The organism is Rhodobacter maritimus (assembly GCF_058747975.1).
Map to the genome: position 1 here is coordinate 1743858 of NZ_CM179095.1, position 109241 is coordinate 1853098.

At 64.6% G+C, this 109241-nt stretch carries 115 protein-coding genes and 1 tRNA gene (2 of these 116 cut by a window edge); 56 read left to right on the forward strand and 60 right to left on the reverse strand.

Annotated features, from left to right (window positions below):
• A protein-coding gene (locus AC4PTO_RS08810; RefSeq protein ID WP_492733462.1) for a type II toxin-antitoxin system RatA family toxin crosses the window boundary here: on the reverse strand, positions 1–88 show its beginning. Its footprint begins 368 nt before the window's first position; only the first 88 of its 456 coding nucleotides appear in the window; the start codon lies at positions 86–88; its stop codon lies off the left edge, out of view.
• A 99-nt stretch (positions 89–187) separates the two neighbouring features.
• Here AC4PTO_RS08810 and hpt point away from each other — a divergent pair, with 99 nt between their 5' ends.
• From hpt to AC4PTO_RS08825, 3 genes are all read left to right on the forward strand, one after another.
• Complete coding sequence (hpt, locus tag AC4PTO_RS08815; protein ID WP_492733464.1) at positions 188–727, forward strand: hypoxanthine phosphoribosyltransferase; 540 nt, start codon at positions 188–190, stop codon at positions 725–727.
• A complete protein-coding gene (locus tag AC4PTO_RS08820; protein ID WP_492733466.1) occupies positions 724–906 on the forward strand; it encodes a hypothetical protein in 183 nt (60 codons plus the stop codon). Before hpt ends, AC4PTO_RS08820 begins: the two co-directional genes overlap by 4 nt.
• A 102-nt stretch (positions 907–1008) precedes the next feature.
• Complete coding sequence (locus tag AC4PTO_RS08825) at positions 1009–1896, forward strand: c-type cytochrome (protein ID WP_492733468.1); 888 nt, start codon at positions 1009–1011, stop codon at positions 1894–1896.
• 18 nt (positions 1897–1914) lie between these two features.
• Here AC4PTO_RS08825 and lipA read toward each other — a convergent pair whose 3' ends face one another.
• Positions 1915–2865: a lipoyl synthase gene (gene lipA, locus AC4PTO_RS08830; RefSeq protein WP_492733470.1), complete on the reverse strand. Its 951-nt coding sequence runs from the start codon at positions 2863–2865 to the stop codon at positions 1915–1917.
• A gap of 120 nt (positions 2866–2985) precedes the next feature.
• Here lipA and AC4PTO_RS08835 point away from each other — a divergent pair, with 120 nt between their 5' ends.
• The gene (locus AC4PTO_RS08835) at positions 2986–3672 is read left to right on the forward strand and encodes an aquaporin (RefSeq protein WP_492733472.1); all 687 of its coding nucleotides are present in this window, start codon (positions 2986–2988) and stop codon (positions 3670–3672) included.
• A gap of 93 nt (positions 3673–3765) precedes the next feature.
• Here the strand turns inward: AC4PTO_RS08835 and AC4PTO_RS08840 are convergent, their stop codons facing one another.
• Entirely contained in the window at positions 3766–4908 is a 1143-nt protein-coding gene (locus AC4PTO_RS08840; protein WP_492733474.1) for a DUF6456 domain-containing protein, read from the reverse strand.
• 220 nt (positions 4909–5128) lie between these two features.
• Between AC4PTO_RS08840 and AC4PTO_RS08845 the strand changes: the two genes are divergently transcribed.
• Complete coding sequence (locus AC4PTO_RS08845; protein ID WP_492733475.1) at positions 5129–5428, forward strand: DUF6477 family protein; 300 nt, start codon at positions 5129–5131, stop codon at positions 5426–5428.
• On the opposite strand, the gene AC4PTO_RS08850 is transcribed toward AC4PTO_RS08845, so the two are convergent.
• Entirely contained in the window at positions 5429–6988 is a 1560-nt protein-coding gene (locus AC4PTO_RS08850; RefSeq protein ID WP_492733477.1) for a helicase HerA-like domain-containing protein, read from the reverse strand. It lies immediately after the preceding gene.
• A 419-nt stretch (positions 6989–7407) separates the two neighbouring features.
• Between AC4PTO_RS08850 and AC4PTO_RS08855 the strand changes: the two genes are divergently transcribed.
• A complete protein-coding gene (locus AC4PTO_RS08855; protein WP_492733479.1) occupies positions 7408–8079 on the forward strand; it encodes an invasion associated locus B family protein in 672 nt (223 codons plus the stop codon).
• A gap of 56 nt (positions 8080–8135) precedes the next feature.
• Here the strand turns inward: AC4PTO_RS08855 and AC4PTO_RS08860 are convergent, their stop codons facing one another.
• The 4 genes from AC4PTO_RS08860 to AC4PTO_RS08875 are packed head-to-tail and all read right to left on the reverse strand — an operon-like array spanning position 8136 to position 12347.
• Positions 8136–9359 carry a beta-ketoacyl-[acyl-carrier-protein] synthase family protein gene (locus tag AC4PTO_RS08860; protein WP_492733481.1) on the reverse strand — a complete coding sequence of 408 codons (1224 nt, stop codon included), beginning with the start codon at positions 9357–9359 and terminating at the stop codon, positions 8136–8138.
• Complete coding sequence (locus tag AC4PTO_RS08865; protein ID WP_492733483.1) at positions 9352–9627, reverse strand: acyl carrier protein; 276 nt, start codon at positions 9625–9627, stop codon at positions 9352–9354. The genes AC4PTO_RS08860 and AC4PTO_RS08865 overlap by 8 nt, the downstream gene beginning before the upstream one ends.
• Entirely contained in the window at positions 9624–10733 is a 1110-nt protein-coding gene (locus tag AC4PTO_RS08870) for a UDP-3-O-(3-hydroxymyristoyl)glucosamine N-acyltransferase (protein ID WP_492733485.1), read from the reverse strand. The genes AC4PTO_RS08865 and AC4PTO_RS08870 overlap by 4 nt, the downstream gene beginning before the upstream one ends.
• A gap of 48 nt (positions 10734–10781) precedes the next feature.
• Complete coding sequence (locus tag AC4PTO_RS08875) at positions 10782–12347, reverse strand: L,D-transpeptidase family protein (protein WP_492727809.1); 1566 nt, start codon at positions 12345–12347, stop codon at positions 10782–10784.
• A 354-nt stretch (positions 12348–12701) separates the two neighbouring features.
• Here AC4PTO_RS08875 and mepK point away from each other — a divergent pair, with 354 nt between their 5' ends.
• On the forward strand, positions 12702–13262 hold the full coding sequence (mepK, locus tag AC4PTO_RS08880; RefSeq protein WP_492727810.1) for a peptidoglycan L,D-endopeptidase MepK: 561 nt from the start codon (positions 12702–12704) through the stop codon (positions 13260–13262).
• Positions 13263–13350: 88 nt separating this feature from the next.
• Here the strand turns inward: mepK and AC4PTO_RS08885 are convergent, their stop codons facing one another.
• From AC4PTO_RS08885 to iscR, 14 genes are all read right to left on the reverse strand, one after another.
• Positions 13351–13980, reverse strand: coding sequence for an FMN-binding negative transcriptional regulator (locus AC4PTO_RS08885; protein ID WP_492727811.1), 630 nt, complete (start codon positions 13978–13980; stop codon positions 13351–13353).
• A gap of 110 nt (positions 13981–14090) precedes the next feature.
• Positions 14091–14747 carry a cytochrome b/b6 domain-containing protein gene (locus AC4PTO_RS08890; protein ID WP_492727813.1) on the reverse strand — a complete coding sequence of 219 codons (657 nt, stop codon included), beginning with the start codon at positions 14745–14747 and terminating at the stop codon, positions 14091–14093.
• Positions 14740–16398 (reverse strand): tetrathionate reductase family octaheme c-type cytochrome, encoded by a 1659-nt coding sequence (locus tag AC4PTO_RS08895; RefSeq protein WP_492727814.1) that lies wholly within the window; start codon positions 16396–16398, stop codon positions 14740–14742. The genes AC4PTO_RS08890 and AC4PTO_RS08895 overlap by 8 nt, the downstream gene beginning before the upstream one ends.
• Before the next feature lie 155 nt (positions 16399–16553).
• A tRNA-Arg gene (locus tag AC4PTO_RS08900) sits at positions 16554–16630 on the reverse strand.
• A gap of 65 nt (positions 16631–16695) precedes the next feature.
• On the reverse strand, positions 16696–17916 hold the full coding sequence (locus AC4PTO_RS08905) for a cysteine desulfurase (protein WP_492727816.1): 1221 nt from the start codon (positions 17914–17916) through the stop codon (positions 16696–16698).
• Positions 17917–17935: 19 nt separating this feature from the next.
• On the reverse strand, positions 17936–18529 hold the full coding sequence (locus AC4PTO_RS08910) for a YIP1 family protein (RefSeq protein WP_492727818.1): 594 nt from the start codon (positions 18527–18529) through the stop codon (positions 17936–17938).
• Positions 18526–19011 (reverse strand): YIP1 family protein, encoded by a 486-nt coding sequence (locus tag AC4PTO_RS08915; RefSeq protein ID WP_492727819.1) that lies wholly within the window; start codon positions 19009–19011, stop codon positions 18526–18528. The genes AC4PTO_RS08910 and AC4PTO_RS08915 overlap by 4 nt, the downstream gene beginning before the upstream one ends.
• A 9-nt stretch (positions 19012–19020) precedes the next feature.
• A complete protein-coding gene (locus AC4PTO_RS08920) occupies positions 19021–20295 on the reverse strand; it encodes a SufB/SufD family protein (protein WP_492727821.1) in 1275 nt (424 codons plus the stop codon).
• On the reverse strand, positions 20295–21050 hold the full coding sequence (gene sufC / locus AC4PTO_RS08925) for a Fe-S cluster assembly ATPase SufC (RefSeq protein WP_492727823.1): 756 nt from the start codon (positions 21048–21050) through the stop codon (positions 20295–20297). The genes AC4PTO_RS08920 and sufC overlap by 1 nt, the downstream gene beginning before the upstream one ends.
• Before the next feature lie 10 nt (positions 21051–21060).
• Positions 21061–21372, reverse strand: coding sequence for a heavy metal-binding domain-containing protein (locus tag AC4PTO_RS08930; protein WP_492727825.1), 312 nt, complete (start codon positions 21370–21372; stop codon positions 21061–21063).
• A gap of 4 nt (positions 21373–21376) precedes the next feature.
• The gene (locus AC4PTO_RS08935) at positions 21377–21715 is read right to left on the reverse strand and encodes a DMT family protein (RefSeq protein ID WP_492727826.1); all 339 of its coding nucleotides are present in this window, start codon (positions 21713–21715) and stop codon (positions 21377–21379) included.
• 53 nt (positions 21716–21768) lie between these two features.
• Positions 21769–23283 (reverse strand): Fe-S cluster assembly protein SufB, encoded by a 1515-nt coding sequence (gene sufB / locus AC4PTO_RS08940; RefSeq protein ID WP_492733591.1) that lies wholly within the window; start codon positions 23281–23283, stop codon positions 21769–21771.
• Between the two features lie 16 nt (positions 23284–23299).
• Positions 23300–24382, reverse strand: a complete 1083-nt coding sequence (locus tag AC4PTO_RS08945; protein WP_492727828.1) for a cysteine desulfurase family protein — start codon at positions 24380–24382, stop codon at positions 23300–23302.
• 127 nt (positions 24383–24509) lie between these two features.
• Positions 24510–24968: a Fe-S cluster assembly transcriptional regulator IscR gene (gene iscR / locus AC4PTO_RS08950; RefSeq protein ID WP_492727830.1), complete on the reverse strand. Its 459-nt coding sequence runs from the start codon at positions 24966–24968 to the stop codon at positions 24510–24512.
• A 215-nt stretch (positions 24969–25183) separates the two neighbouring features.
• On the opposite strand from iscR, the gene AC4PTO_RS08955 reads away from it, so the two are divergent.
• The 3 genes from AC4PTO_RS08955 to AC4PTO_RS08965 are packed head-to-tail and all read left to right on the forward strand — an operon-like array spanning position 25184 to position 26726.
• Positions 25184–25843, forward strand: coding sequence for an alpha/beta hydrolase (locus tag AC4PTO_RS08955; RefSeq protein ID WP_492727832.1), 660 nt, complete (start codon positions 25184–25186; stop codon positions 25841–25843).
• Between the two features lies 1 nt (position 25844).
• The gene (locus AC4PTO_RS08960; protein ID WP_492727834.1) at positions 25845–26111 is read left to right on the forward strand and encodes a hypothetical protein; all 267 of its coding nucleotides are present in this window, start codon (positions 25845–25847) and stop codon (positions 26109–26111) included.
• Positions 26112–26147: 36 nt separating this feature from the next.
• Positions 26148–26726: an HD domain-containing protein gene (locus AC4PTO_RS08965; protein WP_492727836.1), complete on the forward strand. Its 579-nt coding sequence runs from the start codon at positions 26148–26150 to the stop codon at positions 26724–26726.
• Here AC4PTO_RS08965 and AC4PTO_RS08970 read toward each other — a convergent pair whose 3' ends face one another.
• A complete protein-coding gene (locus tag AC4PTO_RS08970) occupies positions 26727–27401 on the reverse strand; it encodes a hypothetical protein (RefSeq protein WP_492727837.1) in 675 nt (224 codons plus the stop codon).
• A gap of 205 nt (positions 27402–27606) precedes the next feature.
• Between AC4PTO_RS08970 and AC4PTO_RS08975 the strand changes: the two genes are divergently transcribed.
• The 4 genes from AC4PTO_RS08975 (at position 27607) to typA (ending at position 31746) form a co-directional block, all read left to right on the forward strand.
• A complete protein-coding gene (locus tag AC4PTO_RS08975; RefSeq protein WP_492727839.1) occupies positions 27607–28821 on the forward strand; it encodes an NADP-dependent isocitrate dehydrogenase in 1215 nt (404 codons plus the stop codon).
• Positions 28822–28924: 103 nt separating this feature from the next.
• Positions 28925–29527, forward strand: a complete 603-nt coding sequence (locus tag AC4PTO_RS08980; protein WP_492727840.1) for a YitT family protein — start codon at positions 28925–28927, stop codon at positions 29525–29527.
• A 4-nt stretch (positions 29528–29531) separates the two neighbouring features.
• The gene (locus AC4PTO_RS08985; protein ID WP_492727842.1) at positions 29532–29867 is read left to right on the forward strand and encodes an SMR family transporter; all 336 of its coding nucleotides are present in this window, start codon (positions 29532–29534) and stop codon (positions 29865–29867) included.
• A gap of 61 nt (positions 29868–29928) precedes the next feature.
• Positions 29929–31746, forward strand: a complete 1818-nt coding sequence (gene typA / locus AC4PTO_RS08990; protein WP_492727843.1) for a translational GTPase TypA — start codon at positions 29929–29931, stop codon at positions 31744–31746.
• 148 nt (positions 31747–31894) lie between these two features.
• On the opposite strand, the gene AC4PTO_RS08995 is transcribed toward typA, so the two are convergent.
• The 5 genes from AC4PTO_RS08995 to AC4PTO_RS09015 form a co-directional block, all read right to left on the reverse strand.
• Positions 31895–32971 (reverse strand): ABC transporter ATP-binding protein, encoded by a 1077-nt coding sequence (locus AC4PTO_RS08995; RefSeq protein ID WP_492733593.1) that lies wholly within the window; start codon positions 32969–32971, stop codon positions 31895–31897.
• A gap of 14 nt (positions 32972–32985) precedes the next feature.
• A complete protein-coding gene (locus tag AC4PTO_RS09000; RefSeq protein ID WP_492727845.1) occupies positions 32986–33792 on the reverse strand; it encodes an ABC transporter permease in 807 nt (268 codons plus the stop codon).
• Complete coding sequence (locus tag AC4PTO_RS09005; protein WP_492727847.1) at positions 33789–34673, reverse strand: ABC transporter permease; 885 nt, start codon at positions 34671–34673, stop codon at positions 33789–33791. Before AC4PTO_RS09005 ends, AC4PTO_RS09000 begins: the two co-directional genes overlap by 4 nt.
• Positions 34674–34788: 115 nt before the next feature.
• On the reverse strand, positions 34789–35277 hold the full coding sequence (locus tag AC4PTO_RS09010; RefSeq protein ID WP_492727848.1) for a hypothetical protein: 489 nt from the start codon (positions 35275–35277) through the stop codon (positions 34789–34791).
• Positions 35274–36680 (reverse strand): aminotransferase-like domain-containing protein, encoded by a 1407-nt coding sequence (locus AC4PTO_RS09015; RefSeq protein ID WP_492727850.1) that lies wholly within the window; start codon positions 36678–36680, stop codon positions 35274–35276. The genes AC4PTO_RS09010 and AC4PTO_RS09015 overlap by 4 nt, the downstream gene beginning before the upstream one ends.
• Positions 36681–36765: 85 nt before the next feature.
• Between AC4PTO_RS09015 and AC4PTO_RS09020 the strand changes: the two genes are divergently transcribed.
• Entirely contained in the window at positions 36766–36963 is a 198-nt protein-coding gene (locus AC4PTO_RS09020; RefSeq protein WP_492727852.1) for a DUF1127 domain-containing protein, read from the forward strand.
• A gap of 112 nt (positions 36964–37075) precedes the next feature.
• Here the strand turns inward: AC4PTO_RS09020 and AC4PTO_RS09025 are convergent, their stop codons facing one another.
• From AC4PTO_RS09025 to AC4PTO_RS09035, 3 genes are all read right to left on the reverse strand, one after another.
• A complete protein-coding gene (locus AC4PTO_RS09025) occupies positions 37076–37330 on the reverse strand; it encodes a hypothetical protein (protein ID WP_492727853.1) in 255 nt (84 codons plus the stop codon).
• Positions 37331–37518: 188 nt separating this feature from the next.
• The gene (locus AC4PTO_RS09030) at positions 37519–39456 is read right to left on the reverse strand and encodes a Hint domain-containing protein (RefSeq protein ID WP_492727854.1); all 1938 of its coding nucleotides are present in this window, start codon (positions 39454–39456) and stop codon (positions 37519–37521) included.
• Positions 39457–39780: 324 nt separating this feature from the next.
• On the reverse strand, positions 39781–40743 hold the full coding sequence (locus AC4PTO_RS09035) for a LysR family transcriptional regulator (protein ID WP_492727855.1): 963 nt from the start codon (positions 40741–40743) through the stop codon (positions 39781–39783).
• Positions 40744–40850: 107 nt separating this feature from the next.
• Between AC4PTO_RS09035 and AC4PTO_RS09040 the strand changes: the two genes are divergently transcribed.
• Positions 40851–42881: an oxidoreductase gene (locus AC4PTO_RS09040; protein WP_492727857.1), complete on the forward strand. Its 2031-nt coding sequence runs from the start codon at positions 40851–40853 to the stop codon at positions 42879–42881.
• A 44-nt stretch (positions 42882–42925) separates the two neighbouring features.
• Positions 42926–43759, forward strand: a complete 834-nt coding sequence (locus AC4PTO_RS09045) for an aldo/keto reductase (RefSeq protein ID WP_492727858.1) — start codon at positions 42926–42928, stop codon at positions 43757–43759.
• 8 nt (positions 43760–43767) lie between these two features.
• Here AC4PTO_RS09045 and AC4PTO_RS09050 read toward each other — a convergent pair whose 3' ends face one another.
• Complete coding sequence (locus AC4PTO_RS09050) at positions 43768–45012, reverse strand: NAD-dependent succinate-semialdehyde dehydrogenase (RefSeq protein ID WP_492727860.1); 1245 nt, start codon at positions 45010–45012, stop codon at positions 43768–43770.
• 218 nt (positions 45013–45230) lie between these two features.
• On the opposite strand from AC4PTO_RS09050, the gene AC4PTO_RS09055 reads away from it, so the two are divergent.
• Positions 45231–45929: a haloacid dehalogenase type II gene (locus tag AC4PTO_RS09055; protein ID WP_492727862.1), complete on the forward strand. Its 699-nt coding sequence runs from the start codon at positions 45231–45233 to the stop codon at positions 45927–45929.
• A 43-nt stretch (positions 45930–45972) separates the two neighbouring features.
• Positions 45973–47262 carry an NAD(P)/FAD-dependent oxidoreductase gene (locus AC4PTO_RS09060; RefSeq protein ID WP_492727863.1) on the forward strand — a complete coding sequence of 430 codons (1290 nt, stop codon included), beginning with the start codon at positions 45973–45975 and terminating at the stop codon, positions 47260–47262.
• Positions 47263–47304: 42 nt separating this feature from the next.
• On the opposite strand, the gene AC4PTO_RS09065 is transcribed toward AC4PTO_RS09060, so the two are convergent.
• Both AC4PTO_RS09065 and AC4PTO_RS09070 read right to left on the reverse strand, forming a co-directional pair.
• The gene (locus AC4PTO_RS09065) at positions 47305–48045 is read right to left on the reverse strand and encodes an N-acetyltransferase (protein WP_492727865.1); all 741 of its coding nucleotides are present in this window, start codon (positions 48043–48045) and stop codon (positions 47305–47307) included.
• Positions 48046–48359: 314 nt separating this feature from the next.
• On the reverse strand, positions 48360–49142 hold the full coding sequence (locus AC4PTO_RS09070; RefSeq protein ID WP_492727867.1) for a helix-turn-helix transcriptional regulator: 783 nt from the start codon (positions 49140–49142) through the stop codon (positions 48360–48362).
• A gap of 116 nt (positions 49143–49258) precedes the next feature.
• On the opposite strand from AC4PTO_RS09070, the gene AC4PTO_RS09075 reads away from it, so the two are divergent.
• The 7 genes from AC4PTO_RS09075 to AC4PTO_RS09105 all read left to right on the forward strand — a co-directional run bounded on the left by AC4PTO_RS09075 (position 49259) and on the right by AC4PTO_RS09105 (position 57231).
• Complete coding sequence (locus AC4PTO_RS09075; RefSeq protein WP_492727869.1) at positions 49259–50605, forward strand: glutamine synthetase family protein; 1347 nt, start codon at positions 49259–49261, stop codon at positions 50603–50605.
• A gap of 31 nt (positions 50606–50636) precedes the next feature.
• A complete protein-coding gene (locus AC4PTO_RS09080; RefSeq protein ID WP_492727871.1) occupies positions 50637–51773 on the forward strand; it encodes an ABC transporter substrate-binding protein in 1137 nt (378 codons plus the stop codon).
• A 62-nt stretch (positions 51774–51835) separates the two neighbouring features.
• A complete protein-coding gene (locus AC4PTO_RS09085; protein ID WP_492727873.1) occupies positions 51836–52930 on the forward strand; it encodes an ABC transporter ATP-binding protein in 1095 nt (364 codons plus the stop codon).
• Between the two features lie 3 nt (positions 52931–52933).
• Entirely contained in the window at positions 52934–53800 is an 867-nt protein-coding gene (locus tag AC4PTO_RS09090; protein ID WP_492727875.1) for an ABC transporter permease, read from the forward strand.
• A 26-nt stretch (positions 53801–53826) separates the two neighbouring features.
• On the forward strand, positions 53827–54642 hold the full coding sequence (locus tag AC4PTO_RS09095) for an ABC transporter permease (RefSeq protein WP_492727877.1): 816 nt from the start codon (positions 53827–53829) through the stop codon (positions 54640–54642).
• Positions 54639–56063 carry an amidase gene (locus AC4PTO_RS09100; RefSeq protein ID WP_492727879.1) on the forward strand — a complete coding sequence of 475 codons (1425 nt, stop codon included), beginning with the start codon at positions 54639–54641 and terminating at the stop codon, positions 56061–56063. Before AC4PTO_RS09095 ends, AC4PTO_RS09100 begins: the two co-directional genes overlap by 4 nt.
• Complete coding sequence (locus AC4PTO_RS09105) at positions 56047–57231, forward strand: iron-containing alcohol dehydrogenase (protein ID WP_492727881.1); 1185 nt, start codon at positions 56047–56049, stop codon at positions 57229–57231. Before AC4PTO_RS09100 ends, AC4PTO_RS09105 begins: the two co-directional genes overlap by 17 nt.
• Positions 57232–57246: 15 nt before the next feature.
• Here AC4PTO_RS09105 and AC4PTO_RS09110 read toward each other — a convergent pair whose 3' ends face one another.
• Positions 57247–58104: an urea carboxylase-associated family protein gene (locus AC4PTO_RS09110; RefSeq protein WP_492727883.1), complete on the reverse strand. Its 858-nt coding sequence runs from the start codon at positions 58102–58104 to the stop codon at positions 57247–57249.
• A gap of 46 nt (positions 58105–58150) precedes the next feature.
• Positions 58151–58915: a LamB/YcsF family protein gene (locus AC4PTO_RS09115; protein WP_492727885.1), complete on the reverse strand. Its 765-nt coding sequence runs from the start codon at positions 58913–58915 to the stop codon at positions 58151–58153.
• A gap of 79 nt (positions 58916–58994) precedes the next feature.
• On the opposite strand from AC4PTO_RS09115, the gene AC4PTO_RS09120 reads away from it, so the two are divergent.
• Positions 58995–59672, forward strand: coding sequence for a GntR family transcriptional regulator (locus AC4PTO_RS09120; protein WP_492727887.1), 678 nt, complete (start codon positions 58995–58997; stop codon positions 59670–59672).
• Here the strand turns inward: AC4PTO_RS09120 and cbbR are convergent.
• On the reverse strand, positions 59669–60595 hold the full coding sequence (gene cbbR / locus AC4PTO_RS09125) for a LysR family regulator CbbR (protein ID WP_492727888.1): 927 nt from the start codon (positions 60593–60595) through the stop codon (positions 59669–59671). The two genes, AC4PTO_RS09120 and cbbR, sit on opposite strands and share 4 nt — an antisense overlap.
• A 97-nt stretch (positions 60596–60692) precedes the next feature.
• Here cbbR and AC4PTO_RS09130 point away from each other — a divergent pair, with 97 nt between their 5' ends.
• From AC4PTO_RS09130 to rpe, 9 genes are read left to right on the forward strand one after another with little or no spacing between them, the layout of a single operon-like run.
• Positions 60693–61703: a class 1 fructose-bisphosphatase gene (locus AC4PTO_RS09130; protein ID WP_492727890.1), complete on the forward strand. Its 1011-nt coding sequence runs from the start codon at positions 60693–60695 to the stop codon at positions 61701–61703.
• Between the two features lie 3 nt (positions 61704–61706).
• A complete protein-coding gene (locus tag AC4PTO_RS09135) occupies positions 61707–62579 on the forward strand; it encodes a phosphoribulokinase (RefSeq protein WP_492727892.1) in 873 nt (290 codons plus the stop codon).
• Between the two features lie 8 nt (positions 62580–62587).
• Positions 62588–64558, forward strand: coding sequence for a transketolase (gene tkt / locus AC4PTO_RS09140; RefSeq protein ID WP_492727894.1), 1971 nt, complete (start codon positions 62588–62590; stop codon positions 64556–64558).
• Positions 64559–64567: 9 nt separating this feature from the next.
• Complete coding sequence (gene gap / locus AC4PTO_RS09145; RefSeq protein WP_492727896.1) at positions 64568–65608, forward strand: type I glyceraldehyde-3-phosphate dehydrogenase; 1041 nt, start codon at positions 64568–64570, stop codon at positions 65606–65608.
• A 60-nt stretch (positions 65609–65668) separates the two neighbouring features.
• The gene (gene fba / locus AC4PTO_RS09150; protein WP_492727898.1) at positions 65669–66745 is read left to right on the forward strand and encodes a class II fructose-bisphosphate aldolase; all 1077 of its coding nucleotides are present in this window, start codon (positions 65669–65671) and stop codon (positions 66743–66745) included.
• A gap of 12 nt (positions 66746–66757) precedes the next feature.
• Positions 66758–68212 (forward strand): form I ribulose bisphosphate carboxylase large subunit, encoded by a 1455-nt coding sequence (locus tag AC4PTO_RS09155; RefSeq protein WP_492727899.1) that lies wholly within the window; start codon positions 66758–66760, stop codon positions 68210–68212.
• A gap of 14 nt (positions 68213–68226) precedes the next feature.
• On the forward strand, positions 68227–68613 hold the full coding sequence (locus tag AC4PTO_RS09160) for a ribulose bisphosphate carboxylase small subunit (protein WP_492727901.1): 387 nt from the start codon (positions 68227–68229) through the stop codon (positions 68611–68613).
• A 44-nt stretch (positions 68614–68657) separates the two neighbouring features.
• Positions 68658–69608, forward strand: coding sequence for a CbbX protein (cbbX, locus tag AC4PTO_RS09165; protein WP_492727902.1), 951 nt, complete (start codon positions 68658–68660; stop codon positions 69606–69608).
• Positions 69609–69627: 19 nt separating this feature from the next.
• Positions 69628–70326: a ribulose-phosphate 3-epimerase gene (gene rpe / locus AC4PTO_RS09170; protein WP_492727904.1), complete on the forward strand. Its 699-nt coding sequence runs from the start codon at positions 69628–69630 to the stop codon at positions 70324–70326.
• A gap of 136 nt (positions 70327–70462) precedes the next feature.
• Here the strand turns inward: rpe and AC4PTO_RS09175 are convergent, their stop codons facing one another.
• Entirely contained in the window at positions 70463–70828 is a 366-nt protein-coding gene (locus tag AC4PTO_RS09175; RefSeq protein ID WP_492727905.1) for a DUF1272 domain-containing protein, read from the reverse strand.
• Between the two features lie 10 nt (positions 70829–70838).
• On the opposite strand from AC4PTO_RS09175, the gene AC4PTO_RS09180 reads away from it, so the two are divergent.
• A complete protein-coding gene (locus AC4PTO_RS09180) occupies positions 70839–71849 on the forward strand; it encodes a GlxA family transcriptional regulator (RefSeq protein WP_492727907.1) in 1011 nt (336 codons plus the stop codon).
• A 189-nt stretch (positions 71850–72038) separates the two neighbouring features.
• On the opposite strand, the gene AC4PTO_RS09185 is transcribed toward AC4PTO_RS09180, so the two are convergent.
• Positions 72039–72812 (reverse strand): DeoR/GlpR family DNA-binding transcription regulator, encoded by a 774-nt coding sequence (locus tag AC4PTO_RS09185; protein ID WP_492727908.1) that lies wholly within the window; start codon positions 72810–72812, stop codon positions 72039–72041.
• 241 nt (positions 72813–73053) lie between these two features.
• Here AC4PTO_RS09185 and AC4PTO_RS09190 point away from each other — a divergent pair, with 241 nt between their 5' ends.
• The 4 genes from AC4PTO_RS09190 (at position 73054) to AC4PTO_RS09205 (ending at position 77683) form a co-directional block, all read left to right on the forward strand.
• Positions 73054–73878, forward strand: coding sequence for an inositol monophosphatase family protein (locus AC4PTO_RS09190; RefSeq protein ID WP_492727909.1), 825 nt, complete (start codon positions 73054–73056; stop codon positions 73876–73878).
• Positions 73879–73925: 47 nt separating this feature from the next.
• Positions 73926–74987 carry an ABC transporter ATP-binding protein gene (locus AC4PTO_RS09195; RefSeq protein WP_492727910.1) on the forward strand — a complete coding sequence of 354 codons (1062 nt, stop codon included), beginning with the start codon at positions 73926–73928 and terminating at the stop codon, positions 74985–74987.
• A complete protein-coding gene (locus AC4PTO_RS09200; protein WP_492727912.1) occupies positions 74984–76624 on the forward strand; it encodes an ABC transporter permease in 1641 nt (546 codons plus the stop codon). Before AC4PTO_RS09195 ends, AC4PTO_RS09200 begins: the two co-directional genes overlap by 4 nt.
• A 75-nt stretch (positions 76625–76699) precedes the next feature.
• Positions 76700–77683: an extracellular solute-binding protein gene (locus AC4PTO_RS09205; protein WP_492727913.1), complete on the forward strand. Its 984-nt coding sequence runs from the start codon at positions 76700–76702 to the stop codon at positions 77681–77683.
• Between the two features lie 53 nt (positions 77684–77736).
• Here AC4PTO_RS09205 and AC4PTO_RS09210 read toward each other — a convergent pair whose 3' ends face one another.
• Entirely contained in the window at positions 77737–78414 is a 678-nt protein-coding gene (locus AC4PTO_RS09210; protein ID WP_492727914.1) for a FadR/GntR family transcriptional regulator, read from the reverse strand.
• A 95-nt stretch (positions 78415–78509) separates the two neighbouring features.
• On the opposite strand from AC4PTO_RS09210, the gene AC4PTO_RS09215 reads away from it, so the two are divergent.
• Positions 78510–79259, forward strand: coding sequence for a sulfite exporter TauE/SafE family protein (locus AC4PTO_RS09215; RefSeq protein ID WP_492727915.1), 750 nt, complete (start codon positions 78510–78512; stop codon positions 79257–79259).
• An 88-nt stretch (positions 79260–79347) separates the two neighbouring features.
• Here the strand turns inward: AC4PTO_RS09215 and AC4PTO_RS09220 are convergent, their stop codons facing one another.
• The 4 genes from AC4PTO_RS09220 to AC4PTO_RS09235 all read right to left on the reverse strand — a co-directional run bounded on the left by AC4PTO_RS09220 (position 79348) and on the right by AC4PTO_RS09235 (position 82256).
• Positions 79348–80307, reverse strand: a complete 960-nt coding sequence (locus AC4PTO_RS09220; RefSeq protein WP_492727917.1) for a glutathione S-transferase family protein — start codon at positions 80305–80307, stop codon at positions 79348–79350.
• Between the two features lie 11 nt (positions 80308–80318).
• The gene (gene ygiD, locus AC4PTO_RS09225) at positions 80319–81149 is read right to left on the reverse strand and encodes a 4,5-DOPA-extradiol-dioxygenase (RefSeq protein WP_492727918.1); all 831 of its coding nucleotides are present in this window, start codon (positions 81147–81149) and stop codon (positions 80319–80321) included.
• Between the two features lie 87 nt (positions 81150–81236).
• The gene (locus tag AC4PTO_RS09230) at positions 81237–81659 is read right to left on the reverse strand and encodes a DoxX family protein (RefSeq protein WP_492727920.1); all 423 of its coding nucleotides are present in this window, start codon (positions 81657–81659) and stop codon (positions 81237–81239) included.
• A gap of 21 nt (positions 81660–81680) precedes the next feature.
• Positions 81681–82256: an NADPH-dependent F420 reductase gene (locus AC4PTO_RS09235; RefSeq protein WP_492727921.1), complete on the reverse strand. Its 576-nt coding sequence runs from the start codon at positions 82254–82256 to the stop codon at positions 81681–81683.
• Positions 82257–82383: 127 nt separating this feature from the next.
• On the opposite strand from AC4PTO_RS09235, the gene AC4PTO_RS09240 reads away from it, so the two are divergent.
• Positions 82384–83280 (forward strand): LysR family transcriptional regulator, encoded by an 897-nt coding sequence (locus tag AC4PTO_RS09240; RefSeq protein ID WP_492727923.1) that lies wholly within the window; start codon positions 82384–82386, stop codon positions 83278–83280.
• A 51-nt stretch (positions 83281–83331) separates the two neighbouring features.
• On the opposite strand, the gene AC4PTO_RS09245 is transcribed toward AC4PTO_RS09240, so the two are convergent.
• On the reverse strand, positions 83332–84195 hold the full coding sequence (locus AC4PTO_RS09245; protein ID WP_492727925.1) for an SDR family oxidoreductase: 864 nt from the start codon (positions 84193–84195) through the stop codon (positions 83332–83334).
• A gap of 111 nt (positions 84196–84306) precedes the next feature.
• Between AC4PTO_RS09245 and AC4PTO_RS09250 the strand changes: the two genes are divergently transcribed.
• Complete coding sequence (locus tag AC4PTO_RS09250) at positions 84307–84696, forward strand: winged helix-turn-helix transcriptional regulator (protein ID WP_492727926.1); 390 nt, start codon at positions 84307–84309, stop codon at positions 84694–84696.
• Positions 84697–84729: 33 nt separating this feature from the next.
• Here the strand turns inward: AC4PTO_RS09250 and AC4PTO_RS09255 are convergent, their stop codons facing one another.
• The 13 genes from AC4PTO_RS09255 to AC4PTO_RS09315 form a co-directional block, all read right to left on the reverse strand.
• Entirely contained in the window at positions 84730–85398 is a 669-nt protein-coding gene (locus tag AC4PTO_RS09255) for an ankyrin repeat domain-containing protein (protein WP_492727928.1), read from the reverse strand.
• Positions 85399–85469: 71 nt separating this feature from the next.
• Positions 85470–85955: a GlcG/HbpS family heme-binding protein gene (locus tag AC4PTO_RS09260; RefSeq protein ID WP_492727930.1), complete on the reverse strand. Its 486-nt coding sequence runs from the start codon at positions 85953–85955 to the stop codon at positions 85470–85472.
• 69 nt (positions 85956–86024) lie between these two features.
• Positions 86025–86774, reverse strand: a complete 750-nt coding sequence (locus AC4PTO_RS09265; protein ID WP_492727932.1) for a hypothetical protein — start codon at positions 86772–86774, stop codon at positions 86025–86027.
• On the reverse strand, positions 86771–87568 hold the full coding sequence (locus AC4PTO_RS09270) for a hypothetical protein (RefSeq protein ID WP_492727934.1): 798 nt from the start codon (positions 87566–87568) through the stop codon (positions 86771–86773). The genes AC4PTO_RS09265 and AC4PTO_RS09270 overlap by 4 nt, the downstream gene beginning before the upstream one ends.
• On the reverse strand, positions 87565–87780 hold the full coding sequence (locus AC4PTO_RS09275; protein WP_492727936.1) for a hypothetical protein: 216 nt from the start codon (positions 87778–87780) through the stop codon (positions 87565–87567). Before AC4PTO_RS09275 ends, AC4PTO_RS09270 begins: the two co-directional genes overlap by 4 nt.
• An 11-nt stretch (positions 87781–87791) precedes the next feature.
• Positions 87792–88019, reverse strand: a complete 228-nt coding sequence (locus AC4PTO_RS09280) for a DUF6511 domain-containing protein (RefSeq protein ID WP_492727938.1) — start codon at positions 88017–88019, stop codon at positions 87792–87794.
• 140 nt (positions 88020–88159) lie between these two features.
• The gene (locus AC4PTO_RS09285) at positions 88160–88390 is read right to left on the reverse strand and encodes a hypothetical protein (protein ID WP_123195559.1); all 231 of its coding nucleotides are present in this window, start codon (positions 88388–88390) and stop codon (positions 88160–88162) included.
• Positions 88391–88464: 74 nt separating this feature from the next.
• On the reverse strand, positions 88465–89241 hold the full coding sequence (locus tag AC4PTO_RS09290; RefSeq protein ID WP_492727940.1) for a hypothetical protein: 777 nt from the start codon (positions 89239–89241) through the stop codon (positions 88465–88467).
• Positions 89242–89263: 22 nt separating this feature from the next.
• Positions 89264–90121 (reverse strand): ATP-binding protein, encoded by an 858-nt coding sequence (locus AC4PTO_RS09295; protein ID WP_492727943.1) that lies wholly within the window; start codon positions 90119–90121, stop codon positions 89264–89266.
• 104 nt (positions 90122–90225) lie between these two features.
• On the reverse strand, positions 90226–90708 hold the full coding sequence (locus tag AC4PTO_RS09300; RefSeq protein WP_492727945.1) for a hypothetical protein: 483 nt from the start codon (positions 90706–90708) through the stop codon (positions 90226–90228).
• A 35-nt stretch (positions 90709–90743) separates the two neighbouring features.
• The gene (locus AC4PTO_RS09305; RefSeq protein WP_492727946.1) at positions 90744–91091 is read right to left on the reverse strand and encodes a hypothetical protein; all 348 of its coding nucleotides are present in this window, start codon (positions 91089–91091) and stop codon (positions 90744–90746) included.
• Positions 91091–91387, reverse strand: coding sequence for a helix-turn-helix transcriptional regulator (locus tag AC4PTO_RS09310; RefSeq protein ID WP_492727948.1), 297 nt, complete (start codon positions 91385–91387; stop codon positions 91091–91093). Before AC4PTO_RS09310 ends, AC4PTO_RS09305 begins: the two co-directional genes overlap by 1 nt.
• Before the next feature lie 198 nt (positions 91388–91585).
• Entirely contained in the window at positions 91586–92269 is a 684-nt protein-coding gene (locus AC4PTO_RS09315) for a hypothetical protein (RefSeq protein WP_492727950.1), read from the reverse strand.
• A gap of 116 nt (positions 92270–92385) precedes the next feature.
• On the opposite strand from AC4PTO_RS09315, the gene AC4PTO_RS09320 reads away from it, so the two are divergent.
• The 10 genes from AC4PTO_RS09320 to AC4PTO_RS09365 all read left to right on the forward strand — a co-directional run bounded on the left by AC4PTO_RS09320 (position 92386) and on the right by AC4PTO_RS09365 (position 105239).
• Positions 92386–93063, forward strand: a complete 678-nt coding sequence (locus AC4PTO_RS09320; protein WP_492727952.1) for a LexA family transcriptional regulator — start codon at positions 92386–92388, stop codon at positions 93061–93063.
• A 20-nt stretch (positions 93064–93083) separates the two neighbouring features.
• Positions 93084–94463 carry an AbiJ-related protein gene (locus AC4PTO_RS09325; protein ID WP_492727954.1) on the forward strand — a complete coding sequence of 460 codons (1380 nt, stop codon included), beginning with the start codon at positions 93084–93086 and terminating at the stop codon, positions 94461–94463.
• A gap of 265 nt (positions 94464–94728) precedes the next feature.
• Positions 94729–95184, forward strand: coding sequence for a DUF2924 domain-containing protein (locus AC4PTO_RS09330; protein WP_492727956.1), 456 nt, complete (start codon positions 94729–94731; stop codon positions 95182–95184).
• Entirely contained in the window at positions 95181–96506 is a 1326-nt protein-coding gene (locus AC4PTO_RS09335; RefSeq protein ID WP_492727958.1) for a recombinase family protein, read from the forward strand. The genes AC4PTO_RS09330 and AC4PTO_RS09335 overlap by 4 nt, the downstream gene beginning before the upstream one ends.
• Positions 96503–96892 (forward strand): hypothetical protein, encoded by a 390-nt coding sequence (locus AC4PTO_RS09340; protein ID WP_492727959.1) that lies wholly within the window; start codon positions 96503–96505, stop codon positions 96890–96892. Before AC4PTO_RS09335 ends, AC4PTO_RS09340 begins: the two co-directional genes overlap by 4 nt.
• A 96-nt stretch (positions 96893–96988) precedes the next feature.
• Positions 96989–97192 (forward strand): type II toxin-antitoxin system Phd/YefM family antitoxin, encoded by a 204-nt coding sequence (locus tag AC4PTO_RS09345; RefSeq protein WP_492727961.1) that lies wholly within the window; start codon positions 96989–96991, stop codon positions 97190–97192.
• Positions 97189–99291 (forward strand): class I SAM-dependent DNA methyltransferase, encoded by a 2103-nt coding sequence (locus AC4PTO_RS09350; protein ID WP_492727962.1) that lies wholly within the window; start codon positions 97189–97191, stop codon positions 99289–99291. Before AC4PTO_RS09345 ends, AC4PTO_RS09350 begins: the two co-directional genes overlap by 4 nt.
• Positions 99288–100517, forward strand: a complete 1230-nt coding sequence (locus AC4PTO_RS09355; protein ID WP_492727964.1) for a restriction endonuclease subunit S — start codon at positions 99288–99290, stop codon at positions 100515–100517. The genes AC4PTO_RS09350 and AC4PTO_RS09355 overlap by 4 nt, the downstream gene beginning before the upstream one ends.
• The gene (locus tag AC4PTO_RS09360; RefSeq protein ID WP_492727966.1) at positions 100517–101797 is read left to right on the forward strand and encodes a hypothetical protein; all 1281 of its coding nucleotides are present in this window, start codon (positions 100517–100519) and stop codon (positions 101795–101797) included. Before AC4PTO_RS09355 ends, AC4PTO_RS09360 begins: the two co-directional genes overlap by 1 nt.
• Before the next feature lie 16 nt (positions 101798–101813).
• A complete protein-coding gene (locus AC4PTO_RS09365) occupies positions 101814–105239 on the forward strand; it encodes a type I restriction endonuclease subunit R (RefSeq protein ID WP_492727967.1) in 3426 nt (1141 codons plus the stop codon).
• A gap of 454 nt (positions 105240–105693) precedes the next feature.
• Here AC4PTO_RS09365 and AC4PTO_RS09370 read toward each other — a convergent pair whose 3' ends face one another.
• Both AC4PTO_RS09370 and AC4PTO_RS09375 read right to left on the reverse strand, forming a co-directional pair.
• Entirely contained in the window at positions 105694–106035 is a 342-nt protein-coding gene (locus tag AC4PTO_RS09370; protein ID WP_140197623.1) for a YnfA family protein, read from the reverse strand.
• The gene (locus AC4PTO_RS09375; protein WP_045681275.1) at positions 106032–106472 is read right to left on the reverse strand and encodes a MerR family transcriptional regulator; all 441 of its coding nucleotides are present in this window, start codon (positions 106470–106472) and stop codon (positions 106032–106034) included. The genes AC4PTO_RS09370 and AC4PTO_RS09375 overlap by 4 nt, the downstream gene beginning before the upstream one ends.
• Before the next feature lie 92 nt (positions 106473–106564).
• Between AC4PTO_RS09375 and AC4PTO_RS09380 the strand changes: the two genes are divergently transcribed.
• Positions 106565–108796 carry a heavy metal translocating P-type ATPase gene (locus AC4PTO_RS09380; protein WP_492727969.1) on the forward strand — a complete coding sequence of 744 codons (2232 nt, stop codon included), beginning with the start codon at positions 106565–106567 and terminating at the stop codon, positions 108794–108796.
• 230 nt (positions 108797–109026) lie between these two features.
• Positions 109027–109241: the 5' portion of an ion channel gene (locus AC4PTO_RS09385; RefSeq protein WP_123193413.1), read on the forward strand. The gene runs 52 nt beyond the window's last position; only the first 215 of its 267 coding nucleotides appear in the window; the start codon lies at positions 109027–109029; its stop codon lies off the right edge, out of view.

A 109241-nucleotide genomic window follows, 5' to 3' on the forward strand; every position in this document is an offset into this window, starting at 1 on the left:
ATTCGGGATAGCGTTCCACATCGGCCACAAGCGCATACATCTGGTCCGCCGAATAGGGCATCACCCGCTTTTCCGAATGTGTCGGCATGCCGCCCCGCTCTTGTGGCCCGTTTGGGTGGTGACTTGGCGCCATTCTTTGCGTTAAACCGAAGCAGGAAATCAACCCCCGGAGGGCGAAATCACCATCATGCCGCACCGTGCCTACGCGATCGACAGCATGATCTCGGCCAAACGGATCGCTGCGCGGGTCGAATCCCTTGCGCATGAAATCACCGACTCTTTCCGCGGCACGGACAAGCTGGTCGTCGTCGGGCTTTTGCGGGGATCGTTCGTGTTCATCGCCGATCTGGTGCGCGAGATCGACCTGCCCGTCGAGGTCGATTTCCTCGAGGTTTCGAGCTATGGCGACGCGATGACCTCCAGCCGCGAGGTGCGCATCCTGAAGGACCTGCGCGCGCCCATCGAGGGGCGCGACGTGCTGGTGGTGGAGGATATCGTCGATACCGGGCACACGCTGCGCCATGTGATGGGCCTTCTGCGCGCGCGCAAGCCGCGGCGCATCGAGTGCTGCGCGCTGCTCGACAAACCCTCGCGCCGCGAAACCGAGATCCGCGCGACATGGACGGGGTTCGAAATCCCCGACGAATTCGTCGTGGGCTACGGCATCGACTTCGCGCAGCGCAACAGGAACCTGCCCTATATCGGCAAGGTGCGCTTCACCGAATGAACCTGACCTGGCTTTTGCGAATGGCGAAACTGTCGCGGCATCCGCCCTCGATGCGGCGGGTGATCATCGGCGCGGTGGCGATCGGGCTGGCGCTTGGCATCTTCGGGCTGGAATGGCTGGGCCTGTGGCCCGACTGGGCTACGCTGGAACCTGCGCGCCGCGCGCCGCGCCTGCCCTGACGGCATGGCCCTGCCGAAGCGGGCAACCAAGGGTTGCCTTGGCCGGGCCGAACGCGCAGACTCGTTCCAAGGACTTCTGGAAACGTGAGAGAGGGAGACGAGATGCGCCGCCTGATCCTGCCCGCCGCGATCCTTGCATTGTTTCTGCTGGGGCTGTTCCTGATCCTGACTCGCCCAACGCAGCTTGGCCCCGATGCGCTGCGCGGGCTTGAGGGCGATGCGGGGCGCGGGGCGGCGGTCTTTCTGGCGGCGGGCTGCGGATCGTGCCACATGGCGCCCGGCGCGACCGAAGAGGCGCGGCTGATCCTGTCCGGCGGGCAGCGCTTCGCCTCGCCCTTCGGGACGTTTCTTGCGCCCAACATCTCGCCCTCCGAGCAGGGCATCGAGAAATGGAGCGCGCGCGATCTGGCCAATGCGCTGATGCTGGGCACCGGGCGCGACGGCGCGCATCTTTACCCCGCCCTGCCCTATGCCTCTTATTCGAAGATGATGATGCAGGACGTGGTCGACCTGCATGCCTATCTGATGACCCTGCCGCCCGATGCCACGCCGAACCAGCCGCATGAGATCGCCTTTCCCTTCAACATACGCACCAGCCTTGGGGGCTGGAAGATGTTGTTCTTGCGCGACGACTGGGTGCTGGAGGGCGATCTGTCTCCTCAGGAGGTGCGCGGCCGATACCTGGTCGAGGCGCTTGGCCATTGCGGCGAATGCCACACCCCGCGCAATGTCCTGGGCGGCATGCAGCGCGGCCGCTGGCTGGCCGGGGCGCCCGATCCCTCGGGCACGGGCACGATCCCCAACATCACCCCCGCAAAGCTGAGCTGGAGCGTGGAAGAGATCGCCTATTACCTCGAATCGGGGTTCACGCCGGATTATGACAGCGTGGGCGGCCACATGGCGCATGTCGTGACGAATTTCAGCCAGCTTCCCGCCGAGGACCGCGCGGCGGTGGCGGCCTATCTCAAGCGCGTGCCCGCCGCGGAATAGGCGTCTTGGCGGGCCGCCTCAGGCCTGGCCCAGCTTGGCCAGACGCGCCGCGCGCAGCCGCGCGAAATCGTCGCCCGCATGGTAGGATGAGCGCGTCAGCGGCGTGGCCGAGACCATGAGGAACCCCTTGCCATAGGCCGATTTTTCGTAATCCTTGAATTCCTCGGGGGTCACGAAACGGTCCACGCGGTGGTGCTTGGACGTGGGTTGCAGATACTGACCGATGGTCAGGAAATCGACATTGGCCGCACGCATGTCGTCCATGACCTGCAAGACGCCCTGCCGGTCCTCTCCCAGGCCGACCATGATGCCCGACTTGGTGAACATCGTGGGATCCATCTCCTTCACCCGCTGCAACAGCCGCAGCGAGTGGAAATAGCGCGCGCCGGGGCGCACCGAGGGGTAAAGCCCCGGCACGGTTTCAAGGTTGTGGTTGAACACGTCGGGCCGCGCCGCCACCACGGTTTCCAGCACGGAATCCGCGCATTTCAGGAAATCCGGGGTCAGGATCTCGATCGTGGTATCGGGCGCGCGATGGCGCACGGCGCGGATCGTCTGGGCGAAATGCTCGGCCCCGCCATCGTCCAGATCATCGCGGTCGACGCTGGTGATGACCACATGTTTCAGGCCAAGGGTCTGCACCGCATGCGCGACGCGCCCCGGCTCGAACGCATCGAGGGCGTCGGGGCGGCCGGTGGCGATGTTGCAGAACGAACAGCCGCGGGTGCAGATCTCGCCCATGATCATCATGGTGGCGTGGCCCGCGCTCCAGCATTCGCCGACATTGGGGCAGCCCGCCTCTTCGCAGACCGTCACGAGGCGGTTGGTCTTCAGGATCTCGCGCGTGTCCTTGTAGCCCTGCGAGGTCGGCGCCTTGACGCGGATCCACGACGGCTTCTTCGGTTGCTCCTGATCGGGCCGATGCGCCTTTTCCGGGTGGCGTTCACCGGGGATTTTGAGGTCGCGCATGGGATTTTCCCCCTGTTCTGGCTGTTCAGAACACATAGGCTCAAAGCATTCCGCAGGCAATGACGTAACGCCGGGGCGGAGCGGTAAATGTAATGCGGCCCCCTGGCCGCGGAGGGACGCGTGATGAAAAAGATGGTGGCGGAAGGTCTGGGCACCTTCATTCTGGTATTCTTCGGCTGCGGCGCGGCCGTGCTGATGGGCGAACATATCGGCATGCACGGAATCGCGATGGCGTTCGGCCTGTCGATCGTGGCGGCGGCCTACGGGCTTGGCGCGATCTCGGGGGCGCATCTCAACCCCGCGGTGTCGCTTGGGATGGTGACGGCGGGCCGGATGGGGGTGCCCGAGTTCGCGCAATATGTGATCGCGCAGCTGATCGGCGCGATCCTGGCGGCCTTTGCGCTTTACCTGATCGCCAGCGGCAAATCGGGCTATGACGTTGCGGTGCACGGGCTGGGGCAGAACGGCTTCGGCGCGGGCTATAACGGCGAATACGGCCTTGGCGCGGCGCTTGTTTTCGAGGTGATCGCAACCTTCATCTTCGTCACCGTGATTCTTGGCGCGACCGGCCCGGCCGCCGCGGCCGGGTTCGCGGGCCTCGCCATCGGCCTGACGCTGATGGGCATCCACCTTGTGGGAATCGACGTGACGGGCGTTTCGGTGAACCCCGCGCGTTCGGTCGGACCCGCGCTTTTCGTCGGCGGCAAGGCCCTTGCCGATCTGTGGCTTTTCATCGTTGCCCCGCTGATCGGCGGTGCCCTGGCCGGTGCGGTGCATACCGCCGGCCTGACCCGCGCCGCGGAGTAAGCCGCCGACGGCCGGCCCGCCATCTCCCCACGATCGGACCGGCCACGGCCCCGCCATGCTCTGCGCAGGCGGGGCCGATCCTTTTCGCGGGTGTCAGCCGATCAGCGGCGCGGCCCCGCCATAGGTTTCGTCATAGTGCCGCTTGAGCCGGATCAGCGCGATGCGCAGCACGATCTTGCCCGAGCGCGCCGACCAGCCAAGGCGGCGTTCGGCGGCCTCCAGCCCCTCGAGGAAGCAGCAGCAGCGCAGCACCATGTCACCAAGCCCGGGGCCCAGATCGCGCAGCGCGGCCGCAACGCGGGCCCGCGCCCGCTCGGACCCGCCGCCGCCACCGCCCTGAGCGGGCTGGAACCGGCTGCGCTCTCCGCCGGTCAGGAACCGCTCCCAGTTCTGGGCGACGCGCGGCCCCATCTGCGCCAGCTCGAAATCCTCGCGCAGGCGTTCCCCGGCAGCGACCAGATCGGCCGAAAGGAACGGCGTGCCATCCTTGTCGCGCCGCCGCGCAAGGATGCCAAGCGGGCTTTCGGCCAGGTTCGCGCGCAGGCGGCGCGGGCGGTCGCCTGCGGGGTCCGGCAGCCTGCGCTCGCCCCAGACGCGGTGCTGGTCGCCGAAGGCATGCGCAAAACCGGCCGGCGCCTCGGCGAAGCCCTGCCCCGCGGGCGCGCGCATCCCGTCCTCGTCCTCTTCGAGCATGCGGCGCAGGGCGGCGCGGCCGGCCATGCTGATCTCATAGCTGATGACCCGGCCGGAATGGGCGACCTGGATCCAGTCCTTCAGCGCCATGGCCTGGGCGTATCGGCGCTCCAGCACGGCGGTGCGCACGGTCCCCTTCAGGACCACCGCCTTTTCCATGTCGGGCGCCACCACCAGAAGCGCGCCCAGCTCGCTCAGCCGGCGCAGGATGCGGCGGGCCTCGTGAAGCAGCTGGGTTTCATCCACCGGGGGCAGGCTGGAGCGGATCGGAGCAGTCATCGTGCGGTCTTCCTCTTGTGATCCGGTTTGCGCCGCAAGAAGGCATTCGCCGCGGCCAAGCCGCGCAAGCGCCTCATCCACAAGGGGGTCGTCGCGACGGGCCTCGATCCGCCGCACACGGCGCAGCACGGTCGAGGCGTGGCACCCCTCGGCGCGGGCAAGCTGCCGTATCGACACGCCATGTTCGACATGGCGCAGATAGAGGCGTGCGTAATCAGGCAGCCAGGCGGGCAACCCCGCAAGGCCGATGGCGATCGTCGTCATTTCTTTCCCCAGATGCGAGGGTGCCCTGGGCACCCCCATGAGTCTTTGCGGTGCAACCGTGGGTTGCTTTCATTACCCGTTCGTCAAGAAACGGAACGATGCTAAGAATTGTTTAAAAATGATAAATATCGTCGAACGCCCCGAACGCTTGAGCGGCGCTTCGCGCAACACCCGTATAGGTTGTGCTTTGCTGCGCCCCGGAACAACCGGGGATACTGCCATGACCGACCTTCTTGCCCTTGTCACGCATCTCAAGCGGCCGCGCCTTCTGATCCGGGCCGCGCGGCTGGGACAGCTTGACTACAACCGCGACCGCGACCGCGACCTGCGGCGCCTGATGCGCATGCCCGCCGCACCAAATCCCGAACAGGCGCTTGCCCGGCTTCTGGCCGAGGAAGAGCGCCTTGAGGCCGAGCGCCGCGAGGGCGATGCCGGCTACAACCTGCCGCGCCACATCGAGGTGCTGATCGCCATGATCGCCGAGGTGCGGCTGCTGCACCGCTCCGCCGCCGGCGCCTGATCAGCGCGACTTGAAAAGCGAGCCCAGAACCCCGCGCACCAGCACCTGTCCCGACCGCGTGCCAAGCTGCCGCGCCAGGCTTTTGCCGAAAGTCTCGAGCATCGTGTCCGAGCGGCGCGACGATCCGCTGCGGCGCGGGGTCTTCTCGGCCTTGATCGGCTCGAACCGCCGGGCGCGCTGAAACTCGCGCGCGGCATCCTCTTGCTGCGCGGCGCGGGATTCGGCGGCGGCGGCCTCTTGCGCGGCGGCCTCGGCCCGTCTGGCAAGCATCTCCTGCGCGGAGTCGCGGTCGACGGCCTTGTCGTATTTCAGTCCCAGCCCGGACGACTGGATCACCGCGCGGCGTTCCTCCACGCTCAGCGGGCCAAGGCGCGATTGCGGCGGGCGCACCAGCGTGCGCTCGACCATGCCGGGCACGCCCTTGGCCTCGAGGAACGAGGTCACGGCCTCGCCCGTTCCGACCTCCTTGATCGCACCCTCGGTATCGAAGCGCGGATTGGCGCGATAGTTCTGCGCCGCGCGCGCAAGATCCTTCTGGTCCTTGGCCGTGAACGCACGCAGCGCATGCTGCACGCGGTTGCCAAGCTGGCCAAGGATATCGTCGGGCACGTCGGCGGGGTTCTGCGTGATGAAATAGATCCCCACCCCCTTGGAGCGGATCAGCCGCGCCACCTGCTCGACCTTGTCCAGAAGCGCCTTGGGCGCGTCATCGAACAGCAGATGCGCCTCGTCGAAGAAGAAGACGAAGCGCGGCTTGTCCGGGTCTCCGACCTCGGGCAGTTCCTCGAACAGTTCGGACAGCAGCCACAGAAGGAAGGTGGCGTAAAGCCGGGGCGAGGACATCAGCTTGTCCGCCGCAAGGATGTTGATCTGCCCCCGCCCGTCAGGGGCGGTGCGCATCATGTCCGCTAGGTCAAGCGCGGGTTCGCCGAAGAACTGCCCGCCGCCCTGGGTTTCCAGAACCAGAAGCTGGCGCTGGATCGCGCCGACGCTCGCGGCCGAGACATTGCCATAGCTCAGCCCGATCTCGGCGGCGTTCTGGCCCACATGCACCAGCATCGCGCGCAGATCCTTCATGTCCAGAAGCGGAAGGCCCTGTTCGTCCGCGATATGGAAGGCGATGTTCAGCACGCCCTCCTGCGCTTCGGAAAGATCCAGCAGCCGCGCCAGAAGCAGCGGCCCCATCTCCGAGATCGTGGTGCGCACCGGGTGCCCTTGCTCGGCGAACATGTCCCAGAAGGTCACGGGAAAGGCGTCATAGGCCAGGTCATAGCCGATCGTGGCCGCGCGCGTGGCAAAGGAGTCGTGCATCTTGCCCTCGGCCGAGCCGGGCAGCGCAAGCCCCGAAAGATCGCCCTTCACATCCGCCATGAACACCGGAACACCGGCCGCCGAGAACGCCTCGGCCAGGATTTGCAGCGTGACCGTCTTGCCCGTGCCGGTCGCGCCGGCGATCAGGCCGTGGCGGTTGCCATATTTCAGCAGAAGTTCCTGCGCATCGGCGTATCCTTCGCCGCCACCCCCCACGAAAACGCCCTTCTCGGTCAGCATTCCGCTCATACTCTGCACACTCCGGAAAATTCGGTTCGGCCCAACAATACCCGGTTAACGGAGTTGTGCCAGTCTCCTTTCTGCCCGCCGTTTCAGGCAATGCCCGGCGGGCAGCTTCCTCCCTGTTAGACTCGCCGCGCCTGCGGGCGCGGCTTTTTTATTCACGGTTTCATAGGGTTGGGGCAAAAAATTTCCCTGTTGACGTAGCGATGCAACACGATTAGCGTTCCGGCAATGATGAAGTCGGCCAAGTCCGACGGGGAGAAATACATCGAAAGGGTTCCGGTGACGGAACCCTTTTTTCATCTCCCGATCACGCAAGTTTGGCCGGATTTCCGCCCAAGACCCCCTCTGCACCGCGTTTCCCGCCTGACAGCGGCAAAGACCCGTGTTAATCGGGGCGCCTAACCCGTTCAGGATGGAAGAGAATGATGGCAGACCTGACGACGAAATCTCTCGTGATCGCTCTGGCCCTTGGCCTTGGCTCGGCGGCCTTCGCCCAGGACGCGGCCGCCCCCGCAGAGGGCGCAGCCCCGGCCGAAGGCACCGAGGCCCCCGCAGCGACCGACGCGCCCGCGACCGAAGCCCCCGCCGCTGAGGCCCCCGCGGCCCCGGCTGAACCCGATCCCAATGCGGTCGGGGCCACCTATACCAAGGACACCTTCGGAGACTGGACGCTTCAGTGCATCCGCACCGAGGACGGCAAGGATCCCTGCCAGATCTACCAGCTGATGCATGACAAGGACGGCAATGCCGTCGCCGATATCAGCCTGTTCGGCCTGCCCCAGGGGCAACAGGCCGCGGCCGGCGCCACGATCATGACGCCGCTGGAAACCCTGCTGACCGAGAACCTTCTGCTCCAGGTCGATTCGAACGAGGCGAAGGTCTATCCCTTCACCTTCTGCGCCCGGATCGGCTGTTTCGCGCGCGTCGGCTTCACCGCCGCCGAGGTCGAGAGCTTCAAGAAGGGCAACAAGGCCGTCATCACCCTGGTGCCGGTGGCTGCGCCCGACCAGAAAGTCTCGCTCGACATGTCGCTCAAGGGGTTCACCGCCGCCTATGACGCGGTGACGAAGGCGAACGAACCGGCCAACCAGTAAGACGCACGAGTTCCGTTGTGCCGCACGCCGCCCCCCGAAACCGGTGGGCGGCGTTTTCATGCCCGCTCCAGCGCCAGAACCGCGTTCAGCCCACCAAAGGCGAAGGCGTTGGACAATGCGCGCGCCACCGGCAGTTCGCGCGCGGCAAGGGGCACCACGTCCAGATCGCATTCCGGATCGACATGCCGGTATCCGATGGTCGGCGCGACAATCCCGTCGCGCAGGGCCATGATGCAGGCCAGCAGCTCGACCGCGCCGGTGCCGCCGATGCAATGGCCGTGCATCGCCTTGGTCGAGGACAGCATCACCGTTTCCGCCGCCGCGCCAAAGGCCGTGCGGATCGCCGCGCATTCGGTGCGGTCATTGGCGGCGGTGCCGGTGCCATGGGCGTTGATATAGCCCACCGAATCGGGCGCGAATCCCGCATCGCGCAGCGCGCCCGAAATCGCGCGCCCCGCCCCCTCGACCGAGGGCATGACGATATCCGAGGCATCCGAGGTCATCGCAAAGCCGGAAATCTCAGCCAGGATCTCGGCGCCGCGGGCGCGGGCGTGGTCACGCTCTTCCAGCACGAAGACACCCGCGCCCTCGCCCTGGACCATGCCGTTGCGGGTGGCGCAGAACGGGCGGCAGCCGTCTTGCGACATCACGCGCAGCCCTTCCCAGGCCTTGACGCCGCCGAAACACAGCATCGCCTCGGCCCCGCCGGCAATCATCACCGGCGCCGCGCCCGAACGCACCATCTGGAACGCCAGCCCCATCGCGTGGTTCGAGCTGGCGCAGGCCGTCGAGACCGAAAAGGACGGCCCGCGCAGCCCGAACTCCATGGCGATATGGCTTGCCCCCGCATTGTTCATCAGCCGCGGCACGACCAGCGGATGCACGCGGTTGCGCCCCTCGGCATAGACCGCGCGATAGGCCTCGTTCCAGGTCATGACGCCGCCCCCGGCGGTGCCCATCACGACCCCGGCGGCAAGCCCGGCATCGCCGCTGAAATCCAGCCCCGAGCAGGCCACCGCCTCGCGCGCGGCGACAAGGGCGAACTGCGTGACGCGATCATAAAGGGTCAGGTTGCGCGCCTCGAAATGCGCCTCGGGCTGCCAGTTCCGGACCTGCGCGCCGATCTGCACCGACAGGCGTTCGACATCGGGAAAATCCAGCGCCCCGATCGCCGAGCGTCCCTCGGCCATGGCGGCCAGCGTCGCGGGCACGTCGCGGCCAAGCGCGTTCACGGTGCCCGCGCCGGTAATGACGACGCGCCGCCTGCCCGCCTCAGGCAAGGGCCTGCCCCTTCGCCGCGATCAGCCGCTCGACCGCCTGCACGATCGCCCCGACCGAAGAGATGTCAAACCCGCTTTGCGCAGGCTCGTTCGCGTTGAACGGGACCGAGATGTCGAAGGTTTCCTCGATGGCGAAGATCGTTTCGACCAGGCCCAGGCTGTCCAGGCCAAGCTCTTCCAGCGTCATGTCCGCGCGCACCTGTTCGGGTTCCAGAACCGCTTCGCGCGCGATGATGGCAATGATGTTTTCCGACACGTTCCGACTCATCCGTTGCTGCTCCGCTCGTCCTTCTGGCCCATCTTTGTAACGGTTTCCCGAAGCTCGGCCACCTGCGCGAAAAGTCGCCTCAGGCGGCGGATGTTTTTCCACGCCTCGACATGGGTTTCCATCTTCAGCGCCGGATAGCCCAGCAGAACCCGGCCCGCGGGGGCGTTCGAGAAGATCTTGGTCGCGCCCCCCGCGATCACGTCGTCGCCCACGAAGATATTGTCCGAAACGCCGCATTGCCCGGCCAGCACCACGCGGTTGCCGATGCGCGAGGACCCGGCGATGCCGACCTGGCCGCAGAGCAGACAATCGTTCCCGACCTGCACGTTATGGCCGATATGCACGAGGTTATCGACCTTGGTGCCCGATCCGACCACGGTGGCGCGCACGGTGCCTCGGTCGACGGTGGCATTCGCGCCCACCTCGACATCGTCGCCGATCTCGACCGTGCCGAGACTGTGGATTCGCGTCCAGGCCTGCTCGACGATCCCCGCGCGCGTGCCAAGCGTTTCGCGGATCTCCTCGACGCCGGATTTCTCGGGGGTGACGAAGGAAAAGCCGTCCGCGCCGATCACCGCGCCGGGATGGCAGATGAAGCGCGCGCCGATGCGGACCCGTGCGCAGATCCGCGCCCCGCTGTGCAAAAGCGCCTCCGGGCCGATCTGCGCGCCCTCGGCGATCGTGACATGCGCGCCGATCCGTGCGCCCGCGCCGATCCGCGCGCCGCGCCCGATCACCACGAAGGGGCCGATCGCCGCGCCCGCGCCGATCTCGGCCTCGGGGTCGATCACGGCGGTGGGGTGGATGCCGGGTGCGATCTCGGGGCCGGGATCGAAGGCGCGCGACAGCCCGGCCATCGCAAGGCGCGGACGCGCCACGAAGATCGCCGCCTCAAGCCCGTGGGCGCGCCAGTCGGCGCCTTCCCACATCAGCGCGGCGCGCGCCGCCCCCTGCCCGATGCCTTCGGCGTATTTCGGGTCCATCGCCAGGGCAAGCTGCGCCGGACCCGCGGCCGACGGCTCGGCCGCGCCCTCGATCGGAATCGACAGATCCCCCTCGGCCCTGGCCCCGAGTGCCTTGGCGATTTCCTCAACGCTATGTGCCATGGATCAGCCTTTCGGACGGCGGGCGCCCATTGCACCCGCCCCACCGATTTAGCTACCGCGCGCGCGCAATTCCACCCCGGCCTTTTCCAGCGCCCCGAAAAGCGCCGCATCCCGCCCATAGACATCGCGGCGATAGTCCATCCGCCCCTTGGGCGTGGGCCATGCGGTGAAGTAGACCAGATGCACCGGGAAGGGCTGTTCCAGCTGCACCGGGGTTTCGCGCCCGGTATTCAGATAGCGGTGGAACAGGCCCTCTGGATCGTCGCTTTGCGGCTCAAGCAGCACATAGGCAAGCTCGAACGGGCGCTGCACGCGCACGCAGCCATGCGAGAACGCGCGCACCTCCTTGGAGAACAGCGACTTCGAGGGCGTATCGTGCAGGTAGATGTTGTATTTGTTCGGGAACAGGAACTTCACCAGCCCAAGCGCATTCCCGTCCGAGGGCGGCTGCTTCATCGCAAAGGGAAAGCTGCGCGAGGAATAGGCCGCGAAGTTGATGGCCGAGCGCGGCACCACGCGGCCGCGGCTGTCGATGATGTTGATATGGCTGGCCGCGTTCGGATTGCGCTGCATCATCGGCAGGTATTCCTTGACGGTGATCGAGCGCGGCACATTCCATGTCGGATTGATGACCATCAACTCCATCTCGTCCGAGAATTCGGGCGTGCGGCGGTCCGAGGTGTTCTGCCCCACCACGGTGACGGATTCGAACGTCACCTTGCCGTGGTCGATCACCCGGACCGAGAAATCGGTGATGTTGACCCAGATGTGGCGCTGCCCGAGGTCGATCCCGTTCATCCAGCGCAGCCGCTCCATCGCCACGATGACGGATTTCAGCCGTTCGTCAGGGCCGCGGTTGATCTCGGCCACGGTGCCGTCGCCGGCAACGCCGTCAGGCGTCAGCCCGTGCTCAAGCTGGAACTGCTGCACCGCCTTCTGGATGTCGGCATCGAAGACGGCGGTGGCGGTGCGGCCCAGATAGCCCATCGCCTGCAACCGGTCGCGCAGCGCGATCACTGCCGGGCCGGTATCGCCCGGCCCAAGCCGCCTGGCGGGCACCTCCGCCCCCCAGCCGCCCTTCGCCAAGGCCCCTTCCAGGGTCAGCTTGGCCTTCATCAGCTGCGCATATTGCGGTGCCGACGGCGGCAGGGCGCGCAGGAAACTCACCGGGTCTGCAGATGCAAGGCCCGAGATCAGCCCGAAAGGGTCGCGGCGCGGAATCTCGCGCACGATGCCGGAATTGATGCGCGACGGCTCCAGCGCGCCGCTGGTGATGTCATGCGCATAGGCCAGGAAGGCCTCGGACATGGCAACTTCAAGCTGGCCACGCTCGCGTTCGGTCTGAAGATCGTTGAACTGCCGGCGCAGCACCGAAGCATCGTAGCGCGCCACCGGCAGGCCGTGATCGCCCGCCCGGTCGAGCGCGTCGAAAAAGGCCGCGCGGCGGGCGCTGTCACCCGCACCCGTCCAGATCGGTGCGTAATCGCGCGCCGCGTAAAAGCGCGCAAGCGCATCCTCGGGCGCGGCGGTTTCGGCAACGGCCTGCCGGAACCCCGACAGGGACTGCGCAAGGCCCGCCTGCGGCGCGGCGGCCACCGCCACCGAAAGCGCCATTACAGAAGCCGCAAAAACAGCCCGAAACCGCCCGTGAATACCCATTTCAACCCCGAAACATCCCTTGATCCCAATGGCCAAGCGTGAGCGAATTCCCGCGCACTGTCCAGAGACCTTGACCCGGCCCCGCGGCCCCGTCGCATTTGCGCCGCACAGATGATGCAAGCTCGCCACATTCCGAATGGTTTGCGCGATTTTTTGCCGATGGGTCTGGCATTCCTGGAACCGCGGCAAATCGGCAGTTGGCCTGAGATTCGCCCTGTGCCATAAGATTGTCGTCACCGGGGATATGTGTTATCTTCGCGTGAAGCCGCTGGGACAGGCGGCACGAAACGGCAGTACAGGCGAAACGGCATGAGCATGACGACGATCTCTCGGCGCGGCCTTCTTGGGGCTTTCGCGGCCACCATGATCACGGCAGCCCCCTCGGCATCCAACGCATTCGGAATCCTTCGTGGTGCGGGCGATATCCGCCGCATTCGCATGTATTCGGGCCGAACCGGCGAAAGCATCGACACCGTCTACTGGATCGAGGGCGACTACATCAAGGAAGCCTTGGCCGAAATCAATCACTTCATGCGGGACTGGCGCACCAATCAGGTGACCAATATCGATGCGCGCACGATCGACATCGCCGCCGCCGCACATGGCCTGCTGGACGTGAACGAACCCTACATGATGCTGTCGGGCTACCGCTCGCCGAAAACCAATGCGATGCTGCGCTCCAAATCGCGAGGCGTTGCCAAGAATTCACTGCACATGAGCGGTCAGGCCGCCGACCTGCGGTTGAAGTCGCGCTCGGTGACGCAGATGTACAAGGCCGCCTCGGCCTGCCATGCGGGCGGTGTGGGCAAATATTCGCGCTCGAACTTCGTGCATATGGATTGCGGCCCGATCCGCACCTGGGGCGGCTGAGGCCATCCGGGCACGACCCCCGTCACGCGCGGCGCATCCCGAAAGGGGCGCCGCGTTTTCCGTTTGCCCCGTTGGGTGGCCCCCGGCCTTACCGATCCTTTCGCAGGCGCTGCTCCATCCGGCGGGCCAGCTCGCCCTGCCCCGCAGCGTGCAGCCCTTTGATCGCGCCAAGATAGTCGCGCTCTTCACGGTTCTGGCTCAGCTTCGATTTCGCAAGCTGCCGGTTGACCTCGATCCGGAAGGCCACAATCCCGTCCAGCATCTGCTGCATGAAGTCTGTCGGCGCATCCGCCATTTTCCACGCCCCGGCACCGTTCAGCCTGCGTTCGTGCAGACGGGTCAGCAGCCCCACCGCGGCCCGCTTGGCGTGGTCGTCATGCTGGAAGGTGATGGCGCCGTGGATATGAACGGCCTGATAGTTCCATGTCGGAACGGCCCGGTGATGCTCGGCCTTCGAGGGATAGAAATTGGGCGAGACATAACCCTCCACCCCGCGAAAGACCGCCAGAACCTCTTGCCCGTCCGCGATCAGCCGGTGCATGTCATTGGCTAGGGCGACATGGCCGATCAGCGTTCCGTCCGGCGCCGGAAAAAGCGGCAGATGATTGGCGACCAGCCCCTCTGCGGTCTGCGCCACGATGCAGGCCAGGGGCGCGGCCTCGACGATCCCCCGGATCTCGGAGGCATCAACCTCGTGGAAATGCGGGGGAATATACATGCGCGCGCCCTCTGCCCGGTATCTGCCGGCCCGTATATCGCCGAATGGCCGGCCTGGGCGCAACGGCAAAAGCGCCGCTGGCGCGACGCTTTCACCGCCCTGTCCGGGGATCAGCCCTTCAGGCGCTCGGGGTGTTCGGTTTCAAGATAGGCTTCGGTCTCGGCCGACATGCCGACTCGTTCGAACCCGGTGATCATCGGGCGGACATGCTCTCGGAACCCGTGGCCGATGGTCAGCAGATAGACGTGCACCACGACGAAGGTGGCAATGGCGAAGGCCGCAAGAACGTGCAGGTTCGCAACCACCGTCAGCCATTGGTTTTGCGGGTCCAGATGCCCCCAAAGCCCATAAGCAAGATAGACCAGGCCGCTGATCCAGATCGCCGGAAACAGAACCGTCTTCAACAGGAAATAGGCAAGCGCCTGCAAGGGGTTATGCCTGCGCCGCAACTGCTTGTCATAGGGGTGCTCCTCGCCGCGGAACACGCCCCATACATAGAAGCGCGCCACCTTGAGCAACCCCTGCGGACGCGGCACGAACTGCTTCCAGTTCTCGGTCGTGAACAGCCAGAAGGTGGCGAAGGCCCAAAGCAGCAAGAGCGCAAGCGCCACGACCGTGTGGATCGTCACCGCAAGGCCGAACGGGCCGATCTCGTGCAACCCCAGAAGCCGCGCGCCGGTGAAGAACAGAAGGAAGATCGAAATGGCCTGAGACCAGTGCCACAACCGATTGAAGCGCGTATAGACCTTTACGAAACGCTCAGCCATGACCCTTCCCTCCCTTGCCGCGGCTAAACAGCCGCAGGATCGCGTGGCCGCCGACCCCCATCACCGCCATCAGCAGCAGCACCATCCCCAGCTTGCCGCCAAGGCCGATACCACTTCCGGGCAAATAGACCCCTGCGATATTCGCCATCCGGCCGTTCGGCGTGTGACAGCTTGCGCAGCGCAGGGCCTCTTCGGCGGGCGCCACCATGTGGGTGATCGGCCAATACATGTAGGTATCGACGAAGCCGAACTTGCCGGAATAGTCGTCGCCCACATAGTCCATCGCCGCCTTGATCGACTTTTCCCAATCGAAGTTGGTCCAGAGCGCGGTATCGGTCTGCGGGCCATAGACATGGTTGTAGACCAGCTTGTTCAGCTCGGCGTCATAGGCCTGGCGCCCCACCATCCGCTTGAAGGGGAAGATCCGCGACCGCGCATCCCCCGGCGTGCCCGAGACGCTGTTGACCTCGACGACATTGCCGGGGTCGATCGTGGTTCCCGGCAGCGTGTAGCGCACCTGACCGTCAAACCAGGCGTAATAGGGCGTGACATTCTCGGCCCATTCGAAATCGCCCTTGGTCGACATATAGGTGTGCAGGTGCTTGCCATCGGACTGGGTAAACCCTTCTTCCGAATAGGGTTTCCCGTCCTTCAGCTTACCCGCCGTGGACCAGTCCCACACGGTTTTCGTGGCCACGCCGCCCTTGGCGAATTCCGGAATATGGCAGGTCTGACAGGCCACGCGGTCGGTGTGATCGTTCAGCTTCAGCCCCACGACCGAGGCCCTGGGATGCGGCTTTTCCCCGTGGCACGAGGTGCAGCTGGCCACGTCGCGCCGTTCACCCGGCGCGCGGTCGGCATGCGGGTCGGTGACATTGGTGGCATAGCGCGAGCCGGTAAAGACGTGCTTGTCCGAGACGTGGCAGGCCTCGCAGGTGAAATTCGCGCCGTCCTTCGACATGTGCACATCGACCTCGGGGCTCGGGTCGATCAACGCCGAGGACAGGTCGCCGTGCTTCACGTTGTCCCCGCCACCGCCATAGAAGTGGCAGCCGCCGCAGTTCTCGCGCCCCGGAGGCGGGCCGACCGACAGCGCGGCCTTCGCCAGATCGACCGCCCAAGCCGAGGCGCCCGTGATCGTCTTGGCCTTGTCCGACACCGGCGCCAGCGGCGGATTGCCCGCAAGGTTATCCTGCTTGGCATATTGGCCGGACTTGTCGTGACATACGAGGCAGTCCACCTTTTCGGGCTGGTCGGGCATGGGCTGGCGCACGTCAACCCAGTCATAGCCGGTATGGCACGAGGTGCAGCGCGTCTCGTTCGATGCGACATTGCCGCAAAACGCGTTCAAAACCTTTGACTTACCCAGAACCTGACCGGTTTCGGGGTGCGCGTACTCCCATTTCCAGTGGATCGAATGCATCACCTGGTTCGATGCCTCGGTATGGCACGAAAGGCAGGCCGCCGTGACCTCGGGGCCTGACGAGAACGGTCCCTTCAGCGCTTCGAACTTGCTGTGATCCGCGGTGCTCTGCGTGACCGGATCGCTCATATGCGCGGCGGTCGGGGCCGGATCGGCCCCCTGCCCGAGGGCAACGCCCGCGACAAGAATCCCCACGATAAACGCGGAATAAAAGGCGCCTCGCGTCATCACTCCTCCGATCTGGCGTTTGGCTGGATGGATATCTTCAAATATTCGGTAACACGAATGCGAGCATGTCCCTATGCGACACACTGCCTCTTGGCCAAACAGCGGCAAACGGCCCGCGACAGGGGCCAGACGTGCAACTGCGAAAACCGGGAATATGGCGCACCCGAGAGGATTCGAACCTCTGGCCTCTGCCTTCGGAGGGCAGCGCTCTATCCAGCTGAGCTACGGGTGCCTGACGCGCGGTATAGACGAGGGGCGGCAGGCCTGCAACGGGCAAAATCCGTCAGCAACCGACCCTCAGCCAAAGAGTTCCTGGCAGAATTCCAGCGCCGAAACCAATGCGTCGACCTCTTCTCGGGTGTTGTACATCCCGAAAGAGGCGCGCGCCGTCGCGCTCACGCCCAGGTGCTGCAACAGCGGCATGGCGCAATGGGTGCCCGCGCGCACTGCGATGCCGCGCTTGTCGAGCACGGTCGAGATGTCATGCGCATGCGCCGGGCCGTTCAGCGTGAGCGAGAAGATCGCCCCCTTGCCCGGTGCGTTGCCCTGCACGTTCAGCCAGTTGAGCCCGCGGAAGCGTTCTTCGGCATAGTCGCGCAGGCCGGCCTCATGCGCGGCGATATTGGCCATGCCGATCCCCATCAGGTAGTCCAGCGCGACCCCCATGCCGATCTGCTGCACGATGCCGGGGGTGCCCGCCTCGAACTTCATCGGCGGCTTGTTATAGGTGACGCTGTCGCGCGTGACGGTGTCGATCATGTCGCCGCCGCCCAGGAAGGGGCGCATCTCGGCCATCCTCTCACGCCGGATGAAGATCGCCCCGGAGCCGCTTGGCCCATACAGCTTATGTCCGGTGATGGCATAGAAATCGCAGCCGATCGCGGCGACGTCCACCGGCATGTGCACCGCCGCCTGGCTGCCATCGACAAGCACCGGAACCCCGGCCGCGCGCGCACCCTTGCAGATGGCGGCCACATCGACCAGCGTGCCCAGCACATTCGACATATGGGTGACGGCCACAAGCTTGGTGCGCGGCCCGATCGCGTCGAGCACCTTCTGCGGATCAAGCGCGCCATCGGCCTCGGGCTCGACCCATTTCAGCACGACACCCTGGCGTTCGCGCAGGAAATGCCAGGGCACGATATTGGCGTGATGCTCCATCACGCTCAGCACGATCTCGTCTCCGGGCTGCATCTGGGGTGCGGCCCACGCGTAAGAGACAAGGTTGATGCCCTCGGTCGTGCCGGTGGTGAACACGATCTCGTCTTCGCCGGGTGCTTTCAGGAAACGCGCAACGATGCCCCTCACACCCTCATACTTTTCCGTCGCAAGGTTGGAAAGGTAGTGCAAGCCCCTGTGAACGTTTGAATATTCATGCGAATACGCCTGCGTCATCGCGTCAATCACACATTGGGGCTTTTGCGCCGAGGCCCCATTATCCAGATAGACCAGCGGCTTGCCGTTCACCGTGCGAGACAGGATCGGGAAATCGGCCCGGATCGCGTTGATGTCATACATGCCCGTCTCCTTTTTCCGATCAGGCGACCGGCGCAGGCATCACGCCCAGCACGACCAGCACGATCCCGAAAAACAACGCACTTCCCACAAAAACTGCGATGACACCGAAGGCAACCAGCGCGATGTTCTCGAACCCGTGCAGGGCCGCCGTGAAGCGCACCAGGAGCCAGAACATGAGCCCCACCAGCGCGACCGTCAGCACCAGTGCCGACATGGGAAACAGCGCCATCATCGCAAGCTGCACCACCTGCCCCAGGATCAGAACGAACTCCATCCAGACCACAAGCAAGAGCGCATCCGCGAACTGCCCCTTGCCGCCGAAGCGCTGCCCGAAGAACGCCATCGCCCAGGCCCCGTAAACCAGCAGCACGCCCTGCACGATGACCATGGTGATCGGCGCCGGCGCCGGCGCGATCCGGTTGTCGGTCGCCACCGCAAGCATCATCTCGGACAGCGTCGCCAGAAGCGCCGACAGCGTCATGACGATACCCAGCCCGATCCAGCGCGCCTGAAGCGGCGGATCAAGCGCCAGAAGCCGCGCCACCCCGCGCGGCGGATCGAGCACCGTCTGCCTGACCAGCGCAATCACCTCGGCGCGTTGCAGTTCCATCATTTGCCCTCGAACTCGGCCACGCGCAGCGCGGCAAACCAGATCGCAAGAAACGCAAGGCCGACCAGCACGCTCATCGCCTGCATCTGCACCCCCGGCCCGATGAAGCCCGCCACCAGCCCCTGCAACAGCATCAGCGGCGAAACCGCCAGCAGCGCCCAGAAAAGCGCCAGGCGCGCGCCATAGAAGCTGCCGTGCCCGCCCAGAGGCCGCAGCACAAGGTGGCTGCCCGCCGCCAGCAGGTAGAAGACCGGAACCACCGCCACAAGCGCAAGCCCGGTTCCCACCATCAGGCCGGTCAGCGGCTGATCGGCCTCAAGATGCGCCAGCCGCGACAGGCGCGGCCATTGCGCGATGAACACCACCCCAAGCGCCGAAAGCAGGATCGTCAGAACCCAGGGTTCCGAGCGGCCGCGCGCCAGAAGATCGCGCATCACCGCGCGGGGCGCGCGGTAGCTGCGCAGGATGTCATCGGTGGCCGGCATCGCGCACCATCACCCCCGATGCCGCGACAGCCACGCCTCAAGCCGCGCGACGATCTCGTCCTTCAGGCCCTCGTCCTCGATCTCGTCGATCGCGTCGGCAAGGAAGGACAGCACCAGCAGCGCCACCGCATCCTCGCGCGTGACCCCGCGCGAGCGCAGGTAGAACAGCGCCGTCTCGTCGATCGCGCCGGTGGTCGAGCCATGCGAGCATTTGACGTCATCGGCATAGATCTCAAGCTCGGGCTTGGCGAGGAACTGGCTGTCATCGTCCAGCAGAAGCGACTGGCTGATCTGGTAGCCATCGGTCTTCTGCGCGCCGGGTTTCACCAGGATCTTGCCCTGGAACACCCCCACCGCGCCGTGCTTGAGCACCTTCTTGAACACCTGGCGGCTTTCACAGCGTTCGGCCGCATGGGTCACGAAGACCGTGTCGTCATGGTGGAAATCGCCCGTCGCGCCATCGCCAAGCGCGGCGCCCGCCACATGGGCCACGGCATCGTCGCCAAGGATGTCGATGACGCATTCGTTGCGCGTCAGAACGCCGTTCGCCGTCAGGGTAAAGCTTTTGAACAGCGCCCCGGCGGCGACCCGCGCGAAGATATGCGTGACCGCGCGGCGTTCGTGATCGCGGCCCTGCACGCGGACATGGTGGAAGCGGCCGCCTTCGGCCACGTCGACCTCGAGCACCTTGTTGAACCGCGCTCCGGCCGGACCGGATTCAAGCAGCGTCAACTCGGCGCCCGGCTCGACCTTCACGCAATGATGAAGGATCGGATCGGAAACCTCTGATTTATGAACATAAATCAGGTGAACAGGTTTCGCCGCGCGATCCGTCACGCGGATCAGCACCCCGTCGCCGGCCGCCGCCGTGTTCAGCGCGGCGAAGGGCCGGACCACGGGGCTTTGGCCCACCGCCTCCAGCGTGCCGTAAAGCCCGTTGGCCCAGGACAGATCCGGCGCATCGGCCAGACGGCGGATTTCGACCCCCGCCATCGCAAGATCGTCCGATGCGGCCGCGTCGAAAACGCCATCCACGAACACCACGCGCACCCGGTCGATCCGGTCGAAAAGCGGCGCCTCGTCGCCCGGATCATAGACCGAGGCCTTCGGCGCATCGTCCGCATTCAGCGCGGCCGGGTCGGTATAGCGCCAGTATTCATCGCGCCGGCCCGGAAGGCCCATGCGTTCCAAACGCTCTTTCGCGTCCTTGCGCGCCGCGCCGAACCCCGGCCCAAGGGCCAGGGCCGCGATGCGCGGGCTGTCTTTCGCCAGGGGGGCCGCCATTACGCCATCTCCGCCAGGATATCGGCATAGCCGTTGCGCTCCACCTCCAGCGCAAGCTCGGGCCCGCCCGTCTTCACGATCCGGCCATCGGCCATGATATGCACCACGTCAGGTTTGATATGGTCCAGAAGCCGTTGATAATGCGTGATGACCAGGAAGGCGCGGCCTTCGTCGCGCAGCGCGTTCACGCCATCGGCCACAAGTTTCATCGCATCGACATCAAGGCCCGAGTCGGTCTCGTCCAGGATGCACATCCTGGGTTCCAGCATGGCCATCTGGAGGATCTCGTTGCGCTTCTTCTCGCCGCCCGAGAAGCCCACATTCACCGGGCGCTTCAGCATCTCGGCGTCGATCTTGAGCATCTTGGCCTTCTCGCGCACCAGCTTGAGGAAATCGCCGGCGCTGATCTCGTCCTCGCCGCGCGCCTTGCGCTGCGCGTTCAGGGCGGTGCGCAGGAAGGTCATGTTGCCCACGCCGGGGATCTCGACGGGGTATTGGAACGCCAGGAACAGGCCCGCGGCCGCGCGTTCCTCGGGTTCCATCTCCAGCAGTTCCTCGCCCTCCAGCGTGGCGCTGCCTTCGGTCACCTCATAGCCGTCGCGGCCCGACAGCACATAAGACAACGTGGACTTGCCCGAGCCGTTCGGCCCCATGATGGCATGCACCTTGCCCGCCTCGACCGTCAGGTCGACGCCCTTGAGGATTTGCTTGTCCTCTTCTTCAAGTTTGACGTGCAGGTTCTTGATCTCAAGCATTTTTCTATCCTCAGGCAATGGTGACGGCGGTGCCGGAGGCCGACACCATCAGCATGTTGTTGATGACCTCGTAATCAAGGTCGACGCCGACAACGGCATTGGCGCCCAGCCGGAGCGCCTCATCTTGCATTTCGGCAAGCGCGGTCCTGCGCGCCTTGCCAAGCTCGGCCTCATAGGCGCCCGAGCGGCCGCCCACGATGTCACGGACCTGTGCGAAAAGATCGCGGAAGATATTCGCGCCAAGGATCGCCTCACCGGTGACGATGCCGTGGTAGGCGGTAATGGCGCGCCCCTCGACCGAGGGAGTTGTGGTGACGATCATTGCATTACCCCCGAAACACCAGCGCCGCGCCAAGCGCGATCAGCGCAAAGCCCGCCGCCGTGGTCCAGCTGATCGCTTCCTTCAGCCAGAAAGCGGAAAACCCAACGAACACCACAAGCGTGATGACCTCTTGCATCGTCTTGAGCTGCGCGGCCGAATAGACCTGATGCCCGATGCGATTGGCCGGCACGGCCAGCCAATATTCGAAGAACGCGATGCCCCAGCTGGCCAGCACCGCAACGGTCAGCGGCACGGCCTTGTGATTGAGATGGCCATACCAAGCGAAGGTCATGAAGACGTTCGACAGCGCCAGCAACCCGATCGGAAGCAGATATGCACTCATGATGTGTCAAAGCATCTCCTTTGTGCCTGCCCACAACGGGCGGCAACCATTCCTCACCCCACGCTCCCCTCAAGCGAGATCGCCACAAGGCTCTGCGCCTCCATGGCGAACTCCATCGGCAGCGCCTGCAACACCTCGCGGCAGAAGCCGTTGACGACCAGCGCCACCGCCTCTTCCTCGTCCATGCCGCGCGACCGGCAGTAGAACAGCTGGTCGTCGTCGACCTTCGAGGTCGTCGCCTCATGCTCCACGCGGGACGAGTTGTTCTTGACCTCGATATAGGGAACCGTATGCGCGCCGCACTGATCGCCGATCAGAAGGCTGTCGCACTGGGTATAGTTGCGGCTGTTCTTCGCCCGCGGGTGCATCGACACGAGGCCGCGATAGGTATTCTGCGCCTTGCCCGCGGAAATCCCTTTGGAAACAATGCGTGAGCGGGTGTTCTTGCCAAGATGGATCATCTTGGTCCCGGTATCCGCCTGCTGCATGTTGTTGGCGATGGCGATCGAGTAGAACTCGCCCGAGGAGTCATCGCCGCGCAGGATGCAGGAGGGGTATTTCCAGGTGATCGCGCTGCCGGTCTCGACCTGGGTCCACATCACCTTGGCGCGTGCCTCGCGGCAATCGGCGCGCTTGGTGACGAAGTTGTAGATGCCGCCCTTGCCTTCCTCGTCGCCGGGGAACCAGTTCTGCACGGTCGAATACTTGACCTCGGCATCCTCGAGGATGACGATCTCCACCACCGCGGCATGAAGCTGCGCCACGTCGCGCTTGGGCGCGGTGCAGCCCTCAAGATAGCTGACATAACTGCCCTTGTCGGCGATGATCAGCGTGCGCTCGAACTGACCGGTGTTTTCCGCGTTGATGCGGAAATAGGTCGACAGTTCCATCGGGCAGCGCGTGTTCGGCGGGATGTAGACGAAGGACCCGTCCGAGAAGACCGCAGAATTGAGCGTAGCGAAGAAATTGTCCGACTGCGGCACGACCGAGCCGAGATATTTCTTCACCAGTTCAGGGTGTTCCTTGATCGCCTCGGAGATCGAGCAGAAGATGACGCCCGCCTTGGCCAGCTCTTCCTTGAAGGTCGTGCCGACGGAGACCGAGTCGAACACCGCGTCCACCGCAACCTTGCGCGCATCCGCCACCACGGCCTCGGCGCCCTCGACCCCGGCCAGAATCATCTGTTCCTTCAGCGGGATGCCCAGCTTTTCATAGGTCGCCAGCAGCTTCGGGTCGACCTCGTCCAGCGATTTGGGCTTTTCGGCCATGCTCTTGGGCTTGGCGTAATAGAACTGGTCCTGATAGTCGATCTCGGGGTATTTGAGCATCGCCCATCTGGGCTCTTCCATCGTCTTCCAGCGGCGGAACGCGGCAAGCCGCCATTCGGTCATCCAGTCCGGCTCACCGTTCTTTTCCGAGATCAGGCGCACGATGTCCTCGTTCACGCCCTTGGGCGCGAATTCCATCTCGATCTCGGTTTCCCAGCCGTATTTGTAGCTGCCCATGTTCTGAACGGTCTCGACCGTCTCGCGGTCGACACCTTCTCGGACTTCCAGATCCTGATCCACTTTCGTCACTTCCTGTTCATCCTTCCTGAGCCAATGCCCCGCCCGTGCGTCCCCGATGCCGCCGGAGCGCCGCGCCATAGGCCTGGGCAAAGCGCAGCACATCCTCTTTGCCGATCCCCGGCCCAAGAGACAGCCTGATCACCGAGCCCGCCTGCGATTCGTCATACCCCATGGCGGTCAGAACACGGCTGGCGCGCACCTTGCCCGAAGAGCAGGCCGCCCCCGCCGAAACCGCAAACCCCGCCAGATCAAGCCGCATGACCTGCGTCTCTCCCTTCCAGCCGGGGGTCAGAACCGAAAGCGTGTTGGGCAAAAGCCGCGCGCCGTTGTTCGTCGTCTCCCAACCTGGGAAGATAACATCTTCGGCCGCGTCTTCCAGAGCCATTTTTAGAATATTTCTAACTTCGGCGATTTCATCCCAAAGCCCCAAGGCAAGATCGCGCGCCGCCGCCTCAGCCGCTGCCCCGAATCCGGCGATGCCGATCAGGTTTTCGGTGCCCGCACGGCGCCCCATCTCCTGCCCGCCGCCACGCATCCGCGAGGCCACCTCGGTGCCCCGGCGCAGCACAAGCGCCCCCACCCCCTTCGGCCCGCCCAGCTTGTGCGCCGAGACAAGGCCCGCCGTCACCCCCAGCCAGTTGAAGGCCACCGGAACCTTGCCGAAAGCCTGCGTCAGGTCGGACACGGCAAGCCCTTCGGGCAAATCCTGCATCACCCCGGTTTCCGAATTCGCCAGTTGCAGCGCCGCCTGCGCCGGATCGCCGAGCGCAACGCGGCCCTGCCGGTCGACCGCCAGAACCGGATCGCACCAGGCCAGAACGGCATCATGCTCAAGCGCCGCGCATCGAAGCCCCCGCCCGGCGCAGGCCAGGGCCGCCGCCTCGGTCGCCCCCGAGGTGAAGACGATATCCGCCCCGTCCGCACCCAGCGCGGCCGAAACCTGCGCCCGCGCCCGCTCCATCACTGCGCGCGCCGCGCGCCCCTCGGCATGAACCGAGGACGGGTTGCCCACCACATCCATCGCGGCGCAGATCGCCGCCCGCGCCTCGGGGCGTAAGGGCGTGGTCGCGTTCCAGTCCAGATAGAGGCGCGCTGTCATGACGCAGTGCCCCTGGGATCTGCGGAAGCCTCCGGCGGGGATATTTGGACGAAGATGAATGCAGCTTCACCTTTGCCCAAATATCCTCCGCGAAGCGTTCCGCGGGTTCCATGTGCGCCGCGCGCGGTCATTCGTCCACGACCGAAAAAAGCGATGGCACCGCCGGGCAGGGTTTCAGGGTGTTCTGGACCACGTCTTCCAGCGTCGTCTGGTGCAGGAAGACGAAAACCTGTGCCGACAGGCTTTCCCACAGCCGGTTCGAAAGCGACTGCGCGCGGCTGCCGGAAATGCCGCCCGTCGCCCCTGCCCCGACATGCAGCGCCGAGACGGTTTCGTCCACGGCCTCGAAGATCTCGCTGATGCGGATATCGCCGGGTGCGCGCGCAAGGCGGTACCCGCCGCCCGGGCCGCGCACCGAGCTGACAAGCCCGGCGCGGCGCAGGCGCACGAAGAGCTGTTCGAGATAGGGCAGCGAGATGTCCTGCCGGCGCGAGATCTCGGACAGCGAGGTCATCTGGGAGTCGCCCGCAGTCGCCAGATCGACGAGGGCCACCATGGCATACCGCCCCTTGGTAGATAGCTTCATCTCATCCTCCGCCGGTGCCGCACCGGAACGCTCCAATGACCGCATTTTCCCCGGCGGAGCATTGACGCCGCTGCGATGGCCGCTTAACTCAATTCGAACCGAAAGTCCGGCATCCCGCCGGAGTTGGACCCGTCCTAGGGGTTCCGAGCGAAAGCGTCAAGTTTGGCGCCACGCCTGCCCCTGCGACCGATGCGACATGGAATGAGGCCAGAGCAATGCCCGAAGTGATTTTTCCCGGTCCCGAAGGGCGGCTTGAGGGGCGCTACCATCCCCAGCAGGCCCCCGATGCGCCGATCGCCATCATCCTGCATCCCGATCCGCAATATGGCGGGACGATGAACAACCGGGTCGTGTACAACCTGCACTACGCCTTTCACCGGCTTGGCTTCACGGTGCTGCGCTTCAACTTCCGCGGCGTCGGCCGCAGCCAGGGCGAATACGACCAGGGCATCGGAGAGCTGTCGGACGCGGCCTCGGCGCTGGATTACCTTCAGGCGCTCAACCCCAATTCCAAGCATTGCTGGGTGGCGGGCTTCAGCTTCGGCGCCTGGATCGGCATGCAGCTTCTGATGCGCCGCCCCGAGATCACCGGCTTTATCTCGGTCGCGCCGCCGGCCAATATCTACGATTTCAGCTTCCTTGCGCCCTGCCCATCCTCGGGGCTGATCATCAACGGCACCGCCGACCGCGTGGCGCCGCCCAAGGATACCCACAGCCTCGTGTCCAAGCTGCGCGAGCAGAAGGGCATCACCATCACCCACGAAGAGATCGAGGGCGCGGACCATTTCTTCAAGGATGACGAGGCGCATATGAACCCGATGATCGAGACGGTGCAGGCTTATGTCCGCCGGCGCCTGACCGAGGGGTCGCGCTGAGATGGCCCTGATCGACGAGCTGGCCGACGCGCTTGCCTTCGACACGATGGAGGCGATGAAGGAGCTTGACGACGATCGCTTCTTCATGGAGATCGGCAAGGTGCTCGGCACTTCCTCGCCTTCCTTGCAGGAAGCGTTCCTGACCTCGATCCGGTTGCGCATGGCCGAGGCGCGCGGGCGCAGCTTTCTGGAACAGACGCTCAAGGCGCGGCGCACCGGCGCCAAGGCGCCCTCTGCGCCGCGCGAAACCGAAGCAGGCGGGCATTGAGCGCGCCGCGCCGGTCGGCCGGATCGGGGGCCATCCATGCCTGAAGACCGGCTTGCCGCGCAATTCGCTTTTCTGAACGAGGCCGACCGCCTGAAGCAGGTCATCCGCGCAACGCCCCTGACCGACGGGTCGCGGCGCGAGAATTCGGGCGAGCACAGCTGGCACCTTGCGCTTTATGCGCTGGTGCTGGCCGATCAGGCCGGGCCGGATGTGTCGATCGACCGGGTGATGCGCATGCTGATCCTGCACGACATCGTCGAGATCGACGCAGGCGACGTGCCGATCCACGGCAATCCCGACGAGGCCGCACAGGCCGCCCGCGAAGCCGAGGCCGCCGACCGCCTGTTCGGCCTTCTGCCCGCCGATCTGGGGGCCGACCTGCGCGCCCTGTGGGAAGAGTTCGAGGCCGCGCAATCGCCCGACGCCGTCTTTGCCAAATCGCTCGACCGGGTGCAGCCGGTGGTGCAGAACCTTGCCAGCGGCGGCGGATCCTGGATCGACTATGACGTAACCTACGAGCAGCTTGAGGCGCGGGTGGGCCACAAGGTTGCGCGCGGCGCCCCGGCCCTGTGGGATTGGGTCAATGCCCGTGCGCGGATCTGGTTCGGGCGCTGATCAGGGCAGCCGCTTGCCCGCCCGCAACCGGGCGCGCGCATCGGCCGGGCTGCGCCCGGCATCCAGCCATTCCAGCACCGCACAGGCCGAACGTAGGTAGACCCTGGTCGAGCCGCCCTTTTTCGACAGGCGCACGAAATCGTTGCGTGTCTTGGGAAGCGGCTGTTTCGCCACGGCCTTGCACTCTTTCGCGCGGTTCTTGGGGTATCCGGCCGAACGCGACACGATCGTGGCCAGCCCTTCGTCGAACCAGTTCGGCAGGCGTGATGTCGCCCCAATCCTCAGCGGCAGCGCGCTTGCCATCTCGGCATGGGCATGTTCGTGCAGATAGGTCTTGCCATCCTTGACCGCTTTCGAGGTTACGGTGATCAGGATCGGGCCGTAGGTCATGGCGCGACCGCTCATGCCGTTGGCCTTGTCGCAGGCGCTTGTCGCGCAGATCTGCCACAACGGGGCCGAGCGGCGCTTGCCGAAGGCCTTGGCGATACCGGCCTCGGCCGCGGCGATGCGCCGGACGATCTCCTTACGCTCGGCCGCGCTGGTGTTGCGGTCGATCCAGATGCGGTTGTTCACCGACACCATGCCGCGCGGCACGCCGGGCAGGCCCTGGGCCGCCGCAGGCAGGGCGGCGCACAACAAAAGACACAATCCGGCAAGGCAGGTTCTGATACGCATACCCGTATCTCTACGCATTTCAGGCCCTAAAAGAAGCCCCTGCCCCCGCACGCTCTCGTGAGCGGTCGCGCCGCCGGCGCGAAGATGCCGGGGGCCGGGCCGCCCGATCCCGAAGTTTTCGGTATACAACCGCATACCGCCCTTCCCAAACGCTTCGATTTCCGCTAAGACCCGCGCAGCGAGTCACCCAAACCGAGAGGGCACCATGACCAAGATCAAGGTAGCGAACCCCGTCGTCGAGCTTGACGGCGACGAAATGACCCGGATCATCTGGGATTTCATCAAGAAGAAACTGATCCTGCCCTATCTCGATATCGACCTGAAATACTACGATCTGGGCATCGAGGAACGTGATCGCACCAACGACCAGATCACCGTCGACTCGGCCAATGCGATCAAGCAATACGGCGTGGGCGTGAAATGCGCCACCATCACCCCCGACGAGGCCCGCGTCGAGGAATTCGGCCTCAAGCAGATGTGGCGCTCGCCCAACGGCACGATCCGCAACATCCTTGGCGGCGTGATCTTCCGCGAGCCGATCATCTGCAAGAACGTGCCGCGCCTTGTGCCGGGCTGGACCCAGCCGATCGTGGTTGGCCGTCACGCCTTCGGCGACCAGTATCGCGCGACCGACTTCCTGTTCCCCGGCAAGGGCAAGCTGACGATGAAATTCGTCGGCGAGGACGGCACCGTGATCGAGAAAGAGGTCTTCGACGCCCCCGCCGCCGGCGTGGCCATGGGCATGTATAACCTCGACCAGTCGATCATCGACTTCGCGCGCTCGTCGATGAACTACGGGCTGCTGAAGGGCTGGCCGGTCTACCTGTCGACCAAGAACACCATCCTCAAGGCCTATGACGGCCGCTTCAAGGATCTGTTCCAGAAGGTCTATGAGGAAGAGTTCGAAGAGCAGTTCAAGAAGGCCGGCATCCATTACGAGCACCGCCTGATCGACGACATGGTGGCAAGCGCGCTGAAATGGTCGGGCGGCTATGTCTGGGCCTGCAAGAACTATGACGGCGACGTGCAGTCCGATACCGTGGCGCAGGGCTTCGGCTCGCTTGGCCTGATGACCTCGGTGCTGATGACGCCCGATGGCAAGACGGTCGAGGCCGAGGCGGCGCATGGCACCGTGACGCGCCACTACCGCCAGCACCAGCAGGGCAAGGAAACCTCGACCAACTCCATCGCCTCGATCTACGCCTGGAGCGGCGGCCTGAAGCACCGCGCGAAGCTCGACAACAACGCGGCGCTGCAAACCTTCGCCGAAACGCTGGAGAAGGTGACCGTGCAATGCGTCGAGGACGGGTTCATGACCAAGGACCTCGCGCTGCTGGTCGGCCCCGACCAAAAATGGCTCACCACGATGGGCTATCTGGAAAAGGTGGACGAATACCTCAACAAGGCCCTCAAGGGCTGATCGCGGACGCGATCCACATCAGGGGCGGCGCCGGTGGCGCCGCCCTTTTCGCTGTGCATGGCCCCTCTTGCGGCGGCGCGCGGCGCATGAGACATCTCGCATCATGACCGACACGAACCAGCACTCCCCCCTCGAAGACGCGCAGGGCATCGCCTATGGCGGGCTTATGGCGGCCTTCGGAATCGTGATCCTGACCCATCTGGGCTTTGTCACCGGCCAGACCGCGGGGCTTGCGGTGCTGATCTCTTACGCGACGGGCTGGAGCTTCGGGATCGTCTTCTTCCTGATCAACCTGCCCTTCTACTGGCTCGGTTATCTCCGCATGGGGCGGGTCTTCGTTCTCAAGACCTTCGTGGCGGTCGCACTTCTGTCGGCGGCCTCGATGATCCTGCCGCGCTATGTCAGCTTTGAAACCCTGCATCCGGCGGTGGGGGCGGTGCTGTTCGGCTTCGTCTCGGGCTCGGCGCTGCTGGCGCTGTTTCGCCATGGCGCGAGCCTGGGCGGCGTCGGCATCGTGGCGCTTTACCTTCAGGACAAGACCGGGTTCCGCGCCGGCTGGACCCAGATCCTGTTCGATATCGGCGTCTTCTCGCTGGCGCTATTGCTGCGTGATGTGCAAACCGTGGCCTGGTCCTTCCTTGGGGCGCTGGTCACGAATATGGTGATCGCGTTCAATCACCGGCGCGACCGCTACATCGCAACGTGACGCCATGCTGAAAACCTATGCCTACCTCCTGATCGCCGTCCTGTTCGAGACCTTCGGCTCCACCTGCCTGCAAGCCAGCCAGCAATTCACGCGATTCTGGCCCACGGTCGGGGTCTTCGTCGGATTCGGCGCGGCATTCTGGTTCTTCACACTGGTGCTGAAGGTGCTGCCGCTTGGCGTCACCTATGCGCTGTGGTCGGGGATCGGCATCGTGCTGATCTCGGCCTCGGGCTTTCTGATCTTCGGCCAGCGTCTTGATTTCCCGGCGCTTCTGGGGATCGGGCTGATCGTTGCGGGCATCCTGATCATCAATCTCTTTTCCGGCGTCTCTGCGCATTAGTCTGGCCATCGCCGCGGAATTCGACTATGCGCGGCACCGCAGCATCAAATGGCGGGAACATATGGACCTTCGCAACATTGCGATCATCGCGCACGTTGACCACGGCAAGACGACACTGGTTGACCAGCTTCTGAAGCAATCCGGCGCCTTTCGGGAAAACCAGGCCGTGGCCGAGCGCGCCATGGACAGCAACGACATCGAACGCGAGCGCGGGATCACGATCCTGGCCAAGGCCACCTCGGTCGAGTGGAAGGGCACGCGCATCAACATCGTCGACACGCCCGGCCACGCCGATTTCGGCGGCGAGGTGGAGCGGATCCTGTCCATGGTCGACGGGGTCTGCCTGCTGGTCGACGCCGCCGAAGGGCCGATGCCACAAACGAAATTCGTGACCTCCAAGGCGCTCGCGCTTGGTCTGAAGCCGATCGTGGTGCTGAACAAGGTCGACAAGCCCGCCGCCGAACCCGACCGCGCGCTCAACGAGGTGTTCGATCTTTTTGCCAATCTGGGCGCCTCGGACGAACAGCTCGACTTTCCCCATGTCTACGCCTCGGGCATCGGTGGCTGGGCCGACGCCGAGCTTGACGGCCCGCGCAAGGATCTCTCGGCGCTGTTCGATCTGATCGTGCGCCATGTGGAGCCGCCCAGACAGCAAAGCCGCGCGGCAGAGCCGTTCCAGATGCTTGCTACCACCCTTGGCGCAGACCCGTTCATCGGCCGCATCCTGACCGGCCGGGTTGAATCCGGCCGCCTGAAAGTGGGCGAAACCCTCAAGGCGCTGTCGCGCACCGGCGAGCGGATCGAGCAGTTCCGCTGCACCAAGATCCTCGCCTTCCGCGGCCTGAGCCAGCAGCCGATCGACATGGCCGAGGCGGGCGACATCGTCACCATCGCCGGCATGACCAAGGCCACCGTGGCCGATACGCTCTGCGCGCCCGAGGTGGAAACCGCCCTGCCCGCCCAGCCCATCGACCCGCCGACGATCTCGGTCACCTTCGGCATCAACGACAGCCCCCTTGCCGGCAAGGACGGCAACAAGGTGCAAAGCCGCGTCATCCGCGAACGCCTGATGCGCGAAGCCGAAACCAACGTGGCGATCCGCGTCGAGGACACCCCCGGGGGCGATGCCTTCATCGTCTCGGGCCGGGGCGAATTGCAGATGGGCGTTCTGATCGAGAACATGCGCCGCGAGGGGTTCGAGTTGTCGATCTCGCGCCCGCGCGTGATCTTCCGCGAGGAAGGCGGCGAGCGTCTGGAGCCGGTCGAGGAAGTCATCGTCGATGTCGATGACGAATATTCCGGCGCCGTGATCGAGAAACTGACCGGCCCGCGCAAGGGCGACCTGGTCGAGATGCGCCCCGCCGGCCACGGCAAGACCCGCATCGTCGCGCATGTCCCCTCGCGCGGGCTGATCGGCTATCAGGGCGAATTCATGACCGATACGCGCGGCAACGGCGTGCTGAACCGGATCTTCCACGACTGGGCGCCCTACAAGGGCCCGATCCAGGGCCGCCGCCAGGGCGTGCTGATCTCGATGGAGAACGGCGTCTCGGTGGCCTATGCGCTGTGGAACCTCGAAGAGCGCGGCAAGATGTTCATCGGCGCGCAGGAAGAGGTCTATACCGGCATGATCATCGGCGAGCATTCGCGCGACAACGACCTCGAGGTCAACCCGCTGAAGGGCAAGAAGCTGACCAACGTCCGCGCCTCGGGCACGGACGAGGCCGTACGCCTGACCCCGCCCGTGCGCATGAGCCTCGAAGAGGCCATCGCCTATATCGACGATGACGAACTCGTCGAGGTCACGCCCAAGATCGTCCGGCTGCGCAAGCGCTACCTCGATCCGCACGAACGCAAGCGCATGTCCAGATCCGAATGAGAAAGGGGGGCTCTGCCCCCCTCTGCTCTTTCAGAGCATTCACCCCCCGGGATATTTCCGCTCTGGTGAAAGCACGAGGCCCTTTCATCTTTGCCAAAATATCCTCGGGGGTCCGGGGGCAGACAGCCCCCGGCGGTCCCCGGCTGTTCTAGCGGAAAAGGACCAGCGCACCCGGCGACCAGGCCACGCGCGTGCGCGTGCCCACATCGAGGACCGGGCGGCCGAAAACGTTGCGCATCGAGATGCGGACGGGCTTTTCGACCCCGTCCAGTTTCACGTCGTAATAGGTCATGTCACCATAATAGACGACCTCGTCGATGGTGCCGGGGGTTTCGCGGTCGGTGGCGGTCTGGCCTTCGTAGAGGATCGTGAGGGTTTCGGGTCGGAAGCCGACCGAGGCGGCATCGCCGGTGGGCGCACCGGGGGCCTGTTCGGGTTCGATCTCGAACTGGCCGAGCCCTGCGGCCTCGAGCTGGATATGGCCGCCCGCCTCGCCCAGGACGCGGGCGGGCAGGAAGTTCATCACCCCGATGAAATCGGCGACGCGGCGCGAGTTGGGGCGGCGATAGAGGGTTTCGGGATCGGCCAGCTGCGCGATCTCGCCCTCGAACATCACCGCGATCCGGTCGGACATCACCAGCGCCTCTTCCTGGTCGTGCGTGACCAGGACGAAGGTGATGCCGACCTGGCGTTGCAGCTTGATCAGTTCCACCTGCATCTGTTCGCGCATCTTCTTGTCGAGCGCGGAGAGCGGCTCGTCCAGCAGCAGCACCTTGGGCTTGAGGATGAGCGCGCGGGCAAGCGCCACGCGCTGCCGCTGGCCGCCCGAAAGCGCGTGGGCCGCGCGTTTGCCATAGCCTTTCAGCCCCACCATCTCCAGCGCCTCGGCCACGGCGCTGTCCTTTTCGGATTGCGCGCGCGGGTCGCGGCGCAGGCCGAAGGCCACGTTCTGCTCCACGCTCAGATGCGGAAAGATCGCGTAGCTCTGGAACACCATGTTTGTGGGCCGCTTGTTGGCGGGCACGCCTTCCATGTGCTTGCCGTCGATCAGAACGGCGCCGGACGAGATATCCTCGAACCCCGCGATGGTGCGCAGGAGCGTGGTCTTGCCGCAGCCCGACGGGCCGAGCAGCGAGAAGAACTCGCCCGCGCGGATGCTCGCGGTGATGCCGCGCAGCGCGTGATACTCGCCATAATATTTATGGACGTCCTGAAACTCGATCATGTTGGGACGGTTGGTCACAGGAAGCCTCCGGTATCCTTGCCACCTGCGCGCGCGATGCCGCGGCGGCGGAAATATTCAGCGATGGTCAGAAGAACGATCGAGGCCAGCACAAGCACGGTGCCGAGCGCCATGATCATCGGGATCTGCTTGGGGAAACGCAGCTGCGAGAAGATATAGGTCGGCAGCGTGGGTTCGTTCCCCGCAAGGAAGAAGGCGATGATGAATTCGTCTAGCGAGATGGTGAACGAGATCAGGAAGGACGAGATCAGCCCCGGCATAACCAAGGGCAGCGTGATCAGCCGAAAGGTCGACCATTTGCTTTCGCCCAGATCGTAGGCGGCCTCTTCCAGGCTGCGGTCAAGCGAGGCGAAGGCCGTGTTGAGGATGGCGATCGCATAGGGCGTGGCGATCAGGATATGGCCCAGCATCACGGTAAAGATCGACAGGTTCACCCCAAGGCCCAGAAGCACGACCAGAAGCGACACCGCCACGATGATCTCGGGCAGCACCAGCGGCAGCATGATCAGCCCCAGGATCCCGCCCTTGCCCGGAAACCGGAACCGCGTGCCCGCGCGCGCGGCAAAGATCCCCAGCGTGGTCGCCATGATCGCCGAGGAGACCGCAATGATCAGCGAGTTGCGCAGCGCCCGGCCAAGCGTCGGGTTGGCGAACATCTCGGAGAACCATTGCAGCGTGAACCCCTTGAGGGGGAAGGCGATGATCGTGCCGTCATTGAAGGCGAAAAGCGGCAGCAGGATGATCGGCGCGTAAAGGAACAGCAGATAGGCAAGCGCATAGATGCGCAGGGAAGAGAACTTCATTTCTGCCCCCTCAGGAAACGCCGGTTGAGGAACAGGAAGGCCAGCGACACCACCGTCACCACCACCATCGCCGACACCGCGATGGCCGAGCCGAGCGGCTTGTTGTCCAGCGGCAGCATCTGCGCCTGGATCATGTTGGCCACCATCGGCAGCTTGCCCCCGCCGATCAGTTCGGGCGTGACGTAATCGCCGATCGTCGGGATGAAGACGATCAGCACCGCCGCCACGACGCCCGGCATCGCCAAGGGCAGCGTCACGCGCCAGAAGGTCATCAGGCGGCTTTCGCCCAGGTCCTGCCCCGCCTCCAGAAGCGAGCGGTCGATCTTTTCGAGGCTGACGAAGATCGGCAGGATGGCGAAGGGCGCATAGGCATGGGCCAGCGTCACCGCGATCGCCCCCACCGAGTTGAGCATTTGCAGCGGCGCCTCGATCAGCCCCAGGATATCAAGGCCCGAATTGATCACGCCGTTATAGCCCAGGATCACCTTCCACAGGAAAACGCGGATCAGATACGAGGTCCAGAACGGGATCGTGATCAGAAACAGCCAGCGGGACTTTTTCGACGACGCCACATGGAACGAGACGTAATAGGCGATCGGGAAGGCCAGAAGCACCGTCACCAGCGTCACCAGCCCCGACACCAAGAGCGAGCGCCACAGGATCGCGCGGAAGATCGGGTCGGTCCATGTGGCGATGTAGTTCTCGAAGGTGAATTCGCGGATGATCGTAAGATAGCCGTCCTTGAAGAACGAGAAGGCAAGGATCGTGACCAGCGGCGCGGCCAGCATCAGGATCGCATAGATCGCCGTGGGGCTGATCAGCACATAGCCGTTGAACGCCTCGGACCGGGTCAATCGACTCAGACGTGAACCTGTCGCCATCGGACAGCAAACTCCCTGCTGCGCACGCCTTGAACTCGGTGCGTTTGCAGCAGGTTGGCACATGCCGCGCGCCGAGGAAAGAGGGCATCACGGGGCACGCAGGTGGGCCGCCGGGCTATGCGCAGAAAAGAGGCAGGCCGGTCGTAGCGGCAACTTCGGCATGGTCCTGCGCGTAAAGAAGCGCGACCACGCCCGCAGGCAACCGCGCGGCGTGGCAGGCGGCAAGGAAGCGAAAGGCGGGCTCGGGATCGGCGGTCTGCCCCAGCACGATCACCGGATCGCCCGCCGCAAGAAGGCCAAGCGCGCGTGTATCGGGCGCGGTGCGGCCCGAACAGGACAGCAGGACCGGACCGCCGGTCTCCGCCCCCGCTTCCGCAACCCCAAGCGAATCCAGTGCCGTCTGTCGGGCCGCCACCCCGCGCGCGCGCCATTCCTGCGCCGCCGCCATGGCTGCCTGTCGGGCGCGCTCCAGATCGGCCCGTCCGGCAAGGACGACCGAGGCCCCGGCATGGCGCGTGGGGCACATTACCTCTGACAGCGGCGTGCGCCACGCCCCGGCGATGTAATGCGTCAGGAACCGTTCGGACCAGTCCTCGGCGCTCATACCGGCAGGTCTCCGGGCGGGTTGTCCAGAAGGCGCGCCAGCCGTGCGATGGCGGCGCTGAAGCGCGCCTCGCCCACGCTCCCGGCAAGCGCGATGCGCACCGCGCTTGGCGCGTGGCCGTCGACAAGGGCATATTCGTCGGCCGAGCGCAGCAGGATGCCCTCGGCCTCGGCGGTGCGGGTGAAGGTCGAGGCGCGCCAGCCCACCGGCAGGCGCAGCCACAGGAAGGACAGCCCCGGCTGCGAGGCAACGTCGTGCCGCGCAAGGGTTTCAAGCGCAATCGCCTGGCGCCGTGCCATCACCTCCTGCGCCGAATGGCGCAGCGCCATCGCCTCGCCCGAACGGAACAGGCCGGTGATGATGTCGGTCACCGGGCGCGCAAGGCCGAAATAGCTGTGCTGCGCAGCCAGCCGGCCGGCCTCGCCCATGCCCACGGGGCAGACCACGATCCCGAAGCGCATCCCCGCCGAAATCGTCTTGGACAGGCTGGAAACGTGCCAGCACCGCTCTGGCGCAAGCGCGCGCAGCGCCGGCAGGCCGGAAAACGGCGCGGTGTAGCAGTCATCCTCGAGGATCTGAAGATCGTGCTCGCGGGCGACCGCCACGATCCGGGCCCGCCGCTCGGCGCCCATGCGCACGGTGGTGGGGTTTTGCGCCTCGGTGGTGATGCAGACCACCTGCCCACCATGGCGCCGGCAGGCCGCATCCAGCGCCGCGGGGATCATCCCCTCTTCGTCAAGCGCGATGGGCACAATCTCGGCCCGGTTCAGCCGCGCGGCGTGACGAAAGCCGGGATAAGCCAGCTCTTCGGCGAAGACCACCGGCCGGTCGCCGCGCAGGCAGCATTGCAGCACGATGTTGATCCCGTTCTGCCCGCCATGGCTGAGCACCAGGTCATCCTCTGAGACCGGGCCGATGCGACAACCCGAGAACCATTCCAGCGCGGCCTCGCGGCAGTAACGGTCGCGGCGCAGGCCGGGATATTCCAGATAGTGTTTGCCCACCTCTTCGGCGGCCTTCATCATCGCGCGGGCAAGCGCATCGGCCTGCCCCACATCGGGCAGCTGGGGCGAGCGCAGGTCGATCACCCCCGTGCCCTCGGGATCGGTCAGCGGCTGGTTGTAAAGCGGCTCGGTCGGGCCAAGCCTGCGGCTGCGGGCGGCGACGAAGGTTCCGCGGCCCACCGCGGCCTCGACCAGCCCCTCTTGCGTGGCGATCTGATAGGCCCGCGCAACGGTGCCCGGCGTGACCCCGATGCGCCATGCCAGATCGCGCACGGTAGGAAGCTGCGCGCCAGGCGCCAGATCGCCGCGCCGGACGGAATCGCGCAGCGCCCTGACCAGCGACAGGTATTTCGGCCCGGTGTGGCGGGCAAGATCCGGCTGCCATTTTGTATCAGTCACAATGTTTCTCTGGACCATATTGTGCGGCTTTTGTATTTATACACTTAGAGAATGACCGATATTGTATCAACACGCAAGGTGCGACATGTCCAGCCTCATCCACAAACGCTCTGCCCATGCCGCGATGCGGCCGCTGGCGGTTCTGAACGTGCTGCGGGAATGGGCTCAGCGTCGGCGCGGCCGTGCCGCCCTGGCGCAGCTTGACCCGCGCCTGCTGCGTGACATCGGGGTTGATGCGAACCACGCCGCGCGCGAGGCCGCGCGCCCCTTCTGGATCGAATAGGCGCCGATCGTCCCCTGACGGCACCTCTTCCTTGGCCGGGGCATCCCGGTCATTTTTTATGCGGAAAGGCCGGGCGCAACGCCCGGCCTTTCACATCACACCGCAGGACCGATCAGCCGAGAACGGCCTCGACCGCGATCGAGCGTTTCTTCAACTCGGCGTAAAGTGCCGGAATCACGCGTGTATTTCGGACGGCGCGCGCCAGGGCATCGCCCAGTTGGCTTTCGTTGACCGCGCCGCAGACGCGCCAGACCATGCGCCGCGCGACGCCATCGTCATAAATGATCTCGACCCCGCCCTGGCGCCCCTTGCGCAGGCCAAGCAGATCGAAGCCCCCAGAGGGGCTGTGGAATACGGATTGTGCCATCGTTAAACTGCCCGAATTGTTTTTATATGTCGGTCAGAAAACCATGCGGGCGCCCGGTCTTTCGGTCAATACACAGCCGCGTCATCGCCGCGTTTTCACCGATACGCTGAGTCGCCCCCGCAACACCGCCCCCGCGCCGGATTGTATGCATCCACTGCCCCACAATGGATACAATACAGCCCGCAGCGTCAGGCCGCGAAAAGAACCTGCGCCTCACGCGCGCGCAGCGACAGCCGCGCCCCTTCCCAAGAGGCGCACCCCTCGGGGTGGCGAAGCTCGGGGAAGATTGCGAACAGTTCCGCGCGCTGCGCGGCATCGAGCCCCGACAGCGTCTGCTGGCCGGGCTGGAAGCTTTCGGTCCAGGCGCCATCGCCAAGGATGATCTCATGCGCGTCGAACATCACATGCAGATAGATGACGTGATCGCATGAAAGCCGCTCGATCCCCGGCTGGCCGACCAGATGCAGCGCAGCGACAAGCACCTCGGTCTCACCGAAGAACAGCTCGGCCCGCCGACCGCTGACCAACATGCGGTGCTGCGGCGATACGATCATGTCGCGCAGCGGCAGCCCCGAACCGAGCGCCCCCTTGGCGATGCGCACCGGCTGGAGGCGCGGATTGGCCCGCAACTGCGCCGTCCCGACGACCTTCCGCCCGATCCAGCGGACGGTCTGGAAACCGTTGTCACGCGTCAGCACCTGCTGGCCGATCCGCAGATCCTCGACCGCGACCGCGCCGTCGATCGTGTCGATCAGCGTTCCGGGCGTGAAACAGGGCACATGCTGGATGTTCTCGATATTGGCGAAGGTCGTGATGTCGCCATTCGCCCAACGAATGGTGCCATTCTCGGAATCGTTCGGGTCGTAGATGACCTTGGCGCGGCCGTTGATGACAAGAACGTCGACATCGCTGTTATCAGCATCCTCGCCGCCCTCGATGAACTCGCCCGCGTCCTGCCCGTAATAGAGCGTGATCGTATCCGAGCCGGTGCCGCCATCGACCGAGTCGAGCCCCTCGCCACCGATGATGAGGTCATTCCCTGCCCCGCCCAGGATGGTGTCGTTACCCTCACCCCCGCGCAGCGAATCCCCGCCGCCGCGCCCGTCCATGTAGTCGTTGCCGGCGCCGCCATAGAAATCGTTGGTATAGGCGTCCGCCCCGCCGATTACCTGACCGTCGAAACCGATCATCGTATCGTTGAAAGCCGAGCCATAGATGCCGTCGACACCTTGCAGGGTATCGCCCGCCGCATCCCCGCCCGAGGCCGCACCGCTGGTCAGGTTCACCGACACCCCGGCCGCCGAGGCCGAATAGTCGACATAGTCCATGCCCGCGCCGCCGTTCAGCAGGTCCGAACCGGCGCTGCCTATCAGCGTATCGTTGCCGTCATCACCGTTTTGCGTATCGTTGCCGATCCCGCCATCCAACACGTCGTTGCCCGTGCCGCCATTGAGCAGGTCGTTGTCCGCGCCGCCAAGCAGCGTATCGTTGCCCGCATCGCCGTTCAGGGTATCGTTGCCGATCCCGCCATCCAGCAGATCATCGCCCGTGCCACCAGCCAGCAGATCGGCGCCCGCGCCGCCAAGCAGCGTATCGTTACCGCCGCCGCCCGACAGCGTGTCATTGCCCCCGCCCCCATCCAGAAGGTTCGCGGCAGAGTTACCGGTGATGGTGTTGGCTTCGGCATTGCCGATGACATTCTCGAAGTTGCGCACGACAGAGCTGAAGCCCGTCGTGCTTGAGGTGCCGTTGTCATTCAGCGTGATGCCGACCGCGCCCGGAATGAAATCGAGTGAGACCGTGTCGTTGCCCGTGCCGCCATCCAGATAATCCGGGTTTCCCGAACTGAAGTAGCCGACCTGGGCATAATCGTCACCCTCCTCAAGGTAGACGACGTCAGAGCCGCTGGTGCTTTCCCCGGCCAGCCAGACATCGTTGCCAAGCCCGCCATAGAAGGTATCGCGCCCGGTGCCCCCTTCGACGGTATCGTTGCCGTCACCGCCATAGATCAGGTCATCACCCGCCCCGCCCGTGATCGAGTCGTTCCCCGCCAACCCCGAAATCGTGTCGTTGCTGGAGGTGCCGGTGAGCGTATCGTTGCCCGTGGATCCGTTAATCGTTGCCATCGTTACTGTTACCGTTACCTGACCTTACGGTGCTTATTGTTCCCGATGATCATGCCTGAACAAGTGGGAAAAACTGTGCGTATTTCCTGCGCGCACTAAGGGCGCAAGATGGCAGAAAAATGGCGTCTCAAGCAAATTGCACGCCCTGGTTGTTTTGTGCAAAGAAGCACCCTCCCAAAACGCGCATTTCCTAACGTCAACAAAGGGTTAACGCGCCCAGGGGCCTTCACGGTGCCGTGAGCAACACACCCGTTTTCCGCGTTGATTCGTCCCCGATCCTCGGGCCAAGAAATTAGGATCAGGTGAAGGGTCAGCAGGGAGCGTTCAGCCCCGGTTCTGGCCGACACCGCCCCCAGGCAGTTGCGCCATCTCTTCGGCAAGCGTCGTGCGCAGCCAGTTCGCGATTTCCACGACAACCGGCCGCACCGGACCGGGGCGTGTGGTGAACAGGCGGATCTCGCGGCCCGTGCGCTGCCAGGGCGCATCCCACAGCTGCACCATCCGCCCGTTCAGCACCGCCGAGGATACGACGCTCAGCCAGCCAAGCGCGATGCCGGTGCCATCAAGCGCCGCCTGCAGGATTGCCGCGTAATCCGAAAATACAAGCCAGTTTCCCGGTGGCTTCCGTCCCGCACCCTGCGGGCCAAGGAACGGAGCCCAGATCGACATGTCGTGATCGGACAGGTGGAGGAAGGTATGCCCCCCACCCCCAATCCGGTCCGGTGGCAGGGCACCATGCCGCGCACGATAAGCCGGGCTGCATACCGGCGCGATGATCTCGGGAACGAAGTCCCACCCCTCGCACGTGCGAATCTCTTCGCTGTCCGCCGCAACGATGCGGGTTGCCAAGTCGACATCGGGCGGCAACGACGTGCGTGTTCCCGCCACCAGTTCGAACCTTAGCGCGACGTCGGGGAACGCAGCCGCGAATTCGGCAAGGCGCGGGCCCATCCAGTTCGTCACGAAGGCATTGGACAACGATAGCACCACCTCGGACCGCGCCTTGTCGTGCCGGGCCCGCAGCGCTTCGATCGCATCCGCTATCTGACTCAGGCCATCGCGCACCGCCTGATGAAGAAGCCGGCCTTCGGGCGTCAGCCGCGCACCCTTTGCGCCCCGCACGAACAGTGGCACGCCAAGCTCTTGCTCCAGATGTGCAACGTTGCGACTGATCGAGGGCTGCGAGATGTTGAATTCACGCGCCGCGCCCGTGAAACTGCCAAGCCGCGCAACGGCCTCAAAGACCAGAAGGGGCTTGGGCGAAGCGATCAGGCGGGTCAGAGGCATCATACGCTCAGCGTATAGCTTGCGTGCATTTATTCAATCTTCTTGTGCGTCCGACATTGCGCAATCCTGCCCTGACTTGCCCCGTCCCCTACAGGAGCCCTGTCCAGATGCAGACACCCGCCCCCCGGCAATCCGACCCGCTTCTGGTGCCCTTCACCCTGAAGGGGTTGCGACTGCGCAACCGGATCGTCAGCACCAGCCACGCCTCGATGTTCGACGAGGACGGAATGCCGACCGAGCGCTACCAGGCCTATCACGAAGAGAAGGCACGCGGCGGGCTTGCCCTGACGATGATCGGCGGCAGCGCCATGGTGTCCAAGGATTCGAGTTGGGGCGGCGGACAACTGGATTTCTCGGATGACCGGATCGTGCCGCACCTGCAGCGCCTGTCGCAACGCATCCACGATCGGGGCGCCGCAGTCATAAACCAGATTTCACATCTGGGCCGGCGGGCAAACGCGCTGCACGGCAACTGGCTTCCCACCATCGCCCCTTCGCGGCTGCGCGAGACCCGCAGCCGCAGTTTCCCGCGCGAAATGGACCGCCAAGACATCGACCGCGTAATCCGCGACTATGCGGCGGCCGCGCTGCGCGCGCGCGAGGGCGGTCTTGACGGGATCGAAACGCTGACCGGGGGGCATCTGATCGGGCAATTCATGTCACCACTCAGCAATATCCGTGGCGACGGGTTCGGCGGAAGCTTGCAAAATCGCGCGCGTTTCGGCCTCATGGTGCATGAGGCGCTGCGCGAGGCCGCAGGCGACAAGATGGTGATCGGCATACGGCTCGTGATCGACGAGGGGGTCACGGGCGGTTTGACGCTGGCCGACGGAATCGCACTTGCCGAGATGTTCGAACGCGCGGGAACGGTTGATTTCTTCAACTGCATCTACGGCCGGATGGACAGCGACCTTAGCTTGTCCGAAGACAACATGCCCGGCCTGTTCCAGCCCGACGCCCCCTATCTTGAGGCCGTTCGCCTATTTCGCGCCCAGACCCGGCTACCGCTGATGCACGCCGGCGGCATCCGCGACACGGCCACTGCACGCCATGCGGTCCGCGAAGGAATTGTGGATCTGGTCGGCATGACGCGCGCCCATCTGGCCGATCCACAGCTTGTGCGCAAGCTGCGCAACGGCACCGAAGACCGTATCCGTCCCTGTGTCGGCGCATCCTACTGCCTCTACAAGAAGGCAACCTGCATCCACAATCCGGCCAGCGGAAACGAGCGTGATCTGGCCCATGTTCCGCCCAAATCCCCGCATGCGCGCAAGGTCGTGGTCGTGGGGGGCGGCGTTGCCGGGCTGGAAGCCGCCCGCGTTGCCGCCGAGCGTGGCCATGAAGTGGTGCTGTTCGAGGCCGCCGCAGAGCTGGGCGGTCAGGTCCGGCTGGCCGCGCGCGCGCCCGAACGCGCCAGCCTGATCGGGATCGTCGACTGGCGGGTGGCCGAGTTGCGCCATCTCGGCGTCAGGAAAAACCTTAACTTTTATGCAGAACCATCTGATATAATTTCCGAAAATCCGGATTTTGTATTGATCGCAACCGGCGGCGTTCCCGATACCGGCTGGCTGGAGGGAGACGCACTGTGCACGACGGTCTGGGACATACTTGCCGGAACCGTTCCCGCGAAAGCCGAGATCTTGGTCTATGATGGCACCGGCAGGCAGGCAGCGCCTTCGGCGGCACTCCATCTTGCCCGCGCGGGTCACACGGTATGCCTTGCAACGCCCGACAGCGTCCTCGGGCAAGAGATGAGCTATCAGGACAGCACGGGGTTTCGCAAACGCTTTGCGGAACTGGGCATTCCCCGGCTGACCGATGTCTCGCTATGCGAGGTGCGGCGGCAGGGCACGCGGCTTGAAGCCATCCTTTCCGATTGCTTCACAGGCGCGCGAACGAGCGTTCTGGCCGATCAGATCGTGATCGAAAACGGCACCGCCCCGCTGGATGATCTGTTTCACGCATTGCGCGCGCAGTCGAACAACGACGGCATAAGCGACTACGGCGGGCTTCTGACCGGTTCGGGGATGCCGCCCGGCAAAGCGGGATTCGCGCTGCATCGGATCGGGGATGCCGTCGCCTCACGCGATATCCATGCCGCAATCCGTGATGCCTGGCGGCTGGCCATGACGCTTTGATCCGGTTAGTCAGGGTGGATGTCCCCACTTGGCAGAAGCCCGCGATGACCCAATCCGAGATCCCCTCGATCCATGCCCACGGGGCCAGCATCCCGCAGATCGGCCTTGGCACATGGCAGTTGCACGGCGAGGTGTTGCAGCGCGCCGTCGAGGCCGCCGCCGACGCGGGCTATCGTCACTTCGACACCGCACCGCGCTACGAAAACGAAGCCGAGCTGGGCGCCGCCCTGCGCCGGACCGGGCTGCCACGCGACAGCTATTTCCTGACGACCAAGGTCTGGTTCACCGAAGCGTCCGCCCCCGCCTTCCTCGCCTCGGCCGAGGCCAGCCTCAGGCGGCTTGGCACCGATCAGGTCGACCTTCTGCTGATCCACTGGCCCAGCCCCGACGTGCCGCTTGCCGAAACCGTCGGCGCACTGTGCGAGGCGGCGGCCCGCGGCTACACCCGGCATATCGGCGTGGCGAATTTCCCCGCCAGACTGCTTGAGCGCGCCATCGAACTGGCCGATCGGCCGCTGGTTGCCAATCAGTGCGAATATCACCCCCGGCTGGACCAATCCGCAGTGATCGAAACCTGCCGGCGCCATGGCGTGGCGTTCGTGTCCTATTCCCCGATCGGCAGCGGACACCTGCTGGACGAGCCGGTGATCGGCGCCATCGCCCGCGATCATGGCAAAAGCCCCGCGCAGGTCATGCTGCGATGGCACCTGCAACAGGGCATGGTGGCGATCCCGCGCTCATCCAGCCCGGAGCGCGTGCGCGAGAACATCGCCCTCACCGATTTCACCCTTTCCGAGGCCGAGATGGCGCGACTGCATGCCCTTGCCGCCCCAGACGGCCGGATCTTCAATCCCGAATGGGTCCGAAGCTGGGAGTGATCCGCCCGCTAAAGCCCGCCGAAGTGGAAGGCCTTGGTTTCCAGATACTCCTCGATACCTTCCTGCGCGCCTTCGCGTCCGAGGCCGGACGATTTGACCCCGCCGAACGGGGCTTCAGCATGGCTGACAAGCCCGGTATTCAGGCCCACCAGCCCGAATTCCAGCGCCTCGCCGAAGCGGAAGGCGCGGGCCATGTCGGTCGTGTAGAAATAGGCGGCCAGTCCAAAGTGAGTGCCGTTGGCGATGGCAAGCGCCTCGGCCTCGGTCTCGAAGCGGAAGATCGGCGCGACGGGGCCGAAGGTCTCTTCGGCGGCCAACCGCATTTGCGTGCTTGCCCCCTTCAACACGACCGGGTCGGCATACTGGCCCGTCAGGTTGCGCGCCACGGTCACCCGTTCGGCCCCCTTTGACAGCGCATCCGCGACATGGGCAGAGATCTTGTCGATCGCGGCGGCATTGATCATCGGGCCGATGGTCGTGCCGGGCTCGGTCCCCGGCCCCACGCGCAGCGCGTCCACCCTTTCGGCCAGCCCCCGGACAAAGGCATCGTGGATGCCCGACTGCACCAGAATCCGGTTGGCGCATACACAGGTCTGTCCGCCATTGCGGAATTTCGACACCATAGCGCCTTCGATGGCCGCATCCAGATCGGCATCGTCAAAGACGATGAACGACGCGTTGCCCCCCAACTCCAGCGACATCTTCTTGAGCGTCGGCGCGCATTGCCCGGCCAGAAGCGCCCCGATGCGGGTCGAGCCGGTAAAGGACAGCTTGCGCACCGTGGCCGAGGCGGTCAGCGCAGCGCCGATCGCTTCGGGGCGCCCCGTCAGGATGTTCAGGACACCCGCAGGGATGCCCGCCCTTTCGGCCAGCACGCCAAGCGCCAGGGCCGAATAGGGCGTGAAATCCGACGGCTTCACCACCATGGTGCATCCCGCCGCAAGGCCCGGCGCGACCTTTCGGGTAATCATCGCATTGGGGAAGTTCCACGGCGTGATGATGGCGCAGACACCCACGGGTTCCTTCAGCGCAAGGATTTTCTTGCCCTTCACCGGCGAGGGGATGATCGTGCCGTTGATCCGCCGCGCCTCTTCGGCGAACCAGCGCACGAACGACGCGCCGTAAAGGATTTCCCCCTTCGCCTCGGCCAGCGGCAAAGAGATTGGCGTGATCCCCTTCGGGACCGAGCAGCAGGTGGCAGGATATGCCGCATCCCGCCAGCCAGTCGCGCACGAACGCCAAAAGCGCGCCATTCGGGGTTCCGACCACGGTGGGAAAGGCTGTCAGCGCGGCAAGCATCTGTTCGGGCGTCATGAATACTCCTTGGGAATTTCGTTGCGCATGGCCGCGATCCGGACTCCTTTATCCTGCCCTGCCCCGCGCGGCATGGCCTGCCGGATGCGGGCAAGGATACGCAATTTCCTGCGCTCTGAGGGGCAAACGCGGCAAGCACTGTGGCAAAGGCAACGCCATGCTGGACGCAGACAGCCAATCGGAGACCCGCATGACCTTCTGCCCCAAATTCATCACCTTCGACTGCCACGGCACGATGATCTTCTTCGACATGGCAGGTGCCGCGCGCACGCATTATGCGGATACGCTCGATCCCGCCCGGATGGAGACATTCATCCGCGATTTCTCGGCCTACAGGCTCGATGAGGTGCTGGGGGCCTGGAAACCCTATGCCGAGGTCGTGCACAACGCGCTTGAACGGACCTGCAAGCGTAACGGCGTGGCCTTCGATCCGGCGGTAGCCGAAGACATCTATGCGCGCGTGCCGACATGGGGGCCACATGCGGATGTGCCCGCCGGGCTGGCCAAGGTCGCCGACAAGATCCCGCTGGTGGCGCTGACCAATTCGATGAACGCACAGATCCCACACAATATCGCGCAGCTTGGCGCACCCATCGCCCATGTCTTCACCGCCGAAAGCGCCGGCGCATACAAGCCGCAGATGCGCGCCTTCGAATACATGTTCGACATGCTTGGATGCGGCCCGAAAGACGTGCTGCACGTCTCGTCCAGCTTCCGCTACGACCTGATGACGGCACATGATCTCGGGATCGAGAACAAGGTCTGGGTCAATCGCGGCCATGAACCCGCCAACCCCTATTACGGTTACACTGAAATCGCGGACATATCGGGGCTGGCGGGCGCCGTCGGCCTTTGACCCCTGCGCCTGCGCCCTGCCCCTTCCGAAACCGGAGACAACGATGAAATTCACCTCTTACTGGCACGATACGGCCGCCCCCTTCGCCCATGGGCGCGCCGGCCCGGTCGAAGGCAAGGTCGATGTCGCGGTGATCGGCGGCGGGTTCACCGGGCTCAACGCCGCGCGCAAACTGGCCAAGGAGGGCGTCAGCGTTGCCGTGCTGGAGGCCCGAGAGGTCGGCTCGGGCGGTTCGGGACGCAATGGCGGCCACCTCAATAACGGCGTGGCGCATGGCTATGCCGAAGCAAAAGCGCATCTGGGAGCCGAGCGCGCCCATGCGCTTTACCGCGCCTATGACCGCTCGATCGACATGATCGAGGACGTGATCGCCGACGAAGGCATCGAGTGCGATTTCCGCCGGGCAGGCAAGCTGAAGCTCGCCTCCAAGGCCAGCCATGTCGCCGGGCTGCGCGCAAATTTCGAGCTGATCCACCGCGAGGTGGATGCCGATACCCGCTGGTTGGAAAAATCCGACCTGAAGGACGAGGTCGGCGCCGCGGGTTTTCACGGTGGCATGCTCTACGAGAAGGCCGCCATGATGCATATGGGGCGGTATGTGGCGGGTCTGGCCGAGGCCGCGCATCGTCATGGCGCATTGATCTGGGAGCATGCGCCGGTCGAGGCGCGTCTGCGCACCGTCACCGGGTGGGAGCTGCAAACCCCCAAGGGCCGCATCCGCGCGGACCGGGTGATTCTGGCAACAGGCGCCTATACCGGGCAGGTCGCCCGCGCCCCCTTCGGCTGGTTTCGCCGCAGGATCATCTCGGTCGGGTCTTTCATCATTGCCACGCGCCCGCTGGACCGCGACGAGGTCGCCGCAACGATGCCCGGAAACCGCACCTGCGTCACCTCGATGAACATCGGCAATTATTTCCGCCTTTCGCCCGACAACAGGCTGATCTTCGGTGGACGGGCGCGGTTCTCGGCGGTGTCGGATCAGCGCTCGGACGCGAAATCGGGCGAGGTGCTGCGTGAAAGCCTCGCCCGGACCTTCCCCCATCTGGCCGATATCGGGATCGACTATTGTTGGGGCGGTCTGGTGGGCATGACGAAAGACCGCTATCCGCGCGCCGGCATGCATGACGGGATGCTTTATGCCATGGGCTATTCGGGCCATGGCGCGCAGATGTCGACCCTTCTGGGGCAAAGCCTTGCCGATATGGCGATGGGGCGGATGGACACGAACCCGCTGGCGGGCATGGCATGGCCCGCGATCCCGGCGCATTCCGGCAAGCCATGGTTCCTGCCGCTGGTGGGGTTATGGTTCGGGATGAAAGACCGTCTTTCATGAAACCTGCCTGCGGGCGTTTCACCCCCGTCGATCCGTCATCCGTCAGCCAAGCGAATGCGACGCCAGCCCGAACATCACGGCCCCTTCACCGGCCCGGCGCTGCGGGCCGACGCACATCTCGGTGACGGTATCGTACACGCCCATCCCGGCCGCGGCCAGGAAGGCACCGAAAAGGTCACCCTGACAGGGAGTATCGAGCCGCAGGAATGTGCCCTCTGCGCGCTGGATCAGCGGTGCGGCGATCTGCATCGCGACCCGCTCGTGGTCGGCGACCAACGGGCCGATTACCTGGCCGCGGCCGAACCGCCGGATCAGCGCATAGCCGCAGACATGCCCGTCACGAACGGCCACGACCCCGTCGGAAATCCGCAACAGGGCATCCAGGACCTCACGCCGGGGGGCGCCGTAGGCATGGGCATCAAGCGCGCGCAGCGCCGGAATATCCGCCGGTTCCAACGGGCGCGTCGTCACGCCCGGCACCGGATCGGGCAGATGGATGGCGCGCGCGATCCCCTGATGCTGCCAGATCGTGCCGACCGGAACGAACCCGGCGCTTTCGTAAAGCCAATAGCCGCTGCGCGTGGCGCTGAGGCGAAGATCGCGGCCGGCGCAATCCTCCATGATCCGGCGCAAAAGCCAGCGGCCGGCACCCTGCGCCTGCAACCGCGGCACCGTGACCATCATCCCGAACATGGCAAAATCCTCAGCCACGGGAAAATACATCGCCGATCCCATGGCCCGCCCGATCTCGTCCAGCGCCAGATACCCCTTGCCAAGCGACATGAAGAACTCGAGATCGTGATCGCGATGCGGCCAGAAGACGCTGACGGTCAGTTCGTGCAGAAGCGGACGGTCCGACGCGCGGATCGCACGGACCGTCGCCTCGTAGCTGTCGATCCGTAGCCGGCCCTACCCGGCCTGCGCATTCTGGCTTTGCTGCGGCTTGCTGTTCGACATTGCGGCCACTCTTCCCTCAGCATATCCGGTTGGGCGCTTCACCCCGGGGGCCCCGCGCCCCACAGCTTTCGTTATCGCCCGTCTGGCGCGCATTATTCTGCCGTTTCCCGCCGTGCGACAACACAAACTGCGGCCCCTTCTCAGGCCGCATCAAGCGCCTGCACGAAAAGCGAGAAGAGCTGCGCCTGCGACGAGATCCCGAGTTTGCGGTAGGCATTCTTGCGATGCACCTTCACCGTCTCGTCGCTGATCTGCAAGGTGGTGGCGATCGCGGCCGAGGAATAGCCGCGCAGCACCATCGCGATGATCTCGGTTTCGCGCGGCGTCAGGACGCCCCGCGCGATCCGGTCCAGAAGCACCGGCAAAGGCGGCAGGGACGGCATCCGCAGGCCCGGCGCCTCGATCCGCGTCGCGGCATGCCCCCAATGCGCGGCGATGATCGCCTCCAGTACTGGGGCGACGTCGGACAGCCGCGCGCGTTCCTTTGCGCTGAATACTGGCTGCCCGCGTTCCCGGCCGAAACTGATGACGGCCGTGCGTTCCGCACCGATCCCCGTAAACACGCCGATCTCGTCGCGGATCCCGGTCCGGCTGTAATGCTTGGAGTAATATTCGCTGGTGAAGAACTTGTCCGGCGCCAGCTGCCGCAGCCCAGCCATGCCCGAGCGCCGCCCGGCTTCGGTTTCCGCGAAAAACGGGTCCAGCAGATAGGGGCCGACGCAGTAATCCCAGACCACGATCCGCGCCAGATCGGGCTGCATGTTGTGATAGAGCGAGACCGGGGTCGTGCTGCCCTGATAGGCGAAGATCATGCAGATGTCATAGTCGAACAAGGCCGCCGTCGCATGATCGAGACAGGCGGGAAACCGGTCGGTCCCGATGGTCGCGATCGCCTCTGCCAGACGGCGGTTCCAGTCAGTCATCCATTACTTCCCTGCCGCGGCGCCCGGATGTCGATGCCTACCCCTCTGGGGTTATTGGTGACGCGCCGCGATGCCGTAAGCTAAGCCAACGGAAAGAGAAACGGAATATCGACACGATGCAATCGGACGCCACGGGCCTCAAAAACTTCCGACAAGAGCTTGACCGGATCGGCGCAACACATGTCCATATCGGTATTTTCGACCCAGACGGCCTTTTGCGCATCAAGCGGGTCGAGCGGGCCAAGGCCGAGAAGCTGGCCGCCGAAGGGTATCAGTTCTGCGATGTGCTGCATAACTGGGACAGCGCCGAGCAGACCTATAGCGGGGGGGCCTATGTCGATGTTCCCGCACAGATCTTTCCGCAAACCCTGCGCGCCTGGCCGTTCGAGCGCGCCGAGGCCGTGTGCATCGCCGATTATGCCCTGCCTTTCGGCGAACGTTCGGCACGCAACCAGCTGATCGCGCAGATCGCGAAGGCCCGCAAGATGGGCTTCTCGGTCCATTCCGCCTTCGAGTTCGAATTCAACGTCCTGGCCGAAGACGCGGCCTCGCTGCGCGCGGGCGGCTTTGCCGATCCCCGGCATTACGCCCCCGGCAACCGCACATATTCACTGGAAACCCTTGCCGAACAACAGCCCCTTCTGGGCGGGCTGGAGGCGATGCTGGACCAGCTTGGCATCAAGATGGATGCCCTGCATACCGAACTTGGCCCCGGCTGCCTTGAAGTGCCGCTTGGACATGCCGAAGGGATCAAGGCCGCCGATGACGCCGCGCTGTTCAAGAACTTCACCCGGACCTATTTCCGCCGCCACGGCCTGACCGCGTGCTTCATGTCGAAGCTGCGCGAAACCCTGTCGGGGCAGTCGGGGCACCTGCATCTTTCGCTGCGCAACATCGCCGATGACAGCCCCGCCTTCGCGGATGCAGCCGATTCTGACGGGCTGAGCGTGACCGCGCGGTATTTCATCGGTGGCCTGATCACCCTGATGCCCGAAATGCTGGCGCTGTGCAGCCAGACCGTGAACGCCTACAAGCGCATGGTGCCGGGCATGTGGGCGCCGACCCATGCCTCTTGGGGGGTGCAGAACCGCTCGGTCGCGGCACGGGTGATGAATGACAGCCCCAATTCCACACGGGTCGAGTTCCGTGTGCCCTCGGCCGATACCAATCCGCATGCGGCCTTGGCCATGTGCCTTGGCGCGGGGCTTTGGGGGATCGAGAACCGCATCGACCCCGGCCCCGCAGCGATCGGCGATGTCCATGCCGAGAACGCCCCACCCGGCACGGAATTTCCTGCCGACCTGGGCGATGCGGCGGCGCGCCTGTCGCAAAGCCGCGCCGCGCGCGAGATTTTCGGAGATACGTTCATCGACAGTTTCGTGCGCGCGCGCCGTGCAGAATACGCCGCCTATGCCCGTCATGTCAGTGCGTGGGAACGCGAACGATACCTAGAAATCGTATGAAAAACACAACAAGACCAACCGGGAGAAACTCATGACTCAGAAAAACGGAATTCCGATGTTCTCGCCCAGCCGGCGCGGCTTCCTCCAGGGGATGGGGGCCGCGGGACTCGTGGGGGCGGCCGGGCTGACGCCGCGCAAGGCGCGCGCCGCGACCGCCATGCAATACATGTGCTGGGAAGGCTACGACAAGGCCAGCATCATCCAGCCCTTCGAGGCGGCGCAGGACGTGACGCTCTCGATCGACCTGATCACCGACAGCCCCGGCGGCTTCGCCAAGCTCGCCGCAGGCGCATGGCGCGATTTCGACGCGGTCTCGAGCGACAGCCCGTGGATCCAGCGCATGGGCCCGGCCGGGATTGCCGAATTCATCGACGCCGGCGAATTCGCGGATGTCTATGACAGCTTCTACGAGCAGTTCCGCGCGCCCTTCGCACCGCTGGAATTCGATGGCCAGATCACCGGCCTGCCCACCCGCTGGGGCTGGGTCGGCCCGACGGTCAACACGCAGTTCGACGATCTGGACAAATGGTCGAGCTATGCGCCCTGCTTCGACCCCGACTACAAGGACAAGATCTGCGTTCTGGACTGGGGCGACTGGCCGATCATGCCGATGGCGCTCTATGCCGGGATCAACCCCTACAAGGAACTCGACGATGCCGAACTGAACGAGATCCGCCTTGTGCTGCGCGCGCTGTTCAAGAATACGCGCGCCGTGGTGGCCGATCTTTCGGTGGCGCAGAAGGGGCTGATGGACGGATCGTTCCGCACGCTGATCGGAGGCGGCACCTATTGCACCTCGGCCCTGCGCAAGGACGGGCAGAAACACATCATGTCGATCGTGCCCGAGCCGAAGGACGGCCTCAACCAGGGCATCATCTGGATGGAGGCGACCGGCATCGTCAAGGATCCGGTCGATCCGGCCAAGGCCAAGGCCCTGTTGCGCCACCTGACCTCGCCCGAGGTGGCGGTGGAACTGGCCTGGACCGAAGCAACCTGCAACCTTGTCCCCTCGCAACAGGCCGAGGCGCTGTTCTCGGACGAGCAGAAGGACGTGCTTCAGATGGATTACATGTGGGAAGCCTGGGACAAGAGCCACTTCCACGATGTCGCGCCCAACATCGACCAGATGCTGGAAATCTGGCAGCAGGAACTCGCGGCGGCACGCTGAGGCGCGCCAGACAGAAGCCTTGCGGAGGCGGCCCGGCGGCCGCTTCCGCCCTGAAGGGACGAATGCAATTGCCTTCCCAGATTATCGAAGCCACCGGGATCGAGAAATACTACGGCACCTACAGGGCGCTGAAGAACATGTCGCTTTCCGTGGCCACCGGAGAGTTCCTTGCGCTGGTCGGACCGTCCGGATGCGGCAAGACCTCGCTGCTGAAAATCCTTGCCGGGTTCGAGGATCTTTCTGGCGGCAGCCTGATGATCGACGGGCGCGACATGGCGGGTGTTCCCGCTTCCGAGCGCCCCACCCGCATGGTGTTCCAGAAACTCGCGCTGTTCCCGCACAAGACGGTGGCGCAGAATATCGGCTTTCCGCTGCACCTTGCCAAGCGACCCAAACCCGAGATCGACGCCGCCGTGCGCCGGATGCTTGAGCTGATGCATCTGAAGGAAAGCTATCTCAACCGCTACCCGCACGAGCTTTCGGGCGGCGAACAGCAGCGCGTGGCGCTTGCCCGCTCGATGGTGTCGCAGCCCCAGGTCCTGCTGCTTGACGAACCGATGAGCGCGCTTGACGCCAAGCTCAAGAAATCGCTTCAGGCAGAACTCAAGCGCCTGCACCGGCAGGTCGGCACAAGCTTCGTACACGTCACCCACGACCTCGAAGAAGCGATGATGCTGGCCGACCGCATCTGCGTAATGCGCGCCGGAGAGATCATCCAGCTTGGCGCCCCTGCCGAGATCTATTATCGCCCCGCCGACGCCTTCGTCGCGTCCTTCATCGGCGATACCAACCTTCTTCCCGCCCGCCTTTCGCCGGCGCAGGACGGGTTCACCTTCGATTGTGCCACATTGTCCTGCGCACAGCCGCAGCTTCACGCACAGCAGGTCGCACCGGGCGCGGAAAACGGCGCGGCGCTCGTGATGATCCGCCCCGAGATGCTGCGCCTTCTGGCGCCCGGCGAAGACGCCGAATGCGTGATCGAGGGCGAAGTGGCCGAGTATTTCATCCGGGGCGCCTCGATCCAGTATCGCGTCGCCACGCGCGATGGCACGGAAATCGTCATGGACATGCCCGGAACCTCGGTCCTGCCCGCGCGCAACGGCGAGGCCGTCCGGCTGGGGCTTTCGGTCGCTGACATCTTCGTGGTGAGGGGCTGAGCCATGGCGGTCATGGACAAAAGCTGGCGTGATGCCGCCCTGCGGATCTCGACGCTGCCGCTTCTGCTGCTGTTTGCGACCTTCTTCGTGATCCCGCTGGTCATGACAGTGCTTCTGAGCTTTCAGGGCACGCAATATTACCGGCTGATCTGGACATGGGATCTCAAGGTCTGGGCCGATGTCTTCGGTCAGGCGCATTACTGGAAGATCATGTGGCGCACGCTGACCATGGCACTGATCTGCACGTTGCTCTGCGCGGTTCTGGCGATCCCGATCGCCTATGCGATGGTCAACAGGCTGGGACGCTGGTCGGAACATGTCATGTTGCTGATGGTCTTTGCATTCCTTACGGATGCGGTGCTGAAAACCTTCGGCTGGGTGCTGTTTCTCGATCGTTCCGGCGTGCTGAACGGTACGCTTCAGGCCCTTGGCCTGCCGCCAAGCGCGGTGAACGTGCTCTTTACACCCTCGGCCACCATGATCGGAATGGTCTACAACCTTCTGCCCTATGCGATCTTCACCACCGCATTGTCGATGGCGCGGATCGACCGGGATCTTCTGCTGGCCTCTTACGATGCCGGCGCCTCGCACGTGCGCAGCTTCTTCGAGGTGACGCTGCCCCTGTCGCGGCCGGGCATTTCTGCGGGCGCGGTGCTTGTTTTCGTGCTGAGCCTCGGGGTCTTTCTCGAACCCAAGGTGATGGGTGGCGGCACGTCGCCCATGGCGGCGGAGTTGATCCGGCAAAGCTTCGAGACGCGGGTGAACTGGCCCCTTGGCGCGGCACTGACGGTGGTGCTGATCGTGATCGGGGCAGCAGTCCTGGCCCTCGCGGGCAGCGTCGCGATCCTGCGGGCACGGAGGGCGGCATGATGCGCATGGACCGTTTTGAAAAACACATGGCCGATGTAGTCCTTTACGGCTCGGTCCTTCTTGTGCTGGTGTTCTTCTATATCCCGATTGCCACGCTGATCCTGTTTTCCTTCACCGAAAGCCGCTTTCTGTCTTGGCCGATACCGGGTTTCAGCACGCGCTGGTATGCAGAGTTGCTGGCCGACCGCGATTTCTGGGCCGCGCTGCGCAATTCGGCGCTGCTGGCCGTGGCGACCACCCTTCTGGCTACGCTGTTCGGGATCGGCGGCGCCTTTGCCTGGATCCGCTATCGTTTCCGCTTTCAATGGGCGGTGCGGGTTCTGACCTTCGCGCCGCTTCTCTTTCCGCAGCTTCTTCTTGGCGTCGTGATGCTGCTGTGGTTTTCCGTTCTGGCGGGCTGGCTGAACTTTTCGCCCGGCCTCTGGTCGGCGGTCATCGGGCATGTCGTCTACATCACGCCCTTCTGCATCGTGATTATCTCGGTCCAGATGCACGGCTTTGACGAAACACTCGAATACGCGGCCGAGGATGCCGGCGCGAGCCGCTGGCAGATCCTGCGCGAGGTGACGCTGCCGCTGATCTGGCCGGGCATCTTCTCGGCGGCGACCTTTGCCTTCCTCCTGTCGTGGGGCAATTTCTACATCACATACAGCCTGTCGGGCTCGGCCCGGACGTTGCCGACCTATGTGTTCAGCGGCATCGCCGTGGGATCCTCGCCGATCTATCCGGCACTGGCCACGCTGACCTTCCTGCCCGCCCTTGTGCTGATTTTCGCGGTGGACCGTCTGCGCAGGCGCGCCGCCCGCAGGCGGCTGGCGGGTGCGGCGGACGACGCGGCATGAGCGGACTTGTCGCGCCGCAGATGTCGGCCAGAGAAACCGCCGCCGCCGTGGCCGCGCGCCGCATCAGCGCCGAAAAGCGGGTGCGCCACGCGCTGCGCCGGATGCAAGAGGTTCAGCCCGTGCTCAACCCCTTCACGGTGATTCTTGCCGATGAGGCCACCGAGACCGCGCGCGCGCTTGACCGCGCCCTTGCCGCGGGTGCCCCGCCGGGGCCGCTTTGCGGCGTGCCCGTGGCGATCAAGGATTTCACGCCAAGCGCCGGACACCCCGCCACACGCGGATCCTGGGCGATCAGCGACGCGCCGGGCACGCATGATCCCGTCATCGTGCGCAGGCTGAAGGCCGCAGGGGCGATCATCGTGGGCAAGACCACGACGCCGGAATTCGCCTATTCCAGCTTTACCCAAAGCCCGCGATGGGGGATCACCCGCAATCCGCACGATCCCGCCCGCTCTTGCGGCGGATCGTCGGGCGGGGCGGCCGCGGCGGTGGCAAGCGGCTGCGTGCCGCTCGCCGAGGGCACGGATATGGGCGGCTCGATCCGTATCCCGGCCGCGCTCTCGGGCGTGGTGGGGCTAAAGCCCGGCCTTGGCCGCATCCCGATGGACATCCTTCCCACCGTCTTCGACGACATGTCCCATTTCGGCCCGCTGGCCCTGACGGTCGAGGATGCCGCATTGTTTCTGCGCGCGGTCGAGGGTCAGGATCCCGCCGATATCCTGTCCCGGCCGCCCGAGGCGGCGCCAGCCCCGCCGCCCGGATTGCGGGGCAAGCGCTTCGCCTATTCCCTTGATCTGGGTTATTACGCCATCGCCCCCGAGGTCGCCCAGGCAACCGAGGCCGCCATCGCCCGCATCCGCGCGGCCGGTGCCGAGGTGGTACCCGTGACCCTGCCCTGGTCACGCCGCCTCAACGATCTGTGGAGCGAGCTGTGGTCGGTGGCCCTTGCCGCCGCATGGGGCGATCTGCTGCCCGAATATCGCGGCCGCATGGACCCCGACCTTGTCGCCCTGATCGAGGCTGCCGACGGTATGGGCGCAATCCGTTACAAGCGCCTCGAATACGAGCGTAGCCGGTTCTGGCATGATTTCGCGCAGGTCATGAGCGGCATGGACGGCTTTCTCTGCCCCACCTGTGCCAAGCCCGCGCCGCTTGTCGCCGACCGTGACAGGCAGCACGACGTCAGCCTGCCCGACGGGCGCTATGACGGGTTGGACATGACCTGCCCGTTCAACCTTTTCGCCCCCTGCCCCGCGATCAGCCTGCCGCTTGCTACCCCGGGGTTGCCAGTCGGCCTTCAGCTTGCGACGCATCCCTATCACGACACTGCACTGCTCGCGCTTGCGCGCGATCTTGAACCCGTGGTCGGGTCTGCCCCGGCCCGCCCCGCAAATGGAGCCGCCAATGCCCGCCGCGACTGACTGGAACGATCTGCAAAGCCGCTGGAGCTTTCCGACCCTGGTGTGGTTCGGGGCCGGGCGGTTGTCACAGCTTCCCGCCGCCCTGGCCGAGATCGGCGCGGCACGGCCGCTTGTGGTGACCGATCGCGGACTTGCCGCCTCGGACATCCTGCGCGCGGCAGGCGCGGCCCTGACGACAGCCGGCCTGCCGCACGGGTCTTTCAGCGCGGTGCAACCCAACCCGACCACCGGCAACGTCGCCGAAGGCGTCGCGGCGCTGAGGGCTGGCGGGCATGACAGCGTTATCGCCATTGGCGGCGGCTCGGCCATGGATGCAGCCAAGGCCATCGCGCTGATGGCCGGGCAAACCCGCCCGATCCTCGATTTCGAGGATATCGGAGAAAACTGGCGTCGGGCAGATGTGGCGGCCATGCTGCCCGTCATCGCAGTGCCGACAACCGCGGGCACCGGGTCCGAATTCGGGCGCTCTTCGGTCATCACCGATACCGCAGGGCCCGCGCATCGCAAGGCGATCATCTTCCATCCCCGGATGCTGCCCGAACTGGTGATCCTCGATCCGCTGGTAACGGTCGGCCTGCCGCCGGTGCTGACGGCGGCAACGGGAATGGACGCGCTGTCCCACGCGCTCGAGGCGCTATACGCGCCGGGGTATCATCCGATGGCCGACGGGCTTGCGCTGACCGCGCTGCGGATGATCCGCGATGCCCTGCCCGTAGCCCATGCCGAGCCGGAAAACCTCGAGGCGCGCTCGAACATGCTTGTCGCCTCGGCCATGGCCTGCACGGCGTTGCAAAAGGGCCTTGGCGCGGTTCATGCGATCGCCCATCCGCTTGGTGCACGCTATGATGCGCATCACGGCATGCTCAACGCCGTTCTGATGCCGCATGTGCTGCGCTTCAACATGGGGGCGGTGGGCCGGCAGATGGCCCTGCTGGCCCATTGGCTGGAACTGCCGGGCGCGGATCCTGGCCTTGCAGTGCAAGAGTGGATCGAGGGCCTTGCCGCCCGTATCGGCATGCCCGCCACGCTGTCGGCCATGGGCGTCAGAATCCCGACGGACGATCTTGAAGGCCTGATCCGCGACGCGCTGCGCGACCCCTGTGCCGGGGGAAACCCTGTCCCCCTGACGCCCGAGGGCGTTTCGGAAATCCTTGCCGCGGCGCGCTAGTTCCGCGCGCCCGCGCTACCCGTGCGAACGGTCATAGCCGTTCGGCGCGGGCGGCTGCCAGCCTTCGGGCAGCCCGCGCGGACGAAAGACCTCGACCCGAAGCGGGTGGCACGCCGCCACGTCCGAGGAATGCTGCGCCGAGCAATCGCCCCCCGGGCAGGCCGACAGGCACCCAAGCAGGTCGATCTCGGCAAAGAACTCAAGGTAATCGCCGGGCCGGACGGGGCTGGCCTTCATGAAATACTGTCCCGTATCGCGGGTGAAGCCCGTGCACATGAAGACATTCAGCACGTCATGCACATGGGGTTCGGCCTCTTGCAGCGGCAGGCCCGTGGCCTGCGCAAGCGCCCGCGTCAGGTTCGAGTGGCAGCAGTGGTGATACTGCCCGCCATGGCTGAGAAGGTTGTGGGTATAGGGGTCGCAGCGCGTGCCGATCACGTCATGGACCGCACCGCCGAACGCATCGAACCCATACCAGTCCAGCGTGTCATGCGTGATCGTGGCCATCGGGCGCAGATAGGGAAAGTTCGAGAAAAGCTGATCCCCCGTGCCAAGATGGGTTCCGTTCAGCGCGCGGGTCTTGCCGGTATAAAGCCGCTCATCAAGGTTTCGGGCATTGAACAGGTTCAGATCGCCGACCTGCGGGCCTTCGCTGCACAGGATGCGGAAGAAATGCCCCGCGGGCACCGTCCAGGTCGCGGCATCGCGCGGAGGAACGGTGATGGCCTCGACCCGCTCCAGCCCTGCACGCAGGGCGCGATAAGTGGCCAGGTCGGGGCGCGGGAGGGTCTCGACCGGGTAGCAGATCACCGGGGCGGCCCGGCGGCGGGCCTCGGCATCGGCGGGGACGGGCGTCATGGGGGCGGGCTTCATCGGGTCTCCGTTTCGTTTTCCTGCGCGGTGCGGCAGCAGCCGCGCCCTAGCCGTTCACAAAGGGTTCCAGCGCGATCCCCTGCCCGACCAGCCTGTCGCGCAGGGCCTGCGCGATTTCCACCGCCTCGGGCGTGTCGCCGTGCACGCAGACCGATTGCGCCTCGATGCTGATCTCGCTGCCGTCGATCGCGGTCACGCGGCCCTCGGTCGCAAGGCGGATCACGCGCGCGGCGATGGCTTCGGGATCATGCAGCACCGCGCCCGGAAGGCTGCGGCTGACAAGGCTGCCATCGGGGTTGTAGGCGCGATCGGCAAAGGCCTCGGCGACGACGCGCAGACCGGCGGCGCGGGCCTGTGCAAGGATCGGCGCCCCGGCCAGCCCCATCAGCACAAGCGACGGATCGACGGCGCGGATCGCCGCGATCACGTCGGCCGCCTGGCGCGCATCCTGCGCGATGGTATTGTAAAGCGCGCCATGCGGCTTGACATAGCGCACCTGCGTGCCCGCCGCGCGCGCCAGCCCCTGCAAGGCGCCGATCTGGTAGATCGTGTCGCCCACCAGCTCCTCGCTCGATGGGTCCATGTTGCGCCGTCCAAAGCCCGCAAGGTCACGATAGCCGACATGCGCCCCCACCGCGATGCCGCGCCGTGCCGCCTCGTGCAGGGTGCGCAGGATGCCCGCGGGATCGCCCGCGTGAAAGCCGCAGGCGACATTGGCCGAGGTGACGATTGCCAGAAGCGCCGCATCATCCCCCATGGGCCAGGGGCCAAAGCTTTCGCCCAGATCGCTGTTGAGGTCGATGCTTGCCATGGAGACTCCCCCCGGATAGTTTTATTGTTGGATAACATAAGTTATATTGTTCAACAATATTGAACTGCCTGAGGCGGCGATGACACATGAAACGGCCCTATCCGCAGAACCCTCCCGCGCCGAAGCGGTGGCGCGCCACATGCATGGCCTGCTGATCGCGGGCGAGTTCACGCCGGGCGAGAAGCTGTCCGAGCATCAGGCCGCCGCGCGGTTCGGCATTTCCCGCAACACCCTGCGCGAGGTGTTCCGGCTGCTCTCCAGCCAGGGCCTTGTGAGGCATATCCCCAACCGCGGGGTTTTCGTCGCGGCCCCCGATGCGGCCGACGTGGTCGACATCTACCGCGCACGGGCGGTGATCCAGCATGGCGCGGTGCGCGCCGCGACGCGCGGCCATCCCGCCCTCGGCCGCATGCGCGCGCTGTCCGATCAGGCCCATGACGCGCGCGGCCGGGACGACTGGCGCGCGGTCGGCACGCTGAACATGGAGTTTCACCGCGCGATGGTGGGGCTGTGCGACAGCCCGCGCCTGGACGCCGCATTCGCGCTGATCCTGGCCGAGCTGCGCCTTGTCTTCGGCCAGCTTGACGATACCGCCCATCTGCACGACGCCTATGTCGACTTGAACCAGTCGCTGCTGACGGCACTGGAGGCCGGCGATGGCCCGAACGCGGTCAGACGGCTGGACGAATACCTGCGCCATTCCGAACGCGCGGTCCTGAGCGCGCTAGAGCGCGCGAGGGACCGGATGCCGCGCTAGTCCAGCCTGGGCAGATAGGCCCCGTTCAGCGCAAGGATATGATCGCGCAAGCGCCCGACGACGGCGCGGGCCTCGCGCCCGGCGGGCTGCACCAGAAACCACTGCCGGATGATGGGCAGATCGGGCAGGTTCACGCGGACAAGGCGACCGCTCGCCAACTCTTCGGTAACCGTGTGAAGGCTTAGAAACGCCACGCCCAGCCCCGCCATCGCGGCCTGTTTGATCGTCTCGTTCGAATCCATTTCCAGGAAATCGACGACACGCCCCTCACCGATGCGGTCAAGATAACGCGTCATCAGGATGCGCGTGCCCGAGCCCTCTTCGCGCGACAGGAAGACGTTTTCGAGAAGCCGGTCGATATCGGCCCGCCCCCCGTCGGCCAAGGGATGATCGGGCGCGACCAGAAGGCCATGCGGATGGGCGCCAAGGGCCTGTGCCTCGACCGGCGGGTGGCGCGGGGGGCGGCCCATGATGGCCAGGTCCAGCGTGCCTCGGTCCAACCCAGCGATAATCGTTTCACGATTCCCGACCCGCAGCGCGATCTCGGTTTCCGGGCAGCGCTGATGCAGCATCTTCACCAGCCAAGGCCCGAAATACTTGCCGGTCGAGACCACGCCAAGCGTAACGCGGCCGTTAAAGCCGCGCGCAATCGCCTGCACCTCGGTCATGCACTGCGACAAAATGCCCTCGATCCGGCCAGCGGCATCCAGCACCGCGCGGCCCTCTGCCGTAAGTTCCGATCCGGCATTGTCCGATTTTCGCCGCACGAGCGAACAATCCAAGACCGCCTCCAACCCCTTGACCTGCGAATGAATTGCCGGAACCGTCAGGCCGATTTCTGCAGCCGCAGCCGTCAGGGAGCCATGGCGGTCCACGGCAAGAAGGGCACGCAGCTGGCGAAGCGTGATGGCATCTGATCGCATCTACTTAGATTTTCTCTAATACATATTCTGAATTATTTAATTTTCATGAAATCCAGTCCGGCGCAAGGTCTCTGCATCGTCTTTGGGAGGAGACAGCATGCTGATGGCGGATCGCCCCTTCATCCAGATACCCGATGCGCCCCCCGCCCTTGCGCAGGTCTTCGAGCGGATCGCCCGCGTGGGCGCCGAACTTGCCCGGATGATCCAGTCGAATGGGATCGAAACCGACCTTGCCGCAGCCTGCGGCACCAATAGCGACGGTGACGGACAGAAGGCGCTAGACCTGATCGCGGACGAGATGTTCTTCGACACGCTGAGGGACAGCGCGGTGCGCCACTACGCTTCGGAAGAGCGCGAGGAGATCGCCGAGGCCAATCCCGAAGGCAACCTTGCGCTTGCGATCGACCCGCTCGACGGATCGTCGAACATCGCGGTCAATGTCTCGATCGGCACGATCTTCTCGGTTTTCGAGGCCGCCGAGGGGCCTTCGGAAAGCTTCCTGCGTCCGGCCCGCGAACAGGTCGCGGCGGGTTATATCATCTACGGCCCGCAATGTGCCTTCGTGTTGAGTTGGGGCACGGGCGTAAAGGTCTATGTGCTGGACCCTACCACCCACGGCTTTCGCCTGATCCGCGAGGATGTCCGTATTGCCCCGGTTTCTTCGGAATATGCGATCAATACCTCGAACTACCGGCACTGGCCCGCCCCCGTGCGCGCCTATATCGACGATTGCGTGGCCGGCGCCGAGGGGCCCCGCGGGCGCAACTTCAACATGCGCTGGATCGCCTCGCTGGTGGCCGAGACGCATCGCATCCTGATGCGCGGCGGCATCTTCCTTTATCCCGCCGACATCCGCCCCGGCTATGCCCGCGGCCGGCTGCGCCATGTCTATGAATGCGCGCCCATCGCCTTTCTGGTCGAGCAGGCGGGCGGCGGGGCCACTGACGGGTCCGAACCCATTCTCAGCCTGACGCCCGACACGCTTCACAGCCGCACGCCTTTTGTCTTCGGTTCGGCCGACAAGGTCGCGCGGGTGGCAAGCTATTTCGACATGCCGCCCGAGGAGACCTCGGCACTTTTCGGCAAACGTGGCCTTTTCAGGAGCTGAGGCATGAGTAAGAAGCACCCCATCATCTCGGTCACAGGCTCTTCCGGGGCGGGCACGACAACCGTCAAGCACACCTTCGACCAGATCTTCCGCCGCGAGGGCGTAACCGCCGTTTCGATCGAGGGCGACGCCTTCCACCGCTACGATCGCGCCGCGATGAAGGACGAACTTGCCCGCCGGGTCGCGGCCGGAGACCAGTCGTTCTCGCATTTCTCCTATGAGGCGAATGAGCTTGAGCGGCTTGAGGAAACCTTTCGCAGCTATGCCGCCACAGGCCGCGGCTTCACCCGCCACTATGTCCATGACGACCGCGAATCCGAACGCTACGGCGTGGCGCCGGGCCGCTTTACCGAATGGGAGGATTTCCCCGAAGGATCCGACCTTCTGTTCTACGAGGGGCTGCACGGCGCGGTGGTGAATGACAAGGTGAACCTGGCGCAGTTGGCCGATCTCAAGATCGGGGTTGTGCCGGTCATCAACCTCGAATGGACACAGAAGATCCACCGAGACCGCGCCAGCCGCGGTTATTCGACCGAGGCCGTCACCGATACGATCCTGCGCCGGATGCACGCCTATGTGCACTGCATCTGCCCGCAATTCACCGAAACGGACATCAACTTCCAGCGGGTCCCGGTTGTCGACACGTCGAACCCGTTCATCGCGCGCTGGATCCCGACGGCCGACGAAAGCCTTGTGGTCATCCGTTTCCGTAACCCGCGCGGGATCGACTTTCCCTATCTCACCTCGATGATCGACGGCTCGTGGATGAGCCGGGCGAACTCGATCGTGGTTCCCGGCCCGAAACTCGATCTGGCCATGCAACTAATCCTGACCCCGCTGATCGAGCGGCTGGTCCGTGACGCCCGGCGGGCATGAGGAAAAGCATGAAGGATATCGTCCTTGACAGCGAAACCCGGATGGCAAACGCCCTGCGCGTGCTTGCAATGGATGCGGTCGAGGCCGCGAATTCAGGGCATCCCGGCATGCCCATGGGCATGGCCGATGTGGCGACGGTGCTTTTCAACCGCTTCGTCAATATCGACCCCGCCACCCCCGCCTGGCCCAACCGCGACCGCTTCATCCTGTCGGCCGGGCATGGCTCGATGTTGCTTTACGGGCTGCATCACCTGCTGGGTTTCGAAGACATGGGCATGGACCAGATCCGCATCTTCCGCCAGCTTGGCAGCCGCACCGCAGGCCACCCCGAATACGGCCATGCCGGCGGCATCGAGGTAACCACCGGCGCGCTTGGACAGGGCATCGCCACCGCTGTCGGCATGGCGATCGCCGAACGCCTCGGCCATGCCCGGTTCGGCGCGCTCTGCGATCATTTCACCTATGTCATCGCGGGCGACGGCTGCTTGATGGAGGGCATCAGCCACGAGGCGATCGATATGGCCGGCCATCTGGGCCTTGGCCGGCTGATCGTGCTGTGGGACGATAACGGCATCACCATCGACGGCGGCACTGCACTTTCCACCTCGACCGATCAGCGCGCGCGCTTTGCCGCTGCGGGCTGGCATGTCCTGGGTGTCGATGGCCACGCTCCCGATGAGATCGCCGACGCGATCACCGCGGCGCGGGCCGATCCGCGCCCCTCGCTTATCGCCTGCCGCACGATCATCGGCCGCGGCGCCCCGACCAAGCAGGGCGGGCACGATGTGCATGGTGCACCGCTCGGCCCAGAGGAAATCGCCCGCGCCCGCGCGGCGCTCGACTGGCCCCACCCGCCTTTCGTGATCCCGCCCGATATACGCGCAGACTGGGCCGCCGCGGCCCGGCGTGGGGCCGACGCACGCGCCGCATGGGAGGCCTTGCACGCCACATCCGACCAACGGGTCGCGCATGACTCGGCCCTTGCGGGCGACAGCGCGCCGCTTGGCCCCGCGATCCGCGCCTACAAGGCCGAACTCTCGGCCACGCGCCCCAAGCTCGCCACCCGAAAGGCAAGCGAAATGGCGCTTGGTGTGGTCAATGGCGCCCTGCCCTACACGATCGGGGGCTCGGCCGATCTGACCGGCTCCAACCTGACGCGCACGAAGGGCATGAACACCATCACGCGCGATGATTTCTCGGGCCGCTATATCCACTACGGCATCCGCGAACACGGCATGGCGGCGGCAATGAACGGGATCGCGCTGCATGGGCTTTTCCGGCCCTATGGCGGCACTTTCCTGGCCTTTGCCGATTACTGCCGGCCCGCGATCCGGCTTTCGGCATTGATGGGGGTGCCGGTCAGCTATGTCATGACACATGACTCGATCGGCCTTGGTGAAGACGGCCCCACGCATCAGCCGGTCGAGCATCTTGCCAGCCTGCGCGCAATCCCCAACCTGACGGTGATCCGCCCTGCCGACGCAGTCGAGACTGCCGAGGCCTGGGAACTGGCGATGCAGGCGCGCACCACGCCGGTGATGCTGATCCTGTCCCGGCAGGCCCTGCCGACGGTGCGGTGCGAACATGTCGAGGCGAACCGCGTGGCCGAGGGCGCCTATCTTCTGCGCGATCCCGCACGGCGCGACGCCACACTGATCGCAACCGGCTCGGAGGTCGAGATCGCGCTTGCCGCCGCCGGGATACTGGCTGCCGAGGGGATCGAGGCGGCGGTCGTCTCTGCCCCGGCGTTCGAACTGTTCGCCGCGCGCCCGGCCCCCGAACGTGCCGCGATCCTCGGTGAGGTTCCCCGCATCGGCATCGAGGCCGCGATCCGCCAGGGCTGGGATCTCTTCCTGCGTCCACAGGACGCTTTCATCGGCATGGAGGGTTTCGGCGCCTCGGCCCCGGCCCCCGCGCTTTACCGCCATTTCGGCATCACCCCCGAGGCGGTCGCCGCCAAGGTCAAATCGCTGATCTGAGGAGAAGAAATGACAGTCAGGGTTGCCATCAACGGCTTTGGCCGTATCGGACGCAACGTGCTGCGCGCCATCGTGGAATCGGGACGCACCGATATCGAGGTGGTGGCGATCAATGATCTCGGCCCGGTCGAGACGAACGCCCACCTGCTGCGTTTCGATAGCGTGCATGGCCGCTTTCCCGCCGAAGTGACGAGCTCCGAAACCTCGATCGACGTGGGGCGCGGCCCCATCGCGGTGACGGCAATCCGCGACCCGAAGGATCTGCCTTGGCAAGGGGTGGATGTCGCACTGGAATGCACCGGCATCTTCACCGCGCGCGACAAGGCCGCGCGGCATCTTGGGAATGGGTCAAAGCGCGTTCTGGTCTCGGCCCCGGCGCAAGGCGCCGACAAGACCGTGGTCTACGGCGTGAACCATGGCACGCTGACACGCGACGATCTGATCGTCTCGAACGCTTCCTGTACCACCAATTGCCTGTCGCCCGTGGCCAAGGTTCTGAACGATGCCATCGGCATCACCAGGGGCTTCATGACCACCATCCACAGCTATACCGGCGACCAGCCCACGTTGGATACGGTGCACAAGGATCTTTACCGGGCGCGGGCAGCGGGGCTTTCGATGATCCCCACCTCGACCGGCGCTGCGAAGGCCGTCGGTCTCGTGCTGCCCGAGTTGAAGGGGCGGCTGGACGGCGTGGCGATCCGCGTGCCCACGCCCAATGTCTCGGTCGTCGATCTGGTCTTCGAGGCGGCGCGCGACACCACCGCGGACGAGATCAACGGCGCGATCTGGGGGGCCGCCAATGGCGCGCTGAAGGGCATCCTGAGCTATACCGAACGACCCAACGTCTCGATGGATTTCAACCACGATCCGCATTCCTCCGTCTTCCACATGGACCAGACCAAGGTGATGGACGGGCGAATGTGCCGGATCCTCAGCTGGTATGACAACGAGTGGGGCTTTTCCAACCGCATGGCCGATACGGCCGTTGCGATGGGCAAGTTGTCCGCGCCTGCGGAGCAACGTGAAAAAGCCGACGCAATAAATTGAAATATCTACAAAAAGTGTTGCACGAAATGCGGCGTGACAGCAGATATGAAGGAGGCCGGAATGGCGCTTATCACCCTAAGACAACTTCTCGATCACGCCGCGGAACACGGCTACGGCGTGCCAGCCTTCAACATCAACAACATGGAACAGGGGCTTGCCATCATGAAGGCGGCGGCGGCCTGCGATGCGCCGGTGATCCTTCAGGCCTCGCGCGGGGCGCGGTCCTATGCGGGCGACATCATGCTGCGCCACATGGTCCAGGCGCTTGCCGAGATGAACCCCGACATCCCCGTCGTGCTGCATCAGGACCACGGCAACAACGAGGCCACCTGTCTTTCCGCCATCCGGCACGGCTTTACCAGCGTGATGATGGACGGCTCACTCAGGGAAGATATGAAGACGCCCGCCAGCTATGACTACAACGTAGACATCACCCGCCGGGTGACCGCCGCCGCCCATGCCGTCGGCGCCTCGGTCGAGGGAGAGCTGGGCGTTCTGGGCAGCCTCGAGACCGGCGAGGCCGCCGCCGAGGACGGCTCGGGCGCCGAGGGCAAGCTAAGCCACGACCAGCTTCTGACCGATCCCGACCAGGCTGTGGATTTCGTGACGCAGACCGGCTGCGACGCACTTGCCATCGCCTGCGGCACCTCGCACGGGGCCTACAAGTTCTCGCGCAAGCCCGATGGGGAAATCCTGTCGATGGCGACCATCCGCGCCATTCATGAAAAGCTGCCTGACACGCACTTGGTGATGCATGGCTCGTCCTCGGTACCGCAATACCTTCAGGATCTCATCAACCGATATGGCGGGGAAATGCCCCAGACCTATGGTGTCCCCGTCGAGGAAGTCGAGCGCGGCATCCGCATGGGCGTGCGCAAGGTCAATATCGACACCGATTGCCGCATGGCGATGACCGGCCAGTTCCGCAAGGTCGCAGCCGAGACGCCGCAGGAATTCGACCCGCGCAAGTTCCTCATTCCCGCCATGGCCGAGCTGGAGACGTTGTGCCGCGACCGGTTCGAACGCTTCGGCACCGCCGGGCGGGCATCCGGCATCAAAGTCATTGCAATGGACGACATGGCCCGCCGCTACGCCAGCGGCGCCCTCAACCCGGCGCCTGCGGTGCGCGCTGCCTGAAAGGAGAGACAGATGAACAAGAATGTCGAGATCAAGGGCAAGGAACGCTACAAGGCCGGCGTCCTGAAATACGCCCAGATGGGATACTGGGATGGCGATTACGAACCGAAGGACACCGACCTTCTGGCGCTGTTCCGCATCACCCCGCAAGAGGGTGTCGACCCGATCGAGGCGGCGGCGGCCGTGGCGGGTGAAAGCTCTACCGCCACATGGACCGTGGTCTGGACCGACCGGCTGACCGCCTGCGACCAGTATCGCGCCAAGGCCTACAAGGTCGAACCCGTGCCGGGCACACCGGGGCAGTATTTCTGCTATGTCGCCTATGACCTGATCCTGTTCGAGGAAGGCTCGATCGCGAACCTGACCGCCTCGATCATCGGAAACGTCTTTTCCTTCAAACCTTTGAAGGCCGCCCGGCTGGAGGACATGCGCCTGCCCGTGGCCTATTGCAAGACTTTCCGCGGCCCGCCCACCGGCATCGTGGTCGAGCGTGAACGCCTCGACAAGTTCGGCCGCCCCCTTCTTGGCGCGACGACGAAGCCCAAGCTCGGCCTCTCGGGCAAAAACTATGGCCGCGTGGTCTATGAGGGCCTCAAGGGCGGTCTCGACTTCATGAAGGATGACGAGAACATCAACTCGCAACCCTTCATGCACTGGCGCGACCGTTTCCTCTATGTGATGGAGGCCGTCAACAACGCCTCGGCCCAATCGGGCGAGGTGAAGGGCCATTACCTCAACATCACCGCCGGCACGATGGAAGAGATGTATGCCCGTGCAGAATTTGCCAAGGAACTCGGCTCGGTCATCGTCATGGTCGATCTGATCGTGGGCTGGACCGCGATCCAGTCGATCGCGGAATGGTGCCGCCGGAACGACATGATCTTGCACATGCACCGCGCGGGCCACGGCACCTATACCCGCCAGAAGAACCACGGCATCAGCTTCCGCGTCATCGCCAAATGGTTGCGGCTGGCGGGGGTTGACCATCTGCATTGCGGCACCGCCGTCGGCAAGCTGGAGGGCGATCCGCTGACCGTGCAGGGCTTCTACAATGTCTGCCGCGAGAACGTGAACGCGGTCGACCTGCCGCGCGGGCTGTTCTTCGAGCAGGACTGGGCCGATTTGCGGAAGGTCATGCCGGTCGCCTCTGGAGGGATTCACGCAGGCCAGATGCACCAGCTTCTGGATCTCTTTGGCGACGATGTCGTGTTGCAGTTCGGCGGCGGAACGATCGGGCACCCGATGGGCATCCAGGCCGGCGCCACCGCGAACCGCGTCGCGCTGGAAGCGATGGTGCTGGCGCGCAATGAAGGCCGCGACATCAAGACCGAAGGCCCCGAAATCCTGCGTACGGCCGCCAAGTGGTGCAAACCGCTCGAGGCCGCGCTCGATACCTGGGGCAACATCACCTTCAACTATGCCTCCACCGACACCTCGGACTTCGTTCCGACCGCGTCCGTTTCGTAAAGGAGATCCAAGCAATGCGTATCACCCAAGGCTGCTTTTCCTTCCTGCCCGATCTGGATGACGTGCAGATCACCGCGCAGGTCGACTACTGCCTGTCGCGCGATTGGGCGGTGGGGATCGAGTTCACCTATGATCCCCATCCGCGCAACACCTACTGGGACATGTGGGGCCACCCAATGTTCGACCTCAGGGATGCCAAGGGGGTGCTGATGGAACTGGCGGAATGCCGCAAGGCACATCCCGAGGCCTATATCCGCCTAAACGCCTTCGACAGCACCCGCGGCTTCGAGACGGTGACGATGAGCTTCATCGTCAACCGCCCCGCGAAAGAGCCCGAAATCCGCATGACTCGCACCGAGGTCGACAGTCGCGCGCTGCGCTACACCCACGCGGTCCGCTGAGCGAACGGGCCGCCTTGCCGGGCGGCCCCCTTCCCTTGCAGGAGATGACGATGAACGCGATCGACAGCGACACGGCCGAAGCCCCCCCGCCCGCCGCCAGCGTGGATCTGCATGCCGAATACGAAGCCTCGGGCGTGCGCGAGATCCTGGACGATCTGGACCGTGAACTGATCGGCCTTGCCCCGGTCAAGAACCGCATCCGCGAAACGGCGGCGCTCTTGCTGGTGGAACGCGCACGCCGCGCGCTTGGGCTTTGCCATGAAACGCCCACGCTGCACATGTCGTTCACCGGCAATCCGGGCACCGGCAAGACAACGGTCGCGCTGAAGATGGCGGGGCTTCTGCACCGGCTTGGTTATGTGCGCAAAGGGCACCTCGTCTCGGTCACGCGCGACGACCTGGTGGGCCAGTATATCGGCCATACCGCACCCAAGACCAAAGAAGTGCTCAAGAAAGCGATGGGCGGCGTGCTGTTCATCGACGAGGCTTATTACCTCTATCGCCCCGACAACGAACGCGATTACGGGCAGGAAGCGATCGAGATCCTGCTTCAGGTCATGGAGAACAACCGGGACGATCTGGTCGTCATCATGGCCGGATATGCCGACCGGATGGATCGCTTCTTCTCGGCCAATCCGGGGTTCCGCTCGCGCATCGCGCATCACATCGACTTTCCCGACTACACCGATGCCGAACTTGCCCGCATCGCCGACACGATGCTGGGCGCGCAAAACTATCACCTCGACGCGGCAGGGCACAAAGCGATGGCGGAATATATCGCGCTGCGCCGCCGGCAGCCGCATTTCGCCAATGCCCGCTCGATTCGCAATGCGCTTGATCGCGCGCGCCTGCGGCAGGCCAACCGGCTGTTCCAGGCCGATACGGGGCCGCTGGACGCAGCCGGACTAAGCCTGATCACCGAGGCCGATATCCGCCCCAGCCGGGTGTTTCAGGGCGGGCTGGACCTTGAGCGCGCCCCGGTGCATGAAGGGTGAAACCAAGGAGAGCGCCAGCATGACATTCGACCGCAGCATCAAGATCGCCCCCTCGATCCTGTCCGCCGATTTCGCCAATCTCGGGGCCGAGATCCGCGCGGTCGAGGCCGAGGGTGCGGACTGGATCCATGTCGATCCGATGGACGGCCATTTCGTGCCCAACCTGACCATCGGACCCAATGTCGTGGCCGCCATCCGCCCGCATGTCAAAACCTTCATGGACGTGCACCTGATGATCGCCCCCGCCGACCCCTATATCGAGGCCTTCGCCAAGGCCGGCTCGGACATGATCACCGTCCATGCCGAGGCCGGGCCGCATCTGCACCGCTCGCTTCAATCGGTGCGCGCGCTTGGCGCCAAGGCCGGGGTCGCGTTGAACATGACCACGCCGGTCGCGCATATCGAGGATATCCTCGACGATATCGACATGATCCTGGTGATGACGATCAATCCGGGCTTCGGGGGGCAGAAATTCACCCATGCGATGGTCGACAAGGTGCGCCGCACCCGCACCCTGGTGGGGGATCGCCCAATCCATATCCAGGTCGATGGCGGGATCGACCCGAACACCGCCCCGCTGGTCGCGGCGGCAGGGGCCGACGTGCTGGTCGCCGGCTCGGCGGTGTTCCGGGGCGGCAGCGTGGAAAACCCAGCCCCCTATGGCGATAACATCCGCGCAATCCGCACCGCCGCCGAGGCCGCGCTGCGCGACAGGTGATGCCGGGGGGCACGGGCAACAATGGGGGCATTGCTGCCGTCCCCTTTTGCCTGCCGAATGTCCGCTTCGCAAAAAATCATAAAAAACGGCGGCTCTTATTGTCTGGTACCTTAAGCCGGGTACCAAAAATTGCTGACTATCGTTTGTCAGGTGGAACGTCTTTCAAGCGTTTGACGACGGCTTGAATTTCTTCGCGAGTCCACTCCGAATGATACCGCCTACTGCCCGCAGGACGGTTCGACAATCCAAGGTTGGTCTGTCCACCCTCAGCTCTCACAGGTCGAACAGGGCGCCGCGTGAATCCGCCTCCGCATGTCGGGCAGACATTGTGCAGCGTCTTTTCGACACAACCTGCACAATAGGTACATTCATAACTGCAGATCATCGCATCGGTTGATTCCGGTGGCAGATCGCAATCACACAGCTCGCAGTTAGGTCTAAGTTCCAGCATCTGACATCTCAGTTCCGTTTCGACCTTGATAGCGCGTGAGCTGTTTGGCATAAATGACAATATGACCACCTTTTACGCCAAATCGCATCATGCTCCTCTGCCAGTGGCGTTCCTGTTGTTCGATGGCACAAAGCTCTTGGATTTCGCGGGGCCATTGCAGGTTTTCAGTGACGCCAGACTGCCAAACGGAACGCCCGCTTATGATGTGCGTCTTTTGTCTGAAACAGGTGGATTGCTGCAAACCGATACCGTTTGCCGGATCGAAACCGCGGCCCTTGCAGAATGCCAGCCTGTGCCTTGGGATACTGTATTGGTGTCAGGGGGAAACAGTGCCTACATGGCAATGCATTCAGACGCCTTGCTCAACTACATCAACAAGTCAGCCGCCGGATGCCGTAGGCTCGGGTCGATTTGCTTGGGTGCATTCGTTCTAGCCGCATGTGGCCGTCTGTCGGAACGCTCTGCCACAACGCATTGGGATGGAGCAGCCAAGCTCGGCGCCGACTTTCCCGATATATGCATCAAAGATGATGCAATCTTTGTTGAAGACAACGGGATCTGGACATCCGCAGGGGTCACCGCCGGGATTGACATGGCAATCGAAATGGTTCGACGTGACCTTGGAACAGCCGAGGCAATTCGTATCGCGAAGTCGCTCGTGCTGCCAATGCTTCGCAATGGCGGTCAACGTCAGTTTAGCACAGCCTTGGCCGCTCAGACGGTCAACACGAGCCACCGTTTCAATGAACTCATCGCCTTCATCGCTTCAAACCTGAAGGAACAAATATCGGTTGCGGAAATGGCCGCCAAAGTGGGCATGAGCGAACGGAACTTCTCGCGCAGATTCTCCGCCGAACTAGGCGTCGGTCCCGCAAAATTCGTCGAGAGACTTCGCGTTGAACAGGCAGCAGCGATGTTGCATCAAGACGATAGCGTCCTCGCTGCCGTGCGAATTGAAGCAGGTTTTCCTAACGAAGAAACGATGCGCCGTGCGTTTCAAAGACAGCTTGGCGTATCACCTTCCTCCTACGCAGCAAAGTTTGCAGTGCCAGCACCTCAAGGCGGACGATAGACCGAAATGCAACATCAGTCGTTTTGGGCTCCAGACAGACCTTCGGCTGTTCATGGGCGCCGCCTCCTCCGTGTCGGAGGTGCAACCATCGCAAGCGGGCTAGGTTGGGGCGCTGCCCTACTCTCGGGCACAACTGACGGCGCAAACTGGCATATGTCCTGACGGTCGACAAAGGGCACCCCCCCGGCCTCAGTCGCACACGATCAGCCCCGGAACGGCGGCTTGCAGCGCGTCGAAGCCGGGGCGGCTGCGGGCCTTGGCGTCCACGATCAGGTGATCCATCTCGGCCACCGGGCAAAAGACTGACCGGGCCGGCGCGCCGACCTTCGAGTGATCGGCCAGGATCACCACCTTCTCCGAATTGCGGATCATCGCCCGCGCGATCTCGGCGCCGTGCAGGAAATAGTTCATCGCACCCATCTCGGCATCCACCCCCCAGGGGGCCAGCAGCGCCACATCAGCGCGGTAGCGGTGGATGTCGTTGATCGTGGCCGATCCGAACGTCTCTTGCGGATCGTGCTTGAACTCTCCGGCCAGCATCACCACGCGAAACCGCCGCGCGGGATCGGTCAGCAGCCGGGCGACATCGACCGAGTTGGTCAGAAACGTCATATCGGTCAGACCGTTGGGCCCCGCCAGGGCCTCGGCCATGGTGGTGCTGGTCGAGCCCGCATCCATGAAGATCGTCATGCCGTTTTGCAGCAGCCCAAGCGCCCGTGCCGCGATCGCGCGCTTTTCCTGCAGCCGCAGGGTGACGCGGATGCCGAAGGTCGTGTCCTCACGCGTGGCGGGAACCGCCCCGCCCCGCACGCGGCGCAGCTCACCGGCCAGTTCCATCTCCATCAGGTCACGACGCACCGTCTCACGCGAGACACCGAACTCCTCGACGATACGATCGACGGAAACCCGGCCATGGGCCGCGAGCCGGTCCTTGATCTTGCGGTGCCGTTCCTCCTGCCACATGCGTTCCCCCAACTGCCGGTGCGTGGATGGGCCTTGCTATGACAAATCCTGCCACAGTTGACAAATAAAACCACAAAAACACATATTGACACATATAGCACAAATTGCCACATTTCCCAAAGAACAGATGAATCGGGGTTTCGGCCCCGCAGGGAAACCAGATCAACGGCATGCGCCAGCCTTGGCCCTTCCGCGCCCCGCGTGCGGACTGTGCGGCAATGCCTGCCTGCAAGGAGCAATGATGACCCGGATTTCGGCGGTCGAGGATCACCACATCGCTTTCGCGCTGTCGCTTGCCGACACGGCAAGATCGCTGCTGCACGGCCAGACGCATGATGCGCTTGGCATTTCGGTCAAGCCCGACAGAAGCCTCATGACGCAGGCCGACCTGATGATCGAACACGAATTACGCGCCCGCATCGCCGCGCACTATCCCGATCACGGGATCATCGGCGAGGAAGAGGGATCGCACGCGCCCACGGCCCGTGCCGTCTGGGTCATCGACCCGATCGACGGCACCGCCCCGTTCATCGCGGGGATTCCGGTCTATGGCACGCTGATCGCCCTGGCCATCGACGGGGTGCCGCGGCTTGGCATCATCGATTCCGCCGCCAACGACGCGCGTTGGCTGGGCGTCGAGGGGCGCCAGACCACGCTGAACGGCCGACCCGTTCAAGTGCGCTCCTGCGCCGACATCTCGCGCGCGCTGATGACCAACAGCAATCAGGACTACATGTCCGCCGCCGAGCTTCCCGCGCTTGAGGCGCTGCGCCGCGCGACCGCGACGCGGGTCTATGGCGGCGCCTGCATCAACTATGGCCGCCTGGCCGAGGGGCGCACCGATCTTGCGATGGATGCCGGGCAGAAGATCTTCGATTTCGCGGCCTTTCGCCCGATCGTGGAAGGCGCGGGCGGGGTCATCACCGATTGGGCCGGCGCGCCCCTGACCCTTGCCAGCGGCGGGCGCATCCTTGGCGCGGGCGATCCGGGTGTGCACCGGCAGGCGCTTGGGATCATTGAAAAACTTGGGATTTCGGACACTCCGCCAGAACTGCGCGCGGGCTGAGGCCCGCGCATCATCAAGAACGAAGAAACGCGAAACAGGGAACGCCAATGGGCATTGACATATCCGATCTGAGCGTCGCTTACGGCACCGAGAAAGTGATCTCGGGCCTGACGCTGAACATCCCCGAGGGATGCTTCTTCACGCTTCTCGGCCCCTCGGGCTGCGGCAAGACCACGCTTTTGCGCACCATTGCGGGATTTGTCCCGACCTGCGGCGGCACGATCCGCTTCGGCGGGCTTGATGTGACGCGGCTGCCGCCCCACAGGCGCGCGATCGGCATGGTGTTTCAGGATTACGCGCTGTTTCCCGACAAGACGGTGGTGCAGAACGTGGGCTATGGGTTGCGGGCGCGCGGCGAAAAGGGCACCGCGGCGCGGCTGAAGATCGACGAGGCTTTGGAGCGCGTGGGCCTTGGCGCGCTTGGCGATCGCCATCCCGCCGCGCTTTCGGGCGGGCAGCGCCAGCGGGTCGCCCTTGCGCGCGCGCTGGTGATCAAGCCGCAGGTCCTGCTGATGGACGAGCCGCTGTCGAACCTTGACGCGAAGCTGCGCATCCAGATCCGCGAAACCATCACCGAATTGCAGCGCGAGGCGAACATCACCACCGTCTTCGTCACCCATGACCAGGAAGAGGCATTGTCGATGTCGGATCTGGTCGGCGTGATGAACCGCGGCGCCGTGGAACAGCTTGGCACCCCGCAAGAGATCTATGCCCGCCCGCTGACCGGCTATGTCGCGGATTTCGTGGGCTCGGCCAACCGACTGAGCGCGGATCTGCGCCCCGGCGCACAGGGGCTGATCGAAGCCGATATCGGCCCCGCCCGCATTCTGGCAAGCGACGCGCTGGTCGCGCCGGCCGAAAAGGGCCTTCTGATCCTGCGCCCCGAAGACCTGAAGATCACCCCCGCCCCGCAAGAGGGGGTGCAATCCGTGCCCGCCACCGTGCGCGGGCGGCAATATCTGGGCGCCAAGACAAGCTACCGGCTGGATCTGGGCGGCGCTCTCGAGGTGATGGCCGAGTCGCACGAGACCGGGCATGACAAATACGCCCCCGGCGACCGGGTCAGCCTTGGCATCGACCCGGCCCTTGCACGGGTGATCGCAAGATGACCGCCGCACAGTTCCGCACCCCGTGGTTCTGGCTGTCGCTTCTGGCGCTGATGCTGCTGAGCCTTTTCGTCCTTTACCCGCTGCTCAACATCCTGACGGCAAGCTTTCTGGGCGACGGTCCTTCGGGCTGGATGCGCGTCATCGAGACCCCGAGATACCGTCAGGCCATCGCCAACACCCTGATCCTGGCAAGCGCGGTGACGGTGATCTGCACGCTGATCGGCGTGCCGCTGGCCTATGTCACGGCGCGCTATACCTTCCCCGGCAAGGCGCTGATCGCGCTTTTGCCGCTCATCACGCTGGTCATCCCCGAGGTGATCGCGGCGCAGACATGGCTGATGATGCTGGGCAATAACGGCCTTATCACCAAATTCCTGCGTGAATTCGGCATCCGCCTGCCCTCTTTCTACGGCTGGTTCGGCCTCATCACCTCGATGAGCTTCATCTACTACACCTATGTCTATATCGGCACCGTCGCCGCGATCAGCAAGTTCGACGCGCAACTGGAAGAGGCCGCGCAAAGCCTTGGCACCGCGCCCGTGCTGTCGCGCCTGCGGGTGATGCTGCCGGTGATCCTGCCCACGATCCTTGCCTCGGCGCTGCTGGTCTTCACCATGGCGGTGGGCAATTTCGCCATCTCGATGATCCTCAGCCACCGGCTGCCGCTTCTGTCGGTGGCCACCTATCAGGCCGCCGTGGCCGAGGGGGCCTCGGACATCACCATGCAAAGCACGCTTGCCAGCGTATCGGTGCTGATCGTGATGTCGGTCCTGTTCTTCAACCGCTGGATCGTGCGCCGCGGCCGCTTCGAGATCGCGCAGGGCCGGGGCGCGCGCCCGGCGGCGCTGCGCGGGCTGGGCGGGCTGGCGGTTGCCGGCGCCTCGGGCGCGGTGGTGGTGATCTCGCTTTTGCCGCTGGTGACGATTGCGATCGGTGCCTTTACCCGGTCGCGCGGGCCGGTCATGCAATGGGGCGAATGGACCTTCGACAACCTCATCCGCGTCTTCGTCACCGCGCCGGGGCCGCTTGTGAACTCGCTCGTCTATGCCGGGGTGGCGACCTTCATCTCGATCGTGTTCAGCGCGCTTGTCAGCTATCTGGTAGTAAAGAAACCCAACATCCTGACGCCCTGGATCGACTATGTCTCGGCGGTTCCGCTGGCGCTGTCGGGCACCGTGCTGGGGGTGGGGCTTCTGGCCACGTTCAACAGCGGCTGGCTGTCGCTGTCGGGCACCGCCTCGATCATCGTTCTGGCCTATGTCGTGCGCCGGATGCCCTTCGGCATGCGCAACGGGCAGGCGGTGCTGCACAACATCCCCAACTCGCTTGAAGAGGCCTCGATCAGCCTTGGCGTGCCGCCGGTGCAAAGCTTCTTCAAGGTGGTGCTGCCGGTGATGCTGCCGGCCGTCGCCTCGGCCGCGATCCTGACATGGACGACGACGGTGGCAGAGCTGTCGGCCTCGATCCTCGTCTATTCGGGCGGGCGCGAGACCCTGCCGATCCAGATCTTCCGCCTGATCGATTCCGGTCTGATGGCCTATGCCTCGGCCTATGGCCTCGTGCTGGTCGCCGTCATCCTGATCCCGATCATCGTTGCAACCAAGGTGTTCGGCATCGACGTCTTTTCACGCAGGTAGCGATGCCGCCCACGGCCCGGAAACGGGCCGCCCCCCGGGAAAAACCAAGAGAATACAACAGAGAGAGGAACTGACATGAAATACAATCCGATTGCCGGCCTGGCCCTTGGCCTCGGCCTTGCCGCGGGGCCCACCCTGGCCCAGGACCCGGTGCTCTATACCTCGAACCCCGTTCCCGCCTACGAGGCCGTGCAGGCCGCGGTCAAGGGCGCGCTCGACACCGATCTGGGCGTCATCACCGGGGGCAGCGGCGTCCTTCTGCGCCGGATCGAGGCCGAACAGGGCAACGTGCAGGGCGATGTGTTCTGGTCCTCTTCGGCCAATACGCTTGGCGCGTTCGAGGCGCTGTTCGAGGCCTACGCCTCGCCCGAACTGGCCGCCATCCCCGAGGCGCTGCGCTATCCGGGCGACCTGTTCCAGCCGACCAATATCCACCTTGTCACGATCATGGTGAACACCGACCTGCTGGACGGCGCCACCGCCCCGACAAGCTGGGCCGAGCTGGCCGATCCGGTCTGGAAAGGCCGCGTGATCATGCCCGACCCGGCCAACAGCTCCACCGGCTACACCATCGCCTGGGGGCTTTCGAAGCTGCTCGACGAACAGACCTACAAGGCCGTCGTTGCGAATGTGGTGACAAGCGGATCGTCCTCGGCGGTGCCCAAGGGCGTGGCGATGGGCGAATATGCCGTGGGCCTGACCTTCGAGACGAACAGCTACGCCTATATCGACGGCGGCCAGACCGAGCTTTCGCTGGCCTACCCCTCGGAAGGCACCTTCCAGACCGTCGAGTTCTCGGGCCTGATCAAGGGCGCCCCCGCGGGCGAAACCGCGCAGAAGACGATCGACACGCTTCTGTCGCAGGATGCGCAGATCGCGCTTCTCAAGGCGGCGTTCCGGCGCCCCAGCCGCGCGGACATCACGGTGTCAGAACATGTCGGCTTGCCCGAACTGTCAGCCGTGGCGGTGTTCCCCGTCGACGAGGCCGAAGCCGCGGCATCGCGCGACGCCTTCCTGGCGGCCTGGGCCGAACTGCCCAAGGCCGGCGACGTGGAATAACCTTCGGTCGGGCGGGGCGCGGGTCTGCGCCGCCCTGCCCGCCCCTTTCGGCGCTACGCCCCGCCGCCGGACATCGCCCTGTCGATCGTTTCCAGATGGGTCGCCATGGCGATTTCGGCCCCGCTTGCATCGCCCGCCGCGATCGCATCCACGATGCGGTCGTGCTGGGCGCTGTGGATCGTGCGGAATTCGTCGGCCCCGATGCGGCGATAGGTCCGGTCCCACTCGCGCTGCCAGGCGGCGCGGCGGCGGGCGCCCGAAAGATAGCGCAGGAACCCGATCAGGATCGGGTTGCGCGCGATGCCCGCAATGGCCTGGTGAAACCTGTCGTCTGCCTGCTCGCATGCGGCGCGGTCGCGGGCGGCCCGTCCGGCGGCCACCCGGTCGCGCAGCAGCGCGATATCGGGGGCCGCGGCCCGGCGCACGGCCTCGGCCGCCACCTTCGGTTCCAAGAGCAGCCGCGCGCGCATCACATCGGGCGGGGTCGCGCCATCGACAAGGATCGCATCGCGCACCGGCAGGTGGGGCGGCCGCGTGCCGCGAAAGGTGCCCTGCCCGACATGGCGCCAGATCTCGCCCTCCCGCTCCAGCACGGCCAGCCCCTTGCGCAGGGTTTCGCGGCTGCATCCAAGCTGGCGGGCCAGTTCACGCTCGGGCGGCAGCCGGTCGCCGTGGTCAGGCGCCATCCCCGCAAGCAGGTGGCGCAGCCGTGCTGAAAGATCGTCGTGCATTTCGCGCATCCCACCCCGAAACCCAGACCAATTTGCAGACCAATCCCGCCCCGTGCAACAGGAAACCCGTCTGCCGCAGAGTCAGGGAGAAGACGATGTTCGACATGGTGCTGCTTGTTACCGCAAGTTTCCTGGCCGGCGTGCTGAACGCGATTGCCGGGGGCGGCACCTTCCTCAGCCTGCCCGCGCTGATCTATGTCGGCGTTCCGCCGGTCAGCGCGAATGCGACGGCCACCTTCATCGCCCTGCCCGGCTATGTCAGCAGTGCCTGGGCCTTCCGGCACGACATCCGCGCCGAAGGGCGCCTTGGGCTGCGCGCGATCGTGGCCATCACGGCGGCGGGGGGATTGCTGGGGGCGCTGCTGCTGATCGTCACGCCGGGCGAGGTCTTCATGTGGGTGGTGCCGTGGCTTCTGCTGGCCGCGACCGTCCTTTTCGCCGCCGGCCCGGGACTGTTGCGGCTGTTGCGCCGCGACGCGGGCCACAGCATCGGCCCGGCCCTTTCGGCGGCGGTCATCCTGGCCGTGTCGATCTACGGGGGGTATTTCAACGGCGGGCTGGGGATCGTGCTGCTCGCCAGTTTCGGCCTTTTGGGCTATGTGAACCTGCACGGGATGAACGGGTTGAAGAACCTGCTGTCGGCCGTGCTGTCGGTGATTTCGGTCCTGACCTTCATCACGGCGGGGCTGATCGCGTGGGAACAGGCCGCCGTCATGGTCGTGGGCGCGATGCTGGGCGGATATCTCGGCGCGCGCCAAAGCCGCAAGATCGTCAGGACCGACCTGCTGCGCCATTTCGTGACCGCGGTCGGCGCGATCATGACGGTGCTGTTCTTCGTGGCCTGACGGCCGTTGCACGAAACCTTTTGCCCTCGGCAACAAGGCAATGGGGTCCGTGACCCAAGCTGTCCGGGCTCGGCCACAGCCCCCGCGGTCATGGATCAAGAAGCTTTGCGATATGGTCCGGACCGACAGGCCGGATGCGTGTCGGGTTCAGCGCCTTGATCGCGTAATACCCCCGCGTGATGTGGTCCATGTTTACCGTCTCTCGAACGCCGGGCAGCATGAGAACCCGCCTCATATAGGCCGAGAGGCGCGGATAGTCGGCTATCTGGCGGCGATTGGTCTTGAAGAGGCCGTGATAAGCGGCATCGAAGCGGATCAAGGTGACGAAGGTGCGGATGTCCGTCTCGGTCAAGCTGTCACCGAACAGGTAATCACCGCTCAGACGTTCTTCCAGCTTGTCGAGCATATCGAAAACACCCTCGACCGCCTCATCATATGCTTCTTGCGAACTGGCGAAACCTGACTTGTAAACGCCATTGTTCAGCCGGTCGTAGATCTCGGCATTCAGGGTGTCGATCTCGGCCGCCCGGTCCTGCGGATAGAGCCGATACTCCGACGGGGCCAGGGCCTCGAAGGCGGTGTCGAACATGCGCACTATATCGGCACTTTCGTTGTTCACCATGACGTTCCGCTTCATGTCCCAAAGCACGGGCACAGTGGCGCGCCCCGTAAAATGCGGATCGGCCCTTGTATAGATCTCGTGCAGGTAGGCGGCACCGAACAGCGGGTCTTCGTCGGCACCATCATAGCCGCCGAACTGCCAGCCCTGATCCGACATGACCGGGTTGACCACCGTTACCTGGATCAGACCTTCAAGCCCCTTGAGCCTGCGCGCGATCAGCGCGCGCGAGGCCCATGGGCAGATCAGCGCGACGTAAAGGCGGTACCGCCCTGCCTCGGCCTCGAAGCCGCCGTCGCCGGTTGGCCCCGCGCTGCCGTCAGGCGTGATCCAGTTGCGGAAACTGGACACCTGGCGCACAAAGCGGCCCTTCTTGTCCGCCTTCTGAACCGGCTGCCAGCTTTCGACCCATTTTCCGTCAACAAGCATGTTTTCCCTCCTCAGGCGGCGTGAAACACGAAAGACCGCATGGAAATCGACCCAAGGTCGATGCTGTCGGTCATGAAAGTCAACTCATCGCGCCCGTCGGAAGCCCCGGCGATGGTCAACGCGGGCAAGTAGTGGTCGACGGTCGGGTGGGCAATGCGTAGCAGTGATCCCAACCCGTCCCGGTCGGCAAGCGCGGCGAAGTTTCGATCCGTCAGCCGGTCCGCGAAGAGCGTGTCGAATTCCAGCGCGAAATCATGCGGCGCGCTATTGGCCCCCCACCTGACCGCGCCCAGGTTATGGACGACATTTCCGGAACCAAGAATCAGAACCCCTCGATTCCGCAGTTCGGACAGGGTCTTGCCGATCTCCAGCTGGTAATCGAGCCCGCGGGTCATGTCGATCGAGACCTGAAAGACCGGAACATCGGCGCCCGGATAGAGGTATTTCAGGACAGTCCAGGCACCGTGATCGAGCCCCCAGCTGTCATCTTCCTCGGCATGGTGGCTGGCCAGCAGCGACACCACTTCGCGGGCAAGCGCAGGATTGCCAGGGGCCGGATAGCGCTGTGCAAAAAGCGCGTCTGGAAAGCCGTAGAAATCATGGATCGTCCGGGGCATATCCGAGACATCGACCAGTGTCGTGCCGCGGGTCATCCAATGGGCCGAAACGACAAGGATCGCCTTCGGACGCGGCAGGGTCTTTCCAAGTTCGCTCCAGGCCCGGCTGAACCGGGTATCCTCAATCGCGTTCATCGGGCTGCCATGGCCCAGGAAGACCAGCGGCATCCGGTCAGAGGTGGACAGACCGGCTTTGAGATCGTTCAGCGTGCGGGGGGCGGGCATGTCTGTTGCCTTTCATGGATATCCGGGACGCAGCCCGCAGCGCCGGAATATCTGCCCCGGCGCTGCGTTCGCAGGAGTTTGCGGCCGTCAGGCGAATTGGCCAAGCGCGCGTTGAAGAACCGGGATACGCAGCGCAAAGGCCCCCGCGCCCAGAAGGGCGATGACCACTTGTGCGACGGTCCAGAACAGCGGGAATTCCCAGCCGCCGCCCTCGCCCGAGAACAGCCAGCCGTTCGCCGAATGCACCCAGGTCGCGCCCAGCAGGACGGGGATAAGCGCCAGCGAGACCAGCCGAACCGCGACACCAAGGATAAGCGCAAGCCCGCCACCGATTTCCGCGGCGATGGTCAGGTAGGCGAACAGGCCCGGCAGGCCGAGGCTTTCGAAATAGCCGACGGTGCCCGCGATGGTGAAGACATTCACCTTGAGCAGCCCATGGGCCAGAAACAGCACACCGCTGGAAATGCGAAGCAGCGTCGCGGCGTAGTCGGTCTTGCTATGCGTGGTCATGACAGGGATCCTTTCGTTAGATCAGGCAATTTGCCATTTCGGAGCGATTGCAACGCCGAGGCCCAGAACATAGCCGAACTGGATGTTCATGAAGCCAAGCGGCTCAAGGTAGCGGGCATTCCTGAGCGGCCCGGCATTGACGGGCTCAAGCCCCATGTCGGCGGCCAGTGCCATGATAGTGTCCCGCGCCGCCTCGTCATCGGCGGCAACGAAGGTCTGGATCGGCGTTCCGGCGATCTTGAGATCCGTTGCGTAGTGCTGGGCAAAAACGGTATTGAAGGCCTTGACGACGCGGGCCCCGGGCAGCTGCGCCCCGATGGTTTCTGCAGCCGAGGTATCATGGCCGACCAGAAGCCCCGAGAAATCGGCAGTGATGGGGTTGGACACGTCGACAACCGTCTTGCCGTCAAAGCTTGCCTTGCCGGCAAGGTCTTCGGCCGTGCCGAAAGGCGTGGCAAGGATGACCACCTCGGCGGCGGCGACCGCAACGGAAAGATCGGCATCCTTCCCGTAGGCCGTGGCGTCATGTCCGGCACGAGACAGCGCATTCGCCAATCCGCCACCCACGTTTCCATTTCCGATGATTGCGATTTTCATTGCGGTTCCTTTCGTGCCGCCCGATGCGGCTGCTTGTTTTCCTGCCGTCAAATTAGGGCTTGCAGATCACCAACAAAATGGCGAGTTTAAAGTATGACAATCTTCATATTGTTCTTAATTTAGCGCCATGGACCTTACCGACGAACTCAGGGCCTTTGTGGCGACAGCCAAGACCGGATCGTTCACCGCCGCCGCCGATCAGATCGGCGTGTCGAACAGGCTGACCTCGAAATATGTCGCGGAACTGGAAAGGCGCCTTGGTGTGCGCCTGTTCCAACGCACCACGCGCAAGGTCGGTCTGACCCCGGCAGGCGAGGATCTTTTGGCCCGTGCGCCCGCGCTTCTGGACGATCTCGACGATATGCTGGCCGAGGTCTCGGAAGGTTCCCGCGGGTTCACAGGTGTCATCCGCATCTCGGCACCGGTGACCTTCGGCGAAACCCATGTCGGCGGCATGCTGGGCCGGTTTGCCGCGAAGAACCCCGGCCTGACCTTCGATCTGCGCCTGCATGACGGGTTCGTCGACCTTGCAAGCGAGGGAATAGACCTGGCCTTCCGCATCGGGCAATCGAACATGCTTTCCCTGAAATCGCGCAAACTCGGAGAGATACGCTCTGTCGTGGTGGCAAGTCCGGCCTATATCGCAGCCCATGGTGCCCCTGCGAGGCCGGAGGATCTGATCCACCACGCCTGCATCCTCGACACCAATCGCCGTGCACCGCGCCGCTGGGTGTTCCACAGGGGCGGTGCCGAGAGCGTTGTCGAGGTTCAGGGACGTTTTCAGGTCAATTCGGCGCGGGCCGCAGTCGAGCTGGCGGCAGCGGGCCTCGGCATTTGCTACGCCCCCCGCTTTGCACTTCTGGATGCGCTTGAGGCCGGTAGTCTTGTCCCGGTGATGGACGAATTCGAGGGGCCGTCCGCGCAGCTCAGTGCCGTCTACCTTGAGGGCCGCACTCTACCGCGCAAGGTTCGCGCGCTGATTGATTTCGCGGTCGAGGATATCCGGCAGGCGGACGTTCTGTGACCATTGGCAGGGCAAAGGGCGGCCGCAACGCTGCGACCGCCCTCATTTTGTTTAGCCACGGGCGAGGGTTGCCTTCAACGTCGCACGCATGGGCGTCGTGGAACGTCCGATCAACTGGTGAAGATCGCGGCGTTGGGTTGCAAGCGCCCCCTGCGCAGCTTTCGCATCGCTGTCGGCGAGAATCGCGGCAAAACCTTCGGGCAGACCGGCGCCGACCAGTGCGGATGCATATCCGGCCTCATCGAGGTCGACATAGACCACATCCTTGCCGGAGATCTCACTCACAAGCGCGGCGTATTCCGCAAGGTTGAAATCTTCGTCGCCTCCAAGTTCATAGGTCTTCCCTTCATGGCCCTTCCCGGCAAGCACCACGGCCGCAGCCTGGGCATAGTCCTGCCGCGCCGCCGTGGCGAAGCGGCCATCGCCTGCGGCGCCGAAATGCTTGCCCATTCCGATTGCTTGCGCCGCGGTGCCGGCAATATTCTCCGAATACCAGCCGTTGCGCAGGATCGCGTGCGGAAGGCCGCTTTCCCGCAGGGCCGTCTCGGTTGCAAGATGTTCCTCGGCAAGGGCCATGCCGCCCGTATCGGCATTGAGGATCGAGGTGTAGGCAACAAAACCCACGCCCGCATCCTTCGCCGCATCCAGAACGTTCTTGTGCTGCGCGGCACGTTTGCCGACTTCGGAGGAGGAGGTCAGAAGAATGCGATCCACGCCCGCGAACGCCGCGCGCAAACTCCGCAGGTCTTCGTAATCGCCTTGACGGGTCGGAACTCCACTGGCGTCGTAAGCTGCGCGGGCCTCGTCCGAGCGCACAAGTGCGATAATGTCATCGGCCGGAACGAGGCTGCGCAGATGCGCCACCACATGTTGCCCGAGCTGTCCCGATGCGCCGGTCACAAGATAGGTCGTCATTTTTCTTTCCTTTCAGGTCTCGAATCGGATATTGGTCTCATTTAGAGACCATTTTCGAAACGCGAAAGGAGGCAGGTTTTTGGCACAAGGTTACAGAAAGGGAACCGACCGATGACGCCCCGAACACAAAGAGCGATGCCGGAAGGCGACGACCGGGGGTTCGAGCCGGGCAACTGTCCGGTACGGCAGGTGCTTGATCATGTATCGGCCAAGTGGCCGGTCCTCATCCTGATGGAGCTTGGACAGGAACCAAAGCGTTTCAATGCGTTACAGCGCGCGCTTCCGGATATTTCGAAGCGCATGCTGACCCAGTCCCTTCGCAACCTCGAGCGTGATGGCATCGTCCGGCGCGAGGTTTTCGATACGAAGCCACCTAGCGTAAGCTATAGCTTGTCCGAACTGGGGCATGGGTTTCTTCCGCATGTCCTGGCGCTAGTCGATTGGGCGGAAAAGGGCATGCCGACCATCATTTCGGCGCGAGCCGCCTATGACAATGCCTGACGCCCAGCCGTGACGGGCGCGCCCGGCCATAGATCAATCTGCCCGTTCCAGGCGCTCGGCCATTTCGGCATAGCCACGGGCTCTCGCGTGCTGGAGCGGCGTCACGCCATCGCGGTCGGCAAGCCCCCTGTCGGCCCCTGCATCAAGCAATGCGGCCAAAACCGCCTGATGGTCGCGTCCGCCATCGCCAAGGACCACGGCTTCCATCACGGCGGTCCAGTGCAGGTTATTGACGTGATCCAAAGGCGCACCAGCGGCGATCAGGCGCCGGACGACCTCGACATGGCCCAGATGCGCGGCGGCGATCAGGGCGGTTCCGTCATAGGGGCTGGTCACGAGCCCCGGATCGTTGCCCAGGTCGATGGCAAGCGACATCAATTCCGGATCGTCGGCCACCGCCGCGATGGTGACGACGTCATAGGCACGGCCTTCGAGCGCGTTCATATCGGCCCCCGCTTCGGCCAGGGCGCGCAACGCATCGTCGTGCGAGGCGAAAGCCGCCACATGAATAGCCGCGCGCCCCTTCGAGTCGCGTGCATCGATGTCCGCCCCGCCGTCCAGCAGGCGCCCGATACCCTGAACGTCCCCTTCATGCGCGGCCCTGAACAGCCCCTTATAGGCGGCAATCTCGGCCGTGGAAGGCGCAGTCTGGGCCGACACGGCCGAAGTAAGCATCAATGCGGCAAGCGTCATGCGAAACATGGTAATTCCCGTCCTTTCTTCCTGATCGAGAGGGCCCGGTCCGCGCGCAGGACACACGAACCGGCGCTGCATCATTCCGCACCGATGGCGTCAAGACCCGCCCGCGCGCAATCGGCATCCATCGCGCCCGATGGTGCGCCGCCAACACCGATTCCGCCGATCAGCGCACCACCGATCCGGACCGGCAAGCCACCCGCCTGGATGACCAGGCGCGGGTCCATGTCGCGCAACCCGTCATTTTGGGGATTGGCCGCGATGAAATCGGCCAGCCCCGCCGTATCCCGTCCAAGCCCGGCGGATGCAAAGGCCTTGCCGGTCGCGCTCGCACCGGTATGCGGGCCGGAATTGTCAGCCTTGAGAAGCACCTTGGTGGCGCCGCTGCGCTCAACGATGGCAACGCTGACATTATGGCCATCGGCCGCGCAGGCCTCAAGCGCCACGCGCGCGGCATCGGACGCCAGCCCGAGCGGAAGATAGGGTGCGGTGGGCAGGTCCTGTGCTGCGGCGGAGATGGGGGAGGCAAGTGCGGCCGCGATGAAAACGAGAGGTCTGAGCATGTCGCTTCTCGAACCACTCCCTGATCTCGCGGATCGCGGCGGCCTGCGTGGCGGATAGGGTGAACTCGGTCATGGCTGGGGCATCTCCACTGCGTAATCCTTGACGATCCCGCCGCGGGTTGGATCGCCCACCTCGCATTGGCGGACGAAGACCCGGCGCCCGTCGGCGAGTTGCCGCCAGTGTCCGCGGCGGATGTGCCAGCGCGGGCTGGCGTGACTGCCGCCCTGCGGCGGTGTCGCTGCCTGCAGGCGAGCCGGATCGATGGCGACCTGGCGCCAGACCCATCCGCGCACGCCCTCGCGGGACAGACGGGACCGTTTCGCGAGCGACACCTTGCGATCGCGGATGTCCGGGGACGCGCCGAGGATGGTCAGCGCGCGCCAGACGATGCCGGCAGCGACTTCGCCGTGACCTCGGACCGTCTCGTCGTGTCGCTCTGAGGGGTTGCCCTCGATCTCCGCCTTGCCGTCCGGATGCATCCAGATCCGCACCAGGCAATCCGTCCAGCCGCGCGGTGCCCGCTTGCGCATGAGGAACGTGGCCTCGACGATGTCACCGTCGGCGCGGGCGCAGACGATCAGGCCCGAGGGAGAGGCGCGCTGCTCGCGCACCTCGAAGATCACGGAGGGATGCGGCAGCCGAAGCGGCCCGGTAAAAACCCGGGTCATTGCGCGGTCGACGGTGTCGCCATCGAAGGCCGCCTGATCGTCGAAGAAATAGATCGGCGCGAACTCCGCCGCTGCGAGTAGATCGGAAGACCAGAACCGGTCGCGATGGGCGCGCACGATTCGCTTGAGCTCATAGGCGTCGGGGATCATGGCCGCTCTCCCCAGCACCGGCCCGCCCAGGCGCAGGGCGCGTGCCACTTGCCGGCCGCCATGCCGCCACGGCAGAGGACTGCCGTGGGCTCGATCGCGGCGCGCGGCAGCCATTCCCCGGCCTCGGAGGCCCGCACCACGGCGACGGCGCGATCCGACATTTCCTGCGCGAGATGTGCGTCGAAGGGCACGAGCTCGGCGTGCAGCTCCATCGTGTCGCGGTTCAGCGCGGTGAAGAGCGCCGGGGCCGGTAGCTCCATGTAGGCCTGATAGAGCGCGATCTGGGCGGCGTAGACGGGGCGCGCGAGGCTGACGCCGCGCTTGACCACGTCCTTCCAGCTGGCCGCGCCGAGCGCCTTGTTCTCCCAGAGCGCGGGATAGTCCATCGCGACTGGGCCGGAGACGAAGCAGCCGTCGATATGGCCCTTGAACCGGCCGCCGAGGGCCTCAAACCCGAACTGGCGGCCGTCCGGGCGTTCGGTCCGCAGGTCGAACCCGGCGATCCGGAACCAGCCCGCGACGACGTCCTCGGCCCGGTGGCCCGCCTCGAAGATGCGCAGCGTGCGCGGCGCGAACTCCTGGCCCTCGTCCTTCGGGACCGCGAGGAAGTCGTACTGGATCTGGCGCAGGCAGTCGCGGCCGAGACCCGAGGAACTGACATAGGTGCGCGGACGCTCGGCGCGGTTGCGCGCTGACAGCGCCGCGTCGATGACGGCGGACACCGCTTCCGCTATGGGCGGGCGCGGCGCGCCGGCGCCGTAGAGACACCCGGAGCCATGGTTGAGGTCGATCATCGCTCGCGCTCCCAGAACCCGCCGGCCTGCGCGATGCAGGTCAGCTTGTGGAACTGCGCATCCGTCAGCCGGGCGCTGTCGCCGAACCGCTCGAGCTTCTCGCGGAGGCTGTCGCAGAACTCGATCTCGAAGTCGGTGACGGCGTTCTCGGTGGCCGCCTCGAGCAGGTGCGACCAGCTGCAGGACGCGGTGTCGTCGTTCAGGTCGATCATCGCGCGCCCCCTCAAAACGGAATGGGGTCGTCGAGGCCCGTGCCAGTGCGCTCCTTGCGCGCGGCCTGGTCCTGCATGCTGTCGATGTAGCCGGTGACCGCCGCCTCGATCAGGCGGTCGATGTCCTCGGCGCTGCGATGGAAGAAGGGCTCCATGAGCCCGAGGTCGGTGAGCGCTTCGGCGAAAGGCGTCCGCGCATCGCGGATTGCCTGCGCCTCGCGCGCGGTCTTGTCGATCATGCCGTTGTTCCTTTGGGCGATGGCGCTGCCCACGTCCTGACAGCGGCGCGAGCAGAAGCGGTGGTAGGGGTGGCGATCCCAGCGGAGGCCGTGGCAGTAGCCGAAGCCGCGCGCCTCGCGGGCGCAGACGGCGCAGAGCGCTACCCGAGCAAGAAGGTCCCGATCGGGTCCTCGGGCGGCCAGCCCGCCCTCTGGAGCTTTTCGGACTGCAGCACGATCCAGCGGGAGATCGCGTTGCTGGCCATGGCTTCGAGGTCGCCGAGGCTGAGGCTTGCGATGGGGGCGTGCAGTCTTCCTCGGGCCTCGAGCCATCGTCCGATCTCCAGTGCCGCTTCGCGCGTCACATGCGCCTGCCATTCATCCGGGGTCATCGGCCCGGCAGGATCGCGCCGGGCCTCGGGCGGAGGCGAAGGCCGGCCTCCGCCGCCGTGCTGCCGACCGCGCCTCAGCCATTGAGCCAGGCGGGCATGCCGGTCGCGGGCGCTCCGCTCGGCGCTGTGGGATGGGACGCCGGCGGCTGCTGGGCGGGCGGCTGCTGCGGGGGCTGCTGCGGAGCCGGCGCTTGCGCGCCCCAGGCCGGGGCCGTGGCCGGGGTTTGCGGCTGCGCCCCCCATGCCGGCGTGGGCGCCTGCCAGCCCGGCGCCGGCGCGCTCGCGGCCTTGCGCGGCGGGGCGTTGACGGGCTCCGGGGGCACGGCTTCGCCGCGCATGATCGGTGCGTGCTGCGGCTCGTCGGGCAAAACGACGTTCGCGATCCGGTTTTGGTCGCGGTACTGGGGGTTGGAGGCAGGCTCCACCATGATCCGCGCGGCGAAGACGATGCCGTCGAGATGCTTGAGCCCGGGCAGCACCCGCTTGGCCTTGGCGTCGGGGCTCTCGTCCCTGGGATCGAGCCCGAGAGCGCTGTCGACCATCGCCCGAAAGGTGGATTTCGAGATCTTCCAGCCGATCGACTGACCCTTCTCGTCGACCTTGCCGCCCGCCACGGTGAAGCTCTGCCAGAACTTCCGCCGGGCATGCGGCCCCTCGAGGATGGTGAACTCGCAGTCCAGCATCTTCGCGTCGCTCGACTGCGAGGCCTTCAGGAGCTTGGCGTCCATCGGCGTGGCGCCGTCGACGCCGCCGGGCCGCACGGTGAGGCTGACCTTGGCGAAGGTGCCGTCGGGGATCAGTTCGCCGATGGGGGCCATCTGCGGCTGGGCGTCGTTGAGATCGTAGCTCATGGCTCTGTCCTTTGCGTCTGGATCAGGAAGGGGTGGCGGTGTGGGCGGGAGCCCGGCCGTCGATCTTTGCGATCAGCGCGCCGAGATCGGGGGCCTCGGTGGTGTCGAGCCGGCCGGAGCGATCCTTGGCTGGAAGGCCCCAGGGGTTGCCGGAGCGGCAGACGAGGCGACGCTCGGCGGAAGTTTCGTTGAGGGTCCACTCGCCCTTGGCGTCGCGGCCGAAGAGCTGCATCGAGACCACTTGGTCGACGATCCCCGGCAATTCGCGGCCGGCCTTCGTGCCCTCCATCTGCGGCTGCCAGGTCGTCGCGCCGAACTCGTCGGTGACCTTCTCGAGCACGCCGACGAAGATCACCGTCTTGCCGCGGGCGTGCTGGAGGTGCTTGAGCGCCTGGATCACCTCGCGACCCAGAAGCCCGTAGGCGCCGCGGACATCGGGCTTGCCGGTCCGCTCGGAGAAGGCCTCCGGCTGCTGGCGGGCATAGGCCATGGCCTGCCGCGTCAGGTCGGTGATGGAGTCGACGAAGACGATCCGCTTGCCTGCGAGGAAGTCCTCGATGCCGGTGCCGAGATACTGCTGCTGCAGCCAGGCGTGATACTCGGCGCCGTACCAGGACTGCGGGTGCTGCGCGGGGTCAGGCCCGCCGATCAGAACGGCAAGGTCGCGGAAATCGGTGAAGCTGCGCACGGGGATCGAGTCCCCGCGCCAGTCCTGCACCGATTTCATGCCGGCCTCGAGGTCGAGACAGACGGTGTCCTCGGCGGGCAGCGTCTTCAGGAGCGTCGTCTTGCCGACGCCGGGCGGGCCGAAGATGGCGAGCGAGGTCTTGTTCTCGGCGGCCGAGAGCCGTTCGTCGGCGGTGATGATGCGGAAGGCCATGGGGTTCTCCGGGGATTGCGTTCAGGGTGCGCGGCGGCGGGGGTGACCGGGTGCCGAAGGGGAACCTGCCCGGCGTTGCCGCTCGGGCGTCCCGCCGCCGCGCGTCACCGGTCTCGAGCCTCGAGCCGGAAGACGGGTTTGCCGGTGGTCTCGCTGCGCGCGTCCGCGAAGCCCTCGCGCATCGCCGCGGGCCAGGCGCCGAAGCGCCGCTCGGGCACGCGATAGGCGATCTCGAGATACTCGGTCGGGTCATCGCCGGCGGCGCGGATGCGCTCGGCCATGGCGGCAAGCCGGTCCTGATCCCAGGAAACCTTCTTCGGTAGGTCGGCGACGATCACGACGCCCTCGTCCTCGACCCGCACGGTGCCGCTGGTCTTCCCCTGAGCGGTCCGCTCGGCCGCGGCGGCGGCCTCGTAGCGCTTCCCGATCCCGGCCTCGAGCCGGTCCCGCAGCCGCTTTACGCGGGCGGTCTCGGCGAGCGCCGTTGTCTGCAGGTCCAGCAGCATCTCGGGCGGCAACGCCGCGATGTCGCCGAGAGCGAAGCGGTCAAGGTCGTCGAAGCGGGGGGCGTTTTCTGGGTACGGCATGGTGGGGTCTCCGTTGGAAGGGAATGGCAGGGCCATCACGCGGCGCGCTCTTCGAGGAGCAGCGCCGAGAGCAAGGGAGCGGCGGCCTTCGGTCTGGGCCGGGCGACGGCGATGTAGACGAAGCGGTCGGGGCCCACGCGCTCCTGCACGACGTGGACGAGGCCCTTCTCGAAGGCGCCCAACGCGGCCTGACCGAGATCGGCAAGCTGACGGCGCTCGGGCTCGGGCAAGGTCGAAATCACCGGCGTGACATCGATCCCGAGAAAGCCGCAGTGGTACTCGATCCTGGCGCCAGCTTCGGCCTGCGCGATCCAGGCGTAGAGCTCGACGTCAGTGAGCCGCGGCCTCGCAACGCGGGCGCCGATTGGAGTTGCGGCGACCATCAGCACAGCCGCGCAGTCCGCTGGTGCGTGGCACCATGACCGGTGTCCTGCGCCGGGTCCGCGGTCAGACGGCGGGGCGTGTGACCGACGCGCGCGACGGCCTCGCTGATCTTCAGCGCAAGCTGAAGCTGGCTCTGCTCGAAGGCCTCGATGTCGGCGAGCCGGTAGAGCACGCGCCCGCCGAGCTTGAGGAAGGCCGGTCCTTGGCCGCCGTAGCGCCAACGCTCGAGCGTGCGATGGGAGATTCCCCAGCGCCGGGCCAGCTCTTTCTGGTTCAGGCAATGCCTCTGCAGCATCGGTGTCTCCTCTCGTTGTCGAGGAGACCATGCGAAATTCCACTGTGGGATGTCGTCAGGATCGGCGGGGGATGCGGAGGGGGATCAGTCTGCCCTTGCAGGACTGGCGTTTGGTCGTTGGCGGGGTACCGTCATCCCCCACCATCCCTCACTCGTCCCCCTCTCGATCCGACAGTGGACCGGGCGGAGGGGGATCGCTCAGTCGAGGTTCAGGCGGTAGCCGCCACGGCGGTCAGACCGGATCAGCTGCCGCCAGTCCTTCTGCGACTTGAAGACGTCGGCCATACGCAGGCTCTTGGAGCCGGCGCGCGACAGGATCGCCTTTCCGTTCTGCCAGGGCTCGCCGGCCTGCGCCGCCTCGTGCAGCGCGCGCACGACTTCCGCCTGGATCGGGCCCAGCTTGAACCGGCATCCATTGCAGCGGACCTCGAAGTAGTCGGCCGAGTGGATGAAGGTAGCCTCCTCCATCGGCTGTCCACCAGGCAAGAACCCGGTCTCGATCTCGAAACGGTCGCGTTCGTCGCGTCTTAGGAGGAGATCACCGATCATGACGAGGACCGGCTGCGCATCGCCCCAGGTCGTCGCGTAGTCGGCCTTCGGCGTCCGAAAGCTGTCGAGATGAACCTCGCCGCATCGGAAAAGCTGGAACACGTCGCGGGCGTGGAGATCGAGCAGCCCGCTGTAATGGCTCTGTTCGTGCGGCACTCGGTGGGGTTCGCCGTCGGCGGCTTCTTCGTAGTCGCCAAACTCGATCGGCACACCGAACACGCGCACCGACAGGCGCAGCTTGTCGTTCTCCGCAAGGTAGATCAGGTCCGCTTCCGTGATCTGCCACCGCTCGAGGATCTCGGGGAGCGTGAAGTACGATTTATCGATGTGCATTCACTGCCCTCCGCGCCGATCCCCGTGTAAGATGTTTACCTTCTGTTCTTATTCGCTTGACGGGCTTCGATCAATCCGATTTTATCCTATTTCATCCACAGATGGGTGGGGATGACATGACCGAGCACCACACGCTTTCCGACCGCCTCAGAGCCCGGGCCAATCAGCTCGGCATCAGTCCCGCGCACGTCGCCGAGATGGCCGGCGTGAACCGGTCCTTTGTCTACGACATCCTCCGTGGCCGTTCAGCCCGACCTGGCATAGACCGGCTGGCCGAGGTCGCCCGCGTGCTGAAAGTGGATCGCGACTGGCTGATCCACGGCATTGGCGAGGTGGAGGGGAAGCCCCCCTTCTTGGACAATCCTGACGACGCCTTCGTGGCCATCGCCCATGCCACCCCGCGCCCCGCAATGGGCGGCGGCGCGGTCGTGACCGAGGACGGTGACACCCCCGGCCGCGTCTATCACTTCCGCCGGTCCTGGATCCGGAACAACCTCAAGGCCAGCCCGTCGCAACTGCGCATCATGCATGTTGAGGGGGACAGCATGGCGCCGACGCTGCTCAGCGGCGATGCAGTGCTGGTCGACATGACCCGCCGCGCGCCCAACCCGCCCGGCATCTTCGTGCTGGACGACGGGATGGGGCTGGTCGCCAAACGGCTCGAGCACATTCCGAACAGCGACCCTCCCGCGGTGCGCGTCATCTCCGACAACAAGCACTATCCCGAATACGAAAGAACGGCCGACGAGATCCACATCGTCGGCCGCATCCGTTGGTTCGCGCGGGAGTTATAGCTGTGGCAGGTGACGGAGATTTGGATGACCTGTTCGAGCTGGCGGGCTGCTGCTTTCGGGATGCCATGAGGGCCGTCGATATCGAGGCATTCTTCTCCAGACGCGACATCCCACTTGCAGAAGGGACCAGCAAGAAGACGGTTGCCCAGAATACACTTGCAAGCCTTCCACCAACAAAGGCGCTGGCGCTGGTCCTCGAGTTTGCGCGAGAACGGCGCGATATCGGCCTACAGGACCAAGTGTACCTCCTGCAGGACAAGGACCAGCCGGAGATCTCCGCGATCACTCGCGACCGGGTGTCCGATCGCCTTGGTGCCGGGATCCATGGACAAGGCATTCGTCCGGACGTGATCGAGGGGCTATTCGATCTGAGTTCGCCCGTCGACTTTTTCGATGGTCCCACCAAAATCGACGATCTCAGACAACACGCGACTGGCGCGGACCCGTTGTGGAACGCGAAAGAGGTCTTCGAAATCATCGGGGCAATAACATGTCCTTCGAGGAGGTTTGCGCAGCTGATCGAGACCGCTCTGGATCCCCGGTTTCGTGATGCCGACGACCAGGCTGCGCTGGCAGCGGACTTGACCCGCATCCTGCAACTCGATGGCTACGAGGTTGCTCAGACAGGAGAAGTCTCGGGCCGCGCAACATTCTCGGTACGCCCCGTTCGCCGCGGCGTCGACGGGCGGCCGAAGAACCTGATCTTCGCTTCCAACGGACCAAAGCCGAGGCTCGGGTTCTCGGATGCGATCGACAACGAAGTCGTCGTGCTCGAGCATGCCGACAGCTGCCTCATTTACGAGCGCCCCATCGGCAATGGCTTGTCATGGCTCGATCTGGCCCGTTGGTGGATGGAGCAGAACGGGATAGTCGACCTCGCCGAGGCGCGCACAAGCCTTGGGCGGCGCTTGCTTGCCTCGCTTGACGACGGCCCTGAGCAGGAGTTTTTCAAGGCGTACTTCCGCAATTTCGCTGAACGACTTGCAGACCGGCTGCCGGCGCTCATCCCGCAGGTCTACCTGCATTACGATCCGGAGATCGCGAGGCGTCTCGCTGACAAACGCGTTCTGTTCCGGCAGCGCATGGACTTCCTCATGCTGTTGCCGGGCCGACAGAGGATCGTCCTCGAGATTGACGGCAAGCACCACTATGCGATCGGCGAACGCGCCGATCCCGGCCTGTACGCCGAAATGGTTGCGGCTGATCGCAACCTTCGCCTTCGCGGCTACGAGGTGTTTCGGTTCGGGGGCTCTGGAATTCTCTCACCCGAAGGGATCGATGCAGGGATCTGTCGACAAGCTTGTGAAGTCATTCTTCGAGGAGCTGTTCGTCGTCCATCGGTTAGGATAGCGCATCCCAAGAAGACCGCAGGCTTACGCAGAAGTCCCCTAAGCGTCTGAAAGTAATTGTTTTCGGGGGCTGCGCGGATAGCGTTTCTCCCATGCGAAACGCGCCGACATATCCGCGGCTGGGATCGAACCCGCTGCCGCCCGACCAGATGACGCCCGCCGAACGCCGCACCGAGCTGTGCGGCCTGCTGGCGCTTGGGCTGGTCCGGCTGAGGCTGCGCGAATATGACGAACCTTCTGACGATACTGGAGAAATTCGCCTCCACTCTCCGGCCGACCGATGCCGTCATGCAACTCCAACTCACCGGAGACCCGCATGACGACCCACGATCCGATCCCCGCGCGCCTGGCCGCGCTGAAGACCGCCACGACGCCGGAATTGAAGGCGCAATGGCGCGACCTGTTCGACAGCGAGCCGCCGCCGTTCAATCGTCGCTACCTGGAAAGCCGCCTGGCCTATCGCATCCAGGAGCTCGCCTATGGCGGCCTGAAGCCCGAGACGATCCGGCGGCTGGAACGGCTGGGCGAGGAACTCGACGGCGGTGACAAGAAGAAGCGCGGCATGCGCCTCGACCGTGACCGTCCCATCACCGGGACGCGCCTGCTCCGCGAGTGGCAAGGTGTCAAGTACATCGTCACCGTCACCGCCGACGGCTTCGAATGGCAGGGGCGGCCGTACAAGTCGCTGTCCGCTATCGCGCGCGCCATCACGGGCTCGCGCTGGAATGGCTGGGTGTTCTTCGGCCTCAAGAATCGGAGGGCGCGGACATGACTAAGGCCCCTACGAAATCAGGAATGGTCCGGAAACTCCGCTGCGCGATCTACACTCGGAAATCCTCCGAGGAAGGGCTGGAGCAGGAGTTCAACTCGCTGCACGCCCAGCGCGAGGCATGCGAAGCCTACATCGCCAGCCAGCGCTCAGAGGGGTGGGTGCTGGTCCGCGATCAGTATGACGACGGCGGCATCTCGGGCGGCACGCTCGAGCGCCCGGGCTTGAAGAGGATGCTGGAGGACATCGAGGACGGGCTTGTCGACGTGGTGGTGGTCTACAAGATCGACCGCCTCAGCCGCTCGCTCGCCGACTTCGCCAAGCTGGTCGAGGTGTTCGACCGGAACGGCGTGACGTTCGTCTCAGTGACGCAGTCGTTCAACACGACCACATCGATGGGCCGGCTGACGCTGAACATCCTGCTCTCTTTCGCCCAGTTCGAACGCGAGGTGACTGCCGAGCGCATCCGCGACAAGGTCGCTGCCAGCCGGAAGAAGGGCATGTGGATGGGCGGGGTGCCGCCCTACGGCTACCGCGTCGAGAGCAGGAAGCTGGTGATCGATGACGAAGCCGCCGCGCATGTCCGCTGGATCTTCGCCCGGTTCCTCGAGATCGGGTCCTGCACGGAACTGGCGCGGGAGGTTGGCACGCGCGAAATCCGGACGCCGCGCGGCAACCGAATCGACAAGAAGTACCTGTACCGGATGCTCAACAACCGAGCCTACATAGGCGAGGCGGTCCACAAGGGCGAAAGCTATCCCGGCGAGCACGACGGCATCATCGACCGCGAGACGTGGGACCGCGTGCACGCGATCCTCCAGGAAAGCCCGCGCAAGCGCGCGGCCCGCACACGCGCCGACACGCCTGCGCTGCTGAAGGGGCTGCTGTTCGGGCCGGATGGCGCCGCGTTCTCGCCAACGCATACCCGCAAGGGCGACAGACTCTACCGCTACTACGTCAGCCAGACCGTGCTGAAGCATGGCGCCGGGTCGTGCCCGGTCGGCCGGGTGCCCGCAGGCGAGATCGAGGCGGCCGTCATCGACCAGCTGCGCGCCGTGTTCCGCCAACCCGAGATCGTGGCTGGGACGTGGAAGGCGGCACGTGCCCACGCCGATGACATCACCGAGATCGACGCCCGGACGGCACTGCAGCAGCTCGACCCGCTGTGGGACGAACTGTTCCCTGCGGAGCAGGCGCGCATCATGGCACTGCTGGTCGAGCGCGTCGACATCGGCACGGAGGGGCTGAACGTGCGCCTCCGCATCGACGGGCTCGGAGGTCTTGCTCGCGAGATTCAGGCCGGTGGCATAGAGGCCGCAGCATGACCCGCGGGGCTCCGATCCCCGAGACGGTGACACTTCACGTCCCGTTCCGCCTCGTGAAGCGCGGCGGGCGGAAGGAGATGCAGTTGCCTTCAGAAGGGTCGGTACCCCGTGCACGGTTCGACAACACCATGATTAAAGCTATGGCGCGCGCCTTTCGCTGGCAGCGGATGTTGGATGCGGGTGAGTTCGCCACCATCGCCGATCTGGCAGAGCACGAACGCATCGCAGCGCCTTACCTGACCCGGCTTCTGCGCCTTACCCAGCTTTCACCGGAGATTGTTGAGGCCATCCTTGAGGGGCGACAGCCGCCCGACCTGACCTTGGAATCGCTGCGGGCGCCGTTTCCCATGGATTGGAGCAGTCAACGCGCATCACTGTGGCTTTGAAGTTCGCAAGTACTTGGTGACCACCGCCGGCTCGATGGATGGGTTGTTTTTTTAGCCAAATTGGCCAAAGTAAGCCATGCAAGAGCGGAGAGTCAGATGCAGATCCTGACCGCGAAAGACGCGAAGTACGGCTTCGGGCGGCTGATTGATCTCGCCAGAGCCGAGCCTGTCGCGGTGGCGAAGCATGGACGCCCCGTTGTCGTCGTGCTGGCAGTCGAGGAATACGAGCGGCTGAAGGCGCTGGACAAGCCTGGCATCAGTCCGGGTGAACAAGACGCAGGAAAGAAAACGAGCGAATGATTGCAGACCACCTGACCGGGATCGAACAGTTCGGCGCGGACCTCTGGAAGATGGCCGACGACCTGCGGGCCAATTCAGGCCTCGCGTCGAACGAGTACTTCATGCCCATCATGGGGCTCCTTTTCCTGCGCCAAGCCACGAACCGCTACTACGCCGCTCTCGCCGCGATCGAGGCCGACAAGGCCGCCGGAAAGATGCCGGATCGTCCACTGGTCGACGCCGATTTCCGCCGTCGTCGCGCAATGCTGCTGCCCGAGGCTGCCCGTTACGACGTGATCCTCGACATGCCCAAGGGCGGTCAGCTTGGCGCCGCGCTCACCGCCGCCATGGAGGAGGTCGAGAAGCATTTCCCGCCGCTCGCTGGCCAGTTGCCCAAGGACTACGAGCGCTTCGACGACGACCTGCTGGAAAGCATGATGCGCAAGTTCGACACGGAGGCCCTGCGCAATGCTTCCGGCGACGTCTTCGGCCGCATCTACGAATACTTCCTCGCCGAGTTCTCCAAGCAAGGCGCGCACGACAACGGCGAATTTTTCACGCCGCCCTCCATCGTCCAGACCATCGTCAACGTGATCGAGCCTGACCACGGCATCGTCTTTGACCCGGCCTGCGGCTCCGGCGGCATGTTCGTGCAGTCCAGCCACTTCATCGAGGACGCGGGCCAGGACACGATGAAGCGCGTCACCTTCTACGGCCACGAGAAGAATGAGACGACCGCCAAGCTCGCCCAGATCAACCTCGCCGTTCACGGCCTGCAGGGCACGATCCGGGCCGGGAATGATGCGATCACCTACTACAAGGACCCGCATGAGCTGGTCGGCAAGTGCGACTTCGTCATGGCCAATCCGCCCTTCAACGTGGACGAGGTCGACGCCGACAAGGTCAAGGGTGACAAGCGGCTGCCCTTCGGCCTGCCGGGCGTGAACAAGGCCAAGAAGGTCTCGAACGCCAACTACCTGTGGATGTCCTACTTCTACAGCTACCTGAACGACGACGGCCGCGCCGGTGTCGTCATGTCCAGCCAGGCATCCAGCGCCGGGCGGGACGAGGCGCTCGTGCGCCAGAAGCTGGTCGAGACCGGCGCCGTCGACGTGATGATCGATATCCGCGGCAACTTCTTCTACACGCGCACCGTGCCCTGCCAGCTGTGGTTCTTCGACCGGGCGAAGGAACGTGACCCCGAACGCGCCGATCACGTCCTGATGCTCGATGCGCGAAACATCTACCGTAAGGTGTCGCGCGCCATTTACGATTTCGCACCCGAGCAGCAGAAGAACATCGCCGCCATTGTCTGGCTTTATCGCGGCCAGACGGACCGGTTCCTGAAACTCGTCGAAAGCTACATCGCGCAGGCCATCGCCGAGGGCGAGGTGGCGGCGGAACCGTTGGCAGACTATGAACAGGCGCTCGGCAAGCTGATCGATCTGGTGCAGCCCTTCGTAACGGAAAAGCGCGATCCGGATCCGCTGGCGGAGACCTGGGGCGAACTGACCGGCGCGCGGACAATGCTGGCGGCGGATATCGCGGATTTCCACGCCGAGGTGGCCGCGAGGGCAGCGGAATGGGCGGGGGCCGCGCGTGACAATGCCGGGCTGCAGGCGGCGCGCACCGGGCTGCACCCCATGGCTGATCGCTGCCGTGACATGACCAAGCAGATTGACCTGGCCGCCAAGCTGGCCGGGCGGGTGGTGGATACCGCGATCAAGGAGATGGACGCCCGCGACCACGCCCTCTGGCCCAATGCCGAGGTCACGCGCGCCCGTAAGGCGCTGGAGGCGGCACGGGCCGCGGCGGTCGAGGCGCTGCGGACGACGCGGTACTTCGTGAAACAGGCCGACTGGTTGCAGGAGCGCTTCCCCGACGCCGTGCTGCGCGATGTCGAGGGGCTGGTGAAGCAGGTGAGCCGAGCCGAGATCGCGGCCCATGACCACAGCCTGACGCCCGGCCGCTATGTCGGCGTGGCGCCCGAGGAGGTGGACGAGGATTTCGACTTCGAGGAGGCGCTGCGGTCGATCCACATCGACCTGAAGGGGCTGAACGAGGAGGCCGCGGAACTGGCCGCGCGGATTGCCCGGAACTTCGAGGAGTTGGGGGCGTGACGCTATCGCTAATCCTGCTCGGCGACGCGGTTCGCGACGATGGAGGTATCCTCCAGACAGGCCCTTTCGGTTCTCAGCTAAAGCAGGCCGAATATTCGGACGATGGCGTGCCTGTCATCATGCCAAAGGACATTCGTAACGGTGAAGTTGCAACCGAGACTGTAGCGCGCGTTCCCGAAGCGACCGCTGATCGCCTGATGCGCCACCGGATCGCTGAAAATGGAATCGTCCTTCCCCGGCGAGGAGAAGTCACCAAGCGTGCCTTCATTGGCGCACAGGAGGCCGGTTGGCTTTGCGGGACTGGATGCTTGAAAATCGAGACTAAGGGAAAGCGCATCTGGCCCAAGTATCTCTACTACTACATGGGCACGCCGGCATCCGTCGATTGGCTTGAGAAAAACGCCGTTGGTTCAACGATGCTCAACCTTAGCGCGGAAATTGTCTCGCGCTTTCCCCTCCGGCTGCCGTCGGTCGAAGAGCAAAAGCGGATCGCCGACATCCTCTCGGCCTATGACGACCTGATCGAGACCAACCGGCGGCGGATTGCGCTGTTGGAGGAGGCGGCGCGGCTGCTCTACCGCGAGTGGTTCGTCCACTTCCGCTTCCCCGGCCACGAACACGTCCCCCTCACCGACGGCCTCCCCGAGGGCTGGGAGCGGGTGCCAGCGGCAGAAGCTTTTGAAGTGAACCCGAAAACGAGCCGAAATGACGACGGTGTGATCCGCTATATACCGATGTCCGCGCTCTCAGATACAGGAATGGTCATCGACCGCGGGCCAGTGGAAGACCGCGAAAAATCCACAAGCGTCCGGTTCCGGAACGGCGACACTCTGCTGGCCCGCATCACCCCGTGCCTTGAGAATGGCAAAACGGGATATGTGCGGTTCCTCTCGGAAGGCGAGGTTGCCTGTGGCTCGACCGAATTCATCGTCCTGCGTGGCCGGCGCGTCAGTAACTACTTCGTCTATCTGACAGCACGACAACATGATTTCAGGGAGAACGCTATTCGAAGCATGATCGGCTCATCGGGGAGACAGCGAGTGCAGCCGAGCTGCTTCGACCGCTATCTTGTGCCAATCCCACCTCAAGTCCTCTCGACGCTGTTTGACGAGGCGGTGGGTAGCATGTTCGCCCAGATCGGCAACTTGGATCAGCAGAACCAAAAGCTCGCGCAGGCCCGCGACCTCCTCCTGCCGCGCCTGATGAATGGGGAGATCGCGGTGTAATGGTGACCAGCGCTCAAGCTTCAAAGAGGATGGATGAAGGGCTGCTTCGGGAGATTTCCGAGCAGTACCTCCTACCGTTTTTCTCCGGGGCAAGGCTTTACAATAGATCTTCCAAATCAAGTTCGGCTGAGCAAACAGTCGCCTTTTCCGATCCGCAAACCATTGCCTTTAAGGTCAACAGGTTGGACGAGTATCGCCTTAGCATTACGCGTGACCAGCCCTTCGAAACCAAGACAGGACCCGCGCGCGAGACCAAGGTAATTGAAGCATTCGTCGACGTCCTGAGGGAAATGAACGATGAGGTCAAAGGGCGACTGAAGGATGATCTTCTCTCGACATTCCAGCGGCGCGTCGTTGCGCGTGCTGTAGCTGAGCGAGGAGAGGACAGGCAACTCCTAGCGGTTATTGACCAGATGGCGCTTTGGGCATCGCGCCTATACGAAGGCGCACCCATCTCAAGCGCGATCGGTATCGATCCAGATTCTAGAGGCGCGCCCGATCTCGACTTGAGCGTGGTTGCAGACAACGACTTTGGTGCGGTCTTGTCCAACGGTTTCGATACTCTTCTGGTCTTCGACAGAAACCTTAAGTTCGCAAGACATGAGATCGTCGATCGTGGCTCGGGGACAGTCCATACTTGTCCATGGCGTCATTCGGCGGTCGCACAGTGGACAGTCGAAGGTGATGGTCGTGTTGCAATTGTACTCAACCGTCTTGGCGAAATCCTAGTATTCCGAGACGGTCAACTTCTCTTCGCTAGACGCAGCGGAACTTGGCATTTCCTGACGCACGGACCGATCCTTGGGCAAATGCGCGTTCCCAAAGAAAGAGACATCCGCATTGCGCTCTATGAAACCGCACTTGATGCATCGTTTGCGAGGACTGGAGCATGTCTCGGTGTGGTGAGTTCCGGCTCTGCCGGGTCCTGGGAAAAGGTGATTGCTGAGGCTGATCGCCTTGCACTTAGGGCATCAGCGAAATCGAAGGCGCTCTCCAAGGTCATATCTGGTCGGAAGTTCCATGAACTGGACCGTACACTCAGGCAGGAACTCGTAGCCATCGACGGGGCGACGGTAATCAATCATGAGGGAAAGGTCTTGGCAGTCGGCGCAATTCTTCAAATCGATGGCGGCAGCACTGGTGGTGGAAGAACCGCCGCCGCAAGGGCGCTAGCTCGTCTTGGTCTTGGCATCAAAATTTCTCAGGACGGAGGGATTACTGCGTACCGCCCAGAGACTGGGAAATCCAAAGGTGATCAAGTTGCATTCAAGGTCATGTAGCGGGTCGGGGTAGTTCATGGCGGTAACCGGCATCAACAGCGAGGATCGACTCGTTCAGGCCACCTTCGCCGAACACCTGGAAACGGTGCTGGGCTGGGAAAATGTCTATGCCTTCAATCAGGAGGTCCTAGGGCCGGACGGCACGCTCGGGCGCAAGGACACGACCGAGGCGGTCCTGACACGCGACCTACGCGCAGCCCTTCACCGCCTCAACCCCGAATTGCCCGGCCCGGCCATTGATGACGCGATCCGCGCCTTGACCGTGTATGACGTCAGCCGCTCCATGGTGCAGCACAACCGCGACTTCTACCGCATGCTGCGCGGCGGCGTGCCCGTCACCTACCGCGATGCGCAAGGACGGCAGAAATCCGCCCGCGCCAGGGTGATCGACTTCGACAACGCCCCCGGGGCCAACCGCTTCCTCGCCGTGCGCGAGTTGAAGCTGACAGGCATCCGGACGCCCAACTACAACCGCCGCGCGGATCTTGTCTGCTTCGTCAACGGCCTGCCGCTGGTCTTCATCGAGCTGAAGGCCGTCTACAAGAACATCCGGGCGGGGTTCGACGGCAACCTGCGCGACTACATGGACGAAAACGTCATCGCCCATGCGTTCCATCACAACGCCTTCCTGATCGTGTCGAACGGCGACCGCGCCCGCTATGGCTCGATCACCAGCGCGTGGGAGCACTTCAATGAATGGAAGCGGCTGGAAGAGGCGGATGAAGGCAGCGTCGATGCGGAACGTCTGCTGAATGGCATGCTGGCGCATGACCGACTGCTCGATCTGGTCGAGAACTTCATCCTGTTCGACGAGAGCAAGGCGGGCGCCGCGCGCAAGGTGGTGGCGAGAAACCATCAGGTCCTGGGCGTGAACCGCGCCGTCGCCTCGGTCGCACGGCAGGAGGCGATCAAGGCGGAGATCCCGCCCGGAGAACGCCTGCGGCACCGCGTTGTCGAGTTACCGCTGGAGCGGAAAGCGCCGACTAAGCGCAGGAAAGGCGAGCAGGCGCTTGTGACGGCGAAAACGGCGCTGCCATCCTTCATCCCTGAAGGTCCGGTCGACATAATCGAGCGGGCGCACCCCGATCTCGGCCGGTTGGGCGTGTTCTGGCACACGCAGGGCAGCGGCAAGTCCTATTCCATGGCCTTCTTCGCCGAAAAGGTGCGGCGCAAGGTGCCGGGCAATTTCACCTTCCTGCTGATGACCGACCGGAATGATCTCGACAGCCAGATCTACAAGACCTTCGTGGGCTGCGGCATTGCCGGGAACGAGACCCCGCGCGCGGCCTCCGGCGATGATCTGGAACGCATCCTGAAGGAGAACAACCAGTACGTCTTCAGCCTGATCCACAAGTTCAACAAGGACGTGGACCCGGAGAAGCCCTACAGCGAGCGTGACGACATCATCGTGATCTCGGACGAGGCGCACCGCACGCAGGCAGGGCGGCTGGCCCGAAACATGCGCCTTGCGCTGCCCAATGCCGCCTTCATCGGCTTCACCGGCACGCCGCTGTTCAAACAAGACGAAATCACCAAGCGCATCTTCGGCGAATATGTCTCGCGCTACGACTTCAAGCGGTCCGAGGAGGACGGTGCCACCGTCAAGCTGGTCTACGAGAACAGGGGCGAGAAGCTGGGCGTCGCGAAGACGGATCTGAACGACCGGATCGCCGAGAAGATCGAGGAGGCGGAACTCGACCCCGATCAGGCGGCGCTCCTCGATAAGCTGCTCGGGAAGGATTACGAGGTCATCACCGCCGATGAGCGGCTCGACAAGATCGCAGCCGATTTCGTGGACCACTGCGCAACGAGGTGGGAATCCGGAAAATCCCTCTTCGTTTGTGTCGACAAGATCACCTGCGCCCGGATGCACCAGATGATCATACCGCGATGGCGGGCGAAGGCTGCAGAAGTCAGGGCGGCAGCCGATGCCAAGCAAGCCGAGGCGGATACCACGGCCGACGAAACCATGCGCGCTGTCCTCGCGGAGGAGGCGCAAGTACTGGATGCGCAGGCAACGTGGCTCGAGGAAACCATCGTCGAGATCATTATCAGCGAAGCGCAGAACGAGGTCGCGGACTTCAAGAAATGGGGTTTCGACATCATCCCGCACCGTGCCCTGATGAAGCAGGGCTTCGATACCGGGAATGGCGAGCGCATCGATGTCGAGACGGCTTTCAAGAACCCCAAGCACCCGTTCCGCGTCGCAATCGTCTGTGCGATGTGGCTGACCGGCTTCGACGTGGAATGTCTGTCGACGCTCTATATCGACAAGCCGATGAAGGCGCACACGCTGATGCAAGCCATAGCGCGCGCGAACAGGGTGTATCCCGGCAAGGACTTCGGCCTGATTGTCGACTACAATGGGATGCTGGCCAGCCTGCGAGCCGCGCTGGCTCAGTACGCGCTGGGCGATGATGGCACAGGCGGAGAAGAGATCATCGCCCCCATCGAGGAGAGGGTGCAGGCCCTGCTCGAAGCTATCGAGGCGACCGAGGCGCATTTGCGCGGCATCGGTTTCGATCCAAGCGTGCTGCTCGGTTCGAAGGGCTTTGTGCGCATCAAGGGTTTGAAGGACGCCGTGGAAGCCGTCTATTCGACGGACGAGGCCAAGCGGCGCTTCGAGATTCTCGCACGGCAGGTGTTCATCCGCTTCAAGGCGCTGCTGATGGAGCCCAGCGCCTGGGCATACGCCGAACGACACGACAACATCGAAGCAATCTACAAGAAGCTGACCGAGCGGCGCGACACGGCTGACGTAACAGAGCTGTTGAAGGAGTTACACCGGATCGTCAACGAGGCCATCCGGACGCAGGCACCAGGAGACGACCAAGCCGAGGGACTGACCTTCGACCTCGGTCAAATCGATCTTGAGAAGCTGCGCGATGAATTCGCAAAGAAGGTCAGACGCAAAGCGACCGCGCTTCAGGACATCCGAGACATCGTCGAACAGAAACTCGCCGAGATGCTTGCGCGCAATCCCGCAAGGATGGACTATCAGGTGAAGTACGAGGCGATCATCGCCGACTACAATCGCGAGAAAGACCGAACCACCATTGAGGAGACCTTCCGTCGACTGGTCGAGCTCGTGAACAGTCTGGACGAGGAACAGAAGCGCGCAACGAAGGAGGGGCTTGGCGAGGATGAACTCGCGCTCTTCGACCTGCTGCTCAAGGATAACCTGGACAAGACGTCTCGTGAGCGGGTGAAGCAGGCGAGCCGCGACCTCCTGGCCTCCATAAAGACGCGCTTGGCCGAACTCGATCGCTTCTGGGAGAAGGAACAGACCAAGGCAGACGTCGAGGTCTTCATCTTGGACGAGGTCTTCGCAAGTCTACCGTCACCCCCGTTCACGCCCGATGAAAAGAAAGCACTTGCCGCAAGCGTTTACGCCCACGTGTGGCAACAGGCCGTGAATGGTGGCTTCGCGCAGGCGGCATAGGGCCGTTCGCTGATAGTTCGATCCGGGTTCCAGCAGCTTGGCAAACGGAACTGCAAACCGCGCGCAGGGCGCATCCAATTTAAATCTCCTGATTTCAATAGCATGGGCTCTGAACCGGACTGTGCGCGGTTAACAGGTCTGGAGAATATCGGCCCGGAGAGAACGCTATCGACCCTCCTGGCACCGGGGCAGGTTAACAGCCCCTCCCGCATAACCCTCGAATACAACGAGAAAATCCGGCCGTAGCCGGATCGGGAGAACGCTTTCGCGGGGGCAAGTGGCGGAGGGGATGGGTCTGACGTCCAACCTTCTCCAGTATAAGTCATTGATTTTATTTGATACGCACAGCTGCTACGCTGGAAGAGCGGGAGTCCGTCCGCAAAGGTTGGCTCTATCGTGATGTCGGCAACGATGAGCGGCAGTCGGCTGCCTTGATCTTGGAGAGCACCCCCGATCATCCACCAGCCGCCCTCGGCGCCAACAGGATGACGGCCGCACCGGCGAGGCAGATTGCGGCACCTGTCAGGTCCCAAGTGTCCGGGCGCTGCTTCTCGATGAGCCACAGCCAGAGGAGCGAGGCTGCGATATAGACCCCGCCATAAGCTGCGTAGGCCCGCCCCGCAAAATCGGAGGGGGCAAGGGTCAGGAGCCAAGCGAAGACGGCCAGGCTCAGGAGGCCGGGGACCAGCCAGAGCGCGCTCGCGCCTTGCCGCATCCATGCCCAGACCGCAAAGCAGCCCGCAATCTCGGCCAGAGCGGCACCGATGTAGATGGCGAGGGTGCCGGGTGCGTTCACGATGCCGCCTCGCTCTCCGGATGCTGGTGATCGGTTGCGCATAGCGAATGGTCGCCCAGAACTTCAATGACCCGGCAATCGGCAATCCGACCGCCTGCACATTGCACGACCATGCGCTCAAGTTCGCCTTTCAGCGCAGTCAGGCGCGCAAGGCGGCTTTCAACCTCGGCCAGCTGCGCCCTGGCGATGACATCGGCGGCTGCGCAGGATTGATCGGGTCTGTCAGAGAGACTCAGAAGGTCTCGGATAGCGTCCAGCGGAAAACCGAGCTCCCGCGCATGGCGGATGAAGGCTAGCCGATCCAGTGCCGACTGCCCATAGAGCCGCTGGTTCCCGGCACTGCGATCTGGCTCCGGCAGGAGCCCGATCTGCTCGTAGTAGCGGATCGTCGGAACCTTCACGCCGGCCGCTTCGCCCAATTTTCCGATGGTGAGCATCAGATTTCCTCTTGAAGCTATAGCTACTAGAGACCTTAGGTTCCCGACTCAGCAAATACAATGTTGCCCGCTGGGCGGGTTGGAAGGGCGTGATGACGGCGAACGACAGTGCAACCTACGAATGGACGGTTTCCGGGATGGACTGTGCGTCGTGCGCCGGCAAGGTCCGGGGTGCGGTCGAACGCCTGCCTGGCGTGAGCGACGTCGATGTGGCGCTGATGACCGAGCGGCTTCGGCTGACTCTGGATGAAGGGCAGACCTCTCGCAGCCAGATCGAAGCAATCGTCAAGCGGCTCGGCTACGGGATCGCGGCGAAAGGATCGAGCCCCGATCTGAAAGGCTTCGTGCTGCCGGACGATGAGCAAGCGTCCCGTGCGGACGGCTCGCGAGATGCCGCAGGACTCGTGCCCAACGCTGGATCGACAGGGCCCGAGAGCGGTCCCGGGCCCGGTTCGCGTTGGTATCAGACCGCGAAGGGCAGACTGGTGATCGGCACCGGTCTCCTCCTCGCGGCGGCATGGGCCGTGAAACTGCTCGCCTCCCAGGATGTGGCAACGTGGGCATTCATCCTCGCGACGCTCATTGGTGTCGCCCCTATCGCACGCCGCGCCGTCGCGTCCGCCAGAGCGGGGATGCCGTTCACGATCGAGATGCTGATGACAATCGCCGCCAGCGGCGCGCTCGTCATCGACGCCGCCGAGGAAGCGGCGCTCGTCGTCTTCCTCTTCGCCGTCGGGGAGGTTCTCGAAGGTGTTGCGGCGAACAAGGCCCGCGACGGGATCCGGGCGCTCGCTCGTCTGGTACCGAAGACCGCGATCCTGGAGATCGGCGGCCGGACTCGGGTGATACCAGCCGACCAGCTGCAGGTGGACCAGATCGTTCTGGTGCGCCCGGGAGACCGGGTCCCGGCAGATGGCGAAGTTATCGAGGGCACCTCGGGCGTCGATGAGAGCGCCGTCACGGGCGAGAGTGTGCCGAAGCTGAAGGAACCCGGTGCCTCCGTCTTTGCCGGCTCCATCAATTCCGAGGCGGCGCTGCGTGTTCGGGTCACCAAGTCGGCCGAGGACAACACCATTGCCCGTATCATCCGGCTGGTCGAGGAAGCGGAAAGCGCCCGGGCCCCGACCGAGCGCTTCATCGACCGTTTCAGCCGCATCTACATGCCGGCCGTCGTCGGAGTTGCGGTGCTGGTGGCCATCGTCCCGCCCCTCGCGTTCGGGCAAGGCTGGGATACGTGGATCTACCGGGCGCTCGCGCTTCTCCTGATCGGATGCCCCTGCGCGCTGGTGATCTCGGTACCGGCTTCCATCGCCTCTGCGCTTTCTTCAGGCGCGCGTCGCGGGCTGCTGATGAAAGGAGGCGCCGTGATCGAGGCCGCGGCGGCCACCACGCATGTCGCATTCGACAAGACCGGAACCCTGACCCACGGACGGCCGCGCGTCACGGACGTGGTGCCGATCTCGGGATCGGAGACAGAGGTGCTGGCGCTGGCTGCCGCCGTCGAAGCGGGGTCGAGCCATCCTCTGGCGGAGGCGATCCTGTCCCGCGCGGAAGCTGCGGGAGCGCCGTTCCTGGCCGCGACCGCCGCCAAAGCGCTTCCGGGCAAAGGGGCCGAAGCAGTCGTTGAGGGTGAAACCGCCTGGGTGGGCTCTCCACGGTTCGCCGGGGAGCGCGGTGTGTTGGACGACCACGCGCTCCGGGCGGTGGTCGGCATGGAAGATGAAGGCAATACAGTCGTCGCGGTCTTCCGCCGGAGCCAGTTGGTCGGACTCGTAGCGCTCCGGGACGAACCCCGAGAGGATGCCGCCCGCGCGGTGCAGCAACTCGAGGCGCTTGGCATCGCGTCTGTGATGCTGACCGGCGACAACCGGCGCACGGCAGCAGCCATTTCCGCTGGGCTGGGCATTGACCATCGCGCCGAATTGATGCCCGAAGGCAAGGTCGCCGCGATCCGTGAGATGACCGCCAGAGACCGCGTGATGATGGTGGGCGACGGCATCAACGATGCCCCTGCGCTCGCCACCGCCCACATCGGAGTTGCCATGGGCTCCGGAACGGACGTCGCGCTTGAAACCGCCGACGCCGCGATCCTGCGCAATCGCGTGACCGATGTGGCCGGCAAGATTCGCCTTGCTCGCGCAGCCATGGCGAACATCAGGCAAAATGTGGCGATCGCGCTCGGCCTTAAGGCGGTGTTTCTGGTGACGACGATCCTCGGCATTACCGGGCTGTGGATCGCGATCCTTGCAGATACCGGCGCGACGGTGCTCGTCACACTGAACGCGCTGCGGCTTCTTGCGTTTGATCCGGAACGTGAGGCCTGAGATCAGATCATCGGCAGGGCGATGGTTCCGCTGCCATGCCGCAGGGCCGAGCGCTGAGAACATAAACCTCGGGGTACTGTTCCGCCGCGAGTGCTCAACATGCTGCAACTGGAATCGGGCTTCTGCTCGGTTTCGCGCTGGTGGCCGCCATCTGGTCGCGCACCACTACGGGGCTATTGGCCGTCCGGGGCGTGAAGCCGAACTCGAAAGAGAGACCGCAGGCGGCGATCATGGTGGCGTTCGTCGGGCTGCTCGCGCTCCACACGATTGAAATCCTGGCTTTCGCCGCAGTCTACAGGGCGCTGCAGGGCTGGGGCGTGGGAGGCTTCGACGGCAGCTACGACCCATGCTGGAGCGGCCTGATCTACTTCTCCGGCGTCAACTTCGCCACGCTCGGGTACACGCAGATCGAGGCAACCGGGCCGATACGGATGGTCAACATGAT

What these genes read in the sequence shown, in the direction of transcription:
- hpt (WP_492733464.1), top strand. Translation starts at nt 188, where the DNA reads ATGCCGCACCGTGCCTACGCGATCGACAGCATGATCTCGGCCAAACGG.
- AC4PTO_RS08820 (WP_492733466.1), top strand. Translation starts at nt 724, where the DNA reads ATGAACCTGACCTGGCTTTTGCGAATGGCGAAACTGTCGCGGCATCCG.
- AC4PTO_RS08825 (WP_492733468.1), top strand. Translation starts at nt 1,009, where the DNA reads ATGCGCCGCCTGATCCTGCCCGCCGCGATCCTTGCATTGTTTCTGCTG.
- lipA (WP_492733470.1), bottom strand. Translation starts at nt 2,865, where the DNA reads ATGCGCGACCTCAAAATCCCCGGTGAACGCCACCCGGAAAAGGCGCAT.
- AC4PTO_RS08840 (WP_492733474.1), bottom strand. Translation starts at nt 4,908, where the DNA reads ATGACGACGATCGCCATCGGCCTTGCGGGGTTGCCCGCCTGGCTGCCT.
- AC4PTO_RS08845 (WP_492733475.1), top strand. Translation starts at nt 5,129, where the DNA reads ATGACCGACCTTCTTGCCCTTGTCACGCATCTCAAGCGGCCGCGCCTT.
- AC4PTO_RS08850 (WP_492733477.1), bottom strand. Translation starts at nt 6,988, where the DNA reads ATGAGCGGAATGCTGACCGAGAAGGGCGTTTTCGTGGGGGGTGGCGGC.
- AC4PTO_RS08855 (WP_492733479.1), top strand. Translation starts at nt 7,408, where the DNA reads ATGATGGCAGACCTGACGACGAAATCTCTCGTGATCGCTCTGGCCCTT.
- AC4PTO_RS08865 (WP_492733483.1), bottom strand. Translation starts at nt 9,627, where the DNA reads ATGAGTCGGAACGTGTCGGAAAACATCATTGCCATCATCGCGCGCGAA.
- AC4PTO_RS08870 (WP_492733485.1), bottom strand. Translation starts at nt 10,733, where the DNA reads ATGGCACATAGCGTTGAGGAAATCGCCAAGGCACTCGGGGCCAGGGCC.
- AC4PTO_RS08875 (WP_492727809.1), bottom strand. Translation starts at nt 12,347, where the DNA reads ATGGCGCTTTCGGTGGCGGTGGCCGCCGCGCCGCAGGCGGGCCTTGCG.
- mepK (WP_492727810.1), top strand. Translation starts at nt 12,702, where the DNA reads ATGAGCATGACGACGATCTCTCGGCGCGGCCTTCTTGGGGCTTTCGCG.
- AC4PTO_RS08885 (WP_492727811.1), bottom strand. Translation starts at nt 13,980, where the DNA reads ATGTATATTCCCCCGCATTTCCACGAGGTTGATGCCTCCGAGATCCGG.
- AC4PTO_RS08890 (WP_492727813.1), bottom strand. Translation starts at nt 14,747, where the DNA reads ATGGCTGAGCGTTTCGTAAAGGTCTATACGCGCTTCAATCGGTTGTGG.
- AC4PTO_RS08895 (WP_492727814.1), bottom strand. Translation starts at nt 16,398, where the DNA reads ATGACGCGAGGCGCCTTTTATTCCGCGTTTATCGTGGGGATTCTTGTC.
- AC4PTO_RS08905 (WP_492727816.1), bottom strand. Translation starts at nt 17,916, where the DNA reads ATGTATGACATCAACGCGATCCGGGCCGATTTCCCGATCCTGTCTCGC.
- AC4PTO_RS08910 (WP_492727818.1), bottom strand. Translation starts at nt 18,529, where the DNA reads ATGATGGAACTGCAACGCGCCGAGGTGATTGCGCTGGTCAGGCAGACG.
- AC4PTO_RS08915 (WP_492727819.1), bottom strand. Translation starts at nt 19,011, where the DNA reads ATGCCGGCCACCGATGACATCCTGCGCAGCTACCGCGCGCCCCGCGCG.
- AC4PTO_RS08920 (WP_492727821.1), bottom strand. Translation starts at nt 20,295, where the DNA reads ATGGCGGCCCCCCTGGCGAAAGACAGCCCGCGCATCGCGGCCCTGGCC.
- sufC (WP_492727823.1), bottom strand. Translation starts at nt 21,050, where the DNA reads ATGCTTGAGATCAAGAACCTGCACGTCAAACTTGAAGAAGAGGACAAG.
- AC4PTO_RS08930 (WP_492727825.1), bottom strand. Translation starts at nt 21,372, where the DNA reads ATGATCGTCACCACAACTCCCTCGGTCGAGGGGCGCGCCATTACCGCC.
- AC4PTO_RS08935 (WP_492727826.1), bottom strand. Translation starts at nt 21,715, where the DNA reads ATGAGTGCATATCTGCTTCCGATCGGGTTGCTGGCGCTGTCGAACGTC.
- AC4PTO_RS08945 (WP_492727828.1), bottom strand. Translation starts at nt 24,382, where the DNA reads ATGACAGCGCGCCTCTATCTGGACTGGAACGCGACCACGCCCTTACGC.
- iscR (WP_492727830.1), bottom strand. Translation starts at nt 24,968, where the DNA reads ATGAAGCTATCTACCAAGGGGCGGTATGCCATGGTGGCCCTCGTCGAT.
- AC4PTO_RS08955 (WP_492727832.1), top strand. Translation starts at nt 25,184, where the DNA reads ATGCCCGAAGTGATTTTTCCCGGTCCCGAAGGGCGGCTTGAGGGGCGC.
- AC4PTO_RS08960 (WP_492727834.1), top strand. Translation starts at nt 25,845, where the DNA reads ATGGCCCTGATCGACGAGCTGGCCGACGCGCTTGCCTTCGACACGATG.
- AC4PTO_RS08965 (WP_492727836.1), top strand. Translation starts at nt 26,148, where the DNA reads ATGCCTGAAGACCGGCTTGCCGCGCAATTCGCTTTTCTGAACGAGGCC.
- AC4PTO_RS08970 (WP_492727837.1), bottom strand. Translation starts at nt 27,401, where the DNA reads ATGCGTATCAGAACCTGCCTTGCCGGATTGTGTCTTTTGTTGTGCGCC.
- AC4PTO_RS08975 (WP_492727839.1), top strand. Translation starts at nt 27,607, where the DNA reads ATGACCAAGATCAAGGTAGCGAACCCCGTCGTCGAGCTTGACGGCGAC.
- AC4PTO_RS08980 (WP_492727840.1), top strand. Translation starts at nt 28,925, where the DNA reads ATGACCGACACGAACCAGCACTCCCCCCTCGAAGACGCGCAGGGCATC.
- AC4PTO_RS08985 (WP_492727842.1), top strand. Translation starts at nt 29,532, where the DNA reads ATGCTGAAAACCTATGCCTACCTCCTGATCGCCGTCCTGTTCGAGACC.
- typA (WP_492727843.1), top strand. Translation starts at nt 29,929, where the DNA reads ATGGACCTTCGCAACATTGCGATCATCGCGCACGTTGACCACGGCAAG.
- AC4PTO_RS08995 (WP_492733593.1), bottom strand. Translation starts at nt 32,971, where the DNA reads ATGATCGAGTTTCAGGACGTCCATAAATATTATGGCGAGTATCACGCG.
- AC4PTO_RS09000 (WP_492727845.1), bottom strand. Translation starts at nt 33,792, where the DNA reads ATGAAGTTCTCTTCCCTGCGCATCTATGCGCTTGCCTATCTGCTGTTC.
- AC4PTO_RS09005 (WP_492727847.1), bottom strand. Translation starts at nt 34,673, where the DNA reads ATGGCGACAGGTTCACGTCTGAGTCGATTGACCCGGTCCGAGGCGTTC.
- AC4PTO_RS09010 (WP_492727848.1), bottom strand. Translation starts at nt 35,277, where the DNA reads ATGAGCGCCGAGGACTGGTCCGAACGGTTCCTGACGCATTACATCGCC.
- AC4PTO_RS09020 (WP_492727852.1), top strand. Translation starts at nt 36,766, where the DNA reads ATGTCCAGCCTCATCCACAAACGCTCTGCCCATGCCGCGATGCGGCCG.
- AC4PTO_RS09025 (WP_492727853.1), bottom strand. Translation starts at nt 37,330, where the DNA reads ATGGCACAATCCGTATTCCACAGCCCCTCTGGGGGCTTCGATCTGCTT.
- AC4PTO_RS09030 (WP_492727854.1), bottom strand. Translation starts at nt 39,456, where the DNA reads ATGGCAACGATTAACGGATCCACGGGCAACGATACGCTCACCGGCACC.
- AC4PTO_RS09035 (WP_492727855.1), bottom strand. Translation starts at nt 40,743, where the DNA reads ATGCCTCTGACCCGCCTGATCGCTTCGCCCAAGCCCCTTCTGGTCTTT.
- AC4PTO_RS09040 (WP_492727857.1), top strand. Translation starts at nt 40,851, where the DNA reads ATGCAGACACCCGCCCCCCGGCAATCCGACCCGCTTCTGGTGCCCTTC.
- AC4PTO_RS09045 (WP_492727858.1), top strand. Translation starts at nt 42,926, where the DNA reads ATGACCCAATCCGAGATCCCCTCGATCCATGCCCACGGGGCCAGCATC.
- AC4PTO_RS09050 (WP_492727860.1), bottom strand. Translation starts at nt 45,012, where the DNA reads ATGGCGCGCTTTTGGCGTTCGTGCGCGACTGGCTGGCGGGATGCGGCA.
- AC4PTO_RS09055 (WP_492727862.1), top strand. Translation starts at nt 45,231, where the DNA reads ATGCTGGACGCAGACAGCCAATCGGAGACCCGCATGACCTTCTGCCCC.
- AC4PTO_RS09060 (WP_492727863.1), top strand. Translation starts at nt 45,973, where the DNA reads ATGAAATTCACCTCTTACTGGCACGATACGGCCGCCCCCTTCGCCCAT.
- AC4PTO_RS09065 (WP_492727865.1), bottom strand. Translation starts at nt 48,045, where the DNA reads ATGTCGCTTGGCAAGGGGTATCTGGCGCTGGACGAGATCGGGCGGGCC.
- AC4PTO_RS09070 (WP_492727867.1), bottom strand. Translation starts at nt 49,142, where the DNA reads ATGACTGACTGGAACCGCCGTCTGGCAGAGGCGATCGCGACCATCGGG.
- AC4PTO_RS09075 (WP_492727869.1), top strand. Translation starts at nt 49,259, where the DNA reads ATGCAATCGGACGCCACGGGCCTCAAAAACTTCCGACAAGAGCTTGAC.
- AC4PTO_RS09080 (WP_492727871.1), top strand. Translation starts at nt 50,637, where the DNA reads ATGACTCAGAAAAACGGAATTCCGATGTTCTCGCCCAGCCGGCGCGGC.
- AC4PTO_RS09085 (WP_492727873.1), top strand. Translation starts at nt 51,836, where the DNA reads ATGCAATTGCCTTCCCAGATTATCGAAGCCACCGGGATCGAGAAATAC.
- AC4PTO_RS09090 (WP_492727875.1), top strand. Translation starts at nt 52,934, where the DNA reads ATGGCGGTCATGGACAAAAGCTGGCGTGATGCCGCCCTGCGGATCTCG.
- AC4PTO_RS09095 (WP_492727877.1), top strand. Translation starts at nt 53,827, where the DNA reads ATGGCCGATGTAGTCCTTTACGGCTCGGTCCTTCTTGTGCTGGTGTTC.
- AC4PTO_RS09100 (WP_492727879.1), top strand. Translation starts at nt 54,639, where the DNA reads ATGAGCGGACTTGTCGCGCCGCAGATGTCGGCCAGAGAAACCGCCGCC.
- AC4PTO_RS09105 (WP_492727881.1), top strand. Translation starts at nt 56,047, where the DNA reads ATGCCCGCCGCGACTGACTGGAACGATCTGCAAAGCCGCTGGAGCTTT.
- AC4PTO_RS09110 (WP_492727883.1), bottom strand. Translation starts at nt 58,104, where the DNA reads ATGAAGCCCGCCCCCATGACGCCCGTCCCCGCCGATGCCGAGGCCCGC.
- AC4PTO_RS09115 (WP_492727885.1), bottom strand. Translation starts at nt 58,915, where the DNA reads ATGGCAAGCATCGACCTCAACAGCGATCTGGGCGAAAGCTTTGGCCCC.
- AC4PTO_RS09120 (WP_492727887.1), top strand. Translation starts at nt 58,995, where the DNA reads ATGACACATGAAACGGCCCTATCCGCAGAACCCTCCCGCGCCGAAGCG.
- cbbR (WP_492727888.1), bottom strand. Translation starts at nt 60,595, where the DNA reads ATGCGATCAGATGCCATCACGCTTCGCCAGCTGCGTGCCCTTCTTGCC.
- AC4PTO_RS09130 (WP_492727890.1), top strand. Translation starts at nt 60,693, where the DNA reads ATGCTGATGGCGGATCGCCCCTTCATCCAGATACCCGATGCGCCCCCC.
- AC4PTO_RS09135 (WP_492727892.1), top strand. Translation starts at nt 61,707, where the DNA reads ATGAGTAAGAAGCACCCCATCATCTCGGTCACAGGCTCTTCCGGGGCG.
- tkt (WP_492727894.1), top strand. Translation starts at nt 62,588, where the DNA reads ATGAAGGATATCGTCCTTGACAGCGAAACCCGGATGGCAAACGCCCTG.
- gap (WP_492727896.1), top strand. Translation starts at nt 64,568, where the DNA reads ATGACAGTCAGGGTTGCCATCAACGGCTTTGGCCGTATCGGACGCAAC.
- fba (WP_492727898.1), top strand. Translation starts at nt 65,669, where the DNA reads ATGGCGCTTATCACCCTAAGACAACTTCTCGATCACGCCGCGGAACAC.
- AC4PTO_RS09155 (WP_492727899.1), top strand. Translation starts at nt 66,758, where the DNA reads ATGAACAAGAATGTCGAGATCAAGGGCAAGGAACGCTACAAGGCCGGC.
- AC4PTO_RS09160 (WP_492727901.1), top strand. Translation starts at nt 68,227, where the DNA reads ATGCGTATCACCCAAGGCTGCTTTTCCTTCCTGCCCGATCTGGATGAC.
- cbbX (WP_492727902.1), top strand. Translation starts at nt 68,658, where the DNA reads ATGACGATGAACGCGATCGACAGCGACACGGCCGAAGCCCCCCCGCCC.
- rpe (WP_492727904.1), top strand. Translation starts at nt 69,628, where the DNA reads ATGACATTCGACCGCAGCATCAAGATCGCCCCCTCGATCCTGTCCGCC.
- AC4PTO_RS09175 (WP_492727905.1), bottom strand. Translation starts at nt 70,828, where the DNA reads ATGCCAAACAGCTCACGCGCTATCAAGGTCGAAACGGAACTGAGATGT.
- AC4PTO_RS09180 (WP_492727907.1), top strand. Translation starts at nt 70,839, where the DNA reads ATGACCACCTTTTACGCCAAATCGCATCATGCTCCTCTGCCAGTGGCG.
- AC4PTO_RS09185 (WP_492727908.1), bottom strand. Translation starts at nt 72,812, where the DNA reads ATGTGGCAGGAGGAACGGCACCGCAAGATCAAGGACCGGCTCGCGGCC.
- AC4PTO_RS09190 (WP_492727909.1), top strand. Translation starts at nt 73,054, where the DNA reads ATGACCCGGATTTCGGCGGTCGAGGATCACCACATCGCTTTCGCGCTG.
- AC4PTO_RS09195 (WP_492727910.1), top strand. Translation starts at nt 73,926, where the DNA reads ATGGGCATTGACATATCCGATCTGAGCGTCGCTTACGGCACCGAGAAA.
- AC4PTO_RS09200 (WP_492727912.1), top strand. Translation starts at nt 74,984, where the DNA reads ATGACCGCCGCACAGTTCCGCACCCCGTGGTTCTGGCTGTCGCTTCTG.
- AC4PTO_RS09205 (WP_492727913.1), top strand. Translation starts at nt 76,700, where the DNA reads ATGAAATACAATCCGATTGCCGGCCTGGCCCTTGGCCTCGGCCTTGCC.
- AC4PTO_RS09210 (WP_492727914.1), bottom strand. Translation starts at nt 78,414, where the DNA reads ATGCACGACGATCTTTCAGCACGGCTGCGCCACCTGCTTGCGGGGATG.
- AC4PTO_RS09215 (WP_492727915.1), top strand. Translation starts at nt 78,510, where the DNA reads ATGTTCGACATGGTGCTGCTTGTTACCGCAAGTTTCCTGGCCGGCGTG.
- AC4PTO_RS09220 (WP_492727917.1), bottom strand. Translation starts at nt 80,307, where the DNA reads ATGCTTGTTGACGGAAAATGGGTCGAAAGCTGGCAGCCGGTTCAGAAG.
- ygiD (WP_492727918.1), bottom strand. Translation starts at nt 81,149, where the DNA reads ATGCCCGCCCCCCGCACGCTGAACGATCTCAAAGCCGGTCTGTCCACC.
- AC4PTO_RS09230 (WP_492727920.1), bottom strand. Translation starts at nt 81,659, where the DNA reads ATGACCACGCATAGCAAGACCGACTACGCCGCGACGCTGCTTCGCATT.
- AC4PTO_RS09235 (WP_492727921.1), bottom strand. Translation starts at nt 82,256, where the DNA reads ATGAAAATCGCAATCATCGGAAATGGAAACGTGGGTGGCGGATTGGCG.
- AC4PTO_RS09240 (WP_492727923.1), top strand. Translation starts at nt 82,384, where the DNA reads ATGGACCTTACCGACGAACTCAGGGCCTTTGTGGCGACAGCCAAGACC.
- AC4PTO_RS09245 (WP_492727925.1), bottom strand. Translation starts at nt 84,195, where the DNA reads ATGACGACCTATCTTGTGACCGGCGCATCGGGACAGCTCGGGCAACAT.
- AC4PTO_RS09250 (WP_492727926.1), top strand. Translation starts at nt 84,307, where the DNA reads ATGACGCCCCGAACACAAAGAGCGATGCCGGAAGGCGACGACCGGGGG.
- AC4PTO_RS09255 (WP_492727928.1), bottom strand. Translation starts at nt 85,398, where the DNA reads ATGTTTCGCATGACGCTTGCCGCATTGATGCTTACTTCGGCCGTGTCG.
- AC4PTO_RS09260 (WP_492727930.1), bottom strand. Translation starts at nt 85,955, where the DNA reads ATGCTCAGACCTCTCGTTTTCATCGCGGCCGCACTTGCCTCCCCCATC.
- AC4PTO_RS09265 (WP_492727932.1), bottom strand. Translation starts at nt 86,774, where the DNA reads ATGATCCCCGACGCCTATGAGCTCAAGCGAATCGTGCGCGCCCATCGC.
- AC4PTO_RS09270 (WP_492727934.1), bottom strand. Translation starts at nt 87,568, where the DNA reads ATGATCGACCTCAACCATGGCTCCGGGTGTCTCTACGGCGCCGGCGCG.
- AC4PTO_RS09275 (WP_492727936.1), bottom strand. Translation starts at nt 87,780, where the DNA reads ATGATCGACCTGAACGACGACACCGCGTCCTGCAGCTGGTCGCACCTG.
- AC4PTO_RS09280 (WP_492727938.1), bottom strand. Translation starts at nt 88,019, where the DNA reads ATGATCGACAAGACCGCGCGCGAGGCGCAGGCAATCCGCGATGCGCGG.
- AC4PTO_RS09285 (WP_123195559.1), bottom strand. Translation starts at nt 88,390, where the DNA reads ATGACCCCGGATGAATGGCAGGCGCATGTGACGCGCGAAGCGGCACTG.
- AC4PTO_RS09290 (WP_492727940.1), bottom strand. Translation starts at nt 89,241, where the DNA reads ATGAGCTACGATCTCAACGACGCCCAGCCGCAGATGGCCCCCATCGGC.
- AC4PTO_RS09295 (WP_492727943.1), bottom strand. Translation starts at nt 90,121, where the DNA reads ATGGCCTTCCGCATCATCACCGCCGACGAACGGCTCTCGGCCGCCGAG.
- AC4PTO_RS09300 (WP_492727945.1), bottom strand. Translation starts at nt 90,708, where the DNA reads ATGCCGTACCCAGAAAACGCCCCCCGCTTCGACGACCTTGACCGCTTC.
- AC4PTO_RS09305 (WP_492727946.1), bottom strand. Translation starts at nt 91,091, where the DNA reads ATGGTCGCCGCAACTCCAATCGGCGCCCGCGTTGCGAGGCCGCGGCTC.
- AC4PTO_RS09310 (WP_492727948.1), bottom strand. Translation starts at nt 91,387, where the DNA reads ATGCTGCAGAGGCATTGCCTGAACCAGAAAGAGCTGGCCCGGCGCTGG.
- AC4PTO_RS09315 (WP_492727950.1), bottom strand. Translation starts at nt 92,269, where the DNA reads ATGCACATCGATAAATCGTACTTCACGCTCCCCGAGATCCTCGAGCGG.
- AC4PTO_RS09320 (WP_492727952.1), top strand. Translation starts at nt 92,386, where the DNA reads ATGACCGAGCACCACACGCTTTCCGACCGCCTCAGAGCCCGGGCCAAT.
- AC4PTO_RS09330 (WP_492727956.1), top strand. Translation starts at nt 94,729, where the DNA reads ATGACGACCCACGATCCGATCCCCGCGCGCCTGGCCGCGCTGAAGACC.
- AC4PTO_RS09335 (WP_492727958.1), top strand. Translation starts at nt 95,181, where the DNA reads ATGACTAAGGCCCCTACGAAATCAGGAATGGTCCGGAAACTCCGCTGC.
- AC4PTO_RS09340 (WP_492727959.1), top strand. Translation starts at nt 96,503, where the DNA reads ATGACCCGCGGGGCTCCGATCCCCGAGACGGTGACACTTCACGTCCCG.
- AC4PTO_RS09345 (WP_492727961.1), top strand. Translation starts at nt 96,989, where the DNA reads ATGCAGATCCTGACCGCGAAAGACGCGAAGTACGGCTTCGGGCGGCTG.
- AC4PTO_RS09350 (WP_492727962.1), top strand. Translation starts at nt 97,189, where the DNA reads ATGATTGCAGACCACCTGACCGGGATCGAACAGTTCGGCGCGGACCTC.
- AC4PTO_RS09360 (WP_492727966.1), top strand. Translation starts at nt 100,517, where the DNA reads ATGGTGACCAGCGCTCAAGCTTCAAAGAGGATGGATGAAGGGCTGCTT.
- AC4PTO_RS09365 (WP_492727967.1), top strand. Translation starts at nt 101,814, where the DNA reads ATGGCGGTAACCGGCATCAACAGCGAGGATCGACTCGTTCAGGCCACC.
- AC4PTO_RS09375 (WP_045681275.1), bottom strand. Translation starts at nt 106,472, where the DNA reads ATGCTCACCATCGGAAAATTGGGCGAAGCGGCCGGCGTGAAGGTTCCG.
- AC4PTO_RS09380 (WP_492727969.1), top strand. Translation starts at nt 106,565, where the DNA reads ATGACGGCGAACGACAGTGCAACCTACGAATGGACGGTTTCCGGGATG.